Source organism: Paraplanobispora takensis (assembly GCF_016863195.1).
Taxonomy (GTDB): domain Bacteria; phylum Actinomycetota; class Actinomycetes; order Streptosporangiales; family Streptosporangiaceae; genus Planobispora; species Planobispora takensis.
Genome location: NZ_BOOK01000036.1, coordinates 1 through 110,828, shown reverse-complemented (window position 1 = coordinate 110,828; position 110,828 = coordinate 1). Strand labels below are relative to the sequence as shown.

Below are 110,828 nucleotides of genomic sequence, written 5' to 3'. Positions count from 1 at the left end.
GCCGTCGAGGTGGTCGGTCACGTTCTGCACCGCCGCGAGGGCGATGCGGACCACGGCCTCCCGCGTCACCCCTCCGGCGTGCGGGGTGAGCACGACGTTGGGGGCGCGCAGCAGCCGGAGATCGGCGCCCGGCGGCTCCGGGTCGTACACGTCGAGCCCGGCCCCGGCGATGCGGCCCTCGTGCAGGGCGTCGGCCAGGGCCTCCTGGTCGATCAGCGCGCCGCGGGCGGTGTTGACGACGAAGGCGGTCGGCTTGAGCAGGGCGAGGCGGCCGGCGTCGAGCAGGTGCCGGGTGGAGTCGTTCAGCGGGGCGTGCAGGCTCACGTAGTCGGAGACGCCCAGCAGCTCCTCCAGCGGCAGGCGGCGCGCCCCCAGGCTCTCCTCGACCGCCGGGTCGGCGGGGGTGCGGGAGGAGTACACCACGGTCATGCCGAAGGCCGCCGCCCGGCGCGCGACCTCCCGGCCGATCATCCCGAGGCCGACGACGCCCAGGGTCTTGCCCGACAGCTCCGTGAGCGAGCCGCGCAGGCGGGGCAGCGCCCACTCGCCTCCGGCCAGGGCGTTGTGGGCCGGGACGATCTGCTTGGCCAGGGCGAGCATGAGCGCGAAGGCCTGCTCGGCGACGCTGTGCCGTTCGGCGTCGCTGGAGCCGATGGTGCACACCGGCACGCCCCGCCGCCGGGCCGCCGCCACGTCGACGTGCTCGTAGCCGTGGCTGGTGCACTGGATCAGCTCCAGGTCCTGCGCGGCCTCGACGTGCGCGGCGGTGACGGGGGCGATGGCGGTGAGGATGACGTGGGCCTCGCGCAGCGCGCGGGGGTCCTCGTCGGCGGACTCCACCACGGTGACCCGGGCGGACTCGGGGAAGACGGCACCGAGCGCGGCTCCGGTCCGCCGGCCGCCGACGTGGGGGGCGATCACGGCGAGGACGTTCTTGCGGGACATCGGGCTCCCTGACGGTCGGCGGCGGATGCGGGGCGGGGCGATCCGGCGGCGACGGCCGTGACGCATCGCGGTCCTCCGCGGGGCCCGCCGGTCCTTCACCGGCCGGAGCCTCGCGGTCTTTCACGGGGCCCGGTGGTCCTCCGCGGGCCGGAGCCTCGCCGGGATCATCGCAGCGAGGCCCGCCCGGCGTCCACGATCCCCCTCGGGATTGCTCACCGGATGACAAGGACGCTGCACAGTCGCGACGAGTCCGATTGACCGCGGCGGGCGGCGGTGACCACCCTGGCGGCAGGTGCGGCGGGTGCCGCATCCGGCACGGGTACGGATCACGGGTGAGGATGGGGAACATGGACGCGGACGTCATCGTGGTCGGCGCCGGCCTGGCCGGTCTGGCGGCCACCGCCGAGCTCGCCGACGCGGGCCGCCGGGTGATCCTGCTGGACCAGGAGCCCGAGGCGTCGCTGGGCGGGCAGGCGTTCTGGTCCTTCGGCGGGCTGTTCCTGGTGGACTCGCCCGAACAGCGGCGGATGGGCATCCGCGACTCGCCGGAGCTGGCCCACCAGGACTGGATGGGGACCGCCGGCTTCGACCGCCCGGAGGACGCCTGGCCGCGCCGGTGGGCCGAGGCCTACCTCGACTTCGCCGCCGGTGAGAAGCGGGCCTGGCTGTACGGCATGGGCGTGCGGTTCTTCCCCGTCGTGGGCTGGGCCGAGCGCGGCGGCTACACCGCCAACGGGCCCGGCAACTCCGTGCCGCGCTTCCACATCACCTGGGGCACCGGCCCGGGGCTGGTGGAGCCGTTCGCCCGGCGGGTGCGCGCGGCGGCCGGGCGCGGGCTGGTCTCGCTGCGCTTCCGCCACCAGGTCGACGACATCCTCGTCTCCGACGGCGCGGTGCAGGGCGTGCGCGGCACGATCCTGGAGCGCAGCGACGCCGAGCGCGGGCGGCCCAGCTCCCGGGTCGCGGCGGGAGACTTCGAGCTCCGCGCGCAGGCGGTGATCGTGACCTCCGGCGGGATCGGCGGCAACCACGACCTGGTCCGGGCGAACTGGCCCGCCCGCCTCGGAGCGCCGCCCCGGCACATGCTGTCGGGGGTGCCCGCGCACGTCGACGGCCGGATGCTGGGGATCACCGAGAAGGCCGGCGGGGCCGTGATCAACCGCGACCGCATGTGGCACTACACCGAGGGCATCACCAACTGGAACCCGATCTGGGACAACCACGGCATCCGCATCCTGCCCGGCCCCTCCTCGCTGTGGCTGGACGCGCGGGGCAACCGCCTGCCCGTTCCGCTGTTCCCCGGCTTCGACACCCTGGGGACGCTCAAGCACATCATGTCCACCGGGTACGAGCACACCTGGTTCGTGCTCACCCAGAAGATCATCGAGAAGGAGTTCGCGCTCTCCGGCTCCGAGCAGAACCCCGACCTGACCGGCAAGGACGTCCGCCAGGTCCTGCGGCGGGCACGGTCCGGCGCCCCCGGCCCGGTGGAGGCCTTCAAGCGCCACGGGGCCGACTTCGTGGTGGCCTCGAGGCTGCGCGACCTGGTGGCGAAGATGAACGAGGTCACCGGCGAGGACCTGCTGGACTTCGACGTCGTCGCGCGCGAGGTCGTGGGCCGCGACCGCGAGATGGCCAACCCCTTCACCAAGGACCTGCAGATCGCGGCGCTGCGCAGCGCGCGGGCCTATCGGGGCGACCGGCTGATCCGCACCGCCGTACCGCATCGGCTGCTCGACCCGAAGGCCGGGCCGCTGATCGCGGTGCGCCTGCACATCCTGACCCGCAAGACCCTGGGCGGGCTCCACACCGACCTGTCCTCCCGGGTGCTGGACGCCTCCGGCGCCCCGGTGCCCGGCCTGTACGCCGCCGGGGAGGTGGCGGGCTTCGGCGGGGGAGGCGTGCACGGCTACCGGTCGCTGGAGGGCACCTTCCTGGGCGGCTGCCTGTTCTCCGGCCGCGCGGCGGGCCGGGCCGCGGCCGAGGCGACCGCCTGATCCCGCCGGTCGCCGCCCGGTCCCGCCGCGGGGTCGGGGTCACCCCGGCAGGCCGGGCGGGCCGCGTCAGAGGGCCGTGAGGTTCGTGAGGTTCGTGAGGTTCCCGACGGTCCGGTGGACGGGGATGCCGGGGACGGGGACGGCGCCGGTGCGGTTGACCCAGCAGAAGCGCACCCCGGCCTCCTGCGCGCAGCCGCCGTCCCCCGCCGGGGAGTCGCCGACCATCAGGGCGTCGTCGGGCTTGGCCTCCAGCAGCGACAGGGTGTGGTGGAGCAGCGCCCCGTCGGGCTTGCGCAGGCCCACCTCGGGGGCGATCACCACGTGCTCGAAGAACCTCTCGATGCGCGTACGGCGGAGTTTGGCCCGCTGGACCCGGGCGATGCCGTCGGTCACCAGCGCCAGCCGGGAGCGGCGCGACAGCCGCCGCAGCGCCTCGCGCGCCTCGGGGAAGAGCACCACGTTGCGGCCGAGGGCCTCCTCGAAGGCCGTCGCCACCCGGGGGCCCGCGCCCATCCGGGCCCAGCGCTCCAGCCGCAGCTCGGCCAGGCCGATCCGGCGCTCGCGGTAGTCGGCCCACAGCGGCTCGTTGGCGGCGTGGAAGTCGCGCAGGAACGCTCTCAGGCCGGTGCGGAAGAAGCGGCGGTGAGTCTCACGAAGCGCGCCGTTCTCGGTCCGGGCGTAGTCGACCACGGTCCCGTCCAGATCGACCAGCAGGACCCGGTAGCGACTCTCCCTCGCCGAGCTCATCGCGCTCCGACAGCCGGAGGATCTCCTCGACCGTCCGCACATCCGCCGTGTAGATGTGCGGGACGTCGACGAAGACCCTCATTGACCCACAGCCCACCCTGAGATCCTCCGCGACCTCGCTCTGGATACTACGCAGAGGCACGTAGTTGAGATAGCAGGTGAAGGCGTTCTGCGAGCGGAATGTCGCGGTCATCGTCAGCCGATCCTCACGGAGCCGGAAGGCGAGGGCGGTCAGGCACGGCACCGCGTCGGGCCGCTCGCCGGGCACGGTCAGCGAGATCCAGCCGCTCTTGCTGTACGGCTTGGCGCGCAGCATGTCGGTGACCCAGCGCAGCTGGTCCACGCCGAGCAGCTGGCGCAGCCGGCCGCCGTAGCTGTACTTGAACGGCGGCACGACAGCCGGCTCGCTGAACTTGCTGGCGTACAGAGGGATCTTGCCGCTGTCGGCGTGGACGGCGAGGACCGGGTCGTCCCAGCCCAGTTCGTCGATCTCGAACAGCACCGCGGGGGCCTCGATGATCGGGCCCCGGTCGTCGTCGGCCGGTCGGCCGTTGTTCCTCACATGATTCATCAACCAAATCCAGGTCTCCCCACAGGACGTGAATCGGAGGAGGTCTGCCATCAAGTCTCCACGTTCGGGAAATGGAAGGGGTTCTTGGGAAGCCGGCGCTGGCGCGAGACGTTGGCCCGCACGTAGTAGACGGAGTAGTGGATCGAGGCGAGCAGGAGGACGAGCATCGAGAGCACCGCCGGGTTGGGCTCGGCGCCCAGCAGGCCGAGGACGCCGACCGCGATGTAGGAGCTGTTGACGAGGGACAGCATCATCACGTTGATCCCCGGCCAGGCCAGCGGCGCGTAGGTCTCCGGATAGCGTGGGTCCACCGGCAGGTTCGGCGACCAGCTCAGGGCGGAGAAGTGGTCCTTGAGCTGGACCACGTAGAGCAGCCGGAAGTTGTTGAGCGCGCGGGCGGTGCGCATGTGCGCGTTCACCGCCTCGATCAGCCGCAGGAACGGCAGCACGCTCAGCAGGCCGAACCCGAGGACCGTCGCGAACAGGTAGCGCGGGGCCTCCTCCCACGAGGTGAGGGAGGCGGGGTTGATCACCTTCGCGCTGGCGAGGGCGATCGCGGCGACGAAGGGCGCGCCGAGCATCGTCATGGACAGCCGGGTCATCTTGATGCGCTCGTCTTTGGCGGCCAGATAGACGTGGTAGGTCCCGACGAAGTCGATGGCCACCAGTTGCAGGAATTCCTTGGGGTCCACGGGCAGGTTGTCGAGTCTCTCCGGCAGCGACTCCGCGGTCATCCGCGGCAACATTTTCTTCATCCGGCCCGACCTCGTGGGTTGTTGAACTTTTCCCAGTAAGGAAATTTTGACTCACTTGTCAGCTCTGCGCGCGGGTTTCGTGGACTTATTTTAAATAACTTTGCCAAGGTCAGGGGCGCTACCGGGAATCTCGTGCCAAGAATGAGAAACCTTCACGGATGGAGAAGATCGCGTCGCTCTTCCGAGGCGCGGCCGTACGGCCTCAGAAACGCCCGGAGCGGGCCGCACGGCGGTGGAGCATCCACAGTTTGAGTTTGGCGGCGGCCAGGAAGCTCCACATGGCCAGCCAGAGCAGCAGGGCCGCCCACCGCCCGACGTCGCGGGCCGCGTCCCCCTGGGAGACGGTGGCGAACGCGCTGACCAGTACGGCGGCGAAGGCTCCCGCGGGCAGATAGAACGCGAGCTTGACCGCCGTCCAGGCCGTCGGGCGCGGGCCGTAGAGGCGTTCGATCCGGTCGGCGGGGGACTCCGGCCGCACCCGGTGGCGTTCCGTCCGGCCCGCCGCGTCCCCGGGCCGGTCCGCGGGAGCTCCGGCCTGGGGCGCGGGCCCCGGGGGCGCCGTCTCCGCGCGCCGCCCGGCCCGCTCCCGGTCGTAGCGGAACCTCCGCTCCGGGTCCGACAGCAGGCCGTACGCGTCGGCTATCTCGGTGAAGAGCGCCTGGCCCTGGGGGTTCTTGTCCGGGTGGTAGCGGCGGGCCAGGCGCCGGTAGGCATGCTTGAGTTCCTCGGGCGTGACATCGGGCCGGACGCCGAGCACCTGGTACGGATCTTTCCCTTGGAGATCGTTCATGCTGGAGAACCCGTCCGCACGGGGACCTGGGGAAGATCCATTCTGGCATGAGGACGGGTGGATGAACCGTCCGGGCGTGATGGTCCTCAGGACATGTTTTGTCCGGCCGTGAGAAGGCCCGTCACTCTCGTGACAGCGCGGGCCCGTCCACCTCCCCGTTCCGCCGCGTGCGCGCGTCGTGGGCCATCGCGAGGGCGAGGAGGAGGTACGGCGCGCTGAGCACGGCGAAGACCGTGCCGTGCCCGGCGAACTCCGAGACGACGGCGTACATGCCGTAGGCCAGGACCGTCGTCAGGTCCGTGCCCAGGTTGGCCAGCGAGGTCACCGTGGCCCGGTTCGGCCCGGTGATGCGCTCCTGCAGCCGCGCGTCGGCCACCACGGTCGCCATCTGGAAGGCGCAGAACGCCGCGGCCACCAGGAAGACGCCCTCCGGGCGGCCCGACAGGGCGCCGCCGCCCAGGATGAGCGCGGCCAGGGCGATGACCGCCGCCAGCGCCTTCGCGGTCAGGCGCCGCCCGGCCCCGGCCAGCAGGCCCCCTGCCGTCATGCCCGCCCAGACGAGCAGCACCCACACGGGCACGGCCTGGTCGGAGACGCCGGTCTCCTGCACGAGCAGGGCGACGTACTCCTCCAGGGCGCCCCAGAGGGCCGCCACCGCGGGGACGAGCAGCAGCGCCCGCCGTACGGACCGGTCGCCGCGGGCCTCGGCGAGGCCGGAGCGCAGGATCTCGACGTACCCGCGCGGGTCGTCGTCCTCGTCCGGATCGGCCGCCGAACGGTGCTCGGGCAGGGCCAGGGCGACGGCCGCGCACAGCAGGCAGGCGGCCACGCTCGCCACGCCCAGCGCCGGATAGCCGCCGAGCGCGAACACCGGCCCCGCCGCCGCGGTGGCGACCCCGACCGCGATCAGGCCGGCCGTCTCGGTGCGGCCCAGGATCTGCGCGTAGCGCCCGGCCGCGCCCAGGCGGTCGAGCTCCTCGTAGGCGAGCGCCTCGAACGCGCCCGAGACCAGCGATCCCCGCGCCCCCCACAGGACGAACCCCAGGGCGAAGGCCCAGTAGGAGGGAACGAAGGCCCACAGGGCGAACCCGGCCGCGCCCAGCAGCGGGGCGAACGCCAGCAGCAGCCGGCGCGAGACCGCGTCGGCCCACACGCCGGAGGGCACCTCCAGGACGATCCCGGTGAGGGCCCACAGGACGAACAGCGAGGAGATCTCGGAGACGGACAGGCCGGTGTCGGCGAACAGCAGCGCGTACACCGGATAGAGGAGGATGAGGTCGTCGAGGAAGACGTAGGCGTAGAGAGTGGCGGCCAGCCGTTTCGCACGCGCTCCGGGCGCACGTGAAGATGAAATGATCATGAGGTCTTTCCGTGGGGACGATTCGGACTCCGGGTGGCTGGCATCCCGGGTGGTCCGCGGCACCGCGTCCCGCGTCGACCTCTAGAGGTTCATCAATGTCGCCATGTCATGCCCGTGATTCTATGCGCCGGACGTCCCCGGGGGACAGGGGTTATCGGCCTGCGGGGTTATCGGCCTGCGGGGACGTCGGCCCGCGGGGTGACGGACGCCCCTGCGGCCCGTCACCCCGCGGGACCGTCACCCCCGGTCGCGGGTGAGCAGGTAGGCGGTCCGGAGCAGCCGCTGCCAGTGCGCCGCGACGAACGCGTCGTACGCCGATCGATCCGCCATCCGCTCCTCCTCGACCCCGACGGCCATCCGTAGTACGCCTCCGGTGCGCCGGAAGGTTGCCGGGAGAGGGAAGATCGTGAAAGCGGCAGGGGTTCCCGGCGGCTCAGCGGGCCCGATGGCGTTCGGTGTGCCCGGCGGCTCAGTGCGTCCGGCGGCTCGGTGCGTCCGGCGGCTCAGTGTGTACGGGGCGGGCCTACTCCGTGGCGTCGGCGCGGTACAGCATCGCCTGGTCGGGGCACATCCGCGGGCAGGCCACCCCCACGTGCGCGAGGGCCGCGCCGCTGAGGATCTCGCCCTCCCAGGCCGGTCCCCACCAGCGAGGGGGCCGCAGCCCGGCGGGCGGCGTGCCGACCGGCACGGGGCGGACCCGATAGCGGCGGGCCGGGTCGAGGCCGCGGAAGCGCAGCCGGGCGGGCGGGTCCGGATACGGGCTGTCCAGCACGGCCATCGCGATGAGGGCGCGGGAGCGGTCCGGGGCGACGACGCCGTGCACCAGGACGCCCTCCTGCGTGCCGTCCATCCGCACCAGGTCGCCGCCGAGCAGCAGGTCGCGCCGTTCCTTGAAGAACGCGATCCACGTGCGGAGCTCGGCGAGCTCCTCGTCGGTCGCCCTGGCCAGGTCCCACTCGATCCCGAGGTGCCCGAAGACCGCGGTGGCGGCGCGGAACTGGAGGTCGTGGCGGCGGCCGGTGGTGTGGGAGCGGCCCGAGGCGACGTGCGAGCCCATGAACTCCGGGGGGACGAGCTGGGCGGTCCAGCGCAGCATGCCCTGCCGGTCGTGCGGGTCGATGTTGTCCGAGACCCACACCCGGTCGGTGCGTTCGAGCACGCCCAGGTCGACGCGGCCTCCGCCGGACGAGCACGACTCGATCTCCAGGCCGGGGTGCGCGGCCCGGATCTCGTCCAGCAGCCGGTAGACCGCCCGGGTCTGCGCGTGCACGCCGGGCCGCCCGCCGTCGGTCTGCGTACCGGCCTCGACGAGGTCGCGGTTGTGGTCCCACTTGATGCAGTCGACCGGGTACTCCCCGAGGATCGCGAGGATCTGCGCCCTCACGTGCTCGTAGGCCCCGGGGACACCGAGGTTGAGGACCTGCTGGTGCCGCGACTCCACCGGCCACTCGGCCCGGGCCGCCATGATCCATTCGGGGTGCGCACGGGCGAGGTCGGAGTCGGGGCTGACCATCTCCGGCTCGAACCACAGCCCGAACTGCATGCCCAGCCCGCGGACCCGGTCGATCAGCGGGCGCAGGCCCTTCGGCCAGGCGTCGGGGGAGACCACCCAGTCGCCCAGCCCCGAGCGGTCGTCGCGGCGTGAGCCGAACCAGCCGTCGTCGAGCACGTAGCGCTCGACGCCGAGGGCGGCCGCGCGTTCGGCGAGGTCGATCAGGCGCCGCTCGTCGTGGTCGAAGTAGACCGCCTCCCAGACGTTCAGGGTCACCGGCCGGTCGGCGGAGACCCGCGGGTCGCGGGCGCGAAGGTGCCGGTGGAACCGGTGCGCGACCTCGTCGAGGCCGGTGCCGTACGACCCGTAGACCCACGGGCTCTGATAGGCCTCGCCGCGCGCAAGCCGTATCTCGCCGGGCAGCAGCAGCTCGCCGCCGCCGATCAGCCGCTCCCCGGTGTGCACCCGCTCGGCGTAGTGGGTGTGGTTGCCGCTCCAGGCGGCGTGCACGGCCCAGAGGTCGCCGTGGGCGAAGCCGAAGCCGGCGGTGCCGGCGTGCAGGACGTACGCGCTGTCGGCGCCGGTACGGCCCCTGCGGTTCTCGCGGACGTGCGCGCCGAGGGGGAACGGGCCGCGCCGGGGCACCCGCTCCAGGTTGTGCCGGCCGCCGAAGTCGAGCAGCTCGGCCGCCTCCGCCGGGACGGGATAGGCCAGCACGAGGTCGTCCAGCTGGTAGACCTCGTCGGTGACGTTGAGCACCGCCGCCCGGCTCCGCACCAGCCCCGAGGGGAGCAGCTCGATCACCAGGCGCAGATCCAGCCGGTCCGCGTCGTCGGTGGCGACGACCTCCACGACTCCGGGGCCCGAGGAGGCGAAGCCCGGGACGGGAGCGCCGTCCAGGGAGACCTCGCGCGTGACGAACGCCGGGGACCAGGCGACCCCCGCGAACGAGCCGCGCAGACCCGGCCGCCCGCACCACCCGGTGTGGTGCCCGGGCATGAGGGCCGGGCGCTGCGCCGGGTCGGGGTTGTTGGACCCCGCCACCGGCACGGTCGCCGTGACGAGCGCCGCCGCCTGGGCGGCGTCCAGTCCGGGCAGCTCCCGTCCCCAGTGCACGACGGCGGGCAACCGGCCCCCGCGCGCGTCCAGCAGCAACGTCACACCGGCGGCCGTCAGCGCGACGGCCGCGTCCGGGCTCGGGCCGTGCAGCGGCATCCTCTGCTCCCGCCTGCGTCGCCGCAGGCCGCGGCTCTGCGAGCCGGACGCCGCGGTGGGCGTTCAACGATCAGTGCGAATGTGCTTCCCATCACATCTGATATCAAGCCGCCCACTCCGGCAACCGTGCCGGAACCGGCCCGGATCGGGCGGGGCCGGTCCTTCGGGAGAATCCAGAGGGTTCCGGTCGCCGCCCGCGCCCCTGGGGAAACGGTTTCCTGATTTCTGACGGCCAGGACGGGTTTACCGGTCTGTCCCGGACGTGGTCATGGTTCCGGAATTTCAGTGGGATGACACCCATGTGGTGTTTCCGAGGAGTACTCATGTGATTATCGGAGAGTGAGCTTCGAAAGTCATCAGATGCGGATCGCGGCGGCTCGGGCACGGATACAGGCGGCCGGGCATCGGGTCGTGCGGGCGAGTGTGCGGGCACAGGAGGCGGAGAGGCTGGCGAGGAAGGCCGCCGAGCAGCTCGCCCGGGTGGAGCGGGCCATGACGGCCCAGGCCGAGCGGAGGGCGCGGATCGCGGAGATCGGCGGCCGCACCGGGGAGAACCGCGTGATGACGACCGAGGCCCGCGGGCGGGCGACGGAGCCGCTGGAGACCGGATCACGGGCGAAGTGATCGCCGAGGCGACCGGGTGCCGTACCTCTCCTACGCCGGCGACCGTGACGATCAGCCGTCCGTCTTCGTGACGTCACGTGTGCGGCCGGACGGCGTGAAGCCGAGGTGACGGGTTCGACGAGGCCGGCGAACGCCCGGAGGCGACGATCTCGCTGCACTTCCCGTGGGGAAGAGGGCGCGCCCTCCGGGGGTCATACCGCGGAGATATGGCTTTCTTGACACATCTTTCGGCGCTCCCTACCAGACGCTAGCTTGACCTCAACCCCTTACAAGGAGTGCAGATGTTGAGTAAGAGCTGTGGGCTGGTAGGCGCCGCCGTCCTCGCCGCCTGCCTGGCCACCCCCCTCAGTCCCGCAGCCGCCGACCCCGGCCCCCAGGCCGCCCCTCCCTCTCCCGCGCCGCCCGCGATGGTCGACGCCATGCAGCGCGACCTCGGTCTAACCGAGGAGCAGGCCAGGACCCGCCTCGCCAACGAGGAGCGCGCCGCCACCACCCAGTCGGCACTGAGCGGCCAGCTCAGCGCCGACTCGTACGGCGGTGCCTGGCTGAACCAGGACGCCTCCCGGCTGGTGGTCGCCACCACCGACCCGGCCGAGACCGCCGAGATCGAGTCGCAGGGCGCTCAGCCGGTGGTCGTCGAGCGGACGCTCGCCCAGCTCGACGGCATCATGGCGCAGCTCGACCAGGCCCCCCGGAGGGCCAAGTCCCAGGCCGCGCTCTGGTACGTGGACGTGACGTCCAACAAGGTCGCCGTCCAGGCGCCCACGGTCCAGGCCGCCGAAGCCCTCGCCAAGGCGGCCGGCGTCGACATGAACGCGGTCACCGTCTCGGCCACCGCCGAGCGCCCGACCCCGTTCATGGACATCATCGGCGGCTCGCCGTACTACATCGGCTCCAGCCGCTGCAGCATCGGCTTCGCCGTCACCAGGGGCACCACGCCGGGCTTCGTCACCGCCGGGCACTGCGGCCGGGCCGGCTCCAGGACCACCAACCCGACGGGCACCTTCCAGGGCTCGTCGTTCCCCGGTAACGACTACGCCTGGGTCGCCACACCCGGCCACACGCCCCGCCCGTACGTGCGCGGCGCCGGAGGCGCCCTGGTGACGGTCCGCGGCTCCACGCAGGCGGTGGTCGGCTCCTCCATCTGCCGCTCCGGCTCGACCACCGGCTGGCGCTGCGGCACCGTCCAGCAGCACAACGCCAGCGTCACCTACCCGCAGGGCACCGTCAGCGGCCTCACCCGCACCACGGTCTGCGCCCAGCCCGGTGACTCCGGCGGCTCGTTCATCTCCGGCAGCCAGGCCCAGGGCGTGACCTCCGGCGGTTCCGGCAACTGCACCACCGGCGGCACGACGTACCACCAGCCCGTCAACGAGATCCTGAGCGTCTACGGCCTCAGGCTCACGACCGGCTGACCGTTCCCACCGCAGTGCGCCCGGGGCCCCTCTGCCCGGGCGTACCGCCGTGTGCGCAGGCGCAGACCGGTCACGATGAAGTATCTTGATATCAAGATAGATGGAAGGGGTCGTGATGCTTCACCATGTCCAGCTGGCCTGTCCCCCCGGCAGCGAACCGGTCCTGCGAGCCTTCTACGAAGGCGTCCTGGGGCTGGTGGAGATCCCCAAACCACCCGCTCTCGCCTCCCGCGGCGGCTGCTGGTTCCGCGGCCACAATGGCGTCGAGCTGCACCTCGGCGTCGAAGCCGACTTCCGCCCGGCCCGCAAGGCCCACCCCGGCATCATGGTCCACGACCTCGACCATTGGGCCCACCGGCTCGGCGAAGCCGGCTATCCCGTCGTCTTCGACGACGACTTCCCGGGAATGCGCCGCTTCTACAGTGAGGACCCCCACGGCAACCGCCTGGAGTTCCTCGAACCGGTCGGCTGACACGCGAAAGCCGGCCTCGGCCGACCGCCGGCCCCGAGGTGGTGAGGGCGGTCCCGAAGCACGCTAGCCGGGCCGGACTTCGTCGCCGACTCTCAGTTTCCCGAGGTTCCCGGGCACCAGGCGGATGCCGAACCAGGTCTTTCCGTCCCATCGGCGGTGTTCGGCCAGGGTTCTCAGGGGTTCCCTGCCGTGGTCCTGCGTGGTCGGGTCCCAGAGGGTGGCGGCGCAGCGGTCGCACAACTCCGAGACGCGGAAGTCGATCTCGCCGATGCGGACCGACGTCCAGGTGTCCTCGGCGAAGGGCTCCGCGTCGTCGATGATGGCGTTGGGCCGGAAGCGGGCGATGTCGAGGGGGCCCGGGGGGTCCTCCCCGCGTTCCACGGCGCCTTCGGCGATCCAGTCGTCCAGGCGCCGGAGCGAACTCCTGGAGACGAGCAGGAGGGGTCCGTCCCAGAGGCCGCCCTGTTCCTCGGTGACGGTCCGGCGTCCGGAGACGTCCAGCCAGATGAGGCGGGCGGGCCTGCCGAGCAGGCGGGTGAACCACTCATGGGCGTCGGCGTCGGCGAGCACCGCCCGGTCGAGGCCGGCGGAACCCGGGGAGAGCGTGTCGCCGGTGGCCGGGGGGACCTTGAGTTCCCCCATGCCCTCCGCCGTCAGGTGGAGGCCGCCCTCAGGGGTCTCGACGGCCGAGACCGAGAGGAGACGGGGGTGTTCGCCGACCCAGAACACTTCTCCCAGCGGGTTCACCACGGCCCAGCGGCGGTCGCCTTCCAGACCCCAGGGGAGGACCTGGACCGACGAGCGGGGAATGCCTTTGGCGGCCTTGAGGGGGTAGGTGCGGATCTCCGCTAGCTCCATTGGGCAAGAATAGGAGAAAGCGCTCTCTCGGGGAATGGGAGCGTACTCGCGGAACATCCGGAGCACGGTGCCGGGCCCTTCCGGGATATGAGTTCCGCATGCTCTTCGATGAGGCGGCGGGTCCGTTCACCGGAAACCCCGTAGCGGCTTCCGGTGAAACATTCATTGCGATTCCCGTCGCAGGATGCGGCGGCGGACCCGCTCGCCCATCGGGCCGTGTTCCCACAGGGGGTCGACGACGCCGAGGGGGATGCCGATCTCCCGTAGTCCCGTCGCCGGATCGACGGGAAGCCGGTCCCGATGGGCGAGCAGCCATCCGGAGGCGTTGCGAGGGATCTCGTATTCGCCCCAGCCGACCAGGCCGACGCATCGCCTGGCTCCGGTCCGGACGACGACCCTGCCGGCGTCGGTGACGGTCCGCGGACTGGGGATCCGCGTTTCCACGACATCGATCCGCTCGACGTTCCGCCATTGCAGGCGCGTACGGGATCCGTACACGTCCTCCATCTCCACGCCCTGAGAGGAGAAACGCGCCACCGTGGCGACGGCCATCTGCCGCCGCCCGGTCAGCCGCATCCTCACGAAGCCCACCATCGCTCCCAGCGAGAGGAGCACCGGTCCGGTACGGGAGCCGGGGACGACGGAGACGAGCATCAGACACGCGGGTATGAAAAGCAGGGAGGGGATGAGCAGCCGAATGACGATCGCGACGGAAAACGCGTGCGCCATGCGAAACTCCTCCATGAACCGAACCTGAGCCCCGGTACCGGGCGTGTCAACGCGGGATGCGTTGTTCGTGGCGCGATCCGGTCCGCCCTCTCCGTGCGCGCCGGCCGGACCCCGCCAGGCCGCCCGGGTGCTCTGCCGCGAGGAGACCCGGCCGGCGCCCGAGCACGGCCGCCCGAGCCGCGGACGGTGAAACCGCCAGCTCGGGGGTGAAACCGGCGTGAAGCCGCGACGAAGCCGACGGCACGAAGACTCTCCTCGAACGCCGGGAGGTACCCGGCGGAGAGAGGAGACGCGTCATGGCGGACCTCAACGCCGTCCGGGCCGACAACCTGGTCAAGGACTTCGGTGACTTCCGGGCCGTGGACGGGATCGACCTCCACGTACGGCAGGGCGAGATCTTCGGAGTCCTGGGCCCCAACGGAGCGGGGAAGACCACCACGCTCCGGATGCTCGCCACCCTGCTCCCCATCGACGACGGCCACGCGGAGATCTTCGGCGTCGACGTCCGGCGGGAACCCCATCGCATCCGGCAGCTGGTGGGCGTCACCGGCCAGTACGCCTCGGTGGACGAGGACCTGACCGCCCGGGAGAACCTCTGGCTGTTCGCCCGCCTGCAGGGCCTGCCCGGCTCCCGGGCCAGGACCATCGCCGGCGACCTGCTCGAACGCTTCGGCCTCCAGGAGGCGGCCGACCGGCCCCTGTCCCAGTTCAGCGGCGGTATGCGCCGCCGTCTGGACCTCGCGTCAAGCCTGATCACCCGCCCGCCCCTGATCTTCCTGGACGAGCCCACGACCGGCCTCGACCCGAGGACCCGGGGTCAGATGTGGGACACCATCCGCGAGCTGGTCACCGACGGCTCCACGATCCTCCTCACCACCCAGTACCTGGACGAAGCCGACCAGCTGGCCGACCGCGTGGCAGTGATCGACCGGGGCCGGAAGGTGGCCGAGGACACCCCCGACGCCCTGAAGAGCCAGGTCGGCGACTCGACCCTGCAGCTCAACCTCGCGGACGGCTCCGACACCGCGCTGGCCGCGAACGTCGTGCGCCGGCTGCTGGGCGAGGACCCGGTCCTGACCCCGGAGTCCGGACGCATGAACGTCCCCCTCCCCGACCCCGACCGGGCCGCGGACGTCCTGATCGGCCTGCGCGAAGCGGGCCTCGGCATCTCCTCGGTGAGCGTCGCCAAGCCGACGCTGGACGAGGTCTTCCTGGCGCTGACCGGCCACGGCGCCGACGACGAATCCCAGATGGAGGCGGCCCGATGACCACCACGAGCACCATGACCCCGGCCACCCCCGGCTCACGGCGCATCGATCCGCCCGCCGCGGTCGCCCGTACCACGCCTCACAGCTCAGTCCGGGAAACCTGGGTCCAGACCCTGGCGATGGCGTGGCGGGCCCTGAAGAAGATGCGCCGCAAGCCCGAGCAGTTCTTCGACGTCCTCATCCAGCCGTTGCTGTTCACCGCGATGTTCGCGTTCATCTTCGGCGGCGCGATCTCCGGCAGCGTCTCGGACTATCTCCCGGTCCTGATCCCCGGCATCCTCGCCCAGACGGCCCTGACCGTCTGCATGGCGACAGGCGTACAGCTGCGCGAGGACATGGACAAGGGGGTCTTCGACCGCTTCAAGTCCCTGCCGATCGCGAGGATCGCCCCCCTGGCCGGCCCGATGATCGCCGACCTGATCCGGTACGGCATCGCCTCGGTGCTGACGCTCGCCACCGGCCTGGCCATCGGTTACCGCCCCGGCGGCGGCGTGCTCGGCTCCGTCGGCGGCATCGCGCTCACCGTGTTCGCCGGCTGGTCGCTGGCGTGGATCTTCACCTGGCTGGGCACGATGGCGCGTTCGGCGCAGAGCGTCCAGGGCATCTCGATGATGATCATGTTCCCGCTCACCTTCCTGTCCAACGCCTTCGTCCCCGCCGAGACGCTGCCCGGCTGGCTGGAGGCGTTCGTGAAGGTCAACCCGGTCTCGCACGTCGTCTCCGCGGTGCGCGACCTGCTCAACGACGGGGCCGTGACGGCCGAGGTCGGCTGGGCGGTCGTCGGCTGCGCGGTCGTCGTCGCGATCTTCGCCCCGCTGGCGGTCCGCTCGTACTCCCGCAAGATGTAGACGGTGTCAGACCACCCGCTCCAGGACGGCACGGGCCTCGGCCAGCAGGTCGGGGCCGCGCCGCTCGCCGTACTCCGCCTCGATCCGGGACATGAGGCCGGGGGCGATCCGTTCGGCGTGCGCGGACAGCGCCGACCACCGCATCGTCGGGGTGAACTGGTTGTAGGCGAACCGCTCGGCGAGCACGAGCAGCCGGACCGCCTCCCCGGTGGGCAGCGCCCCCTTCAGCAGGCCCCAGACGCCCATCCCGGCGAGCACCATCCCCGCCATCGGATAGTCCCTGAAAGCGCGGTCCGGATCGAACACCGACAGGGCGTTGGCCCGCAGCGACTCGAAGAAGTCCGCACCGTCGTCGCCCTCGCCGTACTGCGCGAACGCCGGGAGCGCGATGACCTCGCCCAGGACGGTCCACGGCGTGAAACCGTCCGGCGAACCCTGGACGCGCGGGTTCCCGAGCCTCTCGGCGGCCTCGCGGTAGCGTCGCAGTCCCCCGGCGACGTCGCCGTCGGCGAGGGCCAGCTGGGCTCTGCCGACGGCGACCGAGAGGACCTCGCCGTAGGTGCCCTGGGGCGGGAGCGCTTCCAGGTCTTCGATCATCTGCGCGGCCTCGTCGCGGCGGCCCTCGGCGAGGGCCACCATGGCGAGGTTGGTGCGGATCTGGACGGAGTCCTCCACCGCTCCGAGGCGTTCGAGCACCGGGAGCGCCTCGGCGGCGTGCCCGGAGGCCGCGGCGGAGTCGCCGGAACGCGCGTACAGGCTGGCCAGCTGGGTGTGCAGCACCGCCCGGTGCCAGGGACCGCCGTCCTCACCGATGAACTGCAGGGCGGCCCGGGCCGCCTCGATCGCGCCGGCCGGGTCGCCGGCGTTCTCCAGGCCGTGGCTCAGCCAGTGCAGCGCGATCCCGCGGATCAGGGGGTCGGGGTCGGCGGTCAGCTTGTCGAGGCCGTCCTCGGGGTCGGACGCCGTGGTGAGCAGGGCGGACACCAGCGCCCGGATGGGCGGGTTCGCCGAGTCGGCGCCCAGCTCGGCCAGCATCCGCGCCAGCGGCCCGACCTCTTCGGAGGAGACGATGACGGTGTTGAGCAGTGCGATGGACAGGGCCATCCTGGTGCGGTCGAGGAGCCGGGGCGGCGGCGTCCAGCCGGTCAGGGTGGCGGCGACGGCCGGGGTGAGGACGATGCTGCGCGGATGGTCCCCGCGGATCGACCAGTAGCCGCTCAGGGTGGAGAACAGCACGACCACCGCTTCCGGGTCGGGCTCGGCGACGGCCTCGCGCATGATGTCGCCGAGGTTCGTCTCCTCCGGACGGAGCCGGTCCATCGCGTCGACCTGCTCCGGCGAGTACAGCCGGACGCCGTGCCGGTCGGCGAAACCGACGGCCCAGGCGCGTACGGCGGCCCGCGCCTCGGCGGTCTCGCCGGCCGACTCCAGCCGCATCCGGCCGAACTCGCGGACCGTCTCGAGCATGCGGTAGCGGACGCCGTCGGCCGTCTCCACGACGGTGAGCAGGGACTGCTCGGCGAGCTCCTCGATGTCGCCGAGAGCGTCGTCGCCGAGCACCTCCTCCGCCGCGTCGAGGGCGAAGCCGTCCGGGAAGGCCGAGAGGTGGCGCATGGCCCGGCGCTCCCGCTCGCCGAGGAGGTTCCAGGACCAGTCGATCACCGCCAGCAGCGTCTGGTGACGGGAGGGGGCGCTCCGGTCGCCGCCGCGCAGCAACGCGAACCTGTCCTCCAGCCGGCGGGAGATCTCGGCCGGTGACATCACCCGCACCTTCGCGGCGGCCAGCTCGATCGCGAGCGGCAGGCCGTCCAGGCGGGCCACGACGGCGCGCACGTCATCCTCGTCGAGGCGCACCCCGGGCCGGGCCGCGGTCGCGCGGTCGCGGAACAGCTCGGCGGAGTCACCGGTTCCCAGCTGGGGCAGCGGGTAGACGCGTTCGGCGGCGATCGCCAGCGGCGAGCGGGTCGTGGTGAGGACGCGCAGCTCCCGCGTGGTCGCGGCCAGATAGGCGACCAGGTCGGCGACCGCCTCCACCAGGTGCTCGCAGTTGTCGAGCACCAGCAGCGCCGGGGCCAGGTCGAGCTGCTGGGCGATCCGGGCGCGGACGTCGGCGAGCTGCCGCGGGGTGAGCGCGCGGCGTCCGGTCACCGAGTCGCGGACGCCGAGCGCCGAGCCGACCTCGCCGACCAGGTCCTCGGGCGCGGTCACGCCGACCAGTTCGACGAAGTGCACCACCGGCTGCGGGGCCCCGCGGGCGACGGCATGGGCGAGCCGGGTCTTGCCGAGCCCGCCCGGACCGAGGATCGAGACCACCCGGGACGTGGCGAGCAGTGCCCGTACCCGCCGGAGGTCGTCGTCGCGGCCGAGCAGCGGGGTCGCGTCGAACCGCACGCCGGCGCGTACGGGGCTGTCGAGCGCCAGCAGCTCGCGGTGGACCCGCCGCAGCTCCGGGCCGGCGCCGGCGCCGATCCGGTCGCGCAGGTCCGACCGGTAGCGCTCGAAGCGGTCCAGCGCGGCGCCCGTCCCGCGTACCGCCGCCTCGCTGCGCAGGAGGTCGGCGAGCAGCCCTTCGTCCTCGGGCCGGACACGCACGGCCTCCTCGAGCACGGACAGGGCGGGGCCGTGGTCGCCGCTCCTGCTCCGGGCCCGGGCGAGCACGACCCGCGCGGACGCCAGGTCGCGTTCCGCACGCCGGCGCACCTCGGCCAGCGGGCCGCCGCCCTCGGAGGTCAGCGCCCCGACGCCCAGGGCGAGCGCCTCCTGCGCCGCCGCGGCGGCCGCGGCCGGATCCTCCACGAGCAGCGCCCGCGCCCGGCCCGCCAGAGCGTGCAGCCGGACGGCGTCGACCCGATCGGGCGGAACCTCGAGCCGGTAGCCGCCCCCTTCCGTGGCCAGCGCCTCCGGCCCCACGACCGACCTGGTACGGGACACCAGGACCTGCAACGCCTTCGCCGGATTGGCCGGCTCGTCGTCCCCCCACACCTCCGTGACGAGCCGGTCCGCGTGCACGGTCCGGCAGGCGAGCGCGAGGGCGGCGAGCAACGCCTGAGCCCTCTCGCCGACCACCGGCTGCCCCCGCCACCGCACGCCGTCGAGCAGGCTCAGGTAGATCGGCATGGCCCAAGTCTAGGCTCCGCCGAGTCGTCCGGCCCGGGCCCGCGGACCCCGGAGCCGGTTCTTCCAGCCGGTGCTTCCGGCGGCCTGTCCTTCGAGTCCGACAGTCCGCAGCGGCTTTCGCTTGTCTGCGTGAGCTTGAATGCGGTGGGTCGGCCGGATGGGGTGCGGCGGGTGTACGGCGGGCGGCCCCTCGGCCGGGAAGATCCGCGCGCCGATTGATCAGGACGCGCCGGGCGCTCTCAGTCCGGAGCCGGAGGCGTCGTGCGCCTGGTCCCGGATCAGCGGCGGATCGTCTTGCAGAGAACGATGTTCCTTACTTCGGCCGCCTCAGGCTTGGGCGGCCCCGTGCCCGCGGGGGTGTGATCGGCGTTGTGCCGGTTCCATTCCCCGCTGAGTCCGGCTTCGTAAGGACGGCACGTGGCCTCGTATTCCGCGTTCGACACCCACGAGTCGAACGGGGTGGACGCTCCGGCGACCGGCAAGGTCAGCAGAGCCGCAGAAGCAGCGAGGGCGCGTTTAACCGATCTGGTCATATGGGCTCAACCTTCCGATGGCCGGGCTATCTGACGACATCGCAGCGGCCGGGTGGCGGAGTGCCGACGGATAGATCATCCCGGAGTCGGAGCACCCCTGCCGGAGGCCGCTCGCGAGCGGTCGGACCGTTCCTCCGGTCCTCCGAAGCGCGGCGGCATGGGATCGGCGGCATCATGACGACGAGCAGAAAGGGCCGTGCCGCGTAGGCGCCCCTCTGCGGTTCGCCCGCGAAGCTCGTGGTGCAGAACCCACGGACCCTCAATCCACCGGGTCCCCGGACTCACGGCCCGGCCCGTGGCCGCGGTCATCGCCCTTGAGCACACGGTCCTGCAACCGGGGAAACGGCGGCGACGCTCATGGCCTGGACCCGGGACGTCATTCCCGGGACGACGGCTCAGCTCCCGCCGACATGCTCGTGTCCCGGATGCCCATGGGAAGACGATCCACGTGCTCCACGAACAAGACAGGGGACATCACCCGGTTCGACGTCGGTGGAGGGTACATCGATGCCCTCCACGCGGTCGGCGGTGATCCACCAAAATGCTGATCTCCTTCGGTCCCTCCTGAGGGCCGTAGGAGGGAGCGACCGAGGAGTTTCGCCGGGCGCATGCGGAAGGGCGGACGGTCCTCGTGGCGCGCCTCCGGATGAAGTGCGAGAGAAGAGACGCAGGGCCGGTGCGCTCGCAGCCATGCTGATCGAGAACGGTGCCCAGGCCGCATGGATAGTGTGCGGGCCGTATGCCGTGTGTCGTCGACCCGCTCGGAGAAGCAACGGGCCGGAGCCGGGGCAAGACGGAGTGACCTGCCGGAGGAACGGTCCCGGCCTCCTGAGTCGTCGGGGCGGCGGGAAAGGGTGTGCGTTACACGCCTATGCACACCCCTGTACACCCCCGGCCATCCCGTCCTGGCCCGCTCCGCGTGTCATCCACTTGGCTTGGATCATGCCGTGTCCGGTGTTCCCGGGACGTGGCACTTGCTCGCTTTATAACGTCCACGTTATGAACTGGGGAGAGGTGTAACTGGAACCGGAGATCGATGAGTGGTTTGACGCGCTTGATCAGGATGACCGGGAAACGGCTGCCTTCTACGTCGACCTATTGGCCGAGCGTGGCGTTCTGCTCGACGAACCCTGCACTCGTCAGCTTCGCGGCAAGCTCCGAGAGTTGCGGTTCTACCTTCACCGGGAGGCGGTACGGATCACTTACTGGATCGCTCCGGGAAGGCGGATCATCATGCTGACGGTGTTCCGCAAGCGGCGGATGCGTGAGTCCGCCGAGATCGAGCGTGCGTGGCGGGCCATGCAGCGGTGTATCGCTGAGGCCCACACCGCAGATGAGGAGTGAGCAGCATGGGGGAGCGCGGGGCTTGGGCCGGCAAGAAGGCCGACATCATGAACCGTCCCGGCGCGGGGGCGGCGTACGAGGCGGCCAGAATCCGCTTCGAGCTTGGTGAGGCGGTGCGGCTGCGACGTGAGCAACTCGGGCTGACCCAGGCCGAACTGGCCGAACGTACCGGGTTGAAGCAGCCGGCGGTAGCGCGATTCGAAGCGGGAGGAACGATGCCGACCATCCCGATGCTGGAACGCCTCGCAGAGGCTTTGGAGATGCGGTTGAGCGTCCAGTTCCAGCCCTTGCGTGAGGCGAGTTGATCTCACCGGAGCGGCCCCAGGAAGGATCAACGCCGGGGCCGGGGTTTGGTTCCCGACCTGGGCCTTCAAGCTTGGAGCGGGTGACGGGAATCGAACCCGCGCTGTCAGCCTGGGAAGGCTCTAACGATCTTGGTCGCTGAGCTGGGGAAACGCTGACCTGCGGGGGAGCGCTTCGGCTCCCCTGATTCCCCGTGAGCCGCCTTTGATCACTCTTCTGACGGGCACACAACGGGCACGGAGGTAACCCCGTCACGGGTGGTCTCCGGCATTGCGCCGCCCCTCCCCGCAGGGGTACGGCTCGGCGACGGAGGATCACGCCCGTCTTCGTGTGTCCCTCAGCCGGTGGCCATTCCTCGATCATCGGACGCCAACGGTCACAGGCGGGCTTGAGTCGGAGGAGCCGGGCTGCTGGGCTCCGCCTGGGATGAGGCGGGCGGGACGATCAGGCTCCACCTGAGCCATCTACGGTCGTCGGCTCGGTGAATCGCGATCATCCCGGAGCCGAGGCCCCCGCCGGAGGCTGAGTGGCCCCTGTTTTGTGTGTGTGTGTGACGATCGAAGGGTGGGCCCTGACGAGCGTCTAGCCCTGGTAGAGGCGGCGCGTATGCAAGCGCAGGCGGCCAGGAAGCGGGCTGCGGAGGCTGCGGTACGGCTTGCTGAGCTGAGGAAGAGGCAAGATGCCCTCGCCGAGCGTGTGGCCCGTTCCGAGGCGCGCAGGCAGCAGGCGGAAATCGATCGGGCGATGGCTGAGACGCGGGTGGTGCAGGCGCATTTGTCGGCGGCCGAGGCGCATGAGCGGGCGGCGTCCTGGTTTGAGGTGTTGGCCCGGGTTGAGGACGCGGTCTCGTATCAGGGGCGAGCTGATCGGCATCGCAGGGCTGCATCGGAGGATCGGCGGGCGGCCCGTGAGTATCGGAGTTCGCCGACGGAAGCGCCGATCGAGTAGGAGCATGGCCCGGAGTGGAGCGGCCGGCGCCGATCCGAAGGACGCCGCAGGCGCCGTGTAGCGGTCGGGGCCGGTGGTCGGAGCGAACTGGCGGGCGGCGGTGCGGGTCTGGATGCGGCGCGTCGGTTGGGTACGGCGCGTCGCGCCGCCGCCCTTGACCTGGAGGCCCGGACGGTCGTCGTGAGGGCCACCACCGAACTCAAGGACGGCTCGGTGACCACCGGTCCGCCCAAGTCGGCTGCGGGTCTCCGTACGGTGGCCTTACCTGAAGTGATGATCACCGAACTCCGCGCGCACCTGGAGAAGTACACCGCCGATCACGATGAGGCGTTCGTCTTCCTGGGGCGAAGGGGGCCATGCTCCGCCGGCCGACGTTCAGCCGGATCTGGGCCAAGGCGCTCAAGAGTGCGCAGATCTCCGGGGTTCACTTCCATGATCTCCGCCACACGGGCAACACGTTCGCCTCGCAGTCGGGCGCGACGCTCCGCGAGCTGATGAACCGGATGGGGCATTCCACCACCCGGGCGGCGTTGATCTATCTGCACACCGAGAACGACCGAGACCGGAAGATCGCCGACAGCATGGGCAGGCTCGCCGAGGACGCCCTGAAAGACGAAGATCAAGACGGATCGGGCACGTAACGGGCACGGAAGATCGAACAGCCTCGGAAAACAATCAAGGCCCGGGTCGGGATTTGCTCCCTGACCTGGGCCTTGGTGTGTGGAGCGGGTGACGGGAATCGAACCCGCGCTGTCAGCTTGGGAACCGGTTACTGATCATGCCGGACTGAGCTGGGAAAACCGGGGCGCAGGTCAGAGCGGGCCGGTTGACCGTGGGTCCCCGTGAGTGACCGTGGTTCCCCGCCCGTTCTGGCACGCATCTGGCACGAAGCTTTGATGTCAAGACACCGCTGATACGGCAGTTGGACTGGGGCAAGCGCAGACGCTTACGTAGACTCAGGGGTATGACTGCCGGGCACGCGCACGAGGAACTCCACCATCTGGTCGATCGGCTTTCTCCAGACCAGGCGCGTCGTCTGCTGCGTCTGGTGAAGACGGATCCGGAGTTGGCTGAGACCGTGGATGAAGAGATCGATGAGCCGGTTCGGCGTCGGCGGTTGTCGATCGCGGGGATCGGTGCCTCTGGTGAAGGGGATCTGTCGGAACGGGTCGAAAATCTGCTGGCGGAGCGGTTCAATCGGTCGGTGTGACCCCCACGCTTCTGGACACCGGCCCTCTGATCGCCGTCGTCGACCGAGATGACAAGCACCACGCCTCATGCGTACGTCTCTTGGAGGAACTGGAGGGGCCGCTGCTGCTGCCCTCGACGGTTCTCATCGAAGCCGGTTGGACGATCAACAGGCACATGGGGGCAGCCGTACACGCCCAGTTCCTTGATCTCGTGACGGAAGAGTTCGAGTTGGTCGATCTCTGCCCTGCTGACGTGCGGCGTATGGCCGAACTCGTCCGGTTCTACAAAGACGCGCGTCTTGATCCGGCGGATGTTTCTGTCCTCGCCATCGCTGAGCGGTTGGATGTCACGCAGATCGCGACGCTCGATCGCCGAGACTTCACTCTGATCCGGCCCCGGCACATTCCGGCGTTCAGGCTGCTGCCGGCCGTACTCGCTTGAGAGGTTTTGGAGCGGGTGACGGGAATCGAACCCGCGCTGTCAGCTTGGGAAGCTGATGTTCTGCCATTGAACTACACCCGCAGCGGTGAACCGCGTCCACCACTGTAGCGGATATTCGCCGCGCTCTCGCCCTCCCCGGACTCGGGAATCGCTGCGAATGCGGGGGCGGGGCGTTGGTAGGTTGCCCACGTGCTGCTTTCCGATCGTGATATCCGAGCCGAGATCGAGGCCGGGCGGGTCAAGCTTGATCCGTTCGACTCGGAGATGCTCCAGCCGTCCAGCGTGGACGTGCGGCTGGACCGTTACTTCAGGGTCTTCGAGAACCACCGTTATCCGCACATCGATCCGGCGACCGAGCAGCCCGACCTCACGCGGCTGGTCGAGCCCGACGGGGACGAGCCGTTCATCCTGCATCCGGGGGAGTTCGTCCTGGCGAGCACCTACGAGGTCATCAGCCTGCCCGACGACATCGCCTCGCGGCTGGAGGGCAAGAGTTCGCTCGGCAGGCTGGGGCTGCTCACGCACTCCACGGCCGGGTTCATCGATCCGGGGTTCAGCGGGCACGTGACGCTGGAGCTGTCCAATGTCGCGACGTTGCCGATCAAGCTCTGGCCGGGGATGAAGATCGGTCAGCTGTGCCTGTTCCGGCTCAGTTCGCCGGCCGAGCACCCTTACGGGTCGGAGCGGTACGGCTCTCGCTATCAGGGGCAGCGGGGCCCGACGCCGAGCCGTTCGTACCTGAACTTCCATCGCACCCGGATCTGAACGAGGTCAGCCCGGGCACGAGCAGGGCCGCCAGCGGCAGCAGGGCGGTGGCGGCGCTGGCGGCCAGGAAGACGTCGCGGCCCATGAGGTCGGCGAGGGGGACCGTCAGGGAGAGCGCGAGCGGGGTCATGCTCAGCGCGGCCATCCATTCGAGGGAGGCCACCCGGGCCTGACGGTCGGGCGGGACGGTGCGGAGCATGCCGAGGATCCACTCGATGGCGGAGATCTCCAGGCCGATGCCGGCCAGCAGGTAACCGGTGAAGACCCAGCCGGGGACGATGGGCTCCATCAGGACGAGCGGCACGAGCCCGTACGGCACGAGCGCGACCATGGCGACCAGGCCGGGGCGGCGCGGGGTCAGGCGCATGGCGATCATCGCGCCGATCAGGCCGCCGAGGGACAGGGCCGCCAGGGTGAGGCCGTACATGCCCTCCAGCGGTGACTTGTACGGAGAGACGGTGGTGACCGGGAGCAGCACCTGCGCGGGGGCCACGATGAGGGTCTGGTGGAGCGCGGTGACGGAGATCACTGTGGCCATCCAGGGCCGGCGCGACACCTCCGCCACGCCCTCGCGGATCTCCACCGAGACGGGCAGCCGCTGCTCATGGGCCGCCGGGGGTTCCTGCACGTGGCGCAGGAGCAGGGCGCTGGCCGCGAAGCCCGCCGCGGCGAGCCAGAGCGCCGCCCGCGAGTCGTGGACCATGACGGTCAGGGCGCCCAGGGCCGAGCCGGCGGCGGCGCCTAGCCGCCAGGAGGCGCTGGTCAGGCCGATGCCCGTGCGGTGCAGGCGGATCGGCAGGACCGAGGCCAGGCAGGCCTGGAAGGCCGGGCGGAAGAACGCCTCGGTGCCGCCGGCGAGGAAGATCGCCAGGCCGAGGACCAGCGGTGGAGGAGCGGGCCAGAAAGCGACCGCGGTGACGATGAGCAACAGGGAGCACTGTGAGGCCGTCATCACGGTCCTGCGGGGCAGGCGGTCGGCCCAGACCCCGCCGAACACCGCGAAGGTGACCAACGCCACGAGGCGTCCGGCGAGCACGACGCCGACCACGGAGCCGCCGTGGCCGCCCTTGAGTAACGAGACCACCACGGCGATGGGGAAAATGTGGTCGGCGGCGACAGAAGCCGTCAGACTGAACCAGAGCAGGCGGAACGGGCGTTCCCGCCATGCTCCCCGGACCCCCATATGTGACCAGTATTCGGCATAACATGGTCAAAAACCAGCAAATCGGTCACCGGAAAGATGTCGTCAAGCTCTGCCCGCCGTGGTGTCGCCAGGCATACGGAGGGTAGCCACAAAGCGAAGAGCGGACGTCTAGCGGGTGAAGTTCGCATTTCCGCTGGTAACCCTTACTCTTCTCTGCGGACCATCCCCGCACATCTGGAGAACGACGTGCGCCTGCGTCTCACACCTAGTGAGGACAGCTACTACGGCTTGTTCGCCGACTCGGCGAACAACCTCGTCACAGCGTCCCGCCTGCTGGTCGAGATCATCAGTGACGGCTCGGACAGGGAAGCCCTGGCCGAGAAGATGCGTGCCTGCGAGCACGCCGGTGACGAGCGCACCCATGCGATCATGAACCGGCTGAACGAGAGCTTCATCACACCGTTCGACCGCGAGGACATCTACCGCCTCGCGGCCAACCTCGACGACGTGATGGACTTCATGGAGGCGGCCGCCGACCTCATCGTCCTCTACCAGATCGAGCACCTCCCCAAGGAGGTCGTCCGGCAGGTCGAGGTCCTGGAGCGCGCCGCCGAGCTGACCGCCGAGGCCATGCCCCGCCTGCGCTCGATGAAGAACCTCAACGAGTACTGGATCGAGGTCAACCGTCTGGAGAACCAGGCCGACCAGGTCTACCGGCGGCTGCTGGCCCGTCTCTTCAGCGGTGAGTACGACGCGCTCACCGTGCTGAAGATGAAGGAGGTCATCGACCAGCTGGAGGAGGCCGCGGACGCGTTCGAGCACGTGGCCAACACGATCGAGTCGATCGCGGTCAAGGAAAGCTAAGTGGATCTCTCGCTCGCCCTGGTCATCGGCGTGGTGGTCGTGGCACTGATCTTCGACTACACCAACGGGTTCCACGACGCCGCGAACGCGATCGCGACCTCGGTCTCGACCCGCGCGCTGACCCCGAGGGCCGCCCTGTTCATGGCCGCGGCCATGAACTTCCTGGGCGCCCACCTGGGCACCCAGGTGGCCCAGACCGTCGGCAAGGGCATCATCGACGCCCCCGAGGGCTCACACGGCCTGGTGATCGTGTGCTCCGGACTGATCGGCGCGATCACCTGGAACCTCATCACCTGGTACTTCGGGTTGCCCTCCTCCAGCAGCCACGCCCTCATCGGCGGCCTGATCGGCTCGGCGCTCGCCTCCGCGAGCGTCATCCACTGGGACGGCGTACTGGAGAAGGTCGTCATCCCCATGATCCTCTCCCCGCTGGTCGGCTTCCTGCTGGCCGGATCCATCATGATCGCGATTCTGTGGATCTTCCGCCGGGCCAACCCCGCCAAGGCCAACCGCGGCTTCCGCCACGCGCAGACGCTCTCTGCGGCGGCCATGGCCCTCGGCCACGGGCTGCAGGACGCACAGAAGACCATGGGCGTCATCTTCCTGGCGCTCGTGGTCGGCGGTTACGCCCAGGAGGGCGACCCCATCCCCCAGTGGGTCATCCTGGCCGCCGCGGCGGCGATCTCGCTGGGCACCTACGCCGGCGGCTGGCGCATCATGCGCACGCTCGGCCGCCGCATCATCGCCCTGGACCCGCCCCAGGGGTTCGCCGCGGAGGCCGCCGCCTCCAGCGTCCTGTACGGCGCGGCCATCGGCTTCGGCGCGCCGATCTCCACCACCCACACCATCACCAGCGCGATCATGGGCGTGGGCGCCACCAAGCGCCTGTCGGCCGTGCGCTGGGGCGTGGCCGGCAACATCGTGACCGCCTGGGTCCTCACGATCCCGGCCGCCGCGCTCGTCGCCGCGCTGTCCTACTACGCGCTGCACTGGATGGTCGAGTAGGCCGGCACCGGAGGGTCCCGGCGGAGCCGCCCGCTCCGTCCGGGACCTTTTCCGTGTCCGGCCGGGCCGTGCACCCCAGGCCACGGCCCGTGCCGTGTCTCCCCGGGTACGGCCCGCACCGTCACTTGCGGTACATCACGTCGGTGTCCCAGCGGGTGAACCCCAGCCCTTCGTAGAGGCGGATCGCCGGGGTGTTGCTCTCGTCCACGTACAGCATCACCTGGGCCAGGCCGAGGGAGCGCAGGTGCGACAGCCCCGCCAGCGTCAGCGATCGGCCGAGCCCGCCGCCCTGCTCGGCCGGGTCGACGCCGACCACGTAGACCTCCCCGATCGGGTCGTGCCCGTGACCCTGCGCCCCGTGCACCTTGGTCCAGTGGAAACCGACCAGCCTGTCCGCACCGTCCGCGCCGCCTGCGCCGCTCCCGCCGTCCGCGCCGCTCCCGCCGTCCGCGCCGCTCCCGCCGTCCCCGCGCACCGCGAGGAAGAAGCCCGCCGGGTCGAACCACGACTCCTGCTCGCGCCGCTTCAGGTCCTCCAGCGTCCAGGCCCCCTGCTCCGGATGACCGGCGAAGGCGCGGGCGTTCAGCGCCACCCAGGCCTGCCCGTCGGTCTCCGGGTCGAAGGTGCGCAGCCGTACCCCCTCGGGCAGTTCGAACCCGGGGACGGCGGTGAACAGCGAGCGCCGCATCTGCCACAGCGCCCTGACCTTCACCAGGCCCAGCGAGGCGGCCAGGGCCTCGGCCCCCGGATGCCCCCCGTGCGCCCACAGCCGCAGCCTGCCCCCGGTCTGCTCCAGTACGGCCTGCAGCAGCCGGTGACCGTGGCCCCGCCGCCGGAAGGCGGGATGGATCACCAGTTCCCCGCTCGGCCCCTCGACCGGGTCCGTGGGGTCCACGTGCGCGTAACCCGCGAGGGTGTCATCCACGTAGAGGAGCGCCGCGCCCGCGCGCTCGTCGCCTCCGTACCGCAGATGGAGCATCACGTGTTCGTTGAGGGGGCGGACCCCGTCGGTCTCCGTGGCGGCCTCGACCACCGCGAGAACGGCGGCCACCTCTTGTTCGTCGAGTCGTCCCCGATGTTCCACACGCGCGTTCATGTTCTGGACTCTAAGCGGGTTCCGGCCCGTAAGGATCACCGGACTGGCAAAAGACGCCAGCTCAGAGCGGGACGAATCGTTACCTTGCAGACATTCCCTGCATAGATAGCAGCTCTAGTGTCATTGTCCATGATGTCTCGTTCCTTCCAGCGGTTGGCTCTGGCCGGCGTTCTCGCCTCGGCCGGGCTCGTGATCGCGACGGGACCGGCCGAGGCGGGCGACACCAACAAGCCCGCCAGGACGGTCCCGGTCCGCCTGCTCTCACTCAACGACTTCCACGGCAACCTGGAGCCGCCGACCGGGTCCTCGGGCCGCATGGTCGACGAGAACGGCGCTACGGTCGAGGCCGGCGGCGCGGCCTACGTCGCCACCCACCTCAAGCAGCTCTCGGACAAGAACACGCTGAAGGTCGCCCAGGGCGACCTGATCGGCGCCACCCCCCTGATCTCGGCGGCCTTCCACGACGAGCCGTCGGTGGAGTTCCTCGGCAAGGTCGGCATCACCACCTCGGCCGTGGGCAACCACGAGTTCGACGAGGGCTACGCCGAGCTCAAGCGCATCATGAAGGGCGGCTGCCACCCGGTGGACGGCTGCTCGCCCGCCGGCGAGTGGAAGGGCGCGAAGTACGACTACATCGGTGCCAACGTCCTGCTCAAGCGGAAGAGCACCACCGCGGAGAAGGAGGCCCTGGCCGCCCTCGGCGGGCAGGCGAACCCGAACTCGCTGCGCGCGCTGCTGAAGGACTACGGCATCCCGGCGCTGCCCCCGGTCTCCATCCGCTGGATGAACGGCGTGCCGGTCGGCTTCATCGGCCTGGTCACCCAGGTCACCCCGAGCATCGTCGGCACCGAGGGCATCAAGGACCTGGAGTTCATCGACGAGGTCAAGGCCGCCAACGTCGCCTCCAGGCTGCTCAAGCTGGTCGGCGTCAAGGCGCAGGTCGTGCTGGTGCACGAGGGCGACCAGGTCACCCCGAACCAGTCGCCCGACGCCTGCAGCGCCGTGCCCGGCGCGGGCAACCGCATCGCCACCCAGGTGGACGCCGAGATCGACATGATCCTCAGCGGCCACTCGCACCAGGCCTACCTGTGCACCGTGACCGACCCCAAGGGCGGCCAGCGCCTCTACAGCCAGGGCGGCTCGTTCGGCCGGGTGATCACCCAGATCGACTTCCAGGTGGACACGCGCACCCGTGACGTCGTGCGCTCCTCGGTGGTCGCCGACAACCACGTCGTGACCAGGACCGTCACCCCGGACCCGGAGATCTCCGCCTTCGTCCAGAGCTGGAAGGACCGCGTCTCCTCGGTCGCCAACAAGCCGATCGGCAACATCACCGCGGACATCACCAACACCGCGGTCGCCTCCGGCGAGTCCCCGCTGGGCAACCTGATCGCCGACGGCCAGCTCGCCTCGGCCAAGAGCGGCGGCAACGCCCAGATCGCGCTGATGAACCCGGGCGGCGTCCGGACCAGCCTGACCTACGCCGGCTCCCCCGCGGGCGAGGGCGACGGGGTCGTGACCTACGGAGAGGCCTTCGCGGTCCAGCCGTTCAACAACCTCGTGCAGGTCGTCACGCTGACCGGCGCGCAGCTGAAGACCATCCTGGAGGAGCAGTTCGTCGGCGGGCCCAACAAGCAGGCGTTCACCAAGATCCTGCAGCCGTCGTCGAACTTCACCTACACCTACAGCACCAGCGCGCCGTGGGGCTCGAAGATCTCCGACATGAAGATCGACGGTGTTCCCGTGACGGACACCCAGTCCATCCGGGTCGCCGCCAACAACTTCCTGGTCGGCGGCGGTGACGCCTTCGACACCTTCAAGCAGAGCACCGACCTCTGGAGCGGACCGCTCGACATCGACGCGTTCGCCGCCTACTTCGGGGCCAACTCGCCGATCGCGCCTCCGACCCCCAACCACATCACGGTCGTTCCGTGATGTGACGGCGGCCCGCCGGGTGATCCCGGCGGGCCGTCTGCCGGAGAACGGGGTACGGCGCGGGCGCTGTCGCGCGGATCGGCAGACGGACAGGCGCTCGCGGCTTCGGTGGCTTCCAAGTGATCCACAAGGGGCCCGGCCTACCGTCGGCGGACATGATGAAGATCAGACACTCTGCCGTCCTGAAGGCCCTGCTGGCCGTGATGACCGCGCTGGCCGTCTCCGCTCCGTTCCTCCTGACCGATTACGAAGGCAGCGCCGAGTTCGAGACCGCCGTCAAGGTCTAGAGCGGAGGGCGGCCGTCCGGGGGCCGTCGGAGGGGAGCACGGGATCCGGGACGTGCCCTCTGCCGTCCGGCGGGCCCGGTCCGGCGGGGCTCTGCCCGGGCAGGGCTCCGCTCCCCGGCGCTCCCTCGGCGCCGGGCGGGTGGGTCAGCGGCGGGCGGGCTCGCGGTCCTCGCTGTGCTCGTTGCCGCGCTCGGGGACGAACCGGTAGCCGACGTTCCGGACCGTTCCGATCAGCGACTCGTACTCGGCGCCGAGCTTGGCGCGCAGCCGCCGGACGTGCACGTCCACGGTCCGGGTGCCGCCGAAGTAGTCGTATCCCCAGACCTCCTGCAGCAGCTGAGCGCGGGTGAACACCCGGCCGGGGTGCTGCGCGAGATACTTCAGGAGCTCGAACTCCTTGAACGTCAGGTCCAGCGCGCGGCCGCGGAGCCGGGCGGTGTAGGTGGCCTCGTCGATCGACAGGTCGCCGCTGCGGATCTCGTCGGGCACCTCCTCGGCGGCCGACAGGTTCAGCCGGCCCACGGCCAGCCGGAGACGGGCCTCGACCTCGGCCGGGCCGGCGCTGTCGAGGATGACGTCGTCGGCGCCCCACTCGGCGGTCATCGCCGCCAGGCCGCCCTCGGTGACGATCACCAGGAGGGGGCAGTCGATTCCGGTCGTCCGCAACAGCCTGCACAGGCTCTTGGCCTGGACGAGCTCGCGGCGCGCGTCGACGAGGATCGCGTCGGCGGGCGGGGCGTCGATCAGTGCGGACGCCTCAGCCGGGGCGACGCGGACCGAGTGCAGCAGCAGCCCCAGTGCCGGGAGCACCTCGGAGGAGGGTTCCAGGACGTTGGTCAGAAGCAGGAGGTTGCTCAAGGGCACTCCTTCGTCGGGCTCGCCCACAGTTCGTCGCGCGCGGCGGCCCGTGCGTCCGGTGGGGTCACGGTGCCTCCTTACCCGCGTCATGCCGGCGGTAGCCGTACAGAAAACACGTAAGGACCCGGGGGCTACGTCGCCCAGGTCCCGTAGGTGAGGATATCCGACGAGAATGGGACGTCCAGTGAGCGTCCACCTGGTGAACAGCCGATATCCGGTTACTTCAATGTGAACGAGTCCGCACGACACGGTTTTCCGAGGAGTTGAACAGCAGATGGCGACGGGAACCATTCGCTACTGGGCGGCGGCGAAGGAAGCGGCCGGGGTGGCCGAGGAGCCGTTCGAGGCCGAGACGTTGGCGGAGCTGGTGGTGAACGTCACATCCGGCCGGGAGGAACTGGCCCGGGTGGCGCGGCGATCCTCCTTCCTCGTGGACGGCAACCCGGTGGGCATGAGGCCGCACGAGGGGATCGTGCTCCCGCAGGGGGCGACGGTGGAGGTGCTGCCGCCTTTCGCCGGCGGGTGAGACCGGCGGATGATGTCTTTTCCCCGGTTCACGGCGGAGTCACGTGAGCGTTTCGGGCAAGATTGCCGGGGGAGATGCCGCGGTGGCACTCTGACCTGATCCGCGGGCTCGGTCGACGGGTCCGGACCGGAGCGGGAACGGCTGGAAACGATCGACGAGGAGTCGGATGCGCAAGCTGGTCGTTTTTCTGATCCTGCTGCTCGTTCTCGTCGGGATTCTCGACCGCGTCGCGGTCGCGGGGGTCGAGAAGGAGATCGCCACGCGCGCCACCGTGCGCTACGACCTGGACGTCCCGCCCGAGGTGACCATCACCGGCATCCCGTTCCTGACCCAGGCGATCCAGGGCCGCTACCAGGAGGTCAAGGTCGACGTCGGCCGCATCAACCTCGGCGGCGCCGAGGTGTCGGGGGTGGACGCCACGCTGTACGGCGTGCGGGCGCCGCTCTCCGACCTGATAACGAACGCCGAGCAGGTGGACATCCGCGCCGAGCGGGTGGTGGGCGAGGTCGTGATCCCCGAGGAGACGCTGAACCGGCGGGCGCCCCAGGGCATCAAGATCCAGGCCGACGAGGGCGGCCTGGCCGTCAGCGGGGAGATCACCTTCCTGGGCCAGAAGGTGCCGGCGAAGGCCAATCTGAAGATCGAGATGGCCGAGGGCCGGGTGAAGTTCATCCCTGAGAAGGTCACGCTGGGCGGCGGCATCCCGGTGCCCAACCCCGAGCGGTTCATCGCCTACGAGATCCCGATCGGGAAGCTGCCGTTCAACCTCAAGATCACCGAGGTGACGCCGGTGGCCGAAGGGCTGCGGATCACCGCGGAGGCGGCGGACGTCCCGCTGCGGGGCTGAGCGGCCCCCCTTTCCCGGAACCCTGGTGCCCCCGTGTCTGAACCGATCCGCCCCGCCGTACGTCGTGAGGATGTGAGTCACGCCGGAACCGCCGACGAGCAGCTCGTCAGGGCTCTCTTCGACGAGCACGGCGGGCCGCTGTACGGCTACGCCCTGCGGCTGACGGGCGATTCTGGGAGAGCGGAGGACGTCGTGCAGGAGACGCTGCTGCGGGCCTGGCGGCATCCTGACGCGCTCAGCGGGCGCTCCATCCGCGCGTGGCTGTTCACCGTGGCCCGCAATCTCGTCTTCGACCAGCACCGGGCGCGCAAGTCGCGTCCGCAGGAGACCGGGGACGAGGCGCTGGCCGTGGTCCCCGCCGACGACGAGCTGGAACGGGCCGTGGAGTCCTGGTCGGTGGCCGAGGCGCTGGCCGCACTCCGGCCGGAGCACCGCGAGGTGCTCACCGAGATCTACTACCAGGGCAAGTCGGTCAAGGAGGCCGCCGAGACGCTCGGCGTCCCTCCGGGAACGGTGAAGTCGCGCACGTACTACGCACTGCGGGCGCTCAAGCTGGCCCTGGAGGAGCGGGGGCTCGCGCCATGATGATGACCTGTGACGAAGCCCGCATGTCGCTCGGGGTGTACGTGCTCGGAGCACTGGACCCCCAGGAGCGCGCCGAGGTCGAGGCGCACCTCGACGGGTGCCCCGGCTGCCGTGCCGAGCTGGAGGAGCTGACCGGGGTCGCCGGGTTCCTGGACCGGGTGTCGGAGGAGGACGTGGCCCACGCGGCCAGCCCGCCGCACGCGGTGCTCGACCGGCTGCTCAACGCCCGGGTACGGCGGCGCAGGCTCACCCGGGTGCTGCTCTCGCTGGCCGCGTCGGTGGTGCTGGTCGGGCTCGGCGGGACCATCTGGGCGACGGCGAGCCGGAACGCGGAGGTCACCTCGGCCGCCTCGGCGCCGGAGCCGGCCAGTCCCGAGGCCGCCCAGGACGCCCCCGGCGGGCGGGACGCCCCCGCGGAGGTCCAGGCGGACCGCAAGGCCGCCCCCAGCGCGAGTGCCACCTCCGGGGACCAGGCGATGCTGAGCGGCCCCGTGGAGCTGGTGCGCAAGGGGAGCAAGGGCACCGTCCGCGCCACGGTGACCGCCGTGCCGGGCGAGAAGACGACCGACCTGCGGCTCAAGCTCTCCGGGGTGGCCACGGGCACCCGCTTCCGGCTGGAGGTGATCGGGCTCGGCGGGGAGCGGCAGACCGCCGGGAACTGGACCGTCGACAAGAGCGCCTACGAGGAGTCGGGCGGCTTCACCGGGACCACCACGATCCCGCCGGGGAACATCGAGAGGTTCGAGGTGGTCACCGACGCGGGGCGGGTGCTGGTCGACGTCTCCACCCCCGGCCGCTGAGCGCCGCCGGTCCGGGCGGCGCTCCGGAACGGTGGCTGCTGCGCGGGGGCCTCTGCGCGTCCGCGCGGGGATCTGCGCGCCGGACGGGAATGGCCCGGCGACCGTCCGTGTTGTGCTGCTCGATGACCGGGGTGATCGGGCCGGTGGTGGCGGCCGTGACGCTCGTCGTGGCCGTGCTCGTGGGCGTGGTGCTGCGGCGGCGCGACGGCGTGCCGCGGGAGGCGAGGGGTGCGGTGGAACGGCTGACGGCGGGCGACCTCGGCGCCGAGCTGGGCGAGCGCGCCACGCTCGTGCAGTTCTCCAGCGCCTTCTGCCAGCCGTGCCGGGCGACCCGCCGGATCCTCACCGAGGTGACGGGCATGGTGCCCGGCGTCGCGCACGTGGAGATCGACGCCGAGGCCCGGCTCGAACTCGTCAGGTCCCTGAACATCCTGCGCACCCCGACGGTGCTGGTCCTCGACCGGTCCGGGCGGGTCGTGAAACGCGCCTCCGGGCAGCCGCGCAAGGCCGACGTCATCGCGGCCCTGGGCGCGGCCGTCGAGGACTGAACCGGGAACCATATCGTGCACCGGACGACCCTGTCTCAAGAACTGGACATGGATGTGACAGATGGCGGAACGCCGGGGTAGTGTCGTCCGCATGCGTCCCACGACAGAGCTGCTCACGAAGCGGCGCGCGGTTGACTTCTGCCGCGTGGCCACCGCGCTCTGTCGCGCTTCCTAAAGGGATCTTCAGCGGCTTCCCGCCGCACCGATCTGCACGACCCTTCAGGAGCATCTAGTGATGCAGGTTGATCCCCGCGCTCTGCGTTTCGCCGCGGTCCTCACCAGTGTCGTCCTCGCGCTCGTCCTGATCCTGGACAGCCCGTGGCTGCTGGCGGTCCAGGCCGTGGTGTTCGCGCTGGGCGCCGCCGGTGCCTCGCCGTACGGGATGATCTTCAAAGGGATAGTGAAGAGTCCCCCCGGGGAACCGGAGGACGCCGGACCGCCGCGCTTCGCGCAGCTGGTCGGGCTCGCCTTCGCCCTGGTGGGCCTGGTCGGATACGTAACACAGATCACGCCACTGGCCCTCGGGGCCACCGCCGCGGCCCTGTTCGCCGCCTTCCTCAACGCCGCTTTCGGCTTCTGCCTCGGCTGCGAGATGTACCTGATCATTCGCCGTTTACTGCCCGCCGCAAGATAACCCCGGAGGAATCCCATGAGCCGCTCCGCCGTCCTGGTGGATGCCGACTGGGTCGAGGCCAACCTCGACACCCCTGGCGTCGTGCTCGTCGAGGTCGACGAGGACACCAGCGCCTACGACAAGGGCCACATCCGTGGCGCCGTGAGGATCGACTGGAGGCAGGACCTGCAGGACCCGGTCCGCCGCGACTTCGTGGACCGCGAGGGCTTCTCCGCCCTGCTGTCCGCCCGGGGCATCGCCAACGACGACACCGTGGTCCTGTACGGCGGCAACAACAACTGGTTCGCCGCCTACGCCTACTGGTACTTCAAGCTCTACGGCCACGAGAACGTCAAGCTCCTCGACGGCGGCCGCAAGAAGTGGGAGCTCGACTCCCGCCAGCTGGTCACCGAGGTCCCGGAGCGCCCGGCCACGAACTACGCGGCCAAGGACCAGGACCTGTCGATCCGCGCCTTCCGCGACGACGTCGTCGCCGCGATCGGCAAGCTCAACCTGGTCGACGTGCGCTCGCCCGACGAGTTCACCGGCAAGCTGCTCGCCCCGGCCCACCTCCCGCAGGAGCAGGCCCAGCGCGGCGGCCACGTGCCCACCGCCCGTAACATCCCCTGGTCGAAGGCTGCCAACGACGACGGCACCTTCAAGTCCAACGACGAGCTGCAGTCGCTCTACGCCGGAGAGGGCGTCGACTTCGGCAAGGACACCATCGCCTACTGCCGCATCGGCGAGCGCTCGGCGCACAGCTGGTTCGTGCTGCACGAGCTGCTCGAGCAGCCCAACGTCAAGAACTACGACGGTTCGTGGACCGAGTACGGCTCGCTCGTGGGCGTGCCGATCGAACTGGGAGAGGCCCGCTGATGACTGTTCCCCAGGGGTGCGCCGCGCCCGAGCAGACCGTCGCCCTGCCCGCCGGGGTCGACCTGTCCACCCAGGCCGTGATCCAGGGCACCGTGACCGGTGCCCCGGGCACCGCCTACGCCCGCCTGCTCGACCACTCCGGTGAGTTCACCGGTGAGGTCGTCGTGTCCGACGAGGGCGTCTTCCGCTTCTTCGCCGCCCCCGGCGACTGGACCGTCCGCATCATCGCGGGCGGCGGCGTCACCAGGGACATCCCGGCCCAGGCCCGCCTGGGCGAGGTCACCCAGCTGTCCGCGGCTCTCTGAGCTGACGGCCCTGTGACCTGACGGCCCTGTGACCTGACGGCCCTGTGACCTGACGGCCCTGTGACCTGACGGCTCGGTGATCTGACACTCGCGAAAGGACCGGCCCCTCCCGCTGGAGGGCGCCGGTCCTTTCGCGTTCACGCGTTCGGTCTTTTCACGGCCACGCGTTCGGTCCTTCGTGTCCGCGCGCTTTCGATGTCGCGGGAACCCGCCGTTGAGCTGTGACCGGGGAGGCGGGATCGCTACGATTCATCGGGTGTCCGGAACGTCTACTATGTCGCCCCCCTCGCCGCCTCCGCCGGCGTCGCCGCCCCTCACCCGGGCGTTCTCGGCGTACGGGCTCCCGGCGCACACGCTGAGGATCTTCGCCTCCTGCGGCCTGTCGCTGGTCCTGTGGTTCTCGGCGGGCCGGACGATCCGCTGGGCGCTGATGTGGGCGGCCACGGAGGTGGCCCACGGCGACTACCGGCAGGTGCGGCTCATCGTCGTGATGCTCCTGTACACGCTGATCGTGCTGAACGAGCTCGTGGTCATGGTCGGCATGCTGCACTCCGTACGCGGCGCGCTCCGGGAGATCCAGATGCGCAGGACCGGGGAGGAGACGGACGAGAGCCTGTTCGGCGCGCTCAACCGGGCCACGCTGATCTTCGCCACGATCTATCTCGCCTGGAGCTTCCACGCGGAGGACGCCAGGGAACTCGTCGCGCTCGACAACATCAAGCAGATCATCGAGCACGGGATTGTGGCCGGGGCCACCAGGGACGACTTCGGGACGCTGCTCACCGGGATGGAGGTGTGGATCTCGGCGGCGATCGCGGTGGCGGCCTACGCGCTCAAGACGCTGTTCGCCTGGTGGCACACCAACGGCAAAGGCAAGGCGAGCGGCATGCTCGCCGCCTTCTTCGAGCTGGCCTTCGCCTTCTACGGCCTCAATGCGATCTTCACCGTCACCTCGGCGCGCTCGGAGTGGCTGAAGGACCGGGCCGTCGTGGCCACGTTCGAGGGCTGGATCGAGTCGGCCGAGAAGACGATCCCGGTCTGGAAGCCGTTCTGGGAGGGTGTCTCGACGGTCTGGCCCCTCCTCGTGGACGCGCTGATCGAGCCGCTGACCTGGCTGACGGTCGCCGCGCTCGTCTACGGCGCCTTCGCCGAGGACACGCGGGCGGTCGTGCGGGGAACCCGCCTGGAGGGCGTGGCCGATCGCATGGACACCCGCACGCACTCCCTGACCCGCTCGACCATGACCAGGACGACGACCGGCTTCCAGGAGCGCTGGGTGCCGCCCGCCAACGCCTTCAGGCTCGTCACCCGGGGAGGCTGGGCGCTGTTCGGGATGTTCTGCCTGTGCTACGTCGCGCTCCACGTGGGGATGGAGTACGCCGACCGCGCGTTCCGGACGTCGGTCGGCACCGACTTCCCGCACTTCTGGCTCCTGTTCGGCCACCCCGTGGACTTCGTGCGGAACCTGATCGTGGGGGTGCTGACGGTCTGCCTGCTGGCGGCCACGTTCGACATCGCGTCCGCCCACAGCCGCGAGGCGGGCGAGACGGACGAGGAGGGCGAGGCGTCCACCGCCTGAACGGCGGCACCCGCGAGGCGGGCCGGGGGCTCACCGCCTGAACAGCAGCACATGCCTTTCGGGTTCCCGCTCCTTCTGCTGCGGGTCCGGCTTGAACAGGTCGGCGGGCGCAACCTCCTCGAGCGGCAGCTCGGCCGGGGAGGGGATGACGCGGATCTCGACCTCGCCGACGACGTCCTCGGGCACTACGGCGATCATGTTGTACTGGTAGGGGGTACCGATCTTATGCTCCTTGACCTCCAGAGGGAGGGTCTTATCCACAAGCACGACCTGCCAGCTTCGGCCGTCGGGATGCACGAGCTCGATTTTAGGGTCTCCCCTGCGGATCACCCCCTCCTGATCCAGAGAGGTCCTGACCACGATGACCTGTAGCCACTTGCGGCCCGGCTTGGCGGGGTCCCCGCCGAATTCGTCCTTCGGCTCGAGCTTGACCTGCCAGGCCACGTGCTCGTGCTTCACCGTGGCGTTCACGGCCACGACGTGGACCTGTTCGACGAGATCGAAGACCCGGTAGAAGCGGTAGTTGTCCAGGGTGGGGACCCCGACGGCCAGCGCCACGGCGACGACCGCCCCGGCGACCCGCAGTGCCGTACGGCGGCGTGGTGCGGGGGCGGCGGCCCGGGAAGCCTCCTCGGGTTCCGCCGGAGTCCCGGCCTCGGTCCCGTTCTCCGACGGCGGCGTGGCCGTGCCGGCGGGCTGGAAGGCCGGGGCGGTGCCGGCGGCGAAGCCGGGCGGCAACGGCGAGGGGATCGAGGGGAAGGGCTGGGTCGAGGTGCCCGGCCCGTCGTCGACGGGCCGGGGCGGCGGCGGCCAGACCTGCTCGTCGGGGAACGACTGCCGCCGGCGGAGCCACGGCAGGCCCTCCGGCTGCACGGGAGCCGTCGGCCGCGGCGGCGGCGGAGCGGCCGGGTGAGGAGCGTGCGGGGGTGTGAACACCCCCGTCTGGGCCGCCTGCGCGGGCACGGGAGGCGTGGCCGGGTGAGGAGCCCGGGGAGGTGCGAAGGTCCCGGTCTGGGATGTCTGCGGAGGCACCGGGACGGCGGGGGGCGCGGTCCGGTGGGGTGCCTGCGCAGGGGCGGGGGCGGCGGCCCGGTGGGGGGCTTCGGGCTCGGGAGCCCCGGGCGGCAGCGGCCAGGTGCCGGTCGCGGGCCAGGGAGCGCCCTGGTAGGGCTCCTCCCGGGGAGCCGCCTTCCGGAGTTCCCGGGGAACGGCGTGCCGTACGTCCTGCTCCTGAGGGGCCGCGTGCCGAGGCTCTTGGGGAACGGCGTGCCGGGGATCCTGCGGGGCGGCGTACCGGAAATCCCGCTCGTGGGGGGCCGCGTGCTGAGGGGCCGCGTGCTGAGGGGGCGCGTGCTGAGAAGCGACGTGCTGAGAAGCGACGTGCTGGGGGGCCGCCGGTTGGGGGGCGGCGTGCTGGGGGGCGGCGTGCCGCCGTGGCGGGCGGGCGCCGTGATGCGCGGGCGGCTGCTCCTGGGCCGGCGGCGTGTCCCACAGGCCGGGCGCCGGAGGCTCGTGGGGCGTCGCCGGCCGGTCCTGGCGGGGGGCGAACCAGTCGCGGGGACCCTCCCCTTCAGGAGGCGGCGTCGCGGTCACTTCTTGCTCCCCATCTGGTAGACGTCCTTCGCACCGGAGACCAGACGCCGAGCGGCCGCCTCGTCCAGGCCCAGGTCGATCTCCACCTCCGGCGGGTACACCTCGCCGATGATCTCGACCGGCAGGCCCACCACGATCCGGGCGCCCTCCAGCGCCGAGGCCGGGACGTCGAAGACCGCCACGCCGTCGACCCACCAGCCCGGCTGGATGTAGGGCTCGGTGATGGTCAGCGAGGGCTTCACCTTCTCGGTGGCCGTGTAGCGCTTGTCGTCCCCGCTCAGGAGCACGGGAGGGCCGAACCTCTGCGGGTCGCGCGGCGAGGTCGCCGCCAGTTCGACGACCACGAAGATCCCCGAGGTGGTGGCCTTCTCCGGGTCGCCGGACAGCTGCGCGATCTCGATGCTCTTGGCGCCGTGCACCGCCTTCACCTTCACGGTGAACCGCGAGGAGGCGACCTCCTCGCCCACCCCGCCGGTCCAGGTCAGCGGGGCGCCGCGGTCCTCGCGCTTCTCGGCCGCCGCCTGCAGGGCCACCGCGGCGGCGGCCAGGGCGAGCCCGGCGACCGCGGCGCCCACGCGGCGCAGCCGGCTCGGGGAGGAACCGGGCGCGCGACGCCGGTCGGCCGTCCCGGGCCGGGCGGGGGGCAGGGTGCTCACCGGCGCGCTCCCTTCCGCCGGGCGGGGGGTCACGGTGCTCATCCGCCCGTGCCCCCGCGCTGGACCGGCAGGACGACCTGTGCCTCCACCTTCGGCGGCGCCTTCTCCGCGTTGCCGTCCGTTTCCAGGGTCAGGCCGAATTCGGCGCCGGTGAAACTCTCCCAGTCGGGGTCGAACCTGCCGACGTCGAGCTGGACGCTCGGCGGCGCCTCCTGGCCCTTGGCCAGCTCGTATCTGATCACGACGGTGGAGGTCATGCCCGGATGCAGCTGGCGGCTGACCACACCCTCGTCGGGGATTATCGCGATCGGCCCGAGCTCGCTCTTGATCTCCGGGGTCACCTTCAGGATGGACTTGGCGTACAGCAGGCCCGCCTGGCCGCCGTAGGCGGGAGAGCCGACGCCCTCGGTCTTCTCACCCTTGTTGGTGACCTCGAGCTCGATCTCCACGAAGTCCTTGCCGTCACCGCCGTACACGTCGGGCTGGAAAACGGTCCGCGCCGTCACGAACTTGGTGACGAACAGCTTCTGGTCGACGACGGCTCCCGGGCCCAGCCGCGGGGGAGGCTTCTCGGCCGCCTCGGCGAAGCCGCCGAAGGCGGCGGTGACTCCCAGGACGGTGGCGATCACCAGAGCGGTGAGGGGCACCGCGACCGCGCGCCGCCGTCTGGTACCGCCGCCGGGGGGAGACGTCATGAGAATGCATGTTAATGGCTGATCTCAATATCATCAGACCCATCCATCCCATAAGTCATGGTGAGCCCGCGGAAAATACAGTGGATTGCCGGGAACGCTGCCCTAATAGGTGGTACAGCTTTTACGCTGTCACGGAGGCGGACGAGAGCCCTATGGCGGAGGTTCCGTGACGGACGTGCATCCCGAGCATGCGCAGCTCCAGGCGGACCGGATCTACCTGGGCTGGCAATATGCCCTGCTGGACCCTGATCCGGGTCCCGCCCCCAGGCGTCCGTCCCCCGCCGAGGACCCGATCCCCGAGATCGACCCCGAGTGGATGCGCCGCGAGCGGCTCAACGAGGACCTGCTGAACCGCCCGGTCAAGGTCGTGCGCGGGTTCATGGTCGTGCTGGGCCTGATCATCCTCGGCATCGCCGTCACGGGGTGGATGAGCTGGGCGTTCGCCTCGGTCGGGCTGGTCGTCGCGCTCGGGATCGCCGGCTTCTGCACCTACGCGATCCTCCAGGGGGACCGGGCGGTCCGCCACCGGATCGAGGAGCGCAGGGCGGCCGGGGAACGGCTGCGCAGGGAACGTGACAGGGAGCACCACCGGGCGCAGGAGGAGCACGCCGCCCGCTATCGCGAGTGGGCCGAGCGCAAGGAGCGCTACGACCGCCAGATCACCTGGTACGCCGTGGCCGTGCCCGACGAGATCGACCGCATCGACGTGGCCGGCGGCACGCTGCCCGGGTGGTCGGCGCTCATCACCCTGCTCGGCGCGACCCGCCTCTACAGCGGCGGCCACCTGACCGTGCTCGACCTGTCCGAGGGCGCGATCGCCAAGGACCTGGTCGAGCTGGCCCGCCGGGGCGGCGACGAGCCGCTGGTCTGGGTGCTCCCGGTGGACCTGCCCAGGCTCGACCTCGGGGCGACCCTGGCTCCCGAGGCCTTCGCCGACGTGCTCGCCCACGTGGTGAGCGTCAGCGAGGAGCACCGCACGACCCGCGACCTGTCCTTCGACAACGCGATCCTGGAGCGGGTCCTGGAGGTCCTGGGCGAGAACGCCACGATCAACCAGGTGACCGCCGCGCTGCGGGCCCTGGCCCAGGTCGGCGACCCCCGCGACGACCTGCGCTACGGCCTGATCACCGCCACCCAGCTGGAGCGGATCGGCACGCTGTTCGGCCGCGGGGTCAGCGACCGGGTGGTGATCGAGCGCGCCTGGGCGCTGGAGTCGCAGCTGCGCAAGCTGGAGACGCTCGGCTCGGAGGCCGTGCGGCTCCCGCCCGCGCGCCTGCGGGTGGTCTCCATGGACCGCCAGGCGGGGGTCTTCGGCAACCGCGTCCTGGGCACCTACGTGGCCACCGCGCTCACCCACATCCTGCGCCAGTCGCCCACCTCGGAGCGGCCGTGGTACCACACGATCATCGTCGCGGGGGCGGACAAGCTCCGCGGCGACGTGCTCGACCGGCTGATGGACGCCTGCGAGACCTCCAGGACCGGGCTGGTGCTGACCTACCGCTCGCTCACCCCCACCGTGCGGGAGCGGCTGGGCCGGGGGCACGCGGCGGTGACGTTCATGCGGCTGGGCAACGCCGAGGACGCCCGGGTGGCCAGTGAGCACGTCGGCACCGAGCACCGGCTGGAGCTCGCCCAGCTGACCGAGACGGTCAGCGCCGCGGGAGCCGGCCTCGACGGCGGTTACACCTCCACCATCGGCCGGGCGGGCGAGGACGGGGAGCGCGACGTCGGCCACGCCGACCTGAGGGAGGACATCACCGAGTCCACCGAATGGGGCCGCCGGGCGAGCAAGGCCATGGGGGAGACCGAGCGGGTCCTGCACCGTTCCCGGGAGTTCCTCGTCGAGCCGCACCAGCTCCAGCAGCTCCCCACCACCTCGGTGATCGTCACCGACGCCACCTCCGACGGCCGCAGGGTACGGCTGGCCGACGCCAACCCGGCGATCCTGACCTTCCCCAGGACCACGCTGGGGGAGTTCGACGAGATCCGGGAGGCGACGCTGGAGATCACGCGGGAGCCGGAGGAGGAGCAGCCGCGCGAACCCACCCCTTTCGAGGCCGCCCCGCCCAACCTCGGCCCCCCGCCGCCACGGCTCGACTGGCGCAGGCGCCGGTGACCGGGCGTACGCGCCAACGAATCGTCCGGATGGGGTAATGGCATGGTCAATGCGGAGGTGCGGTCCATGCAAGAAGTTCGACGGTAGTCGTGTCACGAAGTCTCACCCGGTCCGGGTGGGCGGATCGGTGAAGCGTCAACCCTCCGGCCCGGAGCCGGTTCCCCAGGGTGGAGAACCCAATGCAGCAGATCGTGTCCCGTCTTCCGTACGGCCTGACCGGTCCCTGGTACCGGATTCAGGCGATCACGGCGCCGTCGCGCAGCTCGTCGGCCGAGTGGGACTTCGTCACCGTCCTGCCGGCCGCGCTCTCGGCGGCCCAGCGCAACCGTCCCTTCGTGATCGGATGGCTCTCCCGGGGGTCCGGCGCGCCGTTGGAGCTCATCACCAACGCCGGGCCGCTGACCCCGCCGCGCCCGCCGCGGCGGGCCGCCGACACCGAGTCCGAGCCGGTGCCGGGCGGCCCCGAGCCGCTGCTGTTCCCCGGCGGAGCCCGGGGCGCGGAGATCGGCGACGAGTGGCTGCGTGACCTCTCCGACCTGGTCTGGGCGAGCTGCCCGGGACGGCAGGCGCCGCCGCTGGGCGGCCGGCGCGAGCCGGATCCCGACGAGGTGCGGCGGCCGACCCTGTTCGAGTCCACCCTCGTCACCCTGATGTCCCGGCCGTTCGCCTGGCTGGTGGTGGCCGAGCCGACCGACCTGCTGGACGCCGAGGTCGCGCACCTGCGGACCCAGCTCAACGTGCTGCGGCAGTACGGCGACGCCTCCGAGCGGTCCCGCTACGACGTCGAGCGGGCCGAGCGGCGCATGCAGGAGCTCGACGCCTTCCGCGAGGCCGGGTTGTGGAACGTGCGGGTGCTGGCCGGGGCCGCCGGGCCCGAGGAGCTGCGGCAGATCGCCCCGGTGCTGGTCGGCTCGGTGGAGATGAGCCACCACCCCTACCGCCTGCGCAGCGCGCTGTCCGGCCCGATGCTCCCCTTCGGGGACGCGCTCTCGGCGACCCTGCAGGATCCGGCCGACGGCACCGCCACGCCCTTCGCGGCCACCGCCGGGACGCTCGCCGCCCTGGCCGGGCTGCCGCGCCGGGAGGTGCCCGGCGTGCGGGTGCTCGACGCCGGCTTCTTCGACGTGACCAGCGAGGCCGGCGGGACGCCCGGCGAGCCGGTGCTCGACCTCGGGGCGATCATGGACGGTCAGGACCGCGCGGTCGGGTCGTTCGAGGTCCCCCTGGCGACCCTGAACCGGCACGCGTTCGTCACCGGCTCGACCGGGTCGGGCAAGTCGCAGACGGTACGCCACCTGCTGGAACAGCTCACCGGCGCGGGCATCCCCTGGCTGGCCATCGAACCGGCCAAGTCCGAGTACGCCGCGATGGGCGGCCGCGTCGAGCACCTCGCCCCGGTGACCGTGATCAACCCCTCGGACCCCGACGACGTGCCCTTCAGCGTCAACCCGCTGGCCCCCGAGCCCGGCTATCCGGTCCAGGCCCACATCGACATGGTCCGGGCGCTGTTCATGGCGGCCTTCGACGCCGAGGAGCCGTTCCCGCAGATCATGTCGCTGGCCCTGCAGCGGGTGTACGAGGCCAACGGCTGGGACGTCGTCACCGGCGGCGCGGCCCCGGGTGCGGCGGTACGGCCCGCCGTACCGACCCTGGAGCAGCTCCAGCGGCACGCCATGGACGTGATCAAGGAGATCGGCTACGGCCGGGAGGTCCAGGCGGACGTCGAGGGCTTCATCTCGCTGCGGCTGCGCTCGCTCCGGATCGGCTCGGCCGGACGGTTCTTCGAGGGCGGCCACCCCGCCGACATCGGCGACCTGCTCCAGCGCAACGTGGTCCTGGCCATCGAGGACGTGGCCAACGACGAGGACAAGGCGTTCCTGATGGGCACGCTGATCATCCGGATCGTGGAGCACCTGCGGATGCGGGCCAGGACCGCCAAGACGTCCGGGCTCCGGCACGTGATCGTGATCGAGGAGGCGCACCGGCTGCTGCGCGACCGGGGCGCGGGCCGGGCCAGCACGCACGCCGTCGAACTGCTGGCCGGGATGCTGGCCGAGATCCGCGCGTACGGCGAGGGCATCGTGGTGGCCGAGCAGATCCCCACCAAACTGGTCTCCGACGTGGTGAAGAACACCGCGCTGAAGGTCGTGCACCGGCTGCCCGCCGAGGACGACCGCCGGCTGGTCGGCGCCGCGATGAACCTCAGCGAGGAGCAGTCCCGGCAGGTCGTCTCGTTGCGGCCGGGGACGGCGGCGGTCTTCGCCGACGGGATGGACCGGCCGGTCCGCGTCCAGGTGCCGCTGGGGGAGGACCGCGAGCACACGGTCCCCGGGCGGACCCCGCCGATCTGCGGGCGCCGCTCGACGGCGTGCGGCCAGGAGTGCCGGACCGGGCGGGCGTGCACGCTGGTCGAGCTGCGCGAGGCCGATCTGCTGGCCGAGGCCCCCGAGTGGGCGTGGCTGCGCATCTGGACCGACGCGCTGGTGCTGGCCTTCTGCGTCGACCGGCCGCTGCCGGGCGCCCCCCGGGTGGTGTCGGAGCTGTGGGCGGAGCTTCCCGCGCGGCGGCGCGAGTGCCTGCTGGCCACGGCCGTGGAGCGCGCCGTCGCCCGGCGGGCCTGGTCGCTGCGGACCGTCGCCGATCCCGCCGGGCTCACCGAGCAGGTCGCCGCGGCCGCCACCCGGCTGCTGGGGCCCGAGCGCACGCCCGGCGAGCGGCCGGGGACCGCGTGGGTGATCCCGCAGGTGCAGTGGCTGCACGAGGTGGAGCGGCTGTTCCCCTACGGGCACCCGGCGCCCGACCCGCACTCTCCCGCGCCGGTCATGGAGTACGAGCTGTTCAGCCGTCCGGCGAGCGGCGCCGAGCTGCTCGGCCACCGCGCCAGGGCGCTGCGGCACCACCCCCTGTCCATGGAGGTGGACCGCAACCGGGCCCTGGCCTGGCGGGTCCTGCTGGGCGACGACGATCATTCGGAAGTGGAAAGGGACATCCTCATGGTCACGATCGGGGTCGACCCGTCCGAGAGGCTGCGGCACGTGGCGCAGACGATGGGAGCGGGGTGGCTGGAGGGCGTGCTGTCCTGGCCGAACCGGTTCGTCCTGCCGTTCGACACCGAGACGCCGGAGAACGCGGAGCTGGCCTTCACCGAGTGAGGGATCCCGGACTCCGCTGAGGGATCCCGGACTCCGCTGAGGGATCCCGGACTCCGCTCCGCAGGGTGACGAGCGCAACCTGTTATGTCACGAATGCGTGGGTGTAGGCGGTCGCCGTACCGGCCCGGCTAGGATCGGCGCATGAGTCAGCTACCGCTGCGGGCGCAGCTCGCCAGTGCGCTCGGCCGGACGGCCGCGACGCTCTCCCGGGCCACCGGACGCGGTGACGGGTCGGTGATCGGCGGCCGGGTCGGCCTGGCCCTGGAGCCCGACCTGCTCCGCCAGCTCGCGCGCGATCGCAAGCTCGCGCTGGTGAGCGCGACCAACGGCAAGACCACCACGACCCGGCTGATCACCTCCGCGCTGCAGGAGCTCGGCGACGTCGCCACCAACGCCTTCGGCGCCAACATGCCGGCCGGTCACGTGTCCGCGCTCTCCTCGGCCAAGGACGCGCCGTACGGCGTGCTGGAGGTCGACGAGAAGTACCTCCCCGAGGTCATCGAGACCACCGGCGCGGGGGTGGTCGTCCTGATGAACCTCAGCCGCGACCAGATGGACCGTGCCGCCGAGATCTGGCTGCTGGCCCAGAAGTGGCGGCGCGCGCTCGCGGGCCGCAACCTCCACGTGATCGCCAACGCGGACGACCCGCTGGTGACCTGGGGCGCCTCGACGGCCGCCCGGGTGACCTGGGTCTCCGCCGGGCAGCCGTGGAAGGAGGACTCCTGGTGCTGCCCCGAGTGCGGCGGCCCGCTCGACCGCAAGGGGCTGGACTACGTCCCGCCCGGCGGGCACGTCTCCGGAGTCGTCGGCCAGAGCACCCAGGACGAGAACGAGTGGGCCTGCCGCGAGTGCTCCTTCCGGCGGCCCCAGCCGTCCTGGATCCTCGACGGCGAGGCCGCGATCGACCCGCAGGGACGGCGCTGGACGCTCGACATCCAGCTGCCGGGGCGGGCCAACCGGGCCAACGCCGTGATCGCCCTGGCCACCGCCGAGGTGTTCGGCCTGCCGGTCGAGCGGGCGCTGCCCCGGCTGCGCGAGGTCAGGTCGGTCGCCGGGCGCTACACCACCGTGGAGCGCGAGGGCCGGTACGCCCGCCTGCTGCTGGCCAAGAACCCGGCCGGCTGGCTGGAGGCCTTCGACGTGCTCGACCCCTCCCTGCCGGTGATCCTCTCGGTGAACGCCCAGGGCCCCGACGGGCGCGACACCTCCTGGCTGTGGGACGTCGACTACCGGGTGCTGCGCGGCCGGCCGGTCTACGTGACCGGTGAGCGCCGGCTGGACCTCGCGCTCCGGCTGGAGGTGGCCTCCGTGCCGTTCCAGCTGGCCGACTCCTTCGCCCAGGCGTTCGCGATCCAGCCGCCCGGCAAGATCGACGTGATCGCCAACTACACCGCCTTCCAGCAGATCCGATCGGAGTTCGGTCGTGCCGTCTGACAGCGTCCTGCGCCTCGTCTGGATCTATCCCGACCTGCTGAGCACCTACGGCGACCAGGGCAACGTCCTGGTGCTGGAGCAGCGCGCCGAGCGCAGGGGCATCCCGGTGGAGACCGTGCACGTCCGCTCGGCCGACCCGGTGCCCGAGAACGGCGACATCTACCTGATCGGCGGCGGCGAGGACCGGCCGCAGATCCTGGCCTCCGAACGGCTGCGCCGCGACGGCGGCCTGCACCGGGCCGTCGCCCGGGGCGCCGCGGTGCTGGCGGTCTGCGCGGGCTACCAGATCATGGGCAGCACCTTCGGCGGCGAGGAGGGGCAGCCGGTGGACGGCATCGGGCTGCTCGACATCGCCAGCGGCCGCGGCACCGGCCGCGCCGTCGGCGAGCTGGTCGCCGAGACCGACCCGGCGCTGGGCGTGCCGACCCTGACCGGCTTCGAGAACCACATGGGCGTCACCCGGCTGGGCCCCGGCGTGCGCCCGCTCTCGCGCACGGTCGTGGGCACCGGCAACGGCGACGGCACGGAGGGGTGCTACGCCGGCAAGGTCGTCGGGACCTATCTGCACGGCCCGGCCCTGGCCCGCAACCCCGGCCTGGCCGACCTGCTGCTGACGTGGGCGACGGGCACGCAGCTCCCGCCGATCGACGACACCTGGTTCACCCGGCTGCGCGAGGAGCGGCTGGCCGCGGTCACGCCCCGCCAGTAACCCGCCGCCCGCCGGGCGTCACCCGGCGGGCGGACCCGTTCCCGGGCGGGGGACGTCAGTAGACGAGCGCCTGGACGCCCTCGCCGAGGACCTCCTCGACGAACGTGGGGGCTCCGGCGATGCGGACGCCCTCGATCACGTCGTCCACCGTGATCTCCCGGCGGGCCGCGCACTGCGTGCACAGGGTCACCCGCCCGCCGGCCAGCACCGCGTCGAGCAGTTCGCCCAGCTGGGCGGCGTGCGGCAGGCTGAACTCCTTGGCCCGGCCGGGCAGGGCGAACCACGACGACTCACCGGTCAGCCAGAGGGAGACGGGAACCCCGCTCGCCAGCGCCGCCACCGCGACCGTGAACGCCTGGTTGCAGCGCTCCGGAGCGTCCGCCCCGGCGGTCACCTTGATCACCAATGATCGTGCCATGACTGAAGACTATTCGGGTCCGCGTCACCGGCGCGAGCCGGACGGCGGGGCCCGGCGCCTTGGATACCCTTTGGGTTCATGGACGTTCCTGAGCTGCATCCCGACCTTGAGCCGATCGCCTTCCTCGTGGGCCGGTGGGAGGGCGCCGGGGTGGGCGGATACCCGACGATCGAGAGCTTCAACTTCGGTCAGGAGATCGTCTTCGGACACAACGGCAAGCCGTTCCTGACCTACACCAGCCGCACCTGGCTGCTGGACGAGGCGGGCAACCGGGTCCGCCCGCTGGGCACCGAGACCGGCTTCTGGCGCCAGCTGCCCGATCGCCAGCTGGAGGTGTGCCTGTCCCACCCGACGGGCATCGTGGAGATCTACGTCGGCGAGGTGGTCTTCCACAAGATCGAGCTGCACACGGACGTGGTCGCCCGCACCGCCACCGCCAAGGAGTACACCGGCGGGCACCGCCTGTACGGCCTGGTCAACGGCAACCTGATGTGGGCCTACGACATGGCCGCGATGGGACAGCCCCTCCAGTCCCACATCTCGGCCGAGCTCAAGCGGGTGGGCGACTTCGTCCCCGGCATCGCCTGAGCGCCCCGGCATCGCCTGAGCGCCCCGGCATCACCCGGGCCGCGCGTCGTACGGCGGGCGTGCCCGGCGGCCGTTCGCGGCTACGATGCCGGGCATGGGCACCCCTTTCACCCCTGACGTCGTCGAGGCGATCAAGCGGCACATGAACGACGACCACGCCGACGACGCACTGCTGATCGTCAAGGCGCTCGGCGGGCAGCCGGAGGCCACCGCGGCGAGGACGTCGGGGGTGGACGCCGAGGCGATCGAGTTCGACGCGACGGTGGAGGGGCGGGAGGTCGCGGTCCGCGTGCCGTGGGGCGCCACCCTGACCGAGCGCGCCCAGGTCCGAAGGGAAGTGGTGCGTCTCTATCAGGAGGCCTGCGCCGCGCTCGGCGTCCCGGCCCGCGGCGAGCACTGAGGCCGGGGCCCGCAGGGGCCGAGGGGCTCGGTGGATGTCCGGGGAGAACCGTGGAGATCCGAGGGCTCACAGAGGTTCGAGGGAGAAGAAGAACCCCGGGCTGTCTCCTCCCGCTCGGGGCGGAAGGGCCGGATGGACCAAAGGCGGGGGATTCCCGCCCTCCGGCAGCCCGGGGTTCCGGTGATTGTCGTGGATTCGCCGAACGCCACCAGACGTCCGAACCGAGTCCGGAGCCGGGGCGTCCTAGCGGACAGCCACCTCGCTAGTCCGATAATGATCAACCATTGTCTGGACCACCTCCTTTCTGCGTGATCCGTACGTTATGCGACCGTTTCCGGCGGGGCAAGTAAATATTCTCCAAGCGGATCCGCGCAGGTGAGGAGGACTTCCCGGGCCGGAGGGCGGGACCGTACGGCGCGCGCGAGGGACGAAGGCGCCCGCCGGGGCGGACGCCCCGCACCGTGGCCGGACGGGTCCCGCACCGTGGCCGGACGGGTCCGGGAGAAGATCGACGGTCCGGCCCGCGGCAGCACTTAGACTCTGCACATGACCGAGACGTCGTGGCATGAGGAGCTGCGGGCGCGCGGCTATCGGGTCACTCCGCAGCGGCAGCTGGTGCTGGAGGCGGTCAAGGCGCTGGAGCACGCCACCCCCGAGGAGATCTGCACCCGGGTGCGGGAGACCGCCCGCGGGGTGAACATCTCGACCGTCTACCGGACCCTGGAGCTCCTGGAAGAGCTCGGCATGGTCGCCCACAACCACCTCGGTCACGGCGCCCCCACCTACCACCTGGCCGCCGACGCCGACCACGTGCACCTGGTCTGCCGCGGCTGCGGGGAGATCAGCGAGGTCCGGCCGGAGCTGGTGCAGGCCCTGGTGGACGGCCTCGACCAGGAACTGGGCTTCGCCACCGACGTGCACCACCTGACGGTCTTCGGCCGCTGCCGCAACTGCCGCTGAGCCGCCCCGGCCGTGACCGCGACCGCATCGCCCCGGCCGTGACCGTGACTGAGCCGCGTCCGTCGTGACCGCCGCCGGTCCCGCACCCGGGTGTGCTTCCGGGACGGCATAGGCTTGGAATCATGCGAAGCCCTCTGCTGGACACCCCCGGTGCGGTCGCCGCCGACGCTCCCGACTCCGACGTCGCCGGACACTACGGCGACCCGTTCGCCGAGCAGCGCGCGCTGCTGGCCGGTGAGGCGATGGTCGACCGGAGCAACCGCGAGGTCGTGAGGATCTCCGGGCCGGACCGGCTGAGCTGGCTCAACGACCTGAGCTCGCAGAAGCTCAAGGACCTGCCGCCCGGGCAGGCCACCCAGACCCTGCTGCTGGACGCCCAGGGCAGGGTCGAGCACCACCTGACGCTCGTCGACGACGGCGAGGCCGTCTGGGCGCACGTCGAGCCGGGCACCGGGGGCGAGCTGGTGACGTTCCTGGACAAGATGCGCTTCATGCTCCGGGTCGAGGTCGCCGACGTGACGGACTCCTACGCGGTGGTCAGCGTGGTCGACGGCACCCGGATCACCCCGCCGGCCGGAGCGGTCCTCGTCGGGGACGACGTCCTGCTCCCCCGTGACCTGCTCCCCGGGCACCTGGGCCTGCGGCCGGCCGGGCTGTGGGCGTACGAGGCGCTGCGGATCGAGGACCACGCCCCCCGGCTGGGCTTCGAGACCGACCACAAGACCATCCCGCACGAGGTCGGCTGGATCGGCAGCGCCGTCCACCTGGGCAAGGGGTGCTACAAGGGCCAGGAGACGGTGGCCCGGGTGCACAACCTCGGCCACCCGCCGCGCCGCCTGGTCTTCCTGCACCTGGACGGCAGCGCCGACCGGCTGCCCCGGCGCGGCGCCCCGGTGACCGACGGCGGGGACGAGATCGGCTTCGTCGGCAGCGCCGCCCGCCACCACGAGCTCGGCCCGATCGCCCTGGCCGTGGTCAAGCGGACCGTGCCGGTGGACGCCCCGCTCCAGGCCGACGGGGTGGCGGCGGCCCAGGAGGTCATCGTGCCCCCGGACGCCGGCCGCAACGTCCAGATCGACCCCGCCCTGCGCCGCCGCATCCGCTGAGGCCCGCCCCGGGTCCGGTCCTCAGGTCTCCAGGATCAGCGTGATGGGGCCGTCGTTGGTCAGGGAGACCTTCATGTCGGCGCCGAAGACGCCGGTCTCCACGTGCGCGCCGAGCGCGCGCAGCTCCGCGCAGACCGCCTCGACCAGCGGTTCGGCGACCGGGCCCGGGGCCGCCGCCTGCCAGGTGGGACGCCGGCCCTTGCGGGCGTCGCCGTACAGGGTGAACTGGCTGATCACCAGGAGCGGGGCGCCGACGTCGGAGCACGACTTCTCGCCGTGCAGGATCCGCAGGCCCCAGAGCTTGGCGGCCAGCTTCGCCGCCTCGGCGCGGGTGTCGGTGTGCGTCACGCCGACGAGCACGAGCAACCCCGGCTCGTCGATCGCCCCGACCGTCGCACCGTCCACCACCACCGACGCGGAACTCACCCGCTGAACGACCGCACGCATCCCACCATCATCCCGTGTTCCCGGGGCTCCGTAGACTCTGCGCGAAAGGAGACAAAGGTGTCTACTGGGTCGTTGGTTGTCGAAGTAGTCCGTTCCGGATTCGTGGAGTCCACGCACCGGGCACGCATGCTGGCGGTGAACGCGGACGGTTCCCTCGCCCGGGCGCACGGCGCGGTGGACGCGCTGGTCTCGCCCCGGTCGTCGATGAAGCCCCTGCAGGCGCTCGGCATGGTGCGCGCGGGACTCGCCCTCGAAGGGGAGCTGCTCGCGCTGGCGTGCGCGAGCCACGCCGGGGAGTCCTTCCACGTGGACGGCGCCCGCACGATCCTCAAGGAGGCCGGGCTGGACGAGGGCGCGCTGCGCTGCCCGGAGGACCTGCCCGAGAACGCCGAGGCGCGTGAGGAGATCCTGCGCTCGGGCGGCGGCAAGGCCCGGATCTACATGAACTGCTCGGGCAAGCACGCGGCGATGCTCGCCACCTGCGCGGCCAACGACTGGCCGCCGGAGACCTATCTCGACCCGGCGCACCCGCTGCAGCGGGTGATCCGTGCCACGGTCGAGGAGCTGACCGGCGAGCGGGTCGCCGCCACCGGCGTGGACGGCTGCGGCGCACCGCTGTTCTTCGTCTCCATGCTGGGCGTGGCCCGCGCCTTCCGCGCGCTCGTCCTGGCCGAGCCCGGCACCCCCGAGCGCCGCGTCGCCGACGCCTTCCGCGCCCACCCCGAGTGGACCTCCGGCACCACCCGCCCCGAGGCCCGGCTGATGCGCGCGATCCCCGGCCTGATGCTCAAGGCCGGAGCCGAGGCGTTCGACGCCTTCGCCTTCGAGGACGGCCGCGCGGGCACGGTCAAAATCGAGGACGGCGGCCAGCGCGCCCGCGTCCCCGTCACCGTCGCCGCCCTGCGCGCCCTGGACCTCGACGCCCCCGAACTCGGCGCCCTGGCCACCGGCACCCTGTACGGCGGAGGCCACCCCGTAGGCGAGATCCGCCTGCGCGGAGAGTCCGCATAGGCGGCCTCGAGTCTGAAGGCGCCACTTCCTTGCTACGAACGTAGCAAAGGTTCTACGATCGGCTTATGGCTGCTATTCCCGCGCGTGAACTGCGGAACAACACGGCAGAGGTGCTCCGGCGTGTCGAGGCGGGGGAAGAGATCGAAGTCCTGCGCGACAACCGCCCGGTGGCGAAGATCATCCCCTTCCCGCGCCGGAGCCGCTGGCTCTCCGCCACCGAGATCGGCGGAGAGCTCGCCCGTCTGGAGCCGGACACCACCGGGTGGGCCGCAGAGCTGCGGGAAACTCTCTCCGAGACGACTGACGACCTGCCGTGGTGAACCCCCAGCGAGCGCTGGCGGACACCTCGGTCTTCATCGGCCTGGAAGCCGTCCGGTTCGACAGCGCCAGGTTCGCCGACTACGAGTGGGGCGTGTCGGCGATCACACTCGGTGAGTTGCGCCTCGGTGTTCTGCAGGCCAGGGATCCCGAAGCGGCTGCACGGCGACTGTCGACCTATCAGCTGGCTCAGCGGTTCGAGCCGTTGCCGGTGGACGAGGCCGTTTCGGAAGCATGGGCTCTCCTGGTCTCGCGGTTGCGGGCGGCAGGTCGCAAGGCGCCGATCAACGACAGTTGGATAGCGGCGACGGCTCTCGCCTACGACATCCCCGTGGTGACCCAGGACGCCGACTACGACGAGATGCCGGGCATCAAGGTCGTCAAGCTGTGACGCGCGGCCCCCGGGCACGAGGACGACGCCGGACCTCCCGATGTGATCGGGGACCCGGCGTTCGCGTTTCCCGTTCCCTCCGTCAGAGGGAGCGGAACTGGCGGGTGGCGGAGATGGCTCCGGAGGTGGTCATGGTGAAGGTGCGCATCGAGTCGGCGAACTTGGACAGGTCCCACTCGGCCGGGCCGTGGTACCAGTACAGGTTGTCGGCCTGCTGCCCGTTGCCGGTGACGGAGGAGACCACGCGGGCCCAGCGGTCGACGCTGTCGAAGATCACGGCGTAGGGGAGATAGCGGGAGAACAGCTCGACCCGCTGGGCCTCGGGGATGGAACCGCCGATGTCGCCCTCGGTGAGATAGCGGCGGAAGCCGAGGGTGTGCGCCATGGCTCCGGAGCCCTTGGCCGTCTTGGCGGGCATGTACTGGCCGCCGGCCGCCAGGGCCGCTCCGGCGATGATCACGGCCAGGCCGAGCAGGCCGTACGTGGTGAACCAGGCCAGCGCCACCGTGCCGAGGACCCCGGCGAAGGTGAGCACCACGCCCAGGGTCGTCCAGCGGGTGCGGACGCTGTCGGGGCGGCGGGCGAACCAGCCCTGGGTGACCACGTCCCGGTACAGGGCGTCGCGGACCTTGCCGAGCTTGGCGCCGAACGACCCGTGCAGCTGGGAGAGCAGGACGGCGTCGCGGCCGTCGAAGATCGCGTCGTAGAGGGCGCGCTCGTACGGCAGCAGCGAGGTGACCGGGGCGCTGGGCAGGCGCACCAGCATCCAGTCGGGGGTGTCGTAGGTCTGACGGGGCTGCTCGTCAATGCGGAGATAACCGCGCACGGCCAGATCCACGATCGTGGCCGTCACGTCGATCACGTCGGCCTGCTCGTCCATGAGCGTGCCGATCTGGCCGGGGCGCACGCCGTCCGGCGGGGCGAAGTGGCCGTTCTCGATCGGGGTGAGGGCGCCCGACTCGTGGCCGACCACCCGGGCGTCGCGCCCGCGGGTCCAGTAGAGCAGGCCGATGCCGCCGAGCAGCAGGATCAGCAGGCCGGCCAGCGCACCGCCGGTGACGGTGTTGAGGGTGAAGGCGTTGGCCAGCTCGAAGCGGCGCTCCAGGACGGGCCCGCCGGTGGTGGCGCCCCGGGGGTAGCCGACGACGACGGTGAGCACCTCGCCCGCGCCCAGGCCCTGCTGCTCGAAGTCGGCGGTGGTGCCGTTGTGGTCGGGGGAGGCCACGGTGCAGCCGACCGCGGAGGTCAGCACGCCCGCGAAGCAGGACAGGTTCTGCAGCTGGGCCGGGCCGGTCACCTTCACGGTGGCCTGCTCGACCGGGACCGTCCAGCCGCCCACGGCGTACCAGCGCAGCTCCTGGATGTCGGCCAGCGGGGTCACCGCGCCCCTGACGTCGTACTCGAACGTGGCCGTGCCCGAGCCCTTCAGGGTGATCTTGTCGCCGTTCAGGGTGGCGTCGCCCTTGAGCCCGCTGATCGGGTAGAGCCGGTCGCTGGTGTCGTCGTAGCGCGTGCGGCCGATCAGCTCGCGGGTCGGCGGGCTGCCCTCGAAGGTCACGGTCTCCTTGACGTGGAGAACGCCGTCCTGCCGCAGCTGGAGCTCGACCTGGTGGCTCTTCACCGCGCCGGCCAGGGCCGAGGCGGCCTCGACCGCGCCGGACGCGGCCGATGAGGGGTTCGCCGTACCCGCCGCGAGCGCGGGGGAGGCGCCCATGGCCAGCCCGAGGACGACCGCGGCGGCAAGACTCCCGGCCGCCCGATGCAAGAAAGATCCCGCCATGGGTCGGGAGCCTATCGAGAACGGCAGGCGAGTGATGGACGCCCCCGGTCTGATTTTTCCGTCGATGAACTGACAAAGGATTACATCCGCTAGATTGCCGCCCGATGATCCTGTCTGTGGAGAGGCGGTCGCATGCGCCCACGCGGGCCGAGCCCCCTGGCCTTCGGTGTCTTCGGCGTCCTCGCGACGACTTTCGCCGTGGTCGTGGTGGTCGCCGCGCTCGCGGGCGGTGACGAGGCGCAGTCTCCGGCCGGGCCCGGCTCCGGGCCGGTGGCCACCCGGACGGCCGAGCCCGTCCCCGCCGACGGCACCGAGATCACCCCGCCGTCCTACCGGCCGCCGCAGCGGCTGGACCTCGGCACGCAGGGCGGCTCCCGGATCGCGCTGACCTCCCGCGGCACCATGCAGGTGGACCTGCGGTACATGAACCGGTCGCAGACCGGCTCCCGGCTCAAGCGCAACCCGCTGTACGGCACCGGCACGATGCGCCCCACCAGCTGCCGGGCCCCCCGGCCCTCGACGCAGCAGCGCGCCATGCTGGCCTACCTCAACGCGGTGACCGGCTGCCTGGACCGGTCCTGGTCCGCCAAGTTCTCCCAGGCGGGAGCGGTCTTCCAGCTGCCCCGCCGGGTCTTCTGGTCACGCCCGGGCCGCGGGCCCTGCGGCACCTACCCGCTCGCCGGCGCCGCCGCCTACTACTGCCCGTCCAACCGGGGCATGTACATCGGCCTGTCCCAGGTGATCGAGCAGAGCGGCAACGCCGACCCCGCCCGGAACCACGTGCCCTATCTGGCGGTGCTCGCCCATGAGTACGGCCACCACGTGCAGTCCATGGCCGGCATCGGCGGCGCCTGGTGGTGGGAGGTCTCCAGCCGCTCCCAGGCGGCCAGGGACGCGCACTCGCGCCGGTCGGAGCTGCAGGCCCAGTGCTTCTCCGGGGCGTTCATCCGGACCGTCCGGGTGCCGCTCGGCGTCACCGCCGCCCGCTGGCAGGCCGTACTGGAGCAGGACTATCGGCGCGGCGACGACCAGAACGGGCTGGGCAAACGCGACCACGGCAACGGGCAGAACTTCGCCGCCTGGCTCAACCACGGCTGGAGGTACGCCCGGCCGGGTTACTGCAACACCTGGGCCGCCCCGTCCTCGCACGTCAGCTGACCCGCGGGGTCGCGCAGGCAGCTCAGGACGGGCCCGGCGCCGCCGATCCGCTCGCGGACCCCCTGCCCGTCCCCGCCCGTCACGTGACCGCCGGAGGTCACGAGGACGACGAGGACGGTGAGGAGGACGACTGCGAGCCAGATCACCAGGGCGCCGGCGGCGAGCTCCAGGATGAGGCCGCGCCGGCCGGAGCCCCCGTCCCGCGCCTGCCCCCGGTGCGCCATGCCCAGGGCGGCGAAGCCGAGGGCGGCGGAGGCGATCGGGAGCAGTGCGGCGGTCCAGGAGGCGAGGGGCAGGAAGCCGGACAGGAGGGCCGTCGCGCCCGTGGCGAGCGCCGCGAGCCCGAGGGCGTTTCCGGGCTGCGGGCGCCGGGCCGCACGGTCATGGCGGCCGGAGTAGGGACGGGGGTCGGATGGCAGGCCGTACGCGTAGGTCATGCGCCTCTCCTGTCCAGGGGGGTGGAGTCACACTGTTGACGGCTAGATACCCACCCGGGTTGCCGTTCTCTGGGAAATAAATCAGCGTTTCTGGAGCTCACCTAATGGTTTTTCATCCTTATAAGGTGATATTCCGGTCAGACCGCAGAGAAGATTTTCCATTCCGTGATTTTCCGGAGCCGGTCGCTTGTACCCGGATACACTTGGTCCTGCTCACGAGGGTCTCCCGGGATGGCCGAGGGGCGCCGCTCCGGGGGGAGGCGGGCGCCGGTCCGGCCGCGCGCTCCCGGGAGATCGTCGTTCATGTCGGCGGTTCAGATTTATCCGGGGTGTCATGCGCGGGCCTGTTGAGAAACGACCTCGGTTATCCGCGATAGCCGTTTTTATGGTGATTTGCTGCCTTGTTTCAGGGTGCACTCATGACGCCGCCGCCCTGCCGGTCGATCGGTCCGCGGAGCTGCCGGCCGGCCGGTCCGCGACCCGGGCGCCGGTCGTGATGATCATCGGGGACAGCTTCACCGTCGGCTCGGGACCGGTGGCGCGCTGGCAGAGCTACGCCGCGCAGACCGCCCGCGCGCTGGACTGGCAGCTCATCACCGCCGGGGCGGCCGGGACCGGTTTCGCCACCCCCGGGCGGGCGGGCCGGACCTTCGAGGACTCCTTCCGCCATGAGCTCGCCTGGCGCCCGGCCCCCGACCTGCTGATCGTCTCCGGCGGCCACAACGACCGCCGTCCCCCGGCCGGCCAGGTCCACCGGGCCGCCGTCCGGCTGCTCGACCTGGTCCGGCGGCGCTGGCCCGACACCACGATCGTGGTGATCGGCCCGTTGTGGATGGGGGCCGTCCCCCGCTGGGCCTACCAGGTCAGGGACTCCGTCGCGCTCGCCGCCGAGCAGGAGGGCGCGGCCTTCCTGGACCCGCTCGGCCGCCACTGGAGCAGGACGATGATCCTGCCGGACGGCGTGCACCCCACGCTGGAGGGCCACGCCCGCATCTCCCGCTGGCTGGTCACCGCCCTGGACGAGAAGGGCCTGCGCTCCGCCTTCTGAAGCCCCTGACGGCCGTGTAGACCAGGCCGGCCACGGCGAGCACCACCTCCGCCACGGCGGTCGTGGTCTTCACGGTGGTCAGCGCGGGCAGCCACGCCGCCGGGCCGGGTGCGGGATGGCGGGTCAGCAGGATCACCAGGACGGCGTTCTCCGCGTAGTCGGCCACCAGCGCCGCCACCGGGACCACCCAGATCCACCACCGCACCCGGCCCACGCCCAGCGCCGCCGCCAGGGCGCAGGTCAGGGCGAGCAGCGGCGGGATGAGCAGGTCGAGAGTGGCCAGCAGGACCAGATAGCGCTCCCGGCCCTCCTCGCCGTAGGCGGCCAGGGCGCGGTACACGCCCTCGGCGGACTCGCGCGGCTCCAGGTCGAGGATGCCGACGCCGCCCGAGACCTCCTTGATGCCCGCCGCGCTGAACGGCAGGCCGACGTTCGCCAGCAGGAGGACCGGGGCCAGCAGGGCCAGCAGGATGAGGAACGTACGGGGCCGGACGAGGCGTGCGGCGTCCCGGGCGCGGGACATCCCGCCGGGAGGGGAGAGTGTCATCGGGCCGTCTCCTTCATCGGGAGGGGGAGTGTCATCGGGCCATCTCCTTCAGGGTTGCGGGCAGTCCTTCGCGGATCGACGGGTGGCGCAGGGTGAAGCCGGTCGCGGTCAGCGCCGAGACGTCGGCGGCGGCGTCCAGCGTCAGCGTCTCCAGTGCGACCCGGCCGGCCAACTGCGCGGCGGGCCACCGGGGCAGCGTGCGCGGGGCGGGGGCGCCGAGCAGCCGGGCGGTCTCCTCCAGCAGCTCGCGCAGTGTCGTGGCGGTGCCGTCGGCGGCCACGAAGCTCCGCCCCGCCGTCCCGTCGAGCCCGGCCACGTGGAGCAGGGCGCGCGCGGCGTCCTCGACGTGGATGAGCGGGAGCCGGTTGTCCCCGGAGCCGAGGACCGGCATCCGCCGCCTGACCAGGCCGGGGACGATCACGTCGCCGAAACCCTTGCCCGGGCCGTAGACCATGTTCCCCAGATAGACGTGGACGGCGGGCAGCCCCGACCGCTCGATCAGGCGTCTGACGGGCAGGCCGATGTGGGCGAACCCGACCGGCACGGTGCGCAGCGGGGAGGCGTGGGACACCGTACGGCCCGCGCCCGGGTCCAGGTCGTCGACGCCGCTGACCGAGACCAGCAGCGGCCGTTCGCGCTCGGGCAGGGAGGCGAGTGCCCGCAGGACCCCGGAGGTCGTCCCCTGCCGGGCGGCGCTGACGCGCCGGGCCGCGCGCCGGGTCATCCGGCCGGGCAGCCGGGGCTGGACGAGGTCGACGACTGCCGCCGCCCCCCGGGCGGTCTCCGCCCACGCGCCGGGATCCTCCACGGTGGACCGGTGGGGCGTCCCGCCCGCCTCCGCCACCCGCCGGGCGGCCTCGGCGCCGCGGACGAGACCGGTGACCTCCCACCCGGCCGAGGCGGCCTCCCGTACGGCGGTGCGCCCGATGAACCCTCCGGCTCCCAGGATGAGCAGTCTCATGTGACTCCTCCGCTGTTGCTGATCAAGATGGTTAGCATTTGCTAACTCCACGGTGCGGAAAAAGGCCCCCGCGGGGGCCGTGGGTGTCGGCCGCAGGTCATGGTTCCCCTGCGGTGATCATGCGAGTGATCAGGAGCTTCAGTGCGGTGCGCACCTCCTCCGAGGAGAGTTCCCCGAAATGCCGCATCCGGGCGTACTGCGCGACGGTGCCGGAGATCGCGGCCACCATCAGGTCGATCGGAACGTCGGTGGTGACCTCGCCCTCCGCCGCTCCGTCGCGGAGCAGGGCGCGCAGCAGTTCGATGATGGACCGCTCCCGTTCGGCGGGGGACAGTCGCGGCCAGTAGACCCGGAGGTTGTCCTGCACGTAGAGGAACACCTCGGGCTCGCCGTCCAGGAGCGCGGCGAAGGCGTCCAGCAGCGACCCGAGCCTCTCGCGGGAGGGCCGCCCCGGCGCGCAGGCCAGCGCCGCCCGGTCGTAGAGGCGCGCGTAGCACCTGCCGAACAGGTGCAGGGCCAGCTGCTCCTTGGTGGCGAAGAACTTGAACAGGGCGGGATTGGTGTATCCGCCGGCCCGGGCGATGTCGCGCACGGTCGTGCCGTCCACGCCGTGCTCGACGAACAGCCGCAACGCCTCGGTCAGGATGCGCCGCTTGGAGGGCGGGTCACTCTCGTTCACGAGGAAGGGATGGGCCATGGAGAGGAAGTTAGCATTTGCTAACCGTCCTTGTCGAGCGCGGACCGGGCGGGGGCGGCGAGTACGGTGACCCGCCGCCCCCGGGGTGCGCAGCAGTCCCGGGGACGGCGCGCTGAAGGCCTGGCGAGGCGTTACGGGGCGGTACGGGGCGGTACCGGGCTCCGCGGGACTCTAGGAGATGGCCGGGGTGGGCGGGGTGCCGGTGCCGCTCCAGGAGCCGATGAAGCCGAACGTGGTCGAGCCGCCGGCCGGGATGGAACCGTTCCAGGCGGCGTTGGAGAAGCTGAAGGCGTTGCCCGAGGCCGACATGGTCGAGCTCCAGCTCTGGGTGATGTTCACTCCCGAGGGATAGGTCAGCGTGACCCGCCAGGAGGTGACCGGACCGGAGCAGGTGATCTTGACCTCGCCCTGGAAGCCGCCGGGCCAGGAGTTGACCACCCGGTAGGCGGGCGTGCAGCCGGTGCCGGAGCCCGCGGTGGTGGTGAAGGCGGTGGTCTCGGAGTTCGCGGAGGTGTTGCCGGCGGCGTCGCGGGCGACGACGTGGACGGTGTAGGCGGTCTCGGGGGTCAGGCCGGTCAGGGTTACGGAGTTGGTGGCCGAGGACGCCAGCTTGGTGGTGCCCCGGTAGACGTCGTAGCCGCTCACGGCCCGGTTGTCGGTGGAGGCGGTCCAGGTCAGGGTGGCCCCGGTGGCGGTGATCGCGGAGGCGGCCGGCTTGCCGGGCGTGGACGGCGGTGTGGTGTCGTCCGGCGTGGTCCCGCCCGCCAGGGCGTCGTGCACCGCCGTGTACGACGGCTTCTCGCCGTAGTTCTCGTCGTAGATCAGGGCCGCGCCCTCGCCGGGGAAGGTGTCGGGCACCCAGGAGTACCTGTCGGTGAAGCCCCAGATCGTGACGCCGGAGCACCGGCTCACCGCCACGCAGGCCTTGACCACGTTGGAGTAGTAGGTGGCCTGCGTGGTGTCCTTGGTGGTGTTCCTGGGGGTCTGCATCCGGACGTCGAGCTCGGTGACCCTGACCTCCACGCCGAGATCGGCGAAGCGCTGCATGTTCTCCTGGACGTTGGGGAAGCCGTACTGGATCGCCAGGTGGCTCTGCAGGCCCACGCAGTCGACCGGCACGTTCTGCGCGCGCAGCGACCTGACCAGGTTGTACATCGCGGTGCTCTTGGCGTTGACGCCCTCGACGTTGTAGTCGTTGATGCAGAGCCTGGCGTCCGGGTCGGCCGCGCGGGCGGCGCGGAAGGCGTCGGCGATGTAGCTCTCGCCCAGCCTCTGGTACCAGAACGAGTTGCGCAGGCTGCCGTTCTCCTCGAAGACCTCGTTCACCACGTCCCAGGACTTCAGGACGGGGTTGCTCGCGTAGCGCCCGACGACCCTGGCGATGTGGTTCTGCATCGCCGAGCGCATGGCGTCGGCGCCGAGGTTCTGCACCCAGCTCGGCGTCTGGCTGTGCCAGACCAGCGTGTGGCCGTGCACCTGCTGGTCGTTGGCCTCGGCGAAGGCCACGACCTGGTCGGCCCCGCTGAAGTTGAACTGGTTCTGGCTGGGCTCGGTGGCGTCCCACTTCATCGCGTTCTCGGCGGTGATCTGGCTGAACTCCGAGGCCGCGATGGTGCGGTAGGTGCTCTCGTTGGCGAGCTGAGAGGTCGCCACGGCGGTGCCGATGAACTTGCCGCGCGCCTCGGCGTGCGCGCGCAGGGTGTCCGAGGCGTGGGCCGGTGTGGCGGGCAGGACGGCCGCGACCACGGGGAGGGCGGCGAGCGTCCCGGCCAGGATCGCTCTGCGGATGGCGGACATGGGGTTCCTCTCTCTGTCTGAGACTCTCTGTCTGAAACTTCAGGCGATCGAACGAAACTTTCGGAAACGGGTCTGGGAGAGGGGGTACGGCGCGACGGCCGTACCCCCTGGGGACGGGTCAGGAGATGGCCGGGGCGGGCGGGGTGCCGGTGCCGCTCCAGGAGCCGATGAAGCCGAAGGTGGTCGAGCCGCCGGCGGGGAGGGAGCCGTTCCAGGCGGCGTTGGAGAAGGTGTAGGCGTTGCCGGAGACGCTCAGGGTGGAGCTCCAGTTCTGGGTGACCTTCACTCCGGCCGGATAGGTGAGCGTGGTCTTCCAGGAGGTGACGGCGGCGGTGCACTTGACGGTGACCTCGCCCTGGAAGCCGCCCTGCCAGGAGTTGACCAGCTTGTAGGTGGCCGTGCAGCCGCTCGGCGGGGTCGGGGTGGTCGTGAACGAGGTGCTCTCGGAGGCGTCGGAGACGTTCCCCGCGGCGTCGCGGGCCACGACGTGCACGGTGTAGGCGGTCTCGGGAGTGAGGCCGGTCAGGGTGAGGGAGCCGGCGGCCGAGGAGCCCAGCTTCGTGGTGCCCCGATAGACGTCGTAGCCGCTCACGGCGCGGTCGTCGGTGGAGGCGGCCCAGGCCAGGGTGGCCCCGGTCGAGGTGATCGCCGACACGGCGGGCTTGCCGGGCTTGGTGGGCTTCTGCGTGTCGGGGGTGCCGCCCCCGCCGTAGATCTTCGCCTCGACGGCGGTCTGGGCGATGCCGTCGGCGCCGTTGAACAGACGCTGGCCCCAGGAGGTCAGGGCGTTGACGTTGAAGTTGGTGACCTGGTCGAGATACTCGACGCCGCCGCCGTTGCCGCTCCAGGACCAGCCGAAGTAGCCCAGGCCCCGCGACTGCGCCTGGGACATGATCGTGTCCTCGTCGGGGTCGCCGTCGGAGTGGTTGTGCCCGAACTCGCCGATGACCAGGGGGAGCCCGGCGGTCTGGAACGCCTGGAGATAGGCGGTCACCTCGGCCGCGGTGTCGAACACGCCGTACATGTGGATCGAGAAGATCGTGTTGCGGTCCGGGTCGGCGGCGAAGACCGTCTTGGCGTTGTCCCGCATGGTGAAGGACCAGTCCTGGCCCCAGTTGGGGGCGTCGACCATGAGCGCGTGGTCGAACCCGGCCTCGCGCATGCGCTTGATCGCGTTGGAGGTGGCCTCGGTCCAGCCCGGGGTGACGGCGTTGTTGCCGATCGGCTCGTTGCCGATGTTGACGATGACGTAGTCCTCCTGGCCCTCCAGCGCGCTCTTCACGCTGATCCAGTAGTTCACGGCCTGGTCGAGGGTGTAGGCGCCGCTCTGCTCGCCGTACCCGGTGGTGTCGTGGTTCTCCAGCACGCAGATGAGCTTGTTCTGCTTGCACAGGGAGACGACGTTCGCCACGTCGGCGGCGCCGTTGGCGCTCCACCGGCCGCCGCTGAGCACCACGCGCACGGCGTTGGCGCCCAGGGACTTGATCCCGGCGAAGGAGCTCGTCTGGGAGGTGTACCAGGTGTGCGCGTGGGAGGTGCCGCGCATGATGAGCGGTGTGCCGTCGGCCTCGACGATCTTCGCCCCGCTCACATGGATGCCGGTGTCGGCGTGGGCGGGGGGTGCCGCGGCGAAGACCGAGGCGAGGGCCGCGGCGAGCGCGGCGATGGTGAGTCGTGTTCGCATGAGCTACCTCTGGGAGCCTCTGTGGGGAGGGGGCCGGCCGGGCGGAGGGGTCCGGCCACGCCCGGCCGGGGTTCGGGGTCGGCCCGCGGCGCGGCCGATGTGGGCGATCGGCCCGCGCCGCGGGTGGTCGGGACGAGGATGATCGGGAAGGGTCAGTTCGCGGTGCAGCCGATCGGCGTGGGCATGCCGTTGGCGCCGTTCTGGCTCGCGGTGAATCCGAACGAGGCCGTCGCGTTCGGGGCGAGCGCCCCGTTCCAGGCCACGTTCTTGACGGACACCTCCGCGCCCGTCTGGGTGTGCGCGCCGTTCCACAGCTGGCTGATGGTCTGGCCGTCGGGGAAGCGCCAGGTCACGGTCCATCCCCTGATGGCCGCGGCGCTCTCGTTCTTCACGGTGACGTCGGCCTGGAAGGCGCCCTGCCAGGAGTTGGTCACCTTGTAGACGGCCGAGCAGCCGCCCGCCGGGGCGTCGGTCGTGGTGAACGACGTGCTCTCGGAGGACTCCGAGGAGTTGCCGGCCGCGTCCCTGGCCACCACGCGCACGCTGTACGCCGTCGCGGGGGTCAGGCCGGTCAGGTCGAAGGAGGTCCCGGAGGCCGTCCCCGCCTTCGTGGTGCCGCGGTAGACGTCGTATCCGCTCACGCCGACGTTGTCGGTCGAGGCCGTCCAGGTCAGCCTGGCCGAGCTGCCGGTGACCGCGGACACGGCGGGCTTGCCGGGCCTGGAGGGCGCGATCTCGTCGTCCTCGGGCGGCGGCTCGTCGCCGGGCGGGTTGCCCCAGATCTTCGTGCTCCCGGAGTAGACGGTGATGTTGTCCACCCGCACCGGGGTCGCGCCCGGCGTGGTGGCCACGCCCTTGTACGACCAGTCGTCGGACGGGTCCCAGGTCCCGGCGCTGGCGATGCGGAACTGGACCTCGCGCCGGTGCTGCGACTGCCCGGCGGGGGAGATCGAGGTGCCGGAGCAGTTGACCGTGACGTAGTACGTCCTGCCCGACAGCAGGGTCGGGCCGGTCGGGGGCGAGCACTGGTTGTAGGCGGAGGAGACCGTGACCTGGCTCGCGGTGGTGTCGCCGTCGAGGGTGAAGTAGTAGCGGAAGGATCCGTCGGTCAGGTTCCGCGCCGGCCAGGCGGACTGGTTGCGGACGATCGCCTTGATCTCGGTGAAGTTGGTGCCGGAGGCGTTCACCCCGGCCTCGATGAAGATCTCCGGCCCGTCCGGGGTCTCCTCGGCGGGGAAGCCCGCCGCCGGGGTCCCGCCGTACTCCTTGTACAGCCGGGCCACCGCGCTGGTGAAGCCGGCGTTGTAGTCGGTGGCGACCTCGTTCATCACGTAGTCGTCGCGCTTGTCGGTGTACTTGTCGTCGGGGTCGGGCGGGCCGCCGACGAGCGCGCCGTACAGGGTGTGCCGGGTCTCGGCGGGGTTGGTGATCTGGTCGGTCCAGGAGCCGTGCGCGGTGCGGTGGTGCGGGTTCTTCGGCGGGTTGGCGCCGAAGCCGATCACGTAGGAGGAGTTGCGGGGGTTGTCGCCGAGCGCGTAGTCGATCTGCCGCTTGGCGAAGTCGTGATATCTCGCCTTACGGGTGGCGTCAGTGATCGAGTCGGCGTGCACCAGCGCCGCGAAGGAGGTGTTGGCCGCGTAGCGCAGCGACCCCCACCGATCGAGTACGGCCTGCCCGCCGGGCGAGTAGCGTATCCGCTGCCCGTTGACCCCGACCGTCCAGTAGTCCAGCCACCGGTTGGCGTCGTCGAGATAGCGCTGCTTGCCGGTGAGCTTGCTCAGCAGCACGTAGGCGCCGTAGGACTTGTCGTCCCAGGCGATCGTCCACTTGTAGGACCTGGTGGTGGACTGCGGCTCGGTGCCCAGGTTGTCGTAGTACGACTCGGCCTTGGTCAGGTAGGACGCCTCACCGGTGGCCCGGTGCAGCCAGATCGCGCCCCACACCAGCTCGTCGTTGTAGCCGCTCCAGGAGTTGTAGTAGCCCTGGGCGTCGGTGATGCACTCGCTGTACTTCTTGCGCACGGTGTCGGCGAAGGTGTACAGCTCCCGCGCGTGCTTCACCAGCGTGTCGGCGTAGGACGGGTTCGTCGGGCGGAAGACGATCGACGAGGCCGCCATCGCCGCCGCCGTCTCGCCGGCCAGGTCCGAGCCGCCGCACGAGGCGTCGATCTTGAAGGCGGGCCGGTCCATCGGCATCGCCTCGGCCGGCCCCCACCACGCGTGGTCCCGGCCGCCGTGGCCGACCTGCCCGTAGAGCACGTTCGGCGAGGGGTGCGCCTTGATGAAGTAGTCGTTGACGAACTTGAGGTTGTTCAGCAGATGGTCGAGCTGCCCGGAACCGGCGTAGGCGTCGCGGTACTCCACCGCGCCCCAGGCCAGCATGGTCGTGGTGAAGGCCATCGGCAGGCCGAACTTCACGTGGTCGCCCGCGTCGTACCAGCCGCCGGTCAGGTCGAGCCCGGCGTCCTTGCCGTCGTCGAGCGCCGAGTCGCCGCGCCAGGAGACGCGGTTCCAGCTCGGCAGCTTCCCCGACTGCTGGGCCTCGTAGAACCAGATGGACTTCTGCAGCGCCTCGCCGTAGTTGAAATCCGCCGCCGCGGACGCGGCGGCGGAGGCCGATGCGGCGGGCACCGGGACGGCCGCCAGGGCCGCCAGGGCGAGCACCGCCAGGGATCTCTTCATCGTGGGGGATGCCTCTCGGGACGATGGTGCCCGGGGCGCGGCGGCAGGTCAGGGGTGCCGCCGCGCCCCGAGGTCTTCGGGTCTTCTCCCGGTGGGGGCCGGTCAGGAGGACCGGCCGGGACCCGTCAGGGGAAGAGCCGGCCGTACTCGGCCAGGGCCACGGCCACGTCGACCTGAGCCCAGAACCGGTGGTAGTTGAAGGTCGGCGCGGGGCCGGTGCCCTTCAGGTAGGCGTCCACCTTCGGCCAGTCCGGGTCGTTCTTGTAGAAGGACCGGATGGACAGGAAGGTCGAGTTGCTGTCGATCACGTCGCCGTTGGGCATCTTGCCGGTCCACCCGGCGGGCACGTAGATCGCGTCGTCGAGGCGGTTGTAGTCGGCCTTGGTCTCGGGGGTGGAGACGCCCTTGGCGTCCTGGCTGTTCTTCCACATGCCGTCGAGCAGGCCCTTGGCGATGTCCCGCGACTTGGTGTCGCCGGACTTGGCCGCGTAGTACATCAGCACCTTGGCGTAGGAGCCGGCCACGCCCACGTCGGTGGTGTAGTCGCGGATGCTGACGTGCAGGCCGGCGTTGGAGCCGGGGCTGGCCGGGTTCCAGGTGTCGGGCTGGCCGGTCCACACCAGCGTCGAGGGGATCTGGTAGGTCCCGTCGGCGCTGACCGTGGTGTTGTCGGTGGCCCACTTGACCCACTTGTCCAGCACGAGCTTGGCGTCGGCGTTGCCGGTGGCGTAGTACAGCTCCGCCACCCGCTCCATCGACCAGGCCTGGAAGCCGAACCACTGGTTGGACGGCGGGTCGTGGTAGACCGGCTGCCAGTCGTAGGCCATGCCGTAGAAGGTCGGCAGGTTCGACGGCGGGCTGGCGTAGTGGCCCTGCCAGCTGTTGGTCGCGCCACCGGCGATCGCGCCCTCGGACGACTGCAGCCAGCGGTAGAACTCCAGCTGCCGCTTCAGGCTGGTGCTCCAGTCCTGTACGGCGGTCGCCCCCTTGGGCTTGAGCGCGTCCACGCTGGACAGCACCCAGGCGGCCATCGGGTTCTGGTAGCCGGAGTGGTTGTGGCTGGAGCCGATCCGCCAGGCCCAGCCCGCGGAGGTGTCCAGCGCGCCGCCCCAGGCGTAGTACCAGCTCAGCAGGTAGGCGGAGCTGTCCTTGCCGGTGCCGGCCGCACACGAGGTGCTGGTGCAGCCCTGCTTCTTGAAGTACTTGTCGTACATCGCGTAGCGCAGGTAGTCACCCATCTTCGCGGCCTTGGCGACCGTCGAGGAGACCTGCGACTCCTTGCCCTGCTCCTTGGCCCAGGTGTGCGCCCAGTAGGCCACCTGCACGGCGCGGGCGTCGGCGTCGGGGGCGTTGGTGTACTTCCACTGCTTGGCGTAGGAGGAGTCACCGGTGAACAGGTCCAGGTACCCGTTCTTGCCGCCGTGCTTGAAGGTGTCGCAGGACGGCTGCGGGATGGTCTCGAAGACCGACTCCTCCGGGCCGCGCTGGTAGGTGTTGATGTAGGCGGGCCTGGTCGTGCCGTCGCCGCAGCGGCCGAAGCCGTAGGTGTTGTCGACGTCGAGCAGCCAGTGCATGCCGTACACGTCGCTGGTGCCGTAGGCGGTCTTCAGCTCGCCTGCGATCGGGTCCACGCCGACGCTGACGCCGCCGTCCAGCTTGGACGGGTACTGCTTGATGTCGTCCCACTCACCGGCGTAGGTCGCCGGTTTGGAGGGGTTGTAGAAGGAGTTCGTCGGCTGGTCCGCCGTGGCCGGGATGATGTACTTCTCCATCGAGGCCCAGGCGGCGTTGAACTTGCTCCAGTCGCCGGTCACCTTGCCGTAGGCCGCCTCCAGCCACAGGTAGTAGCTGTAGGCCTCCGAGGTGGTCTCGTGCCCGTGGTCCGGGGCCTCGACCATGAGGGTCTCGACCGAGTGGTACGGCACGCCCTCGGGGGAGAAGTAGCCGTTGGCCGGGTCCTTGAGCTTGTTGTACATCGTGGTGAAGCGCTTGATGTACTCGTTGTCGCCGCCGGGGATGTCGTTGTCCACCTCGGTGGCGGTGGCCTTGGCGGCGCTGTGCCCGGTGGCGGTGGCGGTGAACTCGGCGCTGCCGGAGGTCGTGTCGGTGTCCTCGGCGGCCTTGATCTTCACCGTCTGGGCGGTGTTCCAGTTGCCCGGGGTGAAGGTCAGCGAGGAGCCGGTGTCCACCGTGAGGTCGGCGTCGCCGCTCGTCCTCGCGGTCGTCACGGTGACGTTCGCCGTCGGGGCCTTGGAGAGCTTGACCGACAGGTTCGCGTCGCCGCCCTCGGGGACGGCGATCGTGGCCGGGGTGACGACCACGGCGGGCGCGGCGTCGGTCTTCACGCTGATCCCGACCGGCTCGGAGGTCTTGGCCAGGCCCTTGTCGTCGGTGGCCTTGGCGGTGAGCGAGTAGTCACCGGCGGCCACACCGGTCCAGTCGTAGGAGTACGGCGCGCTGGTGTCGGTCCCCAGAAGCGTGGTGCCGTTGAAGAACTCGACCTTGGACACCGTGCCGTCGGTGTCGGAGGCGTCGGCGGTGATCTCCACGGTGGCGGGTGCGGTGAAGGTCGCTCCGGCGACCGGCTTGGTGATCTTCACGCTCGGGGCCTGGTTGCCCGGGTCGCCGCCGCAGGTGACGCCGTTGATCGTGAAGGCGGCGGGCTTGGGGTTGCTCCCCGACCAGCTGCCGTTGAAGCCGATGTTCGTCGAGGCGCCGGTGGCGAGCCTGCCGTTCCAGTCCATGCTCTTGGCGGTGACGGCGGTGCCGGTCTGCGACCAGGTCGCGCTCCAGCCCTGGACCAGCTTCTGCGTGGTGGTCGGGAAGTCGAACCCGAGCGTCCAGCCGTTCAGCGGGTCGCCCAGGTTCTTGATCGTGACGTTGGCGGTGAACCCGCCCTGCCAGTCGTTGGTCGAGTAGACGACGTCGCACGCGACGGCCGCGTGGGCGGGGGCGGCGGTCAGCGCACCGGTCATCCCGGCCGCCAGACTGAGCAGAGCCAGCGTCGCGACCCGTCTCCGGCCCCGCTTACCGGGGTGTGGGAGCGCTCCCGCTCTATGGGGGGATGTAGGCATCGAAGAGGTTCCTCCAGGGGTGGGTCCGCCGTGATTCCGCTGGTTACGGCCTCGCGTCGGATCAAGCAAGGGGGAAAGTGTGTGGGAGCGCTCCCAAAGAGGATTCTGGGGGGAGCCGCAGGGATGTCAATGGCATGAGGGCCCGGTTACGCCGGGGTTTCCCTCCGATGCCGGTCAGGCCACTGGGATGTGTCCGGCCCGGTTTCCGGAACGTGAAACTTTCAGACAAGTGCTTGGTTTGTCGCTCCGGGCGTGATCGTCCGGGCGAAGGCCTCCGGAAGGCGCCCGCCTCGTCCGTACGGCCGGTGCGGAGGGCGGGCCGGCCTCCTGCCACAGGGGTGGGGCCGGTCCTCGCCGCGGGGCGGCTCCGGCCCGCCGCGCGGAGACGGGTTTGCGCCGCGGAGGCCGGTGCCCGCTCTCAGCGCAGGGGCGGGTCGGCGAGCCTGGCGCGTTCGAGGGCCATCTCCGCCCACCACTGCCCGCCGCCCGGCGGCACCGTGCCGTAGACCGGGTCCTCGGGGCCGTCGGTGCCGCGCGTGCACGTCCCGTTCGAGTGACCGGGCAGGGATATCCACAGGTAGGCGTCCACCAGCTCCGATCCCGTCGCCGTGGTCGGCCGGAGGCCGAGGCCGCGATCAGGAGGGTTGCACCAGGTCTGCGGCTTGGCGTACTCCTTGTCCGGCACCCACTCCCCCCGCCCGTTGCGGCTGGTGTCGATCACGAAGTGCGGGAGCGCGGCCGGGTCGTCCGGCGCCGCCGCGATCTCCGCGTCGAGGCAGTCGTCGGTTCCCTGCGTCGCCTGGACGTGGACGCACCTGGCGAGCCGGTCGCCGTAGTCGACGAGTCCCTCCGTGGGCTGGTAGCCGCTGGCGTTGAGGAAGAAACCGTCCGCTGCGGTCACCCCGGCTCTGAGGAGCCGGTGCGCCATCTCCTCCAGGCTGGGCCACTTCTCGAAGCTGCCGTCGAGGTAGACCGCGGTGCGGGGCAGCTTCCCGAGCCGGTCGACGGCGTGGGAGAGGTTGGCGAACCGGCTCTTCTCGGTGGCGGCGTCCCCGCGTTCACACTCGGTGGTGCCGGGGATGTTCACGAGGCTCTGCGGCTCCAGGATCACCACGGCCCGCGCGTCGCCGATCTCCTCGGCGATCCCGTCGATCCAGGACCGGTAGGCGCCGTCGCTCGCGGCCCCGCCCACCGGCCCGGTCGGACGGCAGTCCTTGAACGGCAGGTGGTAGGTCGCGAAGATCGGCACCGAGCCGGTCTTCCCGGCTGCCCTCAAGGTCGCGGAGACGGTGCGGCGGGCCTTGTCGCCGGACGGCCCTTCCAGCCATACGGCCTGGGGAACCTCCGCGAACGCCTCCATCAGCGCGGCGTCCCTGGCGCGCCCGCCGGCGGCCCAGATCTTCGCCTGCCGGGCGGCGTCGCTCTGCGGGGGCGTGAAGAGCCGCAGGCCGTCCTCGTCCAGCGGGTTGGGACCGGAGGCGCTCATGGCCCGGGCCGGGTCCGCCGAGGTCGCCGTGGCCGCCGTGTCCGGCCCGGAAGAGGCCGTGGACCCGGCGGACCCGCCCAGGAGACCGGACTGCAGGATGACGGCTACGGCCACCACGGCGCTCGCCGCGGCCGCCGCGCCCGTCCACAACCGCCTGCGGGACGGCCGCCGGGCCCCGCCTTCGAGCGTCGGCTCCCCGTCGCCTCCCGGCCCGCCCGTCCCGCCTCCCGGCCTGCCGGTCCCGTCTTCAGGGCTGTCGCCGTCGTCTTGCGGCCCGCCCGTGTCGCCGGCCGGTGCGTGGTTCGCGTACCCCGGCCCGATCCCGCGGATCCGGGTGTCCCGGGCGGCCACGGTCTCCCCGGTGCCCGGCGGGGACGCGGGCAGGGGCGGGACGGTGCCCGCGGGGGCCGCGCTGAGGGCGTCCAGCAGTTCCTGCGGGGTGGGGCGGTCGGCGGGGTCCTTGGCGAGGGCGGCGGTCACGAGGGGCAGCAGGGGGCCGCGGAGCCCGGTCAGGTCGGGTTCGGCGTGCGTCACCCGATACAGGACTGCGGGGACGGAGCCGCCGTCGAAGGGCCCGCGCCCGACTGCGGCGTAGGCCACCACGCCGCCCCAGGCGAAGACGTCCGAGGCCGGGGTGGCGGGGGCGCCGCCCACCTGCTCCGGCGACATGTAGGCGGGGGTGCCCACCACCGCGCTGCTGGCTTGGCTGTGCCCCTCGACCAGGCGGGCCACGCCGAAGTCGATCACCTTGGGGCCGACCGGGGACAGCAGCACGTTGGACGGCTTGAGGTCACGGTGGACGATCCCGGCGCCGTGGATGGCCCGCAGGGCGACCGCGACGCCGGCCGCCAGCCCGTCGAGGCTGGAGCCGGTCAGCGGGCCGCCGTCCGCCACGGCCTCCTGCAGGCTGGGGCCGGGCACGAACTCCGTCACCAGGTAGGCCAGGTCCCCGTCCACGTCGGCGGCCAGCACCGGGGCGGTGCAGAACCGGGCGACCCGCTGCGCGGCGGCGACCTCCCGGCGGAAGCGGCGGCGGAAGCCGGGGTCGCCCGCGAGGTGCCAGTTGATCACCTTGACCGCGACCCGGTCGCCCGCCTCGTCCGTGGCGAGGTAGACCACGCCCATCCCGCCCTGCCCGAGCCGGCCGGTGAGGACGTAGGGTCCCACCCGGCGTGGATCGCTGTCCCGTAGAGCCTCCATCGTCCCCGTGTCCCTCCCGTCGAGCCCCCGCCGCAGGATCGCGAGCACAGCCGGATGATCTTAAACGCCTGATCCCGTTTTCTGGGAACTTCTACGCCTTTTTGTGGGATCTGTATGGTGTGTCGTCGGAAATCCTGACCAACCGTGAAGGGGATCGCGTCCAGCGGCGGTAAGTGCGCCGACGGGCGGCAAGTATCCTCGTATTGTCAGGGCACCGGGGCTGTGCCCTCTTGATCGTCCCTGTACGTTGACCTTACTGGCCATCGCGCCTGTCGCACCATCACAGCCGTTCTTCGGCCTGGCTCATAGGCAGGCGAACCATGACAAAGTTGTCCATCCAGGTCACGCACTACCGCGCGTGCGTGGTCGTTTCCGTGGCCGGTGACCTGGACAAGGTCTCGACCCCCGAGCTGGACCGGACGTTCGCGGACCTGCTGGCAGAGGGGCACGTCCACATGATCATCGACGTGTCCGACCTGGAGTTCTGCGACTCCACCGGAGTGTGGATGCTGCTGTCCGGGCTGCGCCGCACCTTCGAGGCGGGCGGATGGCTCCGGCTGGCCGGGGTCAGGGGGTTCCTCGAGCGTCTCCTGGAGCTCACCCGGCTCGGCGACGCCTTCCCCACCGATCCGAGCGTGGCCGAGTCCCTGCGCCACGCCCCCACGCGCCGTACCGGCCCGGCTCCGCCGCCCACGGTCGCCTGACCGGCCCGCGGAGGGAGGCGGGCCCGGCGTCCGCGGGCCCGCACCGGTTCATCTGGCCATGGCCAGCGCCACGACCACGAGCTGGTCGTTCAGAGCCTCGCGGAACACATCGGTGATCGCCCCCTCGCGGTGACGGTCGGCGATCTTCCCGCGGACCCGGGAGAGATCCTGGCCGCAGCAGATGCTGCTGGACAGCACCTGCCGCAGGTCCAGCGCCACGTCCGGGCGGATCGCTCCGGTGTTCTCGCCCTGGGCCAGCAGAGCGTTGAAGCGTCGCACGCTGGGGCCGAGCGCGGGCGAGGACGGACGGGTGGCCTCCACCATGAGCATCGGCGTGGCCGTCTCCTCGGCCGGGCTGTCCGCGATCTCGTTGACGGGCTCGTCGTCCGGCTCGTCGTCCGGCTCGCGGACCGGAGTGGCGGGGCCGGTGGGATCGGCGTCGGTCCGCGGGCCCGGCGAACGGGCCCCGGAGGGTGAGGGCTCCGCGGTCACGGGCGCGGAGGCCGAGGGTTCCGCCGTCACGGGGACGGGGACCGAGGGCGTCCCGACGGCGAGGCCGGTGCCGGCAGGCGGGTCGAAGACGCCGGTGAGCTGGGCCCACGTCAGCGCCCCCGCGGTTAGCACCGCGACCGCCGCGACCGTCACGGCCGCCGCCCTGCGTGGCGGCGACGACCGGCCCGCGGTCGGCGCCGCCGTCAGGACGGCGGCCACCTGCCGGGCGTCCGGCCGCAGCCGCGGCTCGTGCGACAGGCAGCGCCGGCACAGTGCGGCGACCTCGGGCGGCAGTCCCGGGACGTGCGGCTCGGGAGGGGGCCGGTCGCGCCGGGCCTGCTCTATCTCCTCCCAGGTCCGCTCCGGGTACGGCGTGCCGCCGGTGAGCATCTCGAACAGCAGCACGCCCAGCGCGTAGACGTCGCCGGCCGGGTCGGCGGCCGTGCCGGTCAGGCGCTCGGGTGCCACGTAGGGCGGCGTGCCGTACTCGGAGGCGCGGTCGTCGCCCTCCTCGCCGATGAAGGCCGCGATGCCGAAGTCGAGCAGCTTGGCGCCGTCGGCGGTCAGCATCACGTTCTCGGCGGTGACGTCGCGGTGGACGATGCCCCGCTCGTGGGCGGCGGCCAGGACGGTGGCCAGCTTCCCGGCCACCGTCACCGCCTCCGCCCACGGCAGCGGGCCCTCGGCGAGCCGGTCGGACAGCGGGCGCCCCTCCAGCAGGCGCATCACCACGTACGCGGCCAGGCGGCCCTGGGCGGTGACCGTCTCCCCGTAGTCGTAGACCTCGATCGCGTCGGGGTGGATGAGGCGCGCGGTGGCACGGGCCTCGCGCCGGATGAGCTCCCGGTCCGCGCCGAAGTCGCCGTCCAGGATCTTCACCGCGACCATCCGCTGCAGGGACTGGTCGAAGGTGCGCCAGATGACGCTCATGCCGCCCCTGCCGATGGGCTCCATCAGCAGATACCTGCGCGCGAGCACGTCGCCCGCGCGCAGGCCGCCGGACTCAGGCCGACTCACGGACCACCAGCTCCGTCGGCAGCGTCGGGTTGTCGCGGACGGGGTCGGGGGAGGCCATCGACCGCAGGAGCAGCCGGGTGGCGGTCGCGGCGAACTCCTCCACCGGCTGACGGACCGTGGTCAGGGTGGGGGAGGTGCGCCGGGCGATGGGGGCGTCGTCGAAGCCGATCACGGCCACGTCGTCGGGCACCCGGCGCCCGGCCCGGCGCAGGGTCTGTACGGCCGCCGCGGCCATCACGTCGGAGGCGGCGAAGATCGCGTCGAGGTGCGGCATCCTGCGCAGCAGCCACTGGGCGGCGTGCACCCCCGACGAGTGGGTGAAGTCGCCGTAGGCCACGGGGACGGCGGGCATGCCGGCCAGGGAGAGCGTCCGGGTGAAGCCGTCGAGCCGGTCCCGCGACGCGGGCAGTCCCGGCGGCCCGGCGATGGCCGCGATGGCCCGCCGGCCGCCCAGGAGCAGGTGTTCGGCGGCCTGCCGGCCCCCGTCGTGGTTGTCCATGTCCACATAGGGCATGTCGACGCCGTCGGGCAGGCGGCCGGCGCTGCGCACCGGGATGCCCGAGGCCGCCAGCGTCACCACCAGCGGGTGCCGCTCCCGCGCGCCGATCAGCAGGATGCCGTCGACGCCCCCGGCGACCAGCTGCGGGGTGGCGATGGTGGAGGTGGCGGAGCTGGCCGTCATCACCGTGAGCGGGATGCCGTGGGCGGTGAGGACCTCCTCCGCGGTGGTGATCATCCTGGCGTAGAAGGGCTCGGTGAAAAGCCGCTGCGACGGTTCGCAGACGACCACCGCGACGGTCAGGTCGCAGCGGCGTCCGGTTCCGCCCCGGGGAGCGCGGTGCCGTACGTAACCGAGCCTGGAGATCGCGTCGTGAACCTGCCTGCGGGTCGAGGTGCTGACTCTGACAGAACCGGTGAGGACCCTGGACGCCGTCGCGGGGGACACACCCGCTTCAGCAGCGACCTGGGCGAGGGTGGGCACGTCGGGCATAACTTCCTCCACACCTAAATGCCGTGCAGGTGGGAGCGCTCCCAGAGAACGTAGCATTGTTTCGGAGAGGTCAACAGATGTTTCCGGAAAATCACTGGATGTCTGTCAGATTGACTTGACCCTCCAGTCAGGGGCGAGGATTGCCATGACGATCGCGTCGTGCCATTCGCCGTCCCACAACAACGCATCTCGGCGCACTCCCTCCCGGACGAAGCCGACCTTACGGTAGACATGGGCTGCCCGCTCGTTGAACGCGTAGACCTCCAGTTCGATCCGGTGCAGGTCCGTGGTGGCGAAGGCGTGGCCGAGCACGAGCCGGATCGCCTCGGTGCCGTACCCCTTGCCGAACACGCGCGGGCCGGACAGTGCGATCCGCAGGTTGCACGAGAGGTTCCCGGTGTCAAGGTCGTTGAGCACGACCTCGCCGACGTAGGCGTCGTCCCCGGCGGTGCAGATCGCCAGGTCCAGCCGGTCGCCGTGCTCGCCGCGGGAGCCGTACCAGGCCGCGGTGGCCTGATAGTCGACCTTCCCGTGGGAGCCGGTCAGCCGCGCGGTCTCCGGGTCGTTGACGAGTTCCCAGAGGCCGTCGACGTGCTCGGGGCCGACGGGCCGGAGCGTCACGCGCTCCCCGTGAAGAGTGGGCTTGTTCGCGAACATCACCCCGCGTGTCTAGCGGCTCGCGGCCGACGCGGGCAACTCGTTTCGGACCTGTTGACATCCGGGATACGGCGCGCCCTGATCAACCATGGGGCCGGTGCCCCGGTCCGAGCCCGGCGTCAGGGCCGTGAGCTGGGGCGCCGGTTTGACCTTGACGTAACGTCAACGTTTCTAATGAAGGCATGCGGATCGGCGAACTCGCGGCGCTGGTCGGGGTCTCCACCCGCACCGTGCGCCACTATCACAACCTGGGCCTCCTTCCCGAGCCGGTACGGCTGGCCAACGGATACCGGGAGTACCGGCTGCGCGACGCGGTCGCCCTGGCGCGGGTGCGCCGGCTGGCCGAGCTGGGCCTGTCGCTGGACGAGATCCGCGACGTGCTGGCCGACGACCGCGGCAGGGAACTGCGCGAGGTGCTCGTCGAGCTGGACGCCGACCTGGCCCGGCAGCAGGAGGCGATCGGCGCCAGACGGGCCCGCCTGGCCGCGCTGCTGGCGGAGACGGAGCTGCATCCGGACTCGACGGTGTCCCCGGACATGGCGGCGGTGCTGCGCGAGCTGTCCCCGGCGGACTCCGCCTTCGCCCGGCTCGACCGCGAGATGCTGATGCTGGCGGACGCCGCGGCCGACCCCGCCGGCCGCGCCGAGCTGATCGATCTGATGCGCCCGCTCACCGAGCCCGAGGCCCTGGCCCGCAGCCACGCCCTCTACGAGCGGCTCGACGCGCTCGCCGACGCCGGCGTCGGCGATCCCCGGATCCCCGCCCTCGCCGCCGACCTGGTCGCCCACCTGCCCGCCGAGATGGCGGCGTTGATGGTCGCGAACCTGCCGGACGCCGAGGTCCCGGCCGCGCCGGGACCGCGGGGCGACGGCGAGGGCGGGGCGTGGCTGGAGGCGTTGTCCGCAGAGTTGTCCCCCGCCCAGGCCGAGGTCTTCCGGCTGGTCGTCGTCACCCTGAAGGAGAGAGCGTGATGCTCAAGGTCGCCCGTGCCGCGATGTTCGCCGTACTCCCCGTCGAGCTGCTGCTGGTGATCCTGCTGGTGTCGGGGGTGCCCCTGCCCGCGCCGGTGATCGCGGTGGCCGAGGCGGCCGTCGCGGCGGTGCTCCTGCTGGAGGCGACGGCCGCCTACCGGCTGTACCGCGCCGAGCGCCGCACGGGCAGCGGCCGCGGGGAGGCCGCGCGGGCCACCGTGCGCCGGCTGGTGCCGGAACAGGTGCGCAGGATCATGGCGTTCGACGCCAAGGGCATGGTCAGCCTCGTGCTGTGGGCCGCCCGCCGCCGCGACGGCGTGCCGCCCGGCGCGGTCGCCGTGTCGTACTCGCGGGAACAGTCCACGATGCTGACGTTCATCCTGTTCCTGATGGTCGTGGAGACGGTGGCCCTGGAGGTGCTGCTGCGGGCGTGGGGGGTGCCCGACGGCCTGCGCCTGGTGGTGCTCGTGGTGGACGTCTACTCGATCCTCGTCGGCCTGGCGATCGGCGCGGCCTGCGTCACCCGGCCCCACGTGGTCTCCCCGCGGGAGCTGCGGGTGCGCTACGGGGCCTTCTTCGACCTGCGCATCCCCCGGGAGCTGATCTCCTCGGTACGGCAGTCGCGCAACTACAACGAGTCCGGCATGGTCGGCGTGAAGGACGGGCGGCTGTCGGTGGCGGTCTCCTCGCAGACGAACGTGGTCGTCGAGCTGGAGGAGCCGATCACGATCGTGCGTCCCCTCGGCGGCCGGGCCGAGGTCACGGTGGTCCGCTTCTTCGCCGACACGCCCGGCGCGGTCCTGTCCGCCCTGCGGCCGGCACAGCACCACGACGCCTGACCGGGCTCCGGAGACGCGGGACGCTGCTCCCGATCACCGGGGCCACGGGCTCCGGAGCCGCTTACCAGGGCCCGTAGGGACCCGAGCTGCCGCCGCCCTTGCCGATCTCGCGCACGGCGGGCCGTACGTCCGCCAGGTAGATGCCGGAGGCGATCACCGACGCGATCGTGAAGATGCCCAGGGTGGGCAGGTAGCGCACCGCCGCGGCGAACGCGAACAGCGTGGCGAACCCCAGGATGATCGTCCACAGTTTCTTGCTCTGCTTGCCGGTGACCGCGAAGGATCGCGCGGGGGTGCGGAGCGCGTGCACGAACGCCCAGATCGACATGGCGAACGCGCCGATGGCGAGGACCCAGAAAATCAGGTCCAGCAGGCTGTGGATCTCGAACATCGTCACTCCAACACGCTGGCCTCACTGATACCCATCAGCCTAGGCGATGTCGCGCTCCGTCAGGTAAGGCATCTCCCGCGGCGGCGGGACCGGGTGCCCGGCGCCGGACAGGCCGGGAGGGGGAGACGGGACGGGAAAGACCCGCCCCGGGATCGGGACGGGTCTTTCCTTTCGGGGTCTGTCGGACCTCGGTGCGTGTCAGGCCTTGGTGGCGGCCTTGGGCGCGCGGGTGTTCTTCCTGGGGGCGGGAGCGGCGGCGATCGCGGGCTCGGCGGCCTCGGAGACCTCCTCCAGCTCCAGGGCGGCCTCGCCGCTCACCTTGGAGACGACCTTGCGGCCCCGGTTGGCGAACTCGTCGTAGAGCTCGACGGCCCTGGCGGTCAGCTGGTCGGCGTAACCGCGGGCCTTCTCCGGCAGGTCCTTGGCGTAGACCTCGGCCCTGTCGCCGACCTGCTTGGCGTAGCCCTCGGCCCGGCCGGCGAAGTGCCTGGCCTTCTCCGGCAGGTCCTTGGCGGCCTCGCGGAACTCCTCGCGGCGGCCCTGCAGCCTCTGGATCTGCTCGGGCAGCTCGCGGAGCTTCTCCACCGCGAAGTCACCGGCGCCGGCGACGGCGTAGAAGGGCTTGGAGTCGGTGAACTTCTTGACTTCGGTGGCGAGGGTCATGATGGGTTAACCTTCCTTCGTTTCCGGGGTGACGTGGCCGTTGACCGAGGACGCCGTGTAGGGCTTCAACGCGGCGGTGAACTCCTCGGGCAGCGGTGACTCGTCGTCCGGCGGGGATCCGGCGTCACTCTCGTGGGGCTCCGGTGCGGGAGGCGCGTTCTTGGCGGTGCGCGCATCCTCCTCCGGGGCCCCGGCCCGGTTCTCCTTGCGGAACGACTCGTAGATATCGATCAGCACCTGACGTTGCCGCTCGGTGATGAGGTTGTCGGCCCTGATCGCGGTCAGGACGTCGCTGTCCGGCTCGCGGTCCTCGATGAGGCCGGCCTGGACGTACAGCGCCTGCGCGGAGATGTGCAGACCCTTGGCGATCTGGTTGAGGATCTCCGCGCTGGGCTTGCGCAGCCCGCGCTCGATCTGGCTGAGATAGGGGTTGGAGACCCCGGCCGCGGCGGCCAGCTGGCGCAGCGAGATCTTCGCCTGCGTGCGCTGCTCGCGGATGTACTCACCGATCGAGCCGACCTTCGGTAGTGCCATGTCTCAAGTCTGCATCACGCTGCTTGCAATTGCAAACGCACTGGCTAACCCCTGCAAGCACTCCGTCCGTCAGTGGGGCATCACCCAGAGCAGCGGGGCGGAGGCGGTCAGGGCGATGGAGAAGGTCACGATGCCGTAGCGCACCCGGCGGGGAAGCCGGGGACCCGGGGTGACCAGGCGTTCGACCCGGGCCATCACGGCGGCGGTGGCGCCGGCGGTGGCGCCCAGGGCCCCGTGCGGGGTGGGGATGGCCCCGGCGGTGCCGAAGCGGAGCAGGGCGGTGGCCAGGCGGCGCGGCGAGCAGTAGCGGCGCGCGGCGTCGTCGGCGGCCATCTCCACCAGGAGGCCGACCTCGCGCTGGGCGTCCTCGACCGTGCGGGACCAGGGCAGGGCCCGGCGCAGCGCGGCGAACGGCAGCAGCACCAGGTCGTGCCGCTCGCGGACGTGGGCGGTCTCGTGGGCCAGCACCGCGGTCAGCTCCGCAGGAGAGAGCAGCTTCAGGGTGCCCCGGCTGATCACGACCTGGGAGCGCAGGCCGGGCACGCAGTAGGCGGCCGCGGCCGGGTGGTCGACCACCCGCACGCCGGGGACCTCGGGGTCGTCGCTGGCGATGAGGGCCAGCAGGGTGCGGTGTCGGCGCCGGGCCCGGAAGGTCTGGACGCCCGCGGTCAGGAGCACCACGATCAGCACGGTGAGCGCGGTCAGGCCGGCGATCAGCGCGAAGATCCTCGGCAGGTCGTACGGCCCGGGCGGGCCGTACCCGCCGGAGAGCGCCGAGGCGGCGAAGACGCGCAGGCCGCCGAGCACCCCTTCCCCGTAGGGCTCCAGGGCGTAGGCGAGGAGCGTTCCCGTCCCGGCCAGGCCCCAGGTCACCCCCAGCGCCTGCCACAGGACGATGGCCACGTGCGGGGCCCGATAGGTCCAGCGCGCCCGGGTCAGCCGCCAGGCTCCGACCGCGCAGACCGAGGCGAGGAACGCCAGGGCCGCCGCGGTGATCACTCTTCCTCCAGCTCCGTCAGGGCTCTCCGCAGGATCTCTGCCTCGGGGCCGGAGACGGCCTGGGCGAAGCGAGTGAGGGCGGCCGACCGGTCCCCGGTCAGGTCGAGCGCCTCAAGCATAAGCTCGGCGATGTATGCGTCGCGGCTTTCGGCCGGTTCGTACCGCCATGCGCGCCCGTCGCGGCTGCGGATCAGGAAGCCCTTGCGGGTCAGCCGGTCGAGCACCGTCATCACCGTCGTGGGCGCGAGGTCGCGGTCGGCGATGAGACGCCCGACCTCGCGGGCCGTCACAGCCGAGGGCTGCGCCCAGATGACATCCATGATGCTGCGCTCAAGCTCACCGAGACCCTTCACACCCATAAGCCTAACTCCGGCACCACGAGGGGTAGTACTACGGGTTGTCGAGTTGGGCCGGGCCCGGCGTTCCGGAGGGATCCACGCGATCTCCGGGGCCGTCACGGTGCCGGGGCGACCGCCTGCCAGGGGACGGTCACCTCGCCCAGCCGCCACCGGGAACGCCCGCCCAGCCGGGGATGGCGGGGGACCGGCCAGGTCGAGGCGAGCATCTCCACCGCGGCGATCCAGCGCTGCCGTACGCCGTGGGGGGCCAGTGGGGCGCTGACGGCCCAGGCGTGGTCGAAGTCACGCAGGAAGGCGTGGATCGGCTCACCCGGCACGTTGCGGTGGATGAGCGTCTTGGGCAGGCGTTCGGCCAGGTCGGAGGGGCGCTCGAAGGCGTCGAAGCGGGCCGACAGGGTCAGCGTGCGCGGCCCCGAGGCGTCCAGCCCGGCCCAGACGGCCCGGTGCCCGACCTCCGAGCAGGTCCCCTCCACGATCACCCCGCCGGGCGCGAGCCGGGACCCGAGCAGGTCCCAGTAGTGCCAGGCCTGCGCCTCGCCGTACTGCCGCAGCACGTTGAAGGCCCGCACCAGCAGCGGCGGCCGGTCCACCGGCAGCTCGAACCCGCCCAGCCGGAACGACAGGCCCGGCACCTCGTACGGCCTGGCGGCCGCCACCCGGGCCGGGTCGATCTCGATCCCGACGACCTCGGCGTCCGGCCGGAGGCGGCGGATCCGCAGGAACAGCTCCAGCGTCGTGATGTGCGAGGCGCCGTAGCCGAGGTCCACGATCAGCGGCCGGTCGGCGGAGCGCAGCAGCGGCCCGTAGGCGGAGACGATCCAGCGGTCGGACCGCCGGAGCCGGTTGTGGCCGGTGGTCCCCCGGGTGATCTCGCCGACCGGCCTCCTGGAGCGCACCCCACCATTGTCGGCGGCTCCCCTCCGTCCCGGGACCACTCCCGGGACGGTCGCGCCCCCTCAGGAGGTGACGCGGTGGACCTTGTGCTGGGCCGCCTGGGCGCGCGGGCGGATGACGAGGCGGTCGATGTTCACGTGGGCGGGGCGGGTCACGCACCAGGCGATGGCGTCGGCCACGTCGTCGGCGGAGAGCGGGTCGGGGACGCCCTCGTACACCTTCCCGGCCCGGCCGGCGTCGCCGCGGAAGCGGTTCAGCGAGAACTCCTCGGTGTGCACCATGCCGGGCGCGACCTCGACGATGCGGACCGGCTCGCCGCACAGCTCCAGCCGGAGCACCTCGGTCATCGAGGTCTGCGCGTGCTTGGCGGCGTTGTAGCCGCCGCCGCCCTCGTAGGAGACCAGCCCGGCCACCGAGGTCAGCATCACCAGCACCCCGTCGCCGGAGGCGACGAGCCCGGGCAGCAGCGCCTGGGTGACGCGGAGCGAGCCGAGCACGTTGGTGTCGTACATCCGCTGCCAGTCGTCGACGTTCCCGGTGGCCACCGGCTCCAGGCCGATCGCGCCGCCGGCGTTGTTGACCAGCACGTCACAGCGGTCCAGCGAGCCGGCCAGCTCCCGTACCGACTCCTCTGAGGTCACGTCCAGGGTCACCGGGCGGATCCCGGGCACCTCGGCGGCCAGCTCGTCCAGCCGGTCCCGGCGGCGCGCGGCGGCGATCACGTCGAAGCCCTCGGCGGCCAGGCGACGGGCGGTCGCCTCGCCGATCCCACTGCTGGCACCGGTCACCACAGCTGTCTTCTTCATGGCTCGCCATCCTGCCAGGACTCCGCACGCTGTCCCCTGCGGGGCCATATGTCGGGAATGTCGCTACGGGATGGGTAGTTGTAACCGTCTCGGAGGTGGTGTCGGTGAGGCGACGACGGGTCAACCGGGTCGCGACGATCAGCATGCACACGTCTCCCCTGGACCAGCCGGGGACCGGGGACGCGGGCGGGATGAACGTCTACATCGTGGAGTCGGCCAAGCGCCTGGCGCAGCTGGGGATCGAGGTTGAGATCTTCACCAGGCAGACGGCCCGCGACCTGCCGCCGGTGGCTGAGATCACCGACGGCGTCTCCGTCAGGCACGTCACCGCGGGGCCGTACGAGGAGCTCGACAAGGGCGACCTGCCCGGTCAGCTGTGCGCGTTCCTGTCGGGGGTGCTGCGGACCGAGGCCATGTACGACCCGGGCCGCTACGACGTCATCCACTCCCACTACTGGCTCTCCGGCCAGGTGGGCTGGCTGGCCAAGGAACGCTGGGGCGTCCCGCTGGTGCACACCATGCACACCATGGCCAAGGTCAAGAACCTGCTGCTGGCCGAGGACGACAAGCCCGAGCCCACCGCCCGCGTACTGGGAGAGGAGCAGGTCGTCGAGATCGCCGACCGGCTGGTGGCGAACACGCCGACCGAGGCCCGGGAGCTCGTCGACCTGTACGGCGCCGCCCCCGGCCGCGTCGAGGTCGTCAACCCCGGCGTGAACCTGACGGTCTTCCAGCCCGCGTCGAAGGGCGCGGCCCGGCACCGGCTGGGGCTTCCGCAGAACGCCCACATGCTGCTGTTCGTGGGACGGGTGCAGCCGCTCAAGGCCCCGGACGTGCTGCTGCGCGCCGCCGCCCGGATGCTCGTCGACGATCCCTCGCTCCGGTCGAGGCTGGTCGTCGCCTGCGTGGGCGGGCCCAGCGGCAACGGCCTGGCCCGGCCCTCCCACCTGACCGACCTGGCCGTCCACCTGGGCATCTCCGACGTGGTCAGGATCGTGCCCCCGGCCCCCCAGCACGAGCTGGCCGACTGGTACCGCGCGGCCGACGTGACCGTGGTCCCCTCGCACAACGAGTCGTTCGGCCTGGTCGCCCTGGAGTCCCAGGCCTGCGGCACCCCGGTGGCCGCCGCCTCCGTGGGCGGCCTGCGCACCGCCGTGCGCGACGGCGTGTCGGGGGTGCTCGTCGACGGACACGACCCGCAGGACTGGGCCCAGGTCCTGCACGGGTTCGTGCGCGAGCCCCGCTGGCGCGACGAGCTGGCGGCCGGAGCCGTCATCCAGGCGGCCGCCTTCGGCTGGTCGGCCACCGCCGCCCGCCTGGCGGACGTCTACGCCGGAGCCATGGCGAACCTGCACCGGGCCCCGGTCGCGGTGAGCTCGTAGGGTGAACCCCATGCGCGACGTGATCGAGACGGCGCTCAAGGGCGCCGAAGTCTCCTACGAGGAGCCCCGGCCGGGGGCCTTCCTGGTGAAACTCCCCGGCCAGCACAAGCTCGCCACCATGACCTGGCTGATCGTCGGCGACCAGGCGCTGCACGTGGAGGCCTTCTTCTGCCGCCAGCCCGACGAGAACCACGCCGGGTTCTACCGCTGGCTGCTCACCAAGAACGGCTCCATGTACGGCGTGCACTTCGCCCTGGACCCGGTCGGCGACGTCTATCTGGTCGGGCGCGTCCCACTGGCGGCGGTGTCGGAGGAGGAGATCGACCGGTTGCTCGGCTGCGTCCTGACCTACTCCGACGAGGGCTTCGACCGGGCGCTGGAGCTGGGCTTCGCCTCCTCCATCCGCAAGGAGTGGGAGTGGCGGGCCAAGCGCGGCGAGTCCCTCGCCAACCTGCAGGCCTTCGCCCGCTTCGCCGACCCCGAGGCGGGCGGCGCCTGATCCGGCGCGCTCGCTAGGCTTGGCGCATGGCGACTTTGGTGCTGCTTCGGCACGGCGAGAGCGAGTGGAATGCCAAGGGCTTGTTCACCGGCTGGGTGGATGCGGGGCTCTCGGCCAAGGGCGAGGAGGAGGCGCGCCGCGGCGGGCGGTTGCTGCTGGAGGCGGGGCTGCGGCCCGACGTGGTGCACACCTCGCTGCTGACCCGCGCGATCCAGACGGCGAACCTCGCCCTGGGCGAGGCCGACATGCTCTGGCTGCCGGTCATCCGCTCCTGGCGGCTCAACGAGCGTCACTACGGCGCGCTCCAGGGCAAGAACAAGGCGCAGACCCGCGAGCAGTTCGGTGACGAGCAGTTCATGCTCTGGCGCCGCTCCTACGACGTCCCGCCGCCGCCGATCGAGGACGACGACGAGTTCTCCCAGGCGGGCGACGCCCGCTACGGGCTGCTGCCCAAGGAGCTCATGCCGCGGACGGAGTGCCTGAAGGACGTCGTCGAGCGCATGCTCCCGTACTGGTACGACAGCATCGTCCCCGACCTCGCGGCGGGCCGGACCGTCCTGGTCGCCGCCCACGGCAACTCGCTGCGCGCCCTCGTCAAGCACCTCGACGGGATCGGCGACGACGAGATCGCCGGCCTCAACATCCCCACCGGCATCCCGCTCGTCTACGAGCTGGACGACGACTTCCACCCGCTGGCCAAGGGCGGCCTCTACCTCGACCCCGAAGCCGCCAAGGCAGCCATCGAGGCCGTGGCCAACCAGGGCAAGTAACCCGCAAGCCGGAGAGGGCGCCCTTCCCCGAAGGAAGGACGCCCTCTTTGCGTTCTATCGAGTCACGGTCCCGCGAGGGGGCTCCGGCGAAGCAACCGAGGAACGCCCGCAGCGGAGCGAGGACGTGACGAGGGCGGGAGCCGGGTCAAGGAGCCCCCGAGTCTGCGACGCGCAGCGTCGCCGTCAACACAGCGAGGACGTGACGAGGGCGGGAGCCGGATCGAGGAGCCCCCGAGCCGCGACGCGCAGCGTCGCCATAGTCACGTCCCCGGGGCGCCCTGCACGGCACGGCCGTTGGCACGCGAGCCGGTCACCAGGTACACCACGTCGCGGGCGACGTGCACCGCGTGGTCGGCGTAGCGCTCGTAGTAGCGCCCGATCAGCGTCACGTCGATGGCCGGCTCGATGCCGTACCTCCAGTCGTCCGCCAGAAGGGTCTTGAACAGGCGGCGGTGCAGCTTGTCCATCGCGTCGTCGTCCTGCTCCAGCTCCAGGGCCGACTCCACGTCGCGGGAGGCGACGCAGCTGCCGGCCTTGGTGACCAGGCGCTCGGCGATCTGGCCCATCTCCAGGATGGTCGAGCGCAGCTCCGGCGGGATCGCCGAGTCCGGATGGCGCAGTCGCGCCACCTTCGCCACGTGCTCGGCCAGGTCGCCCATGCGCTCCAGGTCGCCGCCCATCCGCAGGGCCGTGATGATCATGCGCAGGTCCACGGCCACCGGCTGCTGCCTGGCCATCAGGTCGAAGATCGACGTCTCGATCTCGGTGAAGATCCGGTCCACCTCCGCGTCCCGGGAGATGACGCTCTCCGCGAGTTCCAGGTCGGCGTCGAGCAGGGCGGTGGTGGCACGGGAGATCGCCGACCGCACCAGCCTGGTCATCTCGACCAGCCTGACGGTGAGGGTGTCGAGCTCCTCGTGATAAGCGTCACGCATGAGTGTCACCGTACGCGCGCGTCAGTGAACGAACCCCGACCAAAAAGTGAACTTTGCGGGAAAGCCCATGACCAGGCCCCCTTGTGCCGTCTTGATGGGTAAAAGCCACGCTTACCATCGAGAACGTGACGCCGACAGGAGGACCATGTGAGTGAGCTGATGGCGAGTCTGGCCGTGCTGGCCGGTTTCGTCGTGGGAGCGCTGGCCGTGATGGTCGTCCGCCAGACCACCGCGCAACCGCGGATGACGATACCGGTCGAGGATCTGGAACCCGGGGCGCTTCCCCAGGGCGTCGCCTCCGTGCTCGCCGTCCTGCCGTCCTCGGCCGTCGTGCTCGACAGGGAGGACCGGGTGCTCCGGGCCAGTTCGGCCGCCCGCGCCTTCGGCCTGGTCAAGGGCGACCGTCTGGTGACGGCCGAGCTCCTGGCGCTGGCCAGGCAGGTGCGCAGGGACGGTGAGATCCGCGAGAGCGAGATCGACGTGCCCGGGCACAAGTTCGGCCAGGAGTCGACCAACTTCGCGGTCCGGGTCGCCCCGCTGGGCTCCTACGGCCAGGTGCTCGTCCTGGCCGAGGACCAGACCGAGTACTACCGCGTCGAGGCGGTGCGCCGCGACTTCGTGGCCAACGTCAGCCACGAGCTCAAGACGCCCGTCGGGGCGCTGAGCCTGCTGGCCGAGACGATCCAGGACGCCGCCGACGACCCGGAGGCGGTCACCCGCTTCGCCGGTCGCATGCAGCACGAGGCCGCCCGGCTGACCTATCTGGTCCAGGACCTCATCACCCTGTCCCGGATCCAGGGCGCCGAGCCCATCCCCACCCCGTGCCCCGTCCCGATCGACGAGGCGGTGCACGACGCCATCGACCGCTGCAACACCACCGCGGCGGCCAAGGACATCGCCTTGGTCGCCGGCGGCACCGAGGGCCTGCAGGTATGGGGTGACGAGGAGCTCCTGGTCACCGCGCTGCGCAACCTCATCGACAACGCCGTGGCCTACAGCCCCGAGCACACCCGGGTCGTGGTCAGCGCCCGGCCCGCGGGCGACTCCGTCGAGATCAGCGTCAACGACCAGGGGATCGGCATCCCGGAGAGCGCCCAGGAGCGGATCTTCGAGCGGTTCTTCCGCGTCGACACCGCCCGTTCCCGCGCCACCGGCGGCACCGGTCTCGGCCTGGCCATCGTCAAGCACGTCGCCGCCGCCCACAACGGCACGGTCACGGTGTGGAGCAAGGAAGGCTCCGGCTCCACCTTCACTCTCCGCCTGCCCGCCTTCGGCGGCGTGGCGGTACCCGCAAAACCCAGCACCACGATCCCCCTGGAGGCCGCGCAGTGACCCGCGTACTCGTTGTCGAGGACGAGGAATCGTTCTCCGACGCCCTGTCGTACATGCTGCGCAAGGAAGGATTCGAGGTCGCGATCGCGGCCACGGGGCCCGACGCGCTGGAGACCTTCGACCGCAGCGGCGCCGACCTGGTGCTGCTCGACCTGATGCTCCCCGGCCTGCCCGGAACCGAGGTCTGCCGTTCCCTGCGGCAGCGCTCCAACGTGCCCGTCATCATGCTGACCGCCAAGGACAGCGAGATCGACAAGGTCGTCGGCCTGGAGCTCGGCGCCGACGACTACGTCACCAAGCCGTTCTCCTCCCGCGAGCTGGTCGCCCGCATCCGCGCGGTGCTGCGCCGCCAGGGCGACGTGGAGGAGCCGGAGACGGCCGTGCTGACCGTCGGGCCGGTCCGGATGGACGTGGACCGGCACATCGTCGCGGTCCGCGGCGAGCAGGTGCAGCTCCCGCTGAAGGAGTTCGAGCTGCTGGAGATGCTGCTGCGCAACGCCGGCCGGGTGCTCACCCGGGGCCAGCTCATCGACCGGGTCTGGGGCGCCGACTACGTGGGCGACACCAAGACCCTGGACGTCCACGTCAAGCGGCTGCGCGCCAAGGTGGAGGCCGACCCCTCCGACCCGCGCTGCATCCTCACCGTCCGGGGCCTGGGCTACAAGTTCGACCCCGTGGAGGAGTGACCCTCCCGATAGCGCGGAGGCGGCGTACGGCTCATGCCGTCACGCAGAGGGGGTGTACGGCCCGCGTGAGCCGTACACCCCCTCGTCCGTTCCGTGGTCAGTGGCCGCCCGCGCCCTCCGTGTCCGTGGCGGAGGGGGTCGGCGAAGGCGTGGGAGCCGCGGAGGCGCCCGACGGGGACGGCAGGGCCGTGAACTCCCGGCTGCGCGTGATCACCGGGACCTCCAGCGTGATGACGCCGGCCTTCTGGAACTGCAGCTGCACCTTGAGGGACTCACCACCCTTGAAGGGCTTCTTCAGCTGCTCGATCATGACCGTCGGGCTGGGCCGGCCGACGATCGCGGCCTTGCCGACCGGCAGCGGGACGGGCGCGGTCACCTTGGCGGTGCCGACCGAGGGGTCGACGCCCAGGCCGATGAGCTGGTCGTCCTCCCGGCCGTGGTTCACGATGTAGAGGTGGAGCGGCATGGACGCGCCCGCGGGCAGGGCCCCGCCGGAGTCGGGGCCGAGGAAGTACGCCTGGGGAATGGCCAGGTGTCTGTTCTCGTCCACGATCTTGACGCTGAGGGCCTCGGTCGGGGCGTACGGCTGAATGGTGATCGCGTCGAATCCGGCGCCGCAGCCCGCCAGGACAGGGGCGGCTGCGAGGAACGCGGCGGCGGCGATCGCCCGGTGACGGCTGATGCGGGTCACGGTGCGAGTTCTCCTTGTCACACTAGAGATATGGCAGCGCCAACCCTATCTGTGGACTTTCCCGGGTTTTCGGGCGACCCGCCTGATCGCGAGGCTGGATGGAGCCCAGGTCATCAACGTTTTTTACCTGTCGATTCACAGAGTCGAGCAGTTGTCAAGACTCAAAACGCGGCTTTGACCTGCAGTTATGGTGATTTCACTGTTCCGGGAGCCTGTGGATACGTGGTACTCTGGAGTACAGCGGAAGGGGTACTTGTCACATGACTTTCCAGGTCGGCGACACTGTCGTCTACCCCCACCACGGGGCTGCTCGGATCGAGGCGATCACGACCCGAACCATCAAGGGTGAGGAAAGGACCTACCTGGTTCTCAAGGTCGACAAGGGCGACCTTACCGTCCAGGTGCCAGCAGACAACGCCGAGCTCGTCGGAGTTCGCGACGTCGTCGGCCAGGAGGGCCTTGAGCGCGTCTTCGACGTGCTCCGCATGCCTCACACCGAAGAGCCCACGAACTGGTCCCGCCGCTACAAGGCCAACCTTGAGAAGCTGGCGTCCGGCGACGTCAACAAGGTGGCCGAGGTCGTTCGCGACCTGTGGCGACGAGACAAGGAGCGCGGACTCTCCGCCGGTGAGAAGCGCATGCTCGCCAAGGCGCGGCAGATCCTGGTCAGTGAGCTCGCCCTCGCTGAGAAGACCAATGAGGACAAGGCTGAGGCCCTGCTCGACGAGGTTCTCAACTCCTGAACACGACATTTCCAAGGGTGGGCGTCGGAGTCGACGTCCACCCTTTCGCATCCGGGCGACCGCTGCACCTGGCGGGCCTGCACTGGCCGGGGGAGACCGGCCTGGCCGGGCACTCCGACGGCGACGCCGCCGCGCACGCCGCGTGTGACGCGCTGCTGTCCGCGGCCGGTCTCGGCGACCTCGGAGGGCTGTTCGGCACCTCCGACCCCCGCTGGGCCGGAGCTTCGGGCGTCTCCCTGCTGGAGGAGACCGCGCGGCAGGTCCGCGCGGCCGGCTTCGAGATCGGCAACGTGGCGGTCCAGGTCATCGGGAACCGGCCCAAGCTGGCGCCGCGCCGTACGGAGGCCGAGAAGGCCCTCAGCGCGGCCGTGGGCGCCCCCGTGAGCGTCAGCGCCACGACGACCGACGGTCTCGGCCTCACCGGCCGGGGCGAGGGCGTGGCGGCGATCGCCACCGCGATCGTGGTGAACCTGATTCAAGACCCGCGCGTCTCTTAGAAGGGACGCGCGAGCGTCCCGGCGGCCGGCGCGTGGAACCTGCCGGACCATCTGAGAGGGCGGCCCGTTTCCTGGCGCGGTACGGGCCGCCCCTTTTTTGATGGATGATCTATGAATGTCCTGGGTAACCCCTTAATAACCATGTCTCGTAACGGGGGGAGCCGGACATGTTGGGTTCGATCATTTCCGCGATCGTCATCGGCGCCATCGTCGGCGCACTGGCGCGACTCGTCATTCCGGGCAGGCAGAGCATCAGCATCGCGCTCACGCTCATCGTCGGCATCGCGGCGGCGCTCATCGGCACGCTCATCGCGGGGGCCATGGGCTTCGCCAACACCGGCGGGATCGACTGGTGGGAGCACATCCTCCAGCTCGCGCTGGCGGTGGTCGGCGTCCTGCTCGTCACCCAGATGCGGCCCGGCAGAACCGGAAGGGCCGATCACATGTGATCTGACATGGGATTTTTCCTAGCACAGGAATAACCCCGACCCACGGGGTAGCGACCTTTCCGTGAGAGTGAAAGTCTCACCCTCACGGGGAGGTTGATATGACCATCGCGTCCATTCTCGGAGCCATCGTCATCGGCGCCATCATCGGCGCTGTCGGCCGCCTTCTGCTTCCCGGCAGGCAGCCGATCGGATGGGTTCTGACCATTGTCGTCGGAATCGTCGCCGCGCTCATCGGTACCGCCATCGCCCAGGGCCTCGGCGTCGCCACCACGGACGGCATCGACTGGATCGAACTTGTGATGCAGGTCGTGCTCGCCGTCGTCGGTGTCGGCCTGGTCGCCGGGCTTCGCCGGTCCAGGGTCTAGCGATACCGCCGCACATAACCACCGGTGACTTCACCGAGGCCGTACTGGGCATTCTCCGGCCCGGAGATGCTCGTGGTGACACCCGAGATGTCACCGTCATCCAGGAAGACCCGCTCGGTCGCAATTCCGGCAGGCCGGGCGGGTCACGGCCGTCCCAGGCCGGTGCAGGCGGCACGCCGCACCGGCCGGGACCGGTCCCCGCGGGGACCGGAGGTGAGCAGATCGCCGGTCCGCAGCGGGGCGCCGCTCACTGTGTGTGGGCGAGAAGCTGCGGGCCGGTCCAATATTCAGGTACTCAGGTACCGGTATTCAGGTATTCGGGTGAGGAAGGGCGGTCAGGACGGGATCCGGCCGTTCGCCTCTCCCGCACGGGACGACCGTCGGTCGCCGTGATGCCGGTCGCAGTGACATCGGACGTCCGCCGCGCCGACGCCGGCCGTACATCCGCCACTGCGACGCCGGAAGCCACCGCGCCGCGACGGGCGGCCGCAGGACTGCGCCGACCGGCCGGACGCCGGCCGCGCAGTGGAGCGGTGGATCTCGCAGCGTAGATCTTGTAGATCTCGCAGTGGAGCAGTAGATCTCAGCGGGCGGAAACGCACCCTGGACCAGGGCCGGCTCCTCCGAGGCCCCGGAGCCGGCCCCATGGGGTCCAGGCCCTGACGTCCCGCCCTGACCTCCCGCCCTGACCTCCCGCCCAGAGTGATTCGCCGGGTTCGCAGGCTCCGCCGTCACACGCGGCTTTCGGACCGCCGGGGCGCGTCACTCCTCCGGAGGGGTGGGGGTGCTGCGCATGCGACCGGAGGGCGGGGCGGCGTCGTCGGTGTACGGCCGGCGCCTCTCGGCGTTCTCCTCGTGGCTGACGTTCTCCTCTTGCCCCGTGGTCTCCTGCTGGCCGGTGGTCTCCTCCGGGTCGGCGGCCTCGGAGCCGTGGGCCGGGTCGGGGGAGGCGCCCGCCGCCATGACCCTGAACGGCTGGGTGACCTCGCCGCGCTCGCCGGCGGAGGCCTCGCGCGCGGGGTGGTCGCCGGTCTCCGCGGGGTGGTCGCCGGTCTCCGCGGGGACGTCCCAGGTCTCCACCCGCTCGCTGACCCGCCCGGCGGGCTCGGGCTCCCCCGCCGCGGGGCGGGGCGGGTGCACGAGCAGGTCGCCGCGGACGGGACGCGTCAGGTCGCCCCAGCGCACCGGCCTGTCCAGCGGATCCTGCTCGCCGGCCGGGGCGGGTACGGCGGGCCGGACGGGGGCGGGGGGCTCCTGCGCGGGGGCGGTGACGGGGGGCTCTTCGGGAGCGACGGCGGAGGCCTCTTCGGAAGAGGGAGCGGGGGCCTCTTCAGGGGCGACGGCGGGGGCCCTTGCGGGGGAGGAAGCGGCCGTGGGGGCCTCTTGGCGGGGGATCGCCGGGGGAGGGGGCAGCTCGTCGACCTCGGGTGTCTCCGGGGCGGGGGTCGGGCCGACCACCGGAACCGGGGGCAGATCGTGGTGGGGGGCGGACTCCAGCGGCGGGGCCGCCTGCGGGTCGAGCCCCGCCTCGGCCGGAGGGTGCGCGACCGGAGGATGCGCGGCCGGGTGGGCCGGGCGGGTGGGGTACTCCGCCGTCGGCAGGTCCGACTCGGGGAAGGGCACGATGTCGTGACCGTGCCCCGCGGCCCGGGAGTCCATCGCGACCCGCCGCGCGTGGGCGTGCTTGATCAGCAGCAGCCAGAGCCACAGCGCGACCGCCAGCATCACCCACGGGGCGACGGCGACCACGATGGCGGCCTGCCGTACGTCCACCGTGGCCCGCATGGCCGTGGTCACCTCGACGGTCACCACGGCGGCGAGCAGGAGCACCAGTACGAGGCCCGCCTGCAGGCGGGCGGGCCAGCGCCCGCCGCGCAGCAGCAGGACGCTGATCATCGTGACGGCGAGCAGCGCGTCGAAGCCCGCGGGATAGAGGTAGGCCAGGTCGGGCCGGGCCTCCCCGAGGACGGCGAGGTCGCGCAGGTCCTCGAAGGAGAGCACGCAGGCCGCCCCGGTGAGGGCGGCGACGCCGACTCCGGCGAGGGCGATGCCCGCGTTGCGCAGGGCGGCGGAGGTCCGGCCGCGCTCGGCGGGGGCGGGCGGGGCTGAGGACGGGCGGGAGACGGGGTCTGCCGCCGCGGGGGATTTCACGTCCATGGCGGTTTCGAGCGTACAGAATCGGAAGACGGCATGATCGGCGTAAGCCGCCTCCCACGGTGCGTGTCGGGATGATGCGCGTCGCATGTGAGTCGTTGTGGCAAAGGCCGTGGATGGTGATTCTTCACCGGGCGTTGGGGACATCCCTACCTTGTGGCCATAAGACCGTTATGGCCACAAAAGGCGGCACCGAGTGGCTTCAAGGTCCGATAACCCGGCCTGTGAGGCGGGGTGAGGCGTTAGCCTTGCCATCGTGAGTCTGCGCCTATACGACACCAGCACACGTACGGTCCGCGAGTTCGTTCCGGTGGAGCCCGGCCGGGCGTCGATCTACCTGTGTGGTGCCACCGTTCAGGCTCCGCCGCACATCGGTCACATCCGCTCCGGCGTCAACTTCGACGTGCTCCGGCGCTGGATGACCCGCTCCGGCTACGACGTCACGTTCTGCCGGAACGTCACCGACATCGACGACAAGATCATCAGGGTCGCCGCCGGGGAGGGTGTGCCCTGGTTCGTGATCGCCGAGCGCAACCAGCGCGCCTTCACCTGGGCCTACCAGGTGCTCGGCTGCCTGCCGCCGACCGTCGAGCCGCGCGCCACCGGCCACGTCCCCGAGATGATCGAGCTGATGGAGCGGCTGATCGCGGCCGGCCACGCCTACGCCGCCGACGGGGACGTCTACTTCGACGTCGTCTCCTACGCCGACCGGTACGGCTCGCTGTCCAACCAGAAGCTGGAGAACATGCGGGCGGCCGGTGACACCGACACCGACTCGGCCAAGCGCGACCCGCGCGACTTCGCGCTCTGGAAGGGCGAGAAGCCCGGCGAGCCGACCTGGCCGACCCCCTGGGGCAAGGGCCGTCCCGGCTGGCACCTGGAGTGCTCGGCCATGGCGACCAAGTATCTCGGGCCCACCTTCGACATCCACGGCGGCGGCGTCGACCTGATCTTCCCGCACCACGAGAACGAGCTGACCCAGTCGCAGGCGGCCGGGGACGGCTTCGCGCGCTACTGGATGCACAACGGCATGCTCAAGATCGGCGCGGAGAAGATGAGCAAGTCGCTCGGCAACTCCCTGCTGATCCCCGAGGTGACCAAGAAGGTCCGCCCGGTCGAGCTGCGCTACTACCTCGCCGCCCCGCACTACCGCTCGGCGATCGACTACTCCGAGGAGGCGCTGTTCGAGGCCGCCGCGGCCTACCAGCGCATCGAGGGCTTCGTCACCCGGGCCGCCGAGGTGATCCACGACGTGGACGCGCACGCCCCGCTGCCCCAGGCGTTCACCGACGCCCTCGACGACGACCTCGGCACGCCGCAGGCGCTGGCCGTGGTGCACGAGGTCGTCCGCGAGGGCAACGTCGCGCTCGCCCAGGGCAACAAGGAGCAGGTCGCCAGGCTCCTGGCCGAGACGCAGAACATGCTCGACGTGCTCGGCCTGGACCCGCGCTCGGAGCAGTGGCGTTCCTCCGGCGGCGACTCCGGGCTGCGCGCCACGGTCGACGCCCTGGTCGCCGTGGCCCTGGAGCAGCGCCAGGCGGCCCGCGCCCGCAAGGACTTCACCGCGGCCGACGCCATCCGCGACCAGCTCGCCCAGGCCGGGATCACCGTCGAGGACACCCCCCAGGGACCGCGCTGGGAACTGTCGCGGTAGCCGCAGGCCGTACCCTAGACACCATGGCTGGTGGGGGTAAGGGGTCCGGGCGACCCGCGAAGAAGAAGAGTCCGACCAAGGGCACGGGCGGCAACGTCCGCCGTGGCCTGGAGGGCAAGGGGGCGACCCCGCCGGCGCACATGCGGCACTGGTACAAGGACAAGGCGCGCACCGAGCGGATCGAGCGCGAGGAGAGGACAGGCAGGTCCTCGTCCTCCTCCTCGCGCCCGCAGACCCGCACCCGGCGCAGCGAGGACGCGCCCGAGTACATCGGCGGGCGCAACCCCGTCGTCGAGGCGCTGCGCGCGGGCGTGCCGGCGAACGCGCTCTACGTCGCGCAGCGCATCGACAACGACGACCGCGTCAAGGAGTCCGTGCGCATCGCCGCCGACCGGGGCATCGCGATGCTGGAGGTCAGCCGGGAGAAGCTCGACCGGCTGACCGAGGGCGGGGTGCACCAGGGCCTGGCCCTGCAGATCCCCGCCTACGACTACGCCCATCCCGAGGACCTGGTCGAGACGGCCAGGGACGCCGCCGAGGTCCCGCTGATCGTCGCCCTCGACGGCGTCACCGACCCGCGCAACCTCGGCGCCATCGCCCGCTCCGCCACAGCCTTCGGCGCCCACGGCCTGGTCGTCCCCTCCCGGCGTTCGGCCGGGGTGACCGCCGGAGCCTGGAAGACCTCCGCGGGCACGCTGGCGACCATGTCCGTCGCCCGGGCGAGCAACCTCACCGCGACCCTGCGCGACTACCGCGACGCCGGCCTGTTCGTGATCGGCCTGGACGGCGAGGGCACGGTCGACGTCGGCGACGCCAACCTCCTCGACGGCCCCCTGGTCGTGGTCGTCGGCTCCGAGGGCAAGGGCCTGTCCCGCCTCGTCCGCGAGGCCTGCGACCTGGTCGTCCGCATCCCCATGAACGCCGCCGCCGAGTCCCTCAACGCGGGCGTCGCCGCCGGAATCGCCCTCTACGAGGTGGCCCGCCACCGCAAGTCCTGACGGCTCCCCCGGCCCACACGCTTTACGTCAGTGACGCCGGGGGCCAATGCCGACTACACTCGTCAGACGACCATGCCGACGTAGCTCAATCGGCAGAGCATCTGTCTTGTAAACAGAAGGTCAGGGGTTCGATTCCCCTCGTCGGCTCGCAGAGAGAAAGGCCCCTGAACAGGCGTCACGCCGTCAGGGGCCTTCCTGTTCGTCCGGACAATGTTGTGATCTCGCTAACGGCCTCGCTGACTGTATCGAGTAGCCGTCGATCGCCGAGTGCAGGTAGACATGGCCCGGCCGTGTACCTCGGGTTTCGGCTCGGGCTTGCGCGCTGTTCTTGCCGTGGACGCGCCGACGGGAATGGTTCGTGCCGGTGTGGCTGTTACCAGGGCACCGTTCCGGCATCGTCGAAGAATCCGCCGGTCGGTCCGTCGTCGGGCAGGGTCGCGAGGCGAATCGCGATGGCCGCGCCCTGTTGTGGTGTGCGGACGCCCTGGAAGCCGTTGAGGTCGGTGGCGGTGAAGCCGGGGCAGCCGGAGTTGATCAGGATGCCGGTGTCGCTCAGTTCCTTGACGTATTGGATGGTGAGGGCGTTGAGGAAGGTCTTCGACGCCAAGTAGGCGGCGGGAATCGGGCCCATGTCGATGCCAGGTGCGGTTTGCAGGGCGAGCGAGCCGACGCTGCTGGACATGTTGACGATCCGCGGTGATGCCGAGTCGCGCAGCATCGGCAGCATCGCGTTGGTGACCCGGATGACGCCGATCACGTTGGTTTCCACGACAGCTCGCACGGTCGCGGGTTCGACCGTGGCCGGTGTCTGTGGCATACCGCCGGTGATCGCGGCATTGTTGACCAGGACGTCGAACCCTCCGGCGTGGCCGGCGATCAGCTCGGCCGCGGCGGCGACACTTTCGTCGTCGGTGACGTCGAGCGGCACGCCGAACGCATCGGTCCCGGCCGCGCGCAGCTTCTCGACCGCGGTGTCGCGGCGTTGCCGATCCCTCGCGCCCACACCGATTCGCCAGCCGAGGGCGCCCAGGCCTGCGGCGATCTCGTATCCGATTCCCTTGTTCGCGCCGGTCACCAGCGCGATCGTCCGTTCACTCATGCCGTCGATCATGTTGCGGACTCGGGAGGGGCGTCCAAGACCGGTCGAGTGGGCGGCGATACCGCACGGGTATCGGTCGTGGTCAGCGCCGAATACGATGAGCCGGTGGAGACGCGGGAGTTGCGATACTTCGTCGCCGTAGCCGAGGAGTTGCACTTCGGGCGGGCGGCACAACGGCTCGCGATGACTCAACCACCGCTGTCGCGGGCGATCCAGCAGTTGGAACGGCGGCTCGGAGTCGTTCTGCTGCACCGCACTGCTCGCGCCGTCGCCTTGACCGAGGCCGGGTCGGTGCTGCTGCGGGAGGCCCGGCTCGCGCTCGACGCGGTCGAAGCCGCTGAGCGCCGCACCCGCCGCGCCGCGGGCGACCGGCCGGGTGTGGTCCTGGCCGTCAAGGCCGGAGCGTCCAGGGAACTGTTGTCGGAGCTTCTGCACGCCTACGCCGCTGAACCGGGCGCCGTGGCCGTCGAGGTGATGCTGTGCGGGCCGGGCGAGCCGGAAAGCCTGCTGCGCACCGGGCGTGCCGATGTTGCTCTGCTCCACCGGCCTTACGACACGACAGCCGGATTCGACACCGAGGATCTGCACACCGAACAGCAGGTCGTGGTCCTGCCCAAGGGTCACCCCCTCGCCGACCGGGCGTATCTGTCGTCAGCCGAGGTCAACGCCCAGACGGACCTGCCCCTGCCGCGCTGGCCTGGACGGGACGGCGGCCATCCGGACGGCCCCGGCCCGCAGGTGCGCGATCACACCCAACTGTTCCAACTGATCGCGCTCGGACTGGCCTGCGCCGTCGTACCCGAGTCGCTCCGAGACCAGTTACGCGACGACCACGCCATCGTGCCGGTGCCGGACGCACCGGCCGTCACGACCGTCATCGCCTGGCCGCCACACAGCAGATCCAAAGCCGTCGCCGACCTCGTCCGCACCGCGACGCGCCTATAGCCGATACCCGCTGCGGCACCGTTGTCCGCAGGCCGCACGACTGCACCGAGCATCGCCAATATTTCGGGGTATATCCGGAAATGCCGCGTGAAGTTCGCGGGTTAGCGGTGAGGGCCCCGCGAAGTGGTCGCCGGTGCCGGTGTCCTGGGGCAGGTGCCGCCGCGATCAGGGCCGTGGCGCCGGGCTATGGCTGCACGGCTGATGACAAGCGGATCGCCGCATCCACGGGCCGGCTCAGGATCCTCGATGCGCAGCCACACGGCGCGACGCCGTACGGGAACAGGTCGGCACGCTGCGAGCCCGACGACCGGACCGCTTATGCCGGCCAGTCCTATCGCTTTGCGGCATCGCGTGCCGACCTGCCGGCCTTCCACCAGGACGCCGCCGTCATGGACGGCTGGGGATTCGCGGAGAGCATCAACGCTCTGGAGGGCAAGGTCTGCGCATCCAAGGCCGTCGGAGATGATTACGTTCACCTCTCCGTGAGGCTCCTCGAATCCTCCGGGGAGCACGGTCGTGGGTGATTACAGGGTGGGTGCGAGCGGTGGGTACGGCGGTGGCCGGCCGTGCTGACGGCGACCGCGGGTCGGGTCGCGTCCACCTCATAGCGGTACCGACGCCGGGGTTCCCCTCCTCCGACGTCCTCGGCGGTCTGGCTCGTCGGTGCGGGTGTGTCGCCTGATATGCCCGCACCGGATCCTGGGAAGATCTACGGCTTCCCTCGGTGGAAGCGGCGGTGCAGGGCGTGGACCTGGTCGGACAGTTCTTCGGCGGGGCCCTCGACCGTCACGCCGGGGGCGACCTCGTGGATGGGCAGGGGCCGCACCGGGGATGGTGGGACGCCGAGTCCGGTCAGCCAGGTGGACAGCTGTTCCGAGGAGACGGCGTAGACGATGCGGCCCAGGCCGACCCAGGCGTGGGCGGCGGCGCACATGGGGCAGTGCTCGCCGGAGGTGTAGACGGTGGCCCCGGCCCGTTCCTCCGGGGTCAGGTGCGAGGCGGACCACCGGGCCAGCTCGAACTCGGGGTGGCGGGTGCGGTCGCCCGAAGCCACCTCGTTGTGCCCCTCGGCCAGGGTCTTCCCGTCGGCCGACACCAGCACGGACCCGAACGGCTCATCGCCCTTCTCCAGCGCCTCCGCGGCCAGCTCCACGCATCGCCGCAGGTGCCGGAGGTCTCCTTCGTCCACGGGCGCACCTCCCCTGGGAGAAGATCGGATATCCGACGGTACCGCCCGGCCTCGGTCCCCGTCACGTCCGGAGCGCGTTCACGGGGTACGGCCGCAGCCCGCCGGTCAGGCGGGCCAGCTCGGGGAGCGGCCGAGCGCCGTGAGGATCCGGTCGAGCGCCGAGGCGTTCCCGGGAGCGGGCAGGCCGGGGCGGAAGGCGGCGCCCGGGCCGAGCCGGTAGTCCCCGTCGGGAACCGCCAGGGCGATTCGCAGGGCGTCCTCGGCCAGGTCGTCGTCCAGCTCGAAGGGCAGGCCGAGGGAGCGGGCGACGTCCCAGGAGTGCACCACGTAGTCGATGAAGTGGAACCCGATCGCCTGGGCGCCGGGGAAGGCCGCGCCGGGCCCGAACTCCGGGAGGGCGAACGCCCGTTCCGGCACGTCCTGTCCGGCGAAGGCGGCCAGGACGTCGTCGGCGGCCTCGGCGTACTCCGCGGCCGGGTCCTCGCCGGGCGGGCGAGGGCTCCAGGCCGCGAGGTCGGCGCCGTGACCCCGCGCGGCCGCGGCGAACCCGCGGTGCTGGACGGTCATGTGGGCGAGCAGGTCACCGAGTGTCCAGACCGAGCAGGGCGTGGGGCGGCCGAGGTCGTCCGGGGTCGCCTTCGCCACGAGTGCGACGCTCGTCCGGACCGCCCATTCGTCCGCCGCTCGTAGATCGACAGTCTGCATGGATGGATGATATGCAGTCGCTTACTATATGTCCATGCCTATTATTTGCGACGTCGTATTTTTGTGCCATGGCGGAGAGCACGGCGGCGAACGGCCCTGAGGCCGATGACGGACGGCCCGACCTGGCGGCGATGATGGTGCCGCTGGGCCGTGCCCTGATGGCGGCCGAGCTGCCCGTGTTGCGGGCTCACGGCCTGTCCATGTGGGCGTACGCGGTGCTGCTCGCCCTGGGCGAGGAGCCGACGCGCAGCCAGAGCGCGCTGGCGCAGGCCATCGGCGCGGACAAGACGCGCATCATCGGGGTGCTCGACGGACTGCAGGATCGCGGGTTGATCGAACGGCGGCCCGACCCGCGCGACCGCCGGGTCCACCTGCTCCTGCTCACCCCGGAGGGACGGCGGCTGCGCGACGCCGCCCGGAACGGCATCAGGCGCTGGGAGGACCGGCTGCTGGCCCGCCTCGCGGACGACGACCGCGAGGCCTTCCTTCGCGGCCTGCGAACGCTGTCCGCACTGCCCGAGGAGGAGATCGCCGACCCGGGTCCGGCGGCTCCGCCCCGGTGAGATCTCCGCGGAGCACGGTGCCTCCGCCCGGGTGAGGGTCTCGGCTCGGTCCGGCGGCTCCGTCCCCGGTGAGGCCTCAGTCCGGGGCCGCGGCGCCCGTGCTTCCGGCAGGCCCGGTACGGCGGCGCTGCTCGGCCCGGCTGCGGTGCCAGGCCACGTCGCCGATGCCGGCCTCGGCGAGGGCCTCGTGGAGTACGGCGGCCTGCTCGCAGGCCAGGGCGGCCCGCAGGCGGCTGGCACGCGCGGCGGCACGGGCCTGGGCGGCGTGCAGGCGGGCCTGGGCGGCGTGGTGGCCGGCGGGGCCGTCCTGTTGCGGGGCGGGACGCCATCCGGCGGCGAGCTCCCGGCGTCGCCGGGCGATCTGCTCCAGGCGCTCCCGGATCTGCAGGAGGCGCTCACGGGCCTGCGTGGCCTGGGAGCGGGGCTGGTCGAGGGGGACGGAGCCGGACGACATGCGGATCACCGGTGTTCACGGGTCTCGACCGGCTGGGCGTCGGCGATCCGGCTGATCATGGCGTAAGTCTCGCGGTAGGCCCGGTCGGCGGCCGCGTGGGCGTTCTGTGCGGCCTGTCTGGCCTGCAGGGCGCGCTGCCTGGCCTGCTGCGCCTGCTGCTTGGCCTGCCGGAGCCGGTCGGCGGCCTGCTTTACCCGTTCGGAGGCGGAGCCGTCCTGTGCCGCGGCCGGATCCTGGCGCCGCGGTACGGCCCGCCGGGCGGATGGGAGGGTCCGCTGTACGGCTTCCTCGTCGGGATCGTCCACGCCGCTTCCCGTCGCGTGGCTGCGCTCAAAGAACAAGATTTCGCCTCATCCTCTGTCCACCGTGCTCGCGTCATCACTGTACCGACTGAGGCCACATGATGATCAACGCTGGTCGGCGGTCTGTTCGCGGCCGTCCCGGCGGACGGCCACGGTTCAAAAGCCGGAATTCCCGGAGAAGTACGAAAAATACGGTCTTGTCGATACTTATGTGACTCGGGAAGGATGCGTATGCCGGATGGTGATCCCGCCGGCAGGAGGCTTCAGTCTTCAGGCCCAGACAAAGGATGCCGGATGACCCATGCCAGTCGGCCGACTGACCACCAGCGCCTGGTGGCGGAGCTCGTGGAACGGCGGCTGGGCCGCCCCCTCGATCCCGATCTGAACTTCTTCGAAGCGGGACTGAACTCCCTGGCCCTGGTCGAGTTGCACGATGACATCACCACCACCCTCGGCATCGACCTGCCGGCCACCGCGCTGTTCACCCATCCCAACCTGGCCGCGCTCGGCCGCCTGATCGCCCAGGGCGGTGGACCGGCGCGGGCCGAGAACACCAGGCGGCGGCCGGTCACCGGCAACCGCCGCGACATCCGCGCCCGCCTACGGGAGGACGGCCGGTGACCGCTCCCGGGTCTGAGACCGAGTTGGAGGAGAGGCCGGTCGCGGTCGTCGCCCAGGGCCGGTTCGCCGGACCGGACGACGCCGTCGAGGAGGCGGGACACGATCCGGCGGCGCAGACCGTCCGCGTGTTCGACGGAGTGCGCAAGGCGTGCGCCGCGCTGCTGGCGGGGGAGTGCGAGCTGGCCGTGGCGGAGAGCGCCGACGTCGCCGCGCTCACCGGGACGCTGGTGCTGCGACTGCTCGACCGGGCGTTGCTCGACGGCGACATCGTGCACCGGATCATCTGGCCGGACGACTCGTCGGTCGAGGACGGTTACCCGCCCGTTCACACCCCCGCCGCCGCCGGGCCGCGCGTGGTGGTGTGGTCGGGCCGCACCCCCGAGGAGGCGGACGCCGTACGGCGCGGCCTGGCGGGGTTCTTCGCCGGCCTGCGCGAGGACCTGTTCGCCGACGCCGTCGGGACCCTGCAGCGGGGCAGGGCGGTGCACCCGGTGCGCGGAGCGGTGGTCTGCGAGAGCGCGGCCGAGACCGCCGCGGCCCTGAGCGCGGAGGCCGCCCCCCGGGCCGGGGATGACGCCGCCCGCACGGCCGAGATCTTCCACGGCCGCGCCGGCACCGCCCCGGCCGTCACCCCGGGCGCGGTGCACCCCGGGCTGGCGGCGGCGCTGTACGGCGTCGACCGGGTCTTCACCGAGACCGCGGACGTCTGCGCGGAGGCCTTCGAAGCCCACGGCGTCGAGCTGCCTGACGACTGGACGGGCGCGGCCGCGGCCTTCACCACGCGCTACGCCCTGACCGCCGTACTCGCCGACCTGGGCGTCACCGCACCGATCACGCGCCCGCTCGGCGAGCTGGTCGCGGACGTGGTGCGGGAGGACCCGGCGGCTCACGACGATCGGGCGTCCGCCGGAGAGGAGACCTGGGGGCGGGACCGGCGCGGGTTCCTGGCCGCCCTCGCCCGTCTCTGGGTCGCCGGCTGCCCGGTGGACTGGCGGGCGCTGGACCCCGACCATCCGCTGCAGCGCGTCCCGATCCCGAGGCCGGGCGACGAGCTGCCGCCGTCCATGGAGCCCGTCCGCCCGCTCACGGCGGTGCCGTACTCCTTCTGGGTCCTGGAGCAGCTCGCCCCGGACAGCGGCGTCTCCAACCTGGCCGTCGCGTTCAGGACGAGTGAGACCCTCCGCAGGCTGCCGCTGCAGATCGCGGTGAATCGCCTGGTCAAGCGGCATCCGGCGCTCCGGCTCAGGTTCCCCGTCGTGGGCGGCGCACCGGTCAGGCACCTCACGGCGCCGCAGGACGCGCAGCTCAAGCTCGTGACCCGGCCCACGGCCGAGGAGACGCTGGTCGCGGATCTGCAGCGCTTCCTGGACGAGCCGTTCGACCTCGGCCGCGACCTGCTGATCAGGGCCGGCCACTTCACTCTGCTCGACGGCGGCAGCGTCGTCTGCCTGGTCGGCCACCACAGCGTCATCGACGCCCACTCCATGCAGCTGCTGGTGGAGGAGCTGGGCCGCTTCTACGACAGCCAGACGGGCCACGACCCGCTGCCCGCCGAGCTGACCGGCACCGCTCCCATGCTGGAGCCGGGCACCCCGTCGCAGGAGTCGCTGGACTACTGGCTGGAGCGGCTCGACGGCGTGGACCCGGCCTCCACGGTGCTGCCGGGCAGCAGGCACTCCCCCTCCAGCCCGACCTTCGCCGGGCACACCTGCTCGTGGGAGGTGGACGAGGAGACCGTCAAGGCCCTCGACGAGCTCCGCACGCGGCTGCGGACCACCGGCAACATCGTGCTGGCCACGGCCTTCCTGCTGACGCTGCGCGGCCACGGGGCCGGGCCCGACCTGGTGGTGGGCATGCCGGTCAGCACCAGGTCCGCGACCGGACGCGGGCACGTCGGCTACGGCGTCAGCACGCTCCCGCTGCGCGTGCACGCCGAGCTGGACGAGGACTTCGGCCAGGTCGCCAGGCGGGTCGAGGAGGCCTGGGCGGAAGGCGTCGAGCACGCCGACGCGTCGGTGGAGGCGGTACTGGCCCACCGCGGGCACGGCACCGACGACTGGCGGGTGCCGCTGTTCCGGCACATGTTCAACTACCGGCCGTGGAGCGACGAGCAGGTGCGCATCCGCGGCGAGGTGCCCGGCTACATCGAGGACCTGTTCGACCGCAGCCGCCTCGACATGCAGATCGTCGCCGTGCAGGAGCCGGACAGGCTGACGATCAGGGCCTGGCACAGCACCGAGGTGCACGACGAGGCCGAGATCGAGGCGTTCGCGGCCCGGATGGCGTCGGTGCTCCGGCAGGCCGCCGCGGGAGCGGTGACCGACGTGCTGTCCCCGGCGGACCGGGCGGTGCTCGACCGGGTCAACGACACCGCGCGCGAGTGGCCGGGCACGCCGGGCACGTTGCTCCCGCGGATCGGGCCCGGGCAGGCGGTCGCGGTGCGGGAGGGTGCGCGCGAGGTCTCCTACGACGAACTGCTCGGGCGCGCCGCCGCCGTCCGCGAGCTCCTCCACGAGCGGGGGGTACGGCGGGGCGACCTGGTGGCGCTGGGCCTGGACCGCTCGTCCGACCTGGTGGCCGCCGTGCTCGGGACGTGGCAGGCGGGGGCGGCGTTCCTGCCGCTGGACGTCCGCCAGCCGGAGATGCGTCTGTCGTACCAGGTGTCCGACTCCGGCGCCCGCCTGGTGATCACCGGCGTGGAACGGCCGGAGTGGGCGGGCCGTACGCCCGTGGCGGCGATGCCGGAATCCGCGGCCGTCTCCCGGGAGGCCGGAGCCGTCTCCGGGGGGCCGGAGCCGGAGGACATCGCGTATGTGATCTACACCTCGGGCTCCACCGGCAGGCCCAAGGGCGTCCAGGTCACCCACGCCAACCTGGTGAACCTCGTGCTCGACTTCGCCGGCCGGCTGGGCGCGCCGCGCTCGGTGCTCTGGTCCACCACTCCCTCCTTCGACATCTCCTGGCTGGAGCTGCTGCTGCCGCTGGCCGTCGGGGGCACGGTCGTGGTGGCCTCGGACGAGGACCAGATGCAGCCCCGCAGGTTCCTGGAGCTGGCCGGAGGGGTCGAGGTCGCGCAGGCCACGCCGACGGCCTGGCGGCTCGTCGTGCCCGAGGCGGGGCGGGAGCTGGCCGGGCGCACGGTCCTGTGCGGCGGCGAGCCGATGCCCGCCGCGCTGGCCAGGGACCTGCTCGCGCTCGGCTGCCGGGTCTTCAACGTGTACGGGCCCACGGAGACCACCATCTGGTCCACGGCCGCCGAGCTGGTGGAACCGCCCGGCGACCCGGTGCCGGTGGGGGCTCCGCTGGCCAACACCCGGATCCTCATCCTCGACGAGCACGGTCGTGAGGCGCCGCCGGGCGTGCCGGGGGAGCTGTGCATCGCGGGCGACGGGGTGAGCGCCGGCTATCTCGGCCGGCCGGAGCTGACCGCCGAGCGCTTCGGGCGGCACGAGCGCCACGGCCGCTTCTACCGCACCGGCGACCGGGCCAGGCTCCGCCACGACGGCGTCCTGGAACTGCTGGGCCGCGACGACCGGCAGGTCAAGCTGCGCGGCCACCGCATCGAGCTGGGCGAGGTCGAGGCGGTCCTGCACGAGCACGCGGAGGTCCGCGCGGCGGCCGTCGTCCTGGACGGCGACCCGCAGACCGACGGCCGCCTGGTGGCCTTCGTCGAAACCGGCCGCGGGTCCGGCGGGGAGTCCGCCCGCGAGTCCGCCCGCAAGGACATGCGTGAGGAGCTCTGGCGCTTCGCCAGGACCCGGCTGCCCGACTACGCGGTGCCCACCGAGTACGTCTTCACCGACCGCCTGCCCACCACCGCCAACGGCAAGATCGCCTACCTGGAGCTGGCCGTACCGCAGGAGCAGCGGGGCGCCCCGCCCGAGGCGGGCGAGGGGCTCGTGCGGAAGGTCGTGGACCTGTGGCGGGACGCGCTGGGCCGGCCCGGCCTCGGCCCGCACGACAACTTCTTCCTCAACGGCGGCCACTCCGTGCTCGCCGTCCGCCTGATCCCCCCGCTCGAAGAGCTGGCCGGACGCTCCCTGCCGGTCCGGGCCGTCTTCGACCACCCGACCGCCGCCGAGCTGGCCGCCCACCTGGGAGGCACCCGATGACGCCGTGGTTCGTCCAGATCAAGGAGGGCGAGCGGGCCCTGGTGACCTTCCCGCACGCCGGCGGCGGCCCCTCCTCGCTCAACGAGCTGGCCGCGCACTTCCCGCCCGAGGTGGGCCTGTGGGCGGTGAACCTGCCGGGCCGCCAGGCCAGGCTCGCCGAGCCGCCGCGCACCGACCTCGACGGGCTGGTCGACGACCTGGCCCGGGACCTGGCCGCGTGGCGCGAGCCGTACACGCTGTTCGGATACTGCAGCGGCGCGCTGCTGGCCTACCTCGTCTGCCGCCGGGTCGTGGAGCTCGGCGGCGCGCCGGAGCGGCTGGTCGTGGCCTCGTTCGCGGCGCCGGACATCACGCCGCTGCTGCGCCGGCTGCCCGCGCTGCCGTCGTGGCTGTTCTGGGAGCAGCTGCTCGACCTCGGCGGCGTCCCGCCCGAGCTGGCCGAGCGCGAGGCGCTCTGGCCGGTGCTGGAACCGGCGCTGCGCGCCGACTTCGGGCTGCTGGCCGGTTACCGGCATCGGGCGGCGCCGCCGCTGCCCGTCCCCGTCACGGTCCTGTACGGGACCCGGGACCGCTCGCTGAGCCGGGGCGGCCTGCTGGGCTGGCGCAGGCACAGCGCGCACCGGCCGGCGCTGCGCCCGCTCGACAGCACCCACTGGCTGGCCGAGGAGACCCCCGGCCCGCTGGCCGCCGCGATCGCTCAGGAGATGGGATGCGCCTCGGTTACAGCATGAGCTACTGGGGCGGCGCGGGCCTCGGCCCCGCCGACCACCTCGCGCTGGTCCGCGAGGCGGAGGCGCTGGGCTACGAGTCGGTGTGGGCGGCCGAGACCTACGGCACCGATCCGGCGAGCCTGATGGCCTGGATCGCCGGCCAGACCGAGCGGATCGCGCTGGGCACCGGCGTGCTGCAGATGTCCGGGCGCAAGCCGGTGGTCGCGGCGATGACGGCGGCCACCATCGACCAGGTGTCCGGCGGCCGGGCCAGACTCGGGGTGGGTGTCTCCGGGCCGCAGGTGGTGGAGGGCTGGCACGGCGAGCGCTTCGAGCGGCCGCTGGCCCGCACCCGGGACTATCTGGAGGTCGTACGGCTGGCGCTCGGCGGCGCCCCGGTGAGCTACCGGGGGCAGACGCTCACGCTGCCGCTGGAGGGCAGCGAGGGCAAGGAGCTGTCGCTGGCCGTCTCGCCGGTGCAGGAGCGGCTGCCGGTGTACCTGGCGGCGATGGGCCCCCGGATGGTCGAGCTGGCCGGGGAGCTGGCCGACGGCTGGCTGGCCATCCACTTCCCGCCCGAGTACCTGGCCGAGATGCGGGCCCACCTGAAGGGACGCGACATCGACGTCGCGCCGATGCTGCTCACGCTGGTCGAGGAGGACCAGGAACTGGCCTACGACATGATGCGGCCGATGCTGTCCCTCTACCTCGGCGGCATGGGCTCGCGGCGCACCAACTTCTACAACCGGCTGGCCGCCTCGCTCGGCTTCGAGAAGGAGGCGTCCCAGCTGCAGGAGGCGTTCCTGGAGGGGCGGCAGGGCGAGGCCATGGCCATGCTGCCGGACGCGCTCATCGACGCCATGACCCTGTGCGGCCCGGCCGGAAAGCTACGCGAGCGGGTCGCCGCCTACCGCGAGGCGGGCGCGACCAGCCTGATCGTCGGCCTGGTCACGCCCACCCGGCGGCTGCGCAGCCGGCAGCTGCGGCTCATCGCCCAACTGGTTCGGGCATCTGCTTGAGCCCGGCCAGCGGCGACCACGCCAGCGCGGCGATCGGCACCAGCGCGCCGATCGCGATGACCGTCCACAGCGCCGGCCGGATGCCCACGGCCCCGGCCAGCAGCCCGGCGCCCAGCGCGCCCAGCGGCGCGGGGATCAGGCCGAGCGAGTAGATGGAGGCCACCACCCGGCCCTGGAGATGCGGCGGGGTGATCGTCTGCACGAGCGTGGTGTTGGTGACGAAGAAGATCTGCGCGGTGACGCCGACGAGGACCTGCGAGACCACCAGCATGGTGACCCGCAGCCAGGTCGGACCGGAGGCCAGCGGGATGAGGAAGAGCGCCATGTTGCCGTACACGGTCGCCCAGAGCAGGACCCCGCCGACGGAGTAGCGCCGCATCACCCGTACGGCCAGCAGCGCCCCGACGATGGCGCCCACGCCGCCGCCGGCCAGGATGCTGCCGAACCAGGCCGCGGGCACGCCCAGCTCACGGATCACGTACAGCGCGTAGATGGAGTTCATCGCACCCAGGATGAACAGCGAGTACACCGCGGAGGAGATCGCCAGCGGGCGGATCAGCGGGTGCTTCATCACCCAGAGGACGCCCTCCCAGATGGCCCGGTGGATCTGCCGCGCCGTGGTGTCGTCGGCCTCCGGCCGCGCCTCGGGCCGCTTGATCAGCGAGACCGCGACGGCCGAGGCCAGGTAGGACACCGCGTCGATGATCAGCAGTACCGGCGCGGCGATCACTTTGAGGAGCGCCGCGGCGAGACCGGGACCGAGGGTGTTGGCCAGCGACTCGGTCAGCTGCAGCTTGGAGTTGCCCTCAAGGAAGTTCTCCGGCGGCACCAGGAACGGGAAGTAGCTGCGGTAGGCGACCTGGAACATGGTCCCGAGCAACCCGATCAGGAAGATCACGACGTACAGCCAGGTGAGCGTGAGCATGTCGGCGAACCAGGCGACCGGGATCAGCATGAGCAGCACGAAGCGCGCCACGTCGGTCCAGATCAGGATGGGCCGCTTGCGAACCCGGTCGGCGAGCACCCCGAACAGCAGGAACAGCACCATCGGCGCCCGCAGCAGGAAGCCGACCACGCCCATCTCCTGGGGGGAGGCGTTCAGCACGGTGACGGCGATGACGGGGATCGCGAAGTAGGTGACGGACGATCCGAACTGCGACAGGCTCTGTCCGGCCCATAACCGGAGGAAGTCGGCGTTGCGCCACAGGCTCGCCTGCTCACTGGTGGGGGATGCCATGGTCCATCCACTTTCTGATGTTCGCGGCCGCATCGGCGACCAGGGGCTCGTAGAGGATCGGGACGCGTTCCTCGGGGATCTGCGCGTGCGCGAACCCGCCCTTGACGACCGAGGACCACCGGCCGTCCTCGGGGCGGGGCGCGAAGAGCGCGACGTCGCCGTCGTAGGGTTCGTGCCGGAAGCCGCCCACGGCGTGCGCGTTGGCCCGGAAGACCGACAGATAGCGGCGGGCCTGCTCGACGTCGGCGGTGTCGGGGGCCAGCCGGTCGGCGGCCGAGGCCGCGCCCATGACCGCCAGCAGCCGCTCCTGCGGCGGCAGCTCGGCCAGCCGGGCCGGGTCGAGGCCCAGGGTCTCCTCGGGACCGCCGGCGAGCGCGTGGAAGAGCAGAACGGTGTCGTCCTCCAGTGAGGCGGGGGCCACCGGCTCCTCGGCGTTGGCGTACATCAGCACGACCAGCGGGACCTCCGCGCCGCGCTCGCGCAACCGGCGGGCGACCTCCAGGGCGATGTTCCCGCCGATGCAGAAGCCGCCCAGCACGTACGGCCCGCGCGGCCGGACGGCGAGCAGGTCGGCCGCGTAGTCGTCGGCCATCCCGGCCAGCGTGGTGTGCGGCTCCTCGCCGGGCGCCAAGCCGCGGGCGGCGATCGCGTACACCGGCTGGTCGGGGCCGAGCCGCCGGGCCAGCGGGTGATAGCGGAACACCTGGCCGCCCAGCGCGTGGAAGAGGAAGATCGGCGGTCTGTCGCCCCGGGTGTTCAGCGGCACGATCCGGCTCGGCGGGGCGAGGTCCTCGGGCTGCCTGAGCACGTCGGCCAGCTCGTGGACGGTGGGCGCGGCCAGCACGGCCGCGACCGGCAGGTTCCTGCCGAGCTCGTGCCTGACGCGGGCGGCCAGCCTGAGCGCGCTGAGCGAGTGGCCGCCGAGCTCGAAGAAGTCGTCGAGGGCGCCCACCGCGGTCACGTCGAGGATCTCTTCGAACAGTACGGCCAGGCGGGCCTCGATCTCGTCGCGCGGCGGGACGTACGGCCGGCCGCTCGCGGGCTCGGGGGCGGGCAGCGCGGCCCGGTCGAGCTTGCCGCTGGTGGTGAGGGGGAGGGCGTCGAGCGGCACCACGACGCGCGGGATCAGGTGATCGGGCAGCCGGGAGCGCAGCCGCTCGCGCAGTCCGGGATCGGGCTCGCCGACCACGTAGGCGACCAGATGCTGCTCGTGCGCGATCACCACGGCGTCGAGGACCGACGGCTCGGCGCGCAGGGCGG

At 71.5% G+C, this 110,828-nt stretch carries 108 protein-coding genes and 2 tRNA genes (1 of these 110 running past the window's edge); 61 read left to right on the top strand and 49 right to left on the bottom strand.

Translation table 11 applies throughout. The annotated features are described in order from the left end of the window. Positions 1-945 carry the 5' portion of a 2-hydroxyacid dehydrogenase gene (locus tag Pta02_RS24820; protein WP_203877328.1) on the bottom strand. It extends 27 nt beyond the left edge of the window, so the window shows 945 of its 972 coding nt (coding positions 1-945); it begins with the start codon at positions 943-945; its stop codon lies beyond the left edge, outside the window. Between the two features lie 338 nt (positions 946-1,283). Between Pta02_RS24820 and Pta02_RS24815 the strand changes: the two genes are divergently transcribed. Beyond that, positions 1,284-2,942 carry an FAD-binding dehydrogenase gene (locus tag Pta02_RS24815; RefSeq protein ID WP_203877420.1) on the top strand — a complete coding sequence of 553 codons (1,659 nt, stop codon included), beginning with the start codon at positions 1,284-1,286 and terminating at the stop codon, positions 2,940-2,942. 66 nt (positions 2,943-3,008) lie between these two features. On the opposite strand, the gene Pta02_RS24810 is transcribed toward Pta02_RS24815, so the two are convergent. The 6 genes from Pta02_RS24810 to Pta02_RS24785 form a co-directional block, all read right to left on the bottom strand. Further along, complete coding sequence (locus Pta02_RS24810) at positions 3,009-3,689, bottom strand: HAD-IA family hydrolase (protein ID WP_203877327.1); 681 nt, start codon at positions 3,687-3,689, stop codon at positions 3,009-3,011. Further along, the gene (locus Pta02_RS24805) at positions 3,592-4,260 is read right to left on the bottom strand and encodes a thymidylate synthase (protein ID WP_203877326.1); all 669 of its coding nucleotides are present in this window, start codon (positions 4,258-4,260) and stop codon (positions 3,592-3,594) included. The genes Pta02_RS24810 and Pta02_RS24805 overlap by 98 nt, the downstream gene beginning before the upstream one ends. 50 nt (positions 4,261-4,310) lie before the next feature. Beyond that, a complete protein-coding gene (locus Pta02_RS24800) occupies positions 4,311-5,015 on the bottom strand; it encodes a hypothetical protein (protein WP_203877325.1) in 705 nt (234 codons plus the stop codon). Between the two features lie 202 nt (positions 5,016-5,217). Next, the gene (locus Pta02_RS24795) at positions 5,218-5,805 is read right to left on the bottom strand and encodes a J domain-containing protein (protein ID WP_203877324.1); all 588 of its coding nucleotides are present in this window, start codon (positions 5,803-5,805) and stop codon (positions 5,218-5,220) included. Between the two features lie 121 nt (positions 5,806-5,926). Further along, positions 5,927-7,165, bottom strand: a complete 1,239-nt coding sequence (locus Pta02_RS24790) for an MFS transporter (RefSeq protein WP_203877323.1) — start codon at positions 7,163-7,165, stop codon at positions 5,927-5,929. A gap of 523 nt (positions 7,166-7,688) precedes the next feature. Next, positions 7,689-9,872 carry an alpha-galactosidase gene (locus tag Pta02_RS24785; protein ID WP_203877322.1) on the bottom strand — a complete coding sequence of 728 codons (2,184 nt, stop codon included), beginning with the start codon at positions 9,870-9,872 and terminating at the stop codon, positions 7,689-7,691. 339 nt (positions 9,873-10,211) lie between these two features. Here Pta02_RS24785 and Pta02_RS24780 point away from each other — a divergent pair, with 339 nt between their 5' ends. From Pta02_RS24780 to Pta02_RS24770, 3 genes are all read left to right on the top strand, one after another. After that, the gene (locus Pta02_RS24780; RefSeq protein WP_203877321.1) at positions 10,212-10,496 is read left to right on the top strand and encodes a hypothetical protein; all 285 of its coding nucleotides are present in this window, start codon (positions 10,212-10,214) and stop codon (positions 10,494-10,496) included. A 281-nt stretch (positions 10,497-10,777) separates the two neighbouring features. Then, complete coding sequence (locus tag Pta02_RS24775) at positions 10,778-11,911, top strand: S1 family peptidase (protein ID WP_203877320.1); 1,134 nt, start codon at positions 10,778-10,780, stop codon at positions 11,909-11,911. Between the two features lie 115 nt (positions 11,912-12,026). Then, positions 12,027-12,383, top strand: a complete 357-nt coding sequence (locus Pta02_RS24770; RefSeq protein ID WP_203877419.1) for a VOC family protein — start codon at positions 12,027-12,029, stop codon at positions 12,381-12,383. A 63-nt stretch (positions 12,384-12,446) separates the two neighbouring features. Here Pta02_RS24770 and Pta02_RS24765 read toward each other — a convergent pair whose 3' ends face one another. Together Pta02_RS24765 and Pta02_RS24760 are read right to left on the bottom strand one after the other, a co-directional pair. Next, positions 12,447-13,241, bottom strand: a complete 795-nt coding sequence (locus Pta02_RS24765) for an MOSC domain-containing protein (RefSeq protein ID WP_203877319.1) — start codon at positions 13,239-13,241, stop codon at positions 12,447-12,449. Positions 13,242-13,403: 162 nt separating this feature from the next. Further along, positions 13,404-13,970, bottom strand: coding sequence for a hypothetical protein (locus Pta02_RS24760; protein WP_203877318.1), 567 nt, complete (start codon positions 13,968-13,970; stop codon positions 13,404-13,406). 296 nt (positions 13,971-14,266) lie between these two features. On the opposite strand from Pta02_RS24760, the gene Pta02_RS24755 reads away from it, so the two are divergent. Both Pta02_RS24755 and Pta02_RS24750 read left to right on the top strand, forming a co-directional pair. After that, on the top strand, positions 14,267-15,238 hold the full coding sequence (locus Pta02_RS24755; protein WP_203877317.1) for an ATP-binding cassette domain-containing protein: 972 nt from the start codon (positions 14,267-14,269) through the stop codon (positions 15,236-15,238). Continuing rightward, positions 15,235-16,086, top strand: a complete 852-nt coding sequence (locus Pta02_RS24750) for an ABC transporter permease (protein ID WP_203877316.1) — start codon at positions 15,235-15,237, stop codon at positions 16,084-16,086. Before Pta02_RS24755 ends, Pta02_RS24750 begins: the two co-directional genes overlap by 4 nt. 6 nt (positions 16,087-16,092) lie before the next feature. Here the strand turns inward: Pta02_RS24750 and Pta02_RS24745 are convergent, their stop codons facing one another. Next, positions 16,093-19,203, bottom strand: a complete 3,111-nt coding sequence (locus Pta02_RS24745; protein WP_203877315.1) for an ATP-binding protein — start codon at positions 19,201-19,203, stop codon at positions 16,093-16,095. 1,553 nt (positions 19,204-20,756) lie between these two features. On the opposite strand from Pta02_RS24745, the gene Pta02_RS24740 reads away from it, so the two are divergent. The 5 genes from Pta02_RS24740 to Pta02_RS24720 all read left to right on the top strand — a co-directional run bounded on the left by Pta02_RS24740 (position 20,757) and on the right by Pta02_RS24720 (position 23,963). Continuing rightward, a complete protein-coding gene (locus Pta02_RS24740) occupies positions 20,757-21,080 on the top strand; it encodes a type II toxin-antitoxin system RelE/ParE family toxin (RefSeq protein WP_307837497.1) in 324 nt (107 codons plus the stop codon). Between the two features lie 5 nt (positions 21,081-21,085). Then, positions 21,086-21,385: a helix-turn-helix domain-containing protein gene (locus Pta02_RS24735; RefSeq protein ID WP_203877314.1), complete on the top strand. Its 300-nt coding sequence runs from the start codon at positions 21,086-21,088 to the stop codon at positions 21,383-21,385. A gap of 1,302 nt (positions 21,386-22,687) precedes the next feature. Then, positions 22,688-22,972, top strand: a complete 285-nt coding sequence (locus tag Pta02_RS24730) for a tyrosine-type recombinase/integrase (RefSeq protein ID WP_203877313.1) — start codon at positions 22,688-22,690, stop codon at positions 22,970-22,972. Positions 22,973-23,295: 323 nt separating this feature from the next. Further along, entirely contained in the window at positions 23,296-23,541 is a 246-nt protein-coding gene (locus tag Pta02_RS24725; protein WP_203877312.1) for a hypothetical protein, read from the top strand. Beyond that, positions 23,538-23,963: a type II toxin-antitoxin system VapC family toxin gene (locus Pta02_RS24720; RefSeq protein ID WP_203877311.1), complete on the top strand. Its 426-nt coding sequence runs from the start codon at positions 23,538-23,540 to the stop codon at positions 23,961-23,963. The genes Pta02_RS24725 and Pta02_RS24720 overlap by 4 nt, the downstream gene beginning before the upstream one ends. Positions 23,964-23,970: 7 nt before the next feature. Here Pta02_RS24720 and Pta02_RS24715 read toward each other — a convergent pair. Beyond that, a tRNA-Gly gene (locus Pta02_RS24715) sits at positions 23,971-24,044 on the bottom strand. 108 nt (positions 24,045-24,152) lie between these two features. On the opposite strand from Pta02_RS24715, the gene dcd reads away from it, so the two are divergent. Further along, positions 24,153-24,728 carry a dCTP deaminase gene (gene dcd, locus Pta02_RS24710; protein ID WP_203877310.1) on the top strand — a complete coding sequence of 192 codons (576 nt, stop codon included), beginning with the start codon at positions 24,153-24,155 and terminating at the stop codon, positions 24,726-24,728. Here the strand turns inward: dcd and Pta02_RS24705 are convergent. Then, complete coding sequence (locus Pta02_RS24705) at positions 24,613-25,911, bottom strand: MFS transporter (protein ID WP_203877309.1); 1,299 nt, start codon at positions 25,909-25,911, stop codon at positions 24,613-24,615. The two genes, dcd and Pta02_RS24705, sit on opposite strands and share 116 nt — an antisense overlap. A gap of 207 nt (positions 25,912-26,118) precedes the next feature. Between Pta02_RS24705 and Pta02_RS24700 the strand changes: the two genes are divergently transcribed. Together Pta02_RS24700 and Pta02_RS24695 are read left to right on the top strand one after the other, a co-directional pair. Next, positions 26,119-26,736 carry a DUF47 domain-containing protein gene (locus Pta02_RS24700; protein WP_203877308.1) on the top strand — a complete coding sequence of 206 codons (618 nt, stop codon included), beginning with the start codon at positions 26,119-26,121 and terminating at the stop codon, positions 26,734-26,736. Further along, positions 26,737-27,741, top strand: a complete 1,005-nt coding sequence (locus tag Pta02_RS24695; RefSeq protein WP_203877307.1) for an inorganic phosphate transporter — start codon at positions 26,737-26,739, stop codon at positions 27,739-27,741. A gap of 121 nt (positions 27,742-27,862) precedes the next feature. Here the strand turns inward: Pta02_RS24695 and mshD are convergent, their stop codons facing one another. Then, positions 27,863-28,837 carry a mycothiol synthase gene (gene mshD, locus Pta02_RS24690; protein ID WP_203877306.1) on the bottom strand — a complete coding sequence of 325 codons (975 nt, stop codon included), beginning with the start codon at positions 28,835-28,837 and terminating at the stop codon, positions 27,863-27,865. Between the two features lie 129 nt (positions 28,838-28,966). Here mshD and Pta02_RS24685 point away from each other — a divergent pair, with 129 nt between their 5' ends. Further along, entirely contained in the window at positions 28,967-30,772 is a 1,806-nt protein-coding gene (locus Pta02_RS24685; RefSeq protein ID WP_203877305.1) for a bifunctional metallophosphatase/5'-nucleotidase, read from the top strand. Positions 30,773-30,927: 155 nt separating this feature from the next. Next, complete coding sequence (locus Pta02_RS42005) at positions 30,928-31,059, top strand: hypothetical protein (RefSeq protein WP_275423608.1); 132 nt, start codon at positions 30,928-30,930, stop codon at positions 31,057-31,059. 144 nt (positions 31,060-31,203) lie between these two features. Here the strand turns inward: Pta02_RS42005 and Pta02_RS24680 are convergent, their stop codons facing one another. Continuing rightward, positions 31,204-31,917: a response regulator transcription factor gene (locus Pta02_RS24680; RefSeq protein WP_203877304.1), complete on the bottom strand. Its 714-nt coding sequence runs from the start codon at positions 31,915-31,917 to the stop codon at positions 31,204-31,206. Positions 31,918-32,191: 274 nt separating this feature from the next. Between Pta02_RS24680 and Pta02_RS24675 the strand changes: the two genes are divergently transcribed. The 10 genes from Pta02_RS24675 (at position 32,192) to Pta02_RS24635 (ending at position 38,596) form a co-directional block, all read left to right on the top strand. Further along, the gene (locus Pta02_RS24675) at positions 32,192-32,443 is read left to right on the top strand and encodes a MoaD/ThiS family protein (protein WP_203877303.1); all 252 of its coding nucleotides are present in this window, start codon (positions 32,192-32,194) and stop codon (positions 32,441-32,443) included. 166 nt (positions 32,444-32,609) lie between these two features. Next, a complete protein-coding gene (locus tag Pta02_RS24670) occupies positions 32,610-33,290 on the top strand; it encodes an LmeA family phospholipid-binding protein (protein WP_203877302.1) in 681 nt (226 codons plus the stop codon). Positions 33,291-33,362: 72 nt separating this feature from the next. Beyond that, a complete protein-coding gene (locus tag Pta02_RS24665; RefSeq protein WP_203877301.1) occupies positions 33,363-33,875 on the top strand; it encodes a sigma-70 family RNA polymerase sigma factor in 513 nt (170 codons plus the stop codon). Next, a complete protein-coding gene (locus Pta02_RS24660) occupies positions 33,872-34,675 on the top strand; it encodes an anti-sigma factor family protein (protein ID WP_239131207.1) in 804 nt (267 codons plus the stop codon). Before Pta02_RS24665 ends, Pta02_RS24660 begins: the two co-directional genes overlap by 4 nt. Positions 34,676-34,797: 122 nt before the next feature. Continuing rightward, on the top strand, positions 34,798-35,223 hold the full coding sequence (locus Pta02_RS24655; RefSeq protein ID WP_203877300.1) for a TlpA family protein disulfide reductase: 426 nt from the start codon (positions 34,798-34,800) through the stop codon (positions 35,221-35,223). Positions 35,224-35,284: 61 nt separating this feature from the next. Beyond that, positions 35,285-35,398 (top strand): putative leader peptide, encoded by a 114-nt coding sequence (locus Pta02_RS42345; RefSeq protein WP_373872416.1) that lies wholly within the window; start codon positions 35,285-35,287, stop codon positions 35,396-35,398. Positions 35,399-35,458: 60 nt separating this feature from the next. Further along, on the top strand, positions 35,459-35,857 hold the full coding sequence (locus tag Pta02_RS24650; protein WP_203877299.1) for a DUF4395 domain-containing protein: 399 nt from the start codon (positions 35,459-35,461) through the stop codon (positions 35,855-35,857). A gap of 15 nt (positions 35,858-35,872) precedes the next feature. Further along, on the top strand, positions 35,873-36,712 hold the full coding sequence (locus Pta02_RS24645) for a sulfurtransferase (RefSeq protein WP_203877298.1): 840 nt from the start codon (positions 35,873-35,875) through the stop codon (positions 36,710-36,712). After that, positions 36,712-37,017: a DUF1416 domain-containing protein gene (locus tag Pta02_RS24640; protein WP_203877297.1), complete on the top strand. Its 306-nt coding sequence runs from the start codon at positions 36,712-36,714 to the stop codon at positions 37,015-37,017. The genes Pta02_RS24645 and Pta02_RS24640 overlap by 1 nt, the downstream gene beginning before the upstream one ends. Positions 37,018-37,291: 274 nt before the next feature. Then, positions 37,292-38,596: a hypothetical protein gene (locus Pta02_RS24635; protein WP_203877296.1), complete on the top strand. Its 1,305-nt coding sequence runs from the start codon at positions 37,292-37,294 to the stop codon at positions 38,594-38,596. Between the two features lie 30 nt (positions 38,597-38,626). On the opposite strand, the gene Pta02_RS24630 is transcribed toward Pta02_RS24635, so the two are convergent. The 3 genes from Pta02_RS24630 to Pta02_RS24620 all read right to left on the bottom strand — a co-directional run bounded on the left by Pta02_RS24630 (position 38,627) and on the right by Pta02_RS24620 (position 41,540). After that, positions 38,627-39,469, bottom strand: coding sequence for a hypothetical protein (locus Pta02_RS24630; protein ID WP_203877295.1), 843 nt, complete (start codon positions 39,467-39,469; stop codon positions 38,627-38,629). 716 nt (positions 39,470-40,185) lie between these two features. Continuing rightward, on the bottom strand, positions 40,186-40,845 hold the full coding sequence (locus tag Pta02_RS24625; protein ID WP_203877294.1) for a hypothetical protein: 660 nt from the start codon (positions 40,843-40,845) through the stop codon (positions 40,186-40,188). A gap of 38 nt (positions 40,846-40,883) precedes the next feature. Further along, positions 40,884-41,540 (bottom strand): hypothetical protein, encoded by a 657-nt coding sequence (locus Pta02_RS24620; protein WP_203877293.1) that lies wholly within the window; start codon positions 41,538-41,540, stop codon positions 40,884-40,886. 166 nt (positions 41,541-41,706) lie between these two features. Between Pta02_RS24620 and Pta02_RS24615 the strand changes: the two genes are divergently transcribed. The 4 genes from Pta02_RS24615 to Pta02_RS24600 all read left to right on the top strand — a co-directional run bounded on the left by Pta02_RS24615 (position 41,707) and on the right by Pta02_RS24600 (position 48,951). Continuing rightward, on the top strand, positions 41,707-43,656 hold the full coding sequence (locus tag Pta02_RS24615) for a hypothetical protein (protein WP_203877292.1): 1,950 nt from the start codon (positions 41,707-41,709) through the stop codon (positions 43,654-43,656). Positions 43,657-43,835: 179 nt separating this feature from the next. After that, positions 43,836-46,808, top strand: coding sequence for an ATP-binding protein (locus Pta02_RS24610; protein WP_203877291.1), 2,973 nt, complete (start codon positions 43,836-43,838; stop codon positions 46,806-46,808). 141 nt (positions 46,809-46,949) lie between these two features. Continuing rightward, on the top strand, positions 46,950-48,242 hold the full coding sequence (locus Pta02_RS24605; RefSeq protein WP_203877290.1) for a MurT ligase domain-containing protein: 1,293 nt from the start codon (positions 46,950-46,952) through the stop codon (positions 48,240-48,242). Next, on the top strand, positions 48,232-48,951 hold the full coding sequence (locus Pta02_RS24600; RefSeq protein ID WP_203877289.1) for a type 1 glutamine amidotransferase: 720 nt from the start codon (positions 48,232-48,234) through the stop codon (positions 48,949-48,951). Before Pta02_RS24605 ends, Pta02_RS24600 begins: the two co-directional genes overlap by 11 nt. A gap of 55 nt (positions 48,952-49,006) precedes the next feature. On the opposite strand, the gene Pta02_RS24595 is transcribed toward Pta02_RS24600, so the two are convergent. Next, the gene (locus Pta02_RS24595; RefSeq protein WP_203877288.1) at positions 49,007-49,369 is read right to left on the bottom strand and encodes a DsrE family protein; all 363 of its coding nucleotides are present in this window, start codon (positions 49,367-49,369) and stop codon (positions 49,007-49,009) included. Between the two features lie 78 nt (positions 49,370-49,447). On the opposite strand from Pta02_RS24595, the gene Pta02_RS24590 reads away from it, so the two are divergent. The 4 genes from Pta02_RS24590 (at position 49,448) to ygfZ (ending at position 52,423) form a co-directional block, all read left to right on the top strand. After that, entirely contained in the window at positions 49,448-49,957 is a 510-nt protein-coding gene (locus Pta02_RS24590) for a heme-binding beta-barrel domain-containing protein (protein WP_203877287.1), read from the top strand. A gap of 94 nt (positions 49,958-50,051) precedes the next feature. Next, on the top strand, positions 50,052-50,357 hold the full coding sequence (locus Pta02_RS24585; RefSeq protein WP_203877286.1) for a DUF2470 domain-containing protein: 306 nt from the start codon (positions 50,052-50,054) through the stop codon (positions 50,355-50,357). 546 nt (positions 50,358-50,903) lie between these two features. Next, on the top strand, positions 50,904-51,317 hold the full coding sequence (locus Pta02_RS24580) for a Fur family transcriptional regulator (protein ID WP_203877285.1): 414 nt from the start codon (positions 50,904-50,906) through the stop codon (positions 51,315-51,317). Between the two features lie 122 nt (positions 51,318-51,439). Then, on the top strand, positions 51,440-52,423 hold the full coding sequence (gene ygfZ, locus Pta02_RS24575; protein ID WP_203877284.1) for a CAF17-like 4Fe-4S cluster assembly/insertion protein YgfZ: 984 nt from the start codon (positions 51,440-51,442) through the stop codon (positions 52,421-52,423). Between the two features lie 21 nt (positions 52,424-52,444). Here the strand turns inward: ygfZ and dtd are convergent, their stop codons facing one another. Further along, positions 52,445-52,870: a D-aminoacyl-tRNA deacylase gene (gene dtd, locus Pta02_RS24570; protein WP_203877283.1), complete on the bottom strand. Its 426-nt coding sequence runs from the start codon at positions 52,868-52,870 to the stop codon at positions 52,445-52,447. 72 nt (positions 52,871-52,942) lie between these two features. Between dtd and Pta02_RS24565 the strand changes: the two genes are divergently transcribed. From Pta02_RS24565 to Pta02_RS24555, 3 genes are all read left to right on the top strand, one after another. Continuing rightward, entirely contained in the window at positions 52,943-53,881 is a 939-nt protein-coding gene (locus tag Pta02_RS24565; protein WP_275423607.1) for an asparaginase, read from the top strand. A 65-nt stretch (positions 53,882-53,946) separates the two neighbouring features. Beyond that, positions 53,947-54,201, top strand: coding sequence for a type II toxin-antitoxin system Phd/YefM family antitoxin (locus tag Pta02_RS24560; RefSeq protein WP_203877281.1), 255 nt, complete (start codon positions 53,947-53,949; stop codon positions 54,199-54,201). Continuing rightward, on the top strand, positions 54,195-54,590 hold the full coding sequence (locus Pta02_RS24555; protein ID WP_275423606.1) for a type II toxin-antitoxin system VapC family toxin: 396 nt from the start codon (positions 54,195-54,197) through the stop codon (positions 54,588-54,590). The genes Pta02_RS24560 and Pta02_RS24555 overlap by 7 nt, the downstream gene beginning before the upstream one ends. An 82-nt stretch (positions 54,591-54,672) precedes the next feature. On the opposite strand, the gene Pta02_RS24550 is transcribed toward Pta02_RS24555, so the two are convergent. Beyond that, entirely contained in the window at positions 54,673-56,370 is a 1,698-nt protein-coding gene (locus tag Pta02_RS24550; protein ID WP_203877280.1) for a DUF2207 domain-containing protein, read from the bottom strand. A gap of 132 nt (positions 56,371-56,502) precedes the next feature. Between Pta02_RS24550 and Pta02_RS24545 the strand changes: the two genes are divergently transcribed. Next, complete coding sequence (locus Pta02_RS24545) at positions 56,503-57,528, top strand: neutral zinc metallopeptidase (RefSeq protein WP_203877279.1); 1,026 nt, start codon at positions 56,503-56,505, stop codon at positions 57,526-57,528. On the opposite strand, the gene Pta02_RS24540 is transcribed toward Pta02_RS24545, so the two are convergent. Next, complete coding sequence (locus Pta02_RS24540) at positions 57,486-57,965, bottom strand: hypothetical protein (protein WP_203877278.1); 480 nt, start codon at positions 57,963-57,965, stop codon at positions 57,486-57,488. The two genes, Pta02_RS24545 and Pta02_RS24540, sit on opposite strands and share 43 nt — an antisense overlap. Positions 57,966-58,461: 496 nt before the next feature. On the opposite strand from Pta02_RS24540, the gene Pta02_RS24535 reads away from it, so the two are divergent. Further along, positions 58,462-59,013 carry an SGNH/GDSL hydrolase family protein gene (locus Pta02_RS24535; RefSeq protein WP_239131216.1) on the top strand — a complete coding sequence of 184 codons (552 nt, stop codon included), beginning with the start codon at positions 58,462-58,464 and terminating at the stop codon, positions 59,011-59,013. Here Pta02_RS24535 and Pta02_RS24530 read toward each other — a convergent pair. From Pta02_RS24530 to Pta02_RS24495, 8 genes are all read right to left on the bottom strand, one after another. Further along, on the bottom strand, positions 58,973-59,560 hold the full coding sequence (locus Pta02_RS24530; protein ID WP_203877276.1) for a hypothetical protein: 588 nt from the start codon (positions 59,558-59,560) through the stop codon (positions 58,973-58,975). The genes Pta02_RS24535 and Pta02_RS24530 overlap by 41 nt on opposite strands. 31 nt (positions 59,561-59,591) lie before the next feature. Continuing rightward, positions 59,592-60,521 (bottom strand): NAD-dependent epimerase/dehydratase family protein, encoded by a 930-nt coding sequence (locus Pta02_RS24525; RefSeq protein WP_203877275.1) that lies wholly within the window; start codon positions 60,519-60,521, stop codon positions 59,592-59,594. 97 nt (positions 60,522-60,618) lie between these two features. Beyond that, positions 60,619-61,218, bottom strand: coding sequence for a TetR/AcrR family transcriptional regulator (locus tag Pta02_RS24520; protein ID WP_203877274.1), 600 nt, complete (start codon positions 61,216-61,218; stop codon positions 60,619-60,621). Positions 61,219-61,389: 171 nt separating this feature from the next. Further along, entirely contained in the window at positions 61,390-63,015 is a 1,626-nt protein-coding gene (locus tag Pta02_RS24515; protein ID WP_203877273.1) for an endo-1,4-beta-xylanase, read from the bottom strand. A 118-nt stretch (positions 63,016-63,133) separates the two neighbouring features. Then, positions 63,134-64,699 carry a cellulase family glycosylhydrolase gene (locus tag Pta02_RS24510; protein ID WP_203877272.1) on the bottom strand — a complete coding sequence of 522 codons (1,566 nt, stop codon included), beginning with the start codon at positions 64,697-64,699 and terminating at the stop codon, positions 63,134-63,136. 152 nt (positions 64,700-64,851) lie between these two features. Then, positions 64,852-67,380 carry a glycoside hydrolase family 9 protein gene (locus Pta02_RS24505; RefSeq protein ID WP_203877271.1) on the bottom strand — a complete coding sequence of 843 codons (2,529 nt, stop codon included), beginning with the start codon at positions 67,378-67,380 and terminating at the stop codon, positions 64,852-64,854. Between the two features lie 125 nt (positions 67,381-67,505). After that, the gene (locus Pta02_RS24500; RefSeq protein ID WP_203877270.1) at positions 67,506-70,454 is read right to left on the bottom strand and encodes a glycoside hydrolase family 48 protein; all 2,949 of its coding nucleotides are present in this window, start codon (positions 70,452-70,454) and stop codon (positions 67,506-67,508) included. A 418-nt stretch (positions 70,455-70,872) separates the two neighbouring features. Further along, positions 70,873-73,107 carry a glycoside hydrolase family 6 protein gene (locus tag Pta02_RS24495; protein WP_203877269.1) on the bottom strand — a complete coding sequence of 745 codons (2,235 nt, stop codon included), beginning with the start codon at positions 73,105-73,107 and terminating at the stop codon, positions 70,873-70,875. A gap of 353 nt (positions 73,108-73,460) precedes the next feature. Between Pta02_RS24495 and Pta02_RS24490 the strand changes: the two genes are divergently transcribed. Next, positions 73,461-73,844 (top strand): STAS domain-containing protein, encoded by a 384-nt coding sequence (locus Pta02_RS24490; protein ID WP_203877268.1) that lies wholly within the window; start codon positions 73,461-73,463, stop codon positions 73,842-73,844. A 48-nt stretch (positions 73,845-73,892) separates the two neighbouring features. Here the strand turns inward: Pta02_RS24490 and Pta02_RS24485 are convergent, their stop codons facing one another. The 3 genes from Pta02_RS24485 to Pta02_RS24475 form a co-directional block, all read right to left on the bottom strand. After that, entirely contained in the window at positions 73,893-75,353 is a 1,461-nt protein-coding gene (locus Pta02_RS24485; RefSeq protein WP_203877267.1) for a serine/threonine-protein kinase, read from the bottom strand. Beyond that, entirely contained in the window at positions 75,340-76,344 is a 1,005-nt protein-coding gene (locus Pta02_RS24480) for a LacI family DNA-binding transcriptional regulator (protein WP_203877266.1), read from the bottom strand. The genes Pta02_RS24485 and Pta02_RS24480 overlap by 14 nt, the downstream gene beginning before the upstream one ends. Before the next feature lie 105 nt (positions 76,345-76,449). Next, positions 76,450-77,001, bottom strand: coding sequence for a GNAT family N-acetyltransferase (locus tag Pta02_RS24475; RefSeq protein ID WP_203877416.1), 552 nt, complete (start codon positions 76,999-77,001; stop codon positions 76,450-76,452). 182 nt (positions 77,002-77,183) lie between these two features. Here Pta02_RS24475 and Pta02_RS24470 point away from each other — a divergent pair, with 182 nt between their 5' ends. Together Pta02_RS24470 and Pta02_RS24465 are read left to right on the top strand one after the other, a co-directional pair. Next, positions 77,184-77,972, top strand: coding sequence for a MerR family transcriptional regulator (locus tag Pta02_RS24470; protein WP_203877265.1), 789 nt, complete (start codon positions 77,184-77,186; stop codon positions 77,970-77,972). Continuing rightward, positions 77,972-78,811: a hypothetical protein gene (locus Pta02_RS24465; RefSeq protein WP_203877415.1), complete on the top strand. Its 840-nt coding sequence runs from the start codon at positions 77,972-77,974 to the stop codon at positions 78,809-78,811. The genes Pta02_RS24470 and Pta02_RS24465 overlap by 1 nt, the downstream gene beginning before the upstream one ends. Before the next feature lie 61 nt (positions 78,812-78,872). On the opposite strand, the gene Pta02_RS24460 is transcribed toward Pta02_RS24465, so the two are convergent. The 7 genes from Pta02_RS24460 to Pta02_RS24430 form a co-directional block, all read right to left on the bottom strand. Beyond that, positions 78,873-79,202: a DUF2516 family protein gene (locus Pta02_RS24460; RefSeq protein WP_203877264.1), complete on the bottom strand. Its 330-nt coding sequence runs from the start codon at positions 79,200-79,202 to the stop codon at positions 78,873-78,875. A gap of 198 nt (positions 79,203-79,400) precedes the next feature. Continuing rightward, positions 79,401-79,865 carry a hypothetical protein gene (locus Pta02_RS24455; protein ID WP_203877263.1) on the bottom strand — a complete coding sequence of 155 codons (465 nt, stop codon included), beginning with the start codon at positions 79,863-79,865 and terminating at the stop codon, positions 79,401-79,403. A gap of 6 nt (positions 79,866-79,871) precedes the next feature. Further along, complete coding sequence (locus Pta02_RS42000) at positions 79,872-80,399, bottom strand: helix-turn-helix domain-containing protein (protein WP_203877262.1); 528 nt, start codon at positions 80,397-80,399, stop codon at positions 79,872-79,874. Positions 80,400-80,468: 69 nt separating this feature from the next. After that, entirely contained in the window at positions 80,469-81,398 is a 930-nt protein-coding gene (locus Pta02_RS24445) for a M56 family metallopeptidase (protein ID WP_203877261.1), read from the bottom strand. Next, entirely contained in the window at positions 81,395-81,751 is a 357-nt protein-coding gene (locus Pta02_RS24440; RefSeq protein ID WP_275423605.1) for a BlaI/MecI/CopY family transcriptional regulator, read from the bottom strand. The genes Pta02_RS24445 and Pta02_RS24440 overlap by 4 nt, the downstream gene beginning before the upstream one ends. Positions 81,752-81,852: 101 nt before the next feature. Then, positions 81,853-82,653 (bottom strand): class I SAM-dependent methyltransferase, encoded by an 801-nt coding sequence (locus Pta02_RS24435; protein ID WP_203877259.1) that lies wholly within the window; start codon positions 82,651-82,653, stop codon positions 81,853-81,855. 60 nt (positions 82,654-82,713) lie between these two features. After that, the gene (locus Pta02_RS24430) at positions 82,714-83,457 is read right to left on the bottom strand and encodes an SDR family NAD(P)-dependent oxidoreductase (protein WP_203877258.1); all 744 of its coding nucleotides are present in this window, start codon (positions 83,455-83,457) and stop codon (positions 82,714-82,716) included. A gap of 98 nt (positions 83,458-83,555) precedes the next feature. Between Pta02_RS24430 and mshA the strand changes: the two genes are divergently transcribed. The 3 genes from mshA to Pta02_RS24415 are packed head-to-tail and all read left to right on the top strand — an operon-like array spanning position 83,556 to position 86,108. Continuing rightward, entirely contained in the window at positions 83,556-84,839 is a 1,284-nt protein-coding gene (gene mshA, locus Pta02_RS24425; RefSeq protein ID WP_275423610.1) for a D-inositol-3-phosphate glycosyltransferase, read from the top strand. 10 nt (positions 84,840-84,849) lie between these two features. Further along, complete coding sequence (locus Pta02_RS24420; protein ID WP_203877257.1) at positions 84,850-85,338, top strand: type III secretion system chaperone family protein; 489 nt, start codon at positions 84,850-84,852, stop codon at positions 85,336-85,338. 26 nt (positions 85,339-85,364) lie between these two features. After that, on the top strand, positions 85,365-86,108 hold the full coding sequence (locus Pta02_RS24415) for a phosphoglyceromutase (RefSeq protein WP_203877256.1): 744 nt from the start codon (positions 85,365-85,367) through the stop codon (positions 86,106-86,108). A 260-nt stretch (positions 86,109-86,368) separates the two neighbouring features. On the opposite strand, the gene phoU is transcribed toward Pta02_RS24415, so the two are convergent. Then, a complete protein-coding gene (phoU, locus tag Pta02_RS24410) occupies positions 86,369-87,043 on the bottom strand; it encodes a phosphate signaling complex protein PhoU (protein ID WP_203877255.1) in 675 nt (224 codons plus the stop codon). A 159-nt stretch (positions 87,044-87,202) separates the two neighbouring features. Between phoU and Pta02_RS24405 the strand changes: the two genes are divergently transcribed. After that, the gene (locus Pta02_RS24405) at positions 87,203-88,375 is read left to right on the top strand and encodes a sensor histidine kinase (RefSeq protein ID WP_203877413.1); all 1,173 of its coding nucleotides are present in this window, start codon (positions 87,203-87,205) and stop codon (positions 88,373-88,375) included. Continuing rightward, positions 88,372-89,061 carry a response regulator gene (locus Pta02_RS24400; RefSeq protein ID WP_203877254.1) on the top strand — a complete coding sequence of 230 codons (690 nt, stop codon included), beginning with the start codon at positions 88,372-88,374 and terminating at the stop codon, positions 89,059-89,061. Before Pta02_RS24405 ends, Pta02_RS24400 begins: the two co-directional genes overlap by 4 nt. A gap of 97 nt (positions 89,062-89,158) precedes the next feature. On the opposite strand, the gene Pta02_RS24395 is transcribed toward Pta02_RS24400, so the two are convergent. Beyond that, positions 89,159-89,752 carry a copper chaperone PCu(A)C domain-containing protein gene (locus Pta02_RS24395; RefSeq protein ID WP_203877253.1) on the bottom strand — a complete coding sequence of 198 codons (594 nt, stop codon included), beginning with the start codon at positions 89,750-89,752 and terminating at the stop codon, positions 89,159-89,161. 260 nt (positions 89,753-90,012) lie between these two features. Between Pta02_RS24395 and Pta02_RS24390 the strand changes: the two genes are divergently transcribed. From Pta02_RS24390 to Pta02_RS24375, 4 genes are all read left to right on the top strand, one after another. Beyond that, positions 90,013-90,495, top strand: a complete 483-nt coding sequence (locus Pta02_RS24390) for a CarD family transcriptional regulator (RefSeq protein WP_012887713.1) — start codon at positions 90,013-90,015, stop codon at positions 90,493-90,495. Positions 90,496-90,512: 17 nt separating this feature from the next. Further along, positions 90,513-90,992, top strand: a complete 480-nt coding sequence (gene ispF / locus Pta02_RS24385) for a 2-C-methyl-D-erythritol 2,4-cyclodiphosphate synthase (protein WP_203877252.1) — start codon at positions 90,513-90,515, stop codon at positions 90,990-90,992. Between the two features lie 167 nt (positions 90,993-91,159). Further along, a complete protein-coding gene (locus Pta02_RS24380; protein ID WP_203877251.1) occupies positions 91,160-91,441 on the top strand; it encodes a GlsB/YeaQ/YmgE family stress response membrane protein in 282 nt (93 codons plus the stop codon). A gap of 98 nt (positions 91,442-91,539) precedes the next feature. Next, positions 91,540-91,806 carry a GlsB/YeaQ/YmgE family stress response membrane protein gene (locus tag Pta02_RS24375; protein ID WP_203877250.1) on the top strand — a complete coding sequence of 89 codons (267 nt, stop codon included), beginning with the start codon at positions 91,540-91,542 and terminating at the stop codon, positions 91,804-91,806. A gap of 762 nt (positions 91,807-92,568) precedes the next feature. Here the strand turns inward: Pta02_RS24375 and Pta02_RS41995 are convergent. Then, positions 92,569-93,963 carry a DUF2637 domain-containing protein gene (locus Pta02_RS41995; protein WP_203877249.1) on the bottom strand — a complete coding sequence of 465 codons (1,395 nt, stop codon included), beginning with the start codon at positions 93,961-93,963 and terminating at the stop codon, positions 92,569-92,571. Positions 93,964-94,216: 253 nt separating this feature from the next. On the opposite strand from Pta02_RS41995, the gene cysS reads away from it, so the two are divergent. The 3 genes from cysS (at position 94,217) to Pta02_RS24355 (ending at position 96,759) form a co-directional block, all read left to right on the top strand. Further along, positions 94,217-95,614 carry a cysteine--tRNA ligase gene (gene cysS / locus Pta02_RS24365; protein WP_203877248.1) on the top strand — a complete coding sequence of 466 codons (1,398 nt, stop codon included), beginning with the start codon at positions 94,217-94,219 and terminating at the stop codon, positions 95,612-95,614. A gap of 23 nt (positions 95,615-95,637) precedes the next feature. Beyond that, positions 95,638-96,612 (top strand): 23S rRNA (guanosine(2251)-2'-O)-methyltransferase RlmB, encoded by a 975-nt coding sequence (gene rlmB, locus Pta02_RS24360; protein WP_203877247.1) that lies wholly within the window; start codon positions 95,638-95,640, stop codon positions 96,610-96,612. 74 nt (positions 96,613-96,686) lie between these two features. Next, a tRNA-Thr gene (locus Pta02_RS24355) sits at positions 96,687-96,759 on the top strand. A gap of 226 nt (positions 96,760-96,985) precedes the next feature. Here the strand turns inward: Pta02_RS24355 and Pta02_RS24350 are convergent. Further along, a complete protein-coding gene (locus Pta02_RS24350) occupies positions 96,986-97,723 on the bottom strand; it encodes an SDR family oxidoreductase (protein ID WP_239131206.1) in 738 nt (245 codons plus the stop codon). Between the two features lie 36 nt (positions 97,724-97,759). Here Pta02_RS24350 and Pta02_RS24345 point away from each other — a divergent pair, with 36 nt between their 5' ends. Then, positions 97,760-98,656, top strand: coding sequence for a LysR family transcriptional regulator (locus tag Pta02_RS24345; RefSeq protein WP_239131205.1), 897 nt, complete (start codon positions 97,760-97,762; stop codon positions 98,654-98,656). A gap of 173 nt (positions 98,657-98,829) precedes the next feature. Beyond that, positions 98,830-99,180: a hypothetical protein gene (locus Pta02_RS24340; RefSeq protein WP_203877246.1), complete on the top strand. Its 351-nt coding sequence runs from the start codon at positions 98,830-98,832 to the stop codon at positions 99,178-99,180. 185 nt (positions 99,181-99,365) lie between these two features. Here Pta02_RS24340 and Pta02_RS24335 read toward each other — a convergent pair whose 3' ends face one another. Then, complete coding sequence (locus Pta02_RS24335; RefSeq protein WP_203877245.1) at positions 99,366-99,845, bottom strand: nucleoside deaminase; 480 nt, start codon at positions 99,843-99,845, stop codon at positions 99,366-99,368. A gap of 105 nt (positions 99,846-99,950) precedes the next feature. Continuing rightward, entirely contained in the window at positions 99,951-100,550 is a 600-nt protein-coding gene (locus tag Pta02_RS24330) for a TIGR03086 family metal-binding protein (protein WP_203877244.1), read from the bottom strand. Positions 100,551-100,618: 68 nt separating this feature from the next. On the opposite strand from Pta02_RS24330, the gene Pta02_RS24325 reads away from it, so the two are divergent. Beyond that, complete coding sequence (locus Pta02_RS24325; RefSeq protein WP_203877243.1) at positions 100,619-101,113, top strand: MarR family winged helix-turn-helix transcriptional regulator; 495 nt, start codon at positions 100,619-100,621, stop codon at positions 101,111-101,113. A 76-nt stretch (positions 101,114-101,189) separates the two neighbouring features. On the opposite strand, the gene Pta02_RS24320 is transcribed toward Pta02_RS24325, so the two are convergent. Together Pta02_RS24320 and Pta02_RS24315 are read right to left on the bottom strand one after the other, a co-directional pair. Continuing rightward, complete coding sequence (locus tag Pta02_RS24320; protein WP_203877242.1) at positions 101,190-101,567, bottom strand: hypothetical protein; 378 nt, start codon at positions 101,565-101,567, stop codon at positions 101,190-101,192. 5 nt (positions 101,568-101,572) lie between these two features. Next, a complete protein-coding gene (locus Pta02_RS24315) occupies positions 101,573-101,872 on the bottom strand; it encodes a hypothetical protein (RefSeq protein ID WP_203877241.1) in 300 nt (99 codons plus the stop codon). Positions 101,873-102,163: 291 nt separating this feature from the next. Between Pta02_RS24315 and Pta02_RS24310 the strand changes: the two genes are divergently transcribed. Genes Pta02_RS24310 through Pta02_RS24295 form a run of 4 tightly spaced genes read left to right on the top strand, consistent with a single transcriptional unit; the run spans position 102,164 to position 108,331 of the window. Further along, complete coding sequence (locus Pta02_RS24310) at positions 102,164-102,490, top strand: acyl carrier protein (RefSeq protein WP_203877240.1); 327 nt, start codon at positions 102,164-102,166, stop codon at positions 102,488-102,490. After that, the gene (locus tag Pta02_RS24305; RefSeq protein WP_203877239.1) at positions 102,487-106,602 is read left to right on the top strand and encodes a non-ribosomal peptide synthetase; all 4,116 of its coding nucleotides are present in this window, start codon (positions 102,487-102,489) and stop codon (positions 106,600-106,602) included. The genes Pta02_RS24310 and Pta02_RS24305 overlap by 4 nt, the downstream gene beginning before the upstream one ends. After that, positions 106,599-107,333: a thioesterase II family protein gene (locus tag Pta02_RS24300; RefSeq protein WP_203877238.1), complete on the top strand. Its 735-nt coding sequence runs from the start codon at positions 106,599-106,601 to the stop codon at positions 107,331-107,333. The genes Pta02_RS24305 and Pta02_RS24300 overlap by 4 nt, the downstream gene beginning before the upstream one ends. Beyond that, positions 107,312-108,331, top strand: a complete 1,020-nt coding sequence (locus Pta02_RS24295; RefSeq protein ID WP_203877237.1) for an LLM class flavin-dependent oxidoreductase — start codon at positions 107,312-107,314, stop codon at positions 108,329-108,331. The genes Pta02_RS24300 and Pta02_RS24295 overlap by 22 nt, the downstream gene beginning before the upstream one ends. Here the strand turns inward: Pta02_RS24295 and Pta02_RS24290 are convergent. Continuing rightward, the gene (locus Pta02_RS24290; RefSeq protein WP_203877236.1) at positions 108,300-109,568 is read right to left on the bottom strand and encodes an MFS transporter; all 1,269 of its coding nucleotides are present in this window, start codon (positions 109,566-109,568) and stop codon (positions 108,300-108,302) included. The genes Pta02_RS24295 and Pta02_RS24290 overlap by 32 nt on opposite strands. Then, positions 109,549-110,828, bottom strand: a 1,280-nt coding sequence (locus Pta02_RS24285) for a thioesterase domain-containing protein (protein WP_239131204.1), incomplete at its 5' end; no start/stop codon positions are given. The genes Pta02_RS24290 and Pta02_RS24285, both read right to left, overlap by 20 nt.

Excerpts from the sequence above, each read along its gene's own strand:
- Pta02_RS24475 (WP_203877416.1), bottom strand. The coding sequence starts at position 77,001 with ATGTTCGCGAACAAGCCCACTCTTCACGGGGAGCGCGTGACGCTCCGG.
- Pta02_RS24790 (WP_203877323.1), bottom strand. The coding sequence starts at position 7,165 with ATGATCATTTCATCTTCACGTGCGCCCGGAGCGCGTGCGAAACGGCTG.
- Pta02_RS24725 (WP_203877312.1), top strand. The coding sequence starts at position 23,296 with ATGACTGCCGGGCACGCGCACGAGGAACTCCACCATCTGGTCGATCGG.
- Pta02_RS24750 (WP_203877316.1), top strand. The coding sequence starts at position 15,235 with ATGACCACCACGAGCACCATGACCCCGGCCACCCCCGGCTCACGGCGC.
- Pta02_RS24375 (WP_203877250.1), top strand. The coding sequence starts at position 91,540 with ATGACCATCGCGTCCATTCTCGGAGCCATCGTCATCGGCGCCATCATC.
- Pta02_RS24590 (WP_203877287.1), top strand. The coding sequence starts at position 49,448 with ATGGACGTTCCTGAGCTGCATCCCGACCTTGAGCCGATCGCCTTCCTC.
- Pta02_RS24290 (WP_203877236.1), bottom strand. The coding sequence starts at position 109,568 with ATGGCATCCCCCACCAGTGAGCAGGCGAGCCTGTGGCGCAACGCCGAC.
- ygfZ (WP_203877284.1), top strand. The coding sequence starts at position 51,440 with ATGCGAAGCCCTCTGCTGGACACCCCCGGTGCGGTCGCCGCCGACGCT.
- Pta02_RS24390 (WP_012887713.1), top strand. The coding sequence starts at position 90,013 with ATGACTTTCCAGGTCGGCGACACTGTCGTCTACCCCCACCACGGGGCT.
- Pta02_RS24730 (WP_203877313.1), top strand. The coding sequence starts at position 22,688 with ATGCTCCGCCGGCCGACGTTCAGCCGGATCTGGGCCAAGGCGCTCAAG.
- rlmB (WP_203877247.1), top strand. The coding sequence starts at position 95,638 with ATGGCTGGTGGGGGTAAGGGGTCCGGGCGACCCGCGAAGAAGAAGAGT.
- Pta02_RS24380 (WP_203877251.1), top strand. The coding sequence starts at position 91,160 with ATGTTGGGTTCGATCATTTCCGCGATCGTCATCGGCGCCATCGTCGGC.
- phoU (WP_203877255.1), bottom strand. The coding sequence starts at position 87,043 with ATGCGTGACGCTTATCACGAGGAGCTCGACACCCTCACCGTCAGGCTG.
- dtd (WP_203877283.1), bottom strand. The coding sequence starts at position 52,870 with ATGCGTGCGGTCGTTCAGCGGGTGAGTTCCGCGTCGGTGGTGGTGGAC.
- Pta02_RS24815 (WP_203877420.1), top strand. The coding sequence starts at position 1,284 with ATGGGGAACATGGACGCGGACGTCATCGTGGTCGGCGCCGGCCTGGCC.
- Pta02_RS41995 (WP_203877249.1), bottom strand. The coding sequence starts at position 93,963 with ATGGACGTGAAATCCCCCGCGGCGGCAGACCCCGTCTCCCGCCCGTCC.
- Pta02_RS24595 (WP_203877288.1), bottom strand. The coding sequence starts at position 49,369 with ATGGCACGATCATTGGTGATCAAGGTGACCGCCGGGGCGGACGCTCCG.
- Pta02_RS24545 (WP_203877279.1), top strand. The coding sequence starts at position 56,503 with ATGCGCCCACGCGGGCCGAGCCCCCTGGCCTTCGGTGTCTTCGGCGTC.
- Pta02_RS24505 (WP_203877271.1), bottom strand. The coding sequence starts at position 67,380 with ATGAAGAGATCCCTGGCGGTGCTCGCCCTGGCGGCCCTGGCGGCCGTC.
- Pta02_RS24585 (WP_203877286.1), top strand. The coding sequence starts at position 50,052 with ATGGGCACCCCTTTCACCCCTGACGTCGTCGAGGCGATCAAGCGGCAC.
- Pta02_RS24760 (WP_203877318.1), bottom strand. The coding sequence starts at position 13,970 with ATGGCGCACGCGTTTTCCGTCGCGATCGTCATTCGGCTGCTCATCCCC.
- Pta02_RS24500 (WP_203877270.1), bottom strand. The coding sequence starts at position 70,454 with ATGCCTACATCCCCCCATAGAGCGGGAGCGCTCCCACACCCCGGTAAG.
- Pta02_RS24785 (WP_203877322.1), bottom strand. The coding sequence starts at position 9,872 with ATGCCGCTGCACGGCCCGAGCCCGGACGCGGCCGTCGCGCTGACGGCC.
- Pta02_RS24620 (WP_203877293.1), bottom strand. The coding sequence starts at position 41,540 with ATGACGTCTCCCCCCGGCGGCGGTACCAGACGGCGGCGCGCGGTCGCG.
- Pta02_RS24405 (WP_203877413.1), top strand. The coding sequence starts at position 87,203 with ATGGCGAGTCTGGCCGTGCTGGCCGGTTTCGTCGTGGGAGCGCTGGCC.
- Pta02_RS24460 (WP_203877264.1), bottom strand. The coding sequence starts at position 79,202 with ATGTTCGAGATCCACAGCCTGCTGGACCTGATTTTCTGGGTCCTCGCC.
- Pta02_RS24650 (WP_203877299.1), top strand. The coding sequence starts at position 35,459 with ATGCAGGTTGATCCCCGCGCTCTGCGTTTCGCCGCGGTCCTCACCAGT.
- Pta02_RS24775 (WP_203877320.1), top strand. The coding sequence starts at position 10,778 with ATGTTGAGTAAGAGCTGTGGGCTGGTAGGCGCCGCCGTCCTCGCCGCC.
- Pta02_RS24470 (WP_203877265.1), top strand. The coding sequence starts at position 77,184 with ATGCGGATCGGCGAACTCGCGGCGCTGGTCGGGGTCTCCACCCGCACC.
- Pta02_RS24810 (WP_203877327.1), bottom strand. The coding sequence starts at position 3,689 with ATGAGCTCGGCGAGGGAGAGTCGCTACCGGGTCCTGCTGGTCGATCTG.
- Pta02_RS24645 (WP_203877298.1), top strand. The coding sequence starts at position 35,873 with ATGAGCCGCTCCGCCGTCCTGGTGGATGCCGACTGGGTCGAGGCCAAC.
- Pta02_RS24310 (WP_203877240.1), top strand. The coding sequence starts at position 102,164 with ATGACCCATGCCAGTCGGCCGACTGACCACCAGCGCCTGGTGGCGGAG.
- Pta02_RS24530 (WP_203877276.1), bottom strand. The coding sequence starts at position 59,560 with ATGACACTCTCCCCTCCCGGCGGGATGTCCCGCGCCCGGGACGCCGCA.
- Pta02_RS24765 (WP_203877319.1), bottom strand. The coding sequence starts at position 13,241 with ATGGAGCTAGCGGAGATCCGCACCTACCCCCTCAAGGCCGCCAAAGGC.
- Pta02_RS24540 (WP_203877278.1), bottom strand. The coding sequence starts at position 57,965 with ATGACCTACGCGTACGGCCTGCCATCCGACCCCCGTCCCTACTCCGGC.
- Pta02_RS24515 (WP_203877273.1), bottom strand. The coding sequence starts at position 63,015 with ATGTCCGCCATCCGCAGAGCGATCCTGGCCGGGACGCTCGCCGCCCTC.
- Pta02_RS24605 (WP_203877290.1), top strand. The coding sequence starts at position 46,950 with ATGAGTCAGCTACCGCTGCGGGCGCAGCTCGCCAGTGCGCTCGGCCGG.
- Pta02_RS24685 (WP_203877305.1), top strand. The coding sequence starts at position 28,967 with ATGATGTCTCGTTCCTTCCAGCGGTTGGCTCTGGCCGGCGTTCTCGCC.
- Pta02_RS24640 (WP_203877297.1), top strand. The coding sequence starts at position 36,712 with ATGACTGTTCCCCAGGGGTGCGCCGCGCCCGAGCAGACCGTCGCCCTG.
- Pta02_RS24660 (WP_239131207.1), top strand. The coding sequence starts at position 33,872 with ATGATGATGACCTGTGACGAAGCCCGCATGTCGCTCGGGGTGTACGTG.
- Pta02_RS42345 (WP_373872416.1), top strand. The coding sequence starts at position 35,285 with ATGGCGGAACGCCGGGGTAGTGTCGTCCGCATGCGTCCCACGACAGAG.
- Pta02_RS24525 (WP_203877275.1), bottom strand. The coding sequence starts at position 60,521 with ATGAGACTGCTCATCCTGGGAGCCGGAGGGTTCATCGGGCGCACCGCC.
- Pta02_RS24745 (WP_203877315.1), bottom strand. The coding sequence starts at position 19,203 with ATGCCGATCTACCTGAGCCTGCTCGACGGCGTGCGGTGGCGGGGGCAG.
- mshD (WP_203877306.1), bottom strand. The coding sequence starts at position 28,837 with ATGAACGCGCGTGTGGAACATCGGGGACGACTCGACGAACAAGAGGTG.
- Pta02_RS24350 (WP_239131206.1), bottom strand. The coding sequence starts at position 97,723 with ATGATCGACGGCATGAGTGAACGGACGATCGCGCTGGTGACCGGCGCG.
- Pta02_RS24415 (WP_203877256.1), top strand. The coding sequence starts at position 85,365 with ATGGCGACTTTGGTGCTGCTTCGGCACGGCGAGAGCGAGTGGAATGCC.
- Pta02_RS24330 (WP_203877244.1), bottom strand. The coding sequence starts at position 100,550 with ATGCAGACTGTCGATCTACGAGCGGCGGACGAATGGGCGGTCCGGACG.
- Pta02_RS24535 (WP_239131216.1), top strand. The coding sequence starts at position 58,462 with ATGATCATCGGGGACAGCTTCACCGTCGGCTCGGGACCGGTGGCGCGC.
- Pta02_RS24480 (WP_203877266.1), bottom strand. The coding sequence starts at position 76,344 with ATGCCCGACGTGCCCACCCTCGCCCAGGTCGCTGCTGAAGCGGGTGTG.
- Pta02_RS24420 (WP_203877257.1), top strand. The coding sequence starts at position 84,850 with ATGCGCGACGTGATCGAGACGGCGCTCAAGGGCGCCGAAGTCTCCTAC.
- Pta02_RS24520 (WP_203877274.1), bottom strand. The coding sequence starts at position 61,218 with ATGGCCCATCCCTTCCTCGTGAACGAGAGTGACCCGCCCTCCAAGCGG.
- Pta02_RS24735 (WP_203877314.1), top strand. The coding sequence starts at position 21,086 with ATGGGGGAGCGCGGGGCTTGGGCCGGCAAGAAGGCCGACATCATGAAC.
- Pta02_RS24550 (WP_203877280.1), bottom strand. The coding sequence starts at position 56,370 with ATGGCGGGATCTTTCTTGCATCGGGCGGCCGGGAGTCTTGCCGCCGCG.
- Pta02_RS42000 (WP_203877262.1), bottom strand. The coding sequence starts at position 80,399 with ATGGCACTACCGAAGGTCGGCTCGATCGGTGAGTACATCCGCGAGCAG.
- Pta02_RS24325 (WP_203877243.1), top strand. The coding sequence starts at position 100,619 with ATGGCGGAGAGCACGGCGGCGAACGGCCCTGAGGCCGATGACGGACGG.
- Pta02_RS24295 (WP_203877237.1), top strand. The coding sequence starts at position 107,312 with ATGCGCCTCGGTTACAGCATGAGCTACTGGGGCGGCGCGGGCCTCGGC.
- Pta02_RS24635 (WP_203877296.1), top strand. The coding sequence starts at position 37,292 with ATGTCGCCCCCCTCGCCGCCTCCGCCGGCGTCGCCGCCCCTCACCCGG.
- Pta02_RS24805 (WP_203877326.1), bottom strand. The coding sequence starts at position 4,260 with ATGAATCATGTGAGGAACAACGGCCGACCGGCCGACGACGACCGGGGC.
- Pta02_RS24320 (WP_203877242.1), bottom strand. The coding sequence starts at position 101,567 with ATGTCGTCCGGCTCCGTCCCCCTCGACCAGCCCCGCTCCCAGGCCACG.
- Pta02_RS24455 (WP_203877263.1), bottom strand. The coding sequence starts at position 79,865 with ATGACCCTCGCCACCGAAGTCAAGAAGTTCACCGACTCCAAGCCCTTC.
- Pta02_RS24800 (WP_203877325.1), bottom strand. The coding sequence starts at position 5,015 with ATGAAGAAAATGTTGCCGCGGATGACCGCGGAGTCGCTGCCGGAGAGA.
- Pta02_RS24610 (WP_203877291.1), top strand. The coding sequence starts at position 43,836 with ATGCAGCAGATCGTGTCCCGTCTTCCGTACGGCCTGACCGGTCCCTGG.
- Pta02_RS24490 (WP_203877268.1), top strand. The coding sequence starts at position 73,461 with ATGACAAAGTTGTCCATCCAGGTCACGCACTACCGCGCGTGCGTGGTC.
- Pta02_RS24655 (WP_203877300.1), top strand. The coding sequence starts at position 34,798 with ATGACCGGGGTGATCGGGCCGGTGGTGGCGGCCGTGACGCTCGTCGTG.
- Pta02_RS24705 (WP_203877309.1), bottom strand. The coding sequence starts at position 25,911 with ATGGGGGTCCGGGGAGCATGGCGGGAACGCCCGTTCCGCCTGCTCTGG.
- Pta02_RS24795 (WP_203877324.1), bottom strand. The coding sequence starts at position 5,805 with ATGAACGATCTCCAAGGGAAAGATCCGTACCAGGTGCTCGGCGTCCGG.
- Pta02_RS24465 (WP_203877415.1), top strand. The coding sequence starts at position 77,972 with ATGCTCAAGGTCGCCCGTGCCGCGATGTTCGCCGTACTCCCCGTCGAG.
- Pta02_RS24770 (WP_203877419.1), top strand. The coding sequence starts at position 12,027 with ATGCTTCACCATGTCCAGCTGGCCTGTCCCCCCGGCAGCGAACCGGTC.
- Pta02_RS24580 (WP_203877285.1), top strand. The coding sequence starts at position 50,904 with ATGACCGAGACGTCGTGGCATGAGGAGCTGCGGGCGCGCGGCTATCGG.
- Pta02_RS24510 (WP_203877272.1), bottom strand. The coding sequence starts at position 64,699 with ATGCGAACACGACTCACCATCGCCGCGCTCGCCGCGGCCCTCGCCTCG.
- Pta02_RS24300 (WP_203877238.1), top strand. The coding sequence starts at position 106,599 with ATGACGCCGTGGTTCGTCCAGATCAAGGAGGGCGAGCGGGCCCTGGTG.
- Pta02_RS24430 (WP_203877258.1), bottom strand. The coding sequence starts at position 83,457 with ATGAAGAAGACAGCTGTGGTGACCGGTGCCAGCAGTGGGATCGGCGAG.
- Pta02_RS24755 (WP_203877317.1), top strand. The coding sequence starts at position 14,267 with ATGGCGGACCTCAACGCCGTCCGGGCCGACAACCTGGTCAAGGACTTC.
- Pta02_RS42005 (WP_275423608.1), top strand. The coding sequence starts at position 30,928 with ATGATGAAGATCAGACACTCTGCCGTCCTGAAGGCCCTGCTGGCCGTG.
- Pta02_RS24675 (WP_203877303.1), top strand. The coding sequence starts at position 32,192 with ATGGCGACGGGAACCATTCGCTACTGGGCGGCGGCGAAGGAAGCGGCC.
- Pta02_RS24670 (WP_203877302.1), top strand. The coding sequence starts at position 32,610 with ATGCGCAAGCTGGTCGTTTTTCTGATCCTGCTGCTCGTTCTCGTCGGG.
- Pta02_RS24560 (WP_203877281.1), top strand. The coding sequence starts at position 53,947 with ATGGCTGCTATTCCCGCGCGTGAACTGCGGAACAACACGGCAGAGGTG.